Here is a 107,376-nt window from a genome sequence, read left to right on the forward strand (position 1 = left end):
AGCTGCGAGAGACCTCTAGAGCATCCTCTTTAGAACTCTCACGATGTTTGAGATGACACAGTAGGTAGTGATAACAGAGAAAGCTCGGCTGATCGCAGAAAAAACTTACCAGTTTTTCTGCGATCAGCCGGGGGAGGGACCCTCTATTTGACAGGTTCCGGTGTTGCCTTTAGGCAGCATTGCAATGCGAAGCGAGCAAAGGAAGACGGCACAGCGCTGCGCGGGAAAACGTGCCCTCGCTTCAGAAGGCCTCCTACCCCAGACCTGGAGCGCAAAGACTTGAACAATAAAAAAGGACTAAGGTAATCTACTAGGATAAACAGCACCTACGCCAGCTTAGACAAGACAAAGGAAAACGTCTAAGTTCCCGGGCTTAGCATAGGAGACAGAAAACCGAAATACATGAAAGCGATAGCAATAGACGATGAACCGATGGCGCTGGAAGTGGTGCGTTCCCATGCGGCGAAGGTGCCTTTCCTGGAGCTGGTAGCCTGCTTTACGGATGCCTTTAAGGCGCTGGAGTACCTGCAGAACGAGCCGGTAGACCTGCTTTTTCTGGATATTAAGATGCCGGACATTACAGGGCTGGAGTTTGTGACCAGCCTGCAGAAAAGACCGTTGGTGATTTTTACTACTGCTTATACCGAGCACGCCGTCACCAGTTTCGAGCTGGACGCCATTGATTACCTGCTAAAGCCTTTCTCACTGGCCCGCTTCGTAAAGGCCTGCAACAAGGCGCAGGAGCTACTGCAATTGCGTAGCCAGGCGGTAGCCCCCAAAGACTACCTTTTCCTGAAAACCGGTTACGAGCAGGTAAAGGTGCACTACGAGGAGATCCTGTACCTGGAGGCAGCTGGCAATTATGTGACCTTTGTGCTGGACGACAAAAAGCTGCTGACCCGCATGACGATCGGGGAAGTGTGCGAGCTCCTGCCATCTGAGCAGTTCATGCGGGTACACCGCTCCTATATCGTCGCCAAAGACAAGATCGAGAAGATAGAGCGCCACCAGGTGCGTATCAAGGGGCATGACGTACCCGTTGGAGCATCTTACATGCAGGCTTTGCCCTCGCAATTATAAGCGCTTGGAATCCCAACGGCAGTAAAAAGAAACAGCAAGTAAAAGCTAGCTGCAAGTACAAACCTGCACTTGAACCGCTCTGTTGCCTTCCCTTGAAGCTGATGAGGAGAGTGCTTTGCTGTTATTTCGTTTTTAACCTTGATGCGAGTACTTCCCGCACGAATGTCCACTGGATATCGGGATAGCGGTCATTATCGAGCGGTTCCAGTTTCGCGCCCCTTTCAATGCCCCGGTTGCCCCTATCAACACAATCGTCGGTTCGTCGCTCTTGTTTAATTCCATTCTCTGTGCTTCCCGTTTCGGCCATATATCTGCATGTGGGCCGCATGTTTGGGGGAGCTTAGCGCCTCCGGGCTGAATTGAAGGAGAAAACAGTAGGGGCCTCGCAGCATCCGGAGGTCCTGCGAAAATTTAGCTGACAGGAAATAGTGGTGATGTTCGAAATCAGACATTTTACTGTCCAGATTCGGACGTCTTAGACAGCTTCCTAACTTCAACTAGTTTTAGCTTTTGTGTTTAATATGCTGATATAAAAGCGATTATAAAAGTGGCATATATCTTGGCATAGCGCTTTCCATAAGCATAGACAAAATGGAATACACTGTAGGGGGCAACACAGCACCCAACATGCTAAAACAACCACTACCGAACAAAAGCTATAAACTATGAAAAGATTAATTCTACCACTTTTGCTTTTCGCTTTTACAAGCCTGCAGGCCCAGCAGAGCAGCATCTCGGGCAAGGTGACGGACGCAGAAAATAAAGCCGTGGAGTATGCCAATGTGCTGCTCGTAAAGTCGGCCGACTCTTCGCTGGTGAAAGGCGTGTTAACCGAAGGAGCCGGCACCTACACCTTCGAAGGGCTGTCGGCTGGTAAGTATAAGGTTATTGCCAACATGCTGGGGCTGGGGAAAGCCGGAAGCCCGGAGGTAAGCATCACGGGCAGCAATGAGGTCATCAGGCTGGAGCCCTTGGTACTACGGCAGGCGAGCCATAACCTGCAGGAAGTGGTGATTGAAGGGCAGCGACCGCTCATCGAGCAGCAGTTCGACAAGACGATCCTAAACGTAGACAACAGCATTGTGTCTGCCGGCAACACCGCCCTGGAGGTGCTGGAGAAAGCGCCGGGTATCGTGGTAGACCAGAATGACAACATCAGCATGCGGGGCCGCCCCGGCGTAATGGTGATGATAGACGGGAAGCAGGTGCAGATGTCGGGTACCGAACTGGCCAACATGCTGCGCGGCATGTCTGCCAACTCCGTGGATAAGATCGAGCTGATCACCAACCCTTCTTCCAAGTATGATGCCGCCGGTAATGCCGGCATCATCAACATCAAACTTAAAAGAGACAAGAGCCAGGGCACGAACGGTACCTATACCGCCTCCTTCGGGCAGGGCCGGTATGGCAAGGCCGACCAGGGGATACAGGTAAACCACCGGGCAGGCAAGTTTAACCTCTTTGGGGGCTATAACTACTCCTACCGCAAAAGCTTTACAGACCTCGATATTTACCGCGAGTTCTTTGAGCAGGGCGAGTACGTGGGGGCCTACGATCAGCAAAATAGCTTCAACTTTACCAGCAACTATCACACGGCCCGCCTGGGCCTGGACTACTACCTTTCTCCCAAAACCGTGGTAGGGGTCATTGCCAATGGCTTTATGTCGGACTTGGACCGCGACAATGCCAACAGGTCTGTGGTACTGAATGGGCAGAGGCAGCCGGAATCGCTGTTCCTGACGGAGGCCGTGGTGGGGCACGGGCGCAACAACGGGGCCCTGAACTTTAACCTGAAGCACAGCCTCGACAGCCTCGGAAGAGAAGTGACGGCCGACATCGACTATGTCACTTACCAGAACGAGGACATCCAGGACTTTACCACCAGGTTCTACAACTTAGACAATGAGCAGCTAAGAATGCCTTACCTCCTGCACGGCAACCTGGACGGGGAGCTAACGATCAAATCAGCCAAAGTAGACTATGTGCAGCCTTTACAGGCCATCGGGGCCTCGCTGGAAGCGGGTGTGAAAAGCAGCCTCGTAAACGCCGACAACGACCTTGCCTTCTACGACCGCAGCAATGGGGGCAACGTGCTGGATGAAGACAAAAGCAACCACTTTATGTATGAGGAGAACATTAACGCAGCTTACCTGAACACCTCTAAAAAGTGGGAGAACCTGAGCCTGCAGCTAGGCCTGCGCGTGGAGAACACGATTGCGAAAGGAGAGCAGCTGGCCAATGAGCAGCTAGGAGAGGAGAGCAGGTTCGACCGAAAGTATACACAGCTTTTCCCGAGCGCCTTCGTGGGCTACAGCCTGAACGAGAAGCACGAGCTGGGCGTGTCGCTGAGCCGCCGCATCAACAGGCCTTCCTACAACCAGCTGAACCCCTTCAAGAACTTTCTGGATCCCAGCACTTATGCTGCCGGTAACCCTTTCCTGAAACCAGAGCTTTCCTACTCTTTCGAGCTGACGCATACCTTGGACAAGCGCATTGTAACCAAGCTGAGCTACAGCCATACCTCGGATGTAATCCTGAACGTACTGTCGCCGGACCCAGACCAGGAGAAACTGGTGATGCAGACCTTCCGCAACCTGACGACCCAGGACTACTATGGCCTGACGGTGACGGTGCCTTTCTCGGTGGGCAGCTGGTTTAACAGCATTAACAACGGCACGTTCTACTACAGCCTGTACCAGGGTAATGTGGCCGACACAGAGCTAAACAGCGGCAGACCTACCTTCACCCTGAACTCCAACAACACACTTACCCTGACCAAAGGCTGGTCGGCCGAAGTGGTGGGCGTGTACCGGTCAAGGGAGATTTACGGCTTTCTGGACGTGAACCCGATCTGCTTCCTGTCTGGCGGCGTGCAGAAACAACTGTGGGACAAGAAAGTCAACCTGAAGCTGAACGTAACGGACGCCTTCTTTACCAACAAGGTAAGGGCCACAACAGTGCTAACGGGCTATTCCGAGGACTTCTACCAGCGCCGCGATTCGCGGGTAGTAACCCTGAGCTTTGCTTACAAGTTTGGCCGTTCGCAGGCAGCGCCGTCCCGCCGCCGTACGGGTGGTGCAGAAGAGGAGAAGAGCCGGGCCAATTAAGGGGAAGTATCCCGACGCCTCACAGCGAAACGGGATAAGCCATTTCCCATCGATCTACAAAAAAGCAGCCTTCTTTCCAGGATTTATTACTCTCTCCTAACAGAGCTGAAAAAGGCAGTTTTTTACAAGTGATGGCAGCGGCGAGTGTTGTTACTTTGAGTGTAGGACAAGCTGTTTATTACCAAGTATGGCAGGAGCTTGTCCCGCGCTTATAGTGGTGGGGTGTGCCGGTGTTGGATGGGCAGCCTTGCTCCTTAGAAGCTATATGACAAGGATTTAGACTACGAAACAAAACTTCTAACTATGAAAAAATCAATGTACCTCCTTTTAACCCTGTTTCTCCTGTTGCAGCAGGCGGTTGCCCTGGATGTTAGTTTCCCTGCGTCTGTCGACAAAAAAGTGCCGGTGGTAGTACTGAAGGGGAATGCCTACGAAAGGGGGTTACAGCATGGCCGGGCGCTGAAGGGGCCGATTGCGGAGGTGTACGGCAAGTGGAAGGAGAGCATCCGGAAAGAAACCCAAAAAGACCCGGACGCGGTGATTGCGGATTTTCTGGCCACCTCCGACTATAAGAAAGCCATCCTGACGTGGACGCCAGACCTGTGGCAGGAGATAGAGGGCATGGCGGCTGGCTCGGGGCAAAAGCTGGAGGACGTGCTGGCCTTTCAGCTGATAGATGAATACTGGGGCTATCTGGACAGGTTGGAGCATGGCTCTGTAGACAAAGACCACTGTAGCGCTGTGGGGGTAGCGGCTACAAATGACCACCCTGCTTATGTGGCGCAGAACGTCGACATCGATACCTTTATGCATGGTTATCAGGTGTTGCTGCACATACAGGAAACCGCAGATACCCCAGAACAATACGTCCTGAGCTGTGCCGGCTTCATCGGGTTTGTCGGCATGAACAACAAAGGGGTTGGGGTCGTGATCAATGCGCTGACGGACCTGAACAACTGTGTAGACGGGCTGCCGGTGACCTTCGTGACCAGGGGCTTGCTGAACAAGAAGTCGGGGGCGGCGGCCTTAGCCTTCGTGAAGCAGGTAAAGCACGCAACGGGCCAGAACTATATCATCGGGGCCGGTAACGAGGTGTTCAACTACGAGGCCTCCGCAAACCTGGTGGTGCAGTTTAACCCGGTGGCCGATCAGAAACTGGTGTACCACACGAACCACTCCCTGGTAAACCACGACGTGAAGCCCTGGATGGAAGCCTACCACGAGCGGGTGCTTTCGGGCAAGGGGCCGATGACGAACAGCCAGACCCGGTACGCAGCCCTCGAGCGGCGACTGGCCACCACAGGGATAAGACTTTCGCCGGAACTGGTGAAGGAGACCTTGCGCTCCAAAGACGATGCGCGCTTCCCGGTATGCGTGGCCTATAACAAAGATGCCTTGGGCTTTACCTTTAGTTCCGTGCTCTTTACGCTGGGTGCGAGGCCTTCGGTGCAGGTAACCTATGGCTCGCCTGATCAGTCGGAGTACCAGGAGCACTTTTTCCAGGCCATCAAATAGTGCCTTGCTCTTAAGCGATTAATCCCCAACAATTCCAAATAGTGCTAACCCGACCCATGAAACATTTGTTGCTGAGCCTGGTCCTGCTACTGCTTGCTAGTGGAGCCAGGGCTGTGGCAGCCGGCCCTGCCCCCAAGGCATTGATCGCCAGGCGCCTGCAGTTAAAGCTGGACTCGCTGCAGAGAGCGAACGGCTTTCCGGGAGTAACCTTCGCGGCTGTATTGCCGAACGGCGAAGAGATTTTGCTGGCCTCTGGTATGGCCGATTCGGCCCTGCATATCCCCATGAAACCCACCCACCGCATGCTCTCGGGGAGCAATGGCAAAACGCTTTTTAGCGCGGTGGCCATGGTGCTGGCCGAGCAGGGCTTGTTTAACTTGGATGATAAGATCGAGAAGCACATCAGCGTAGTGCCCTGGTTCGACCGGATCCCGAATGCCCGCTCCATCACCATGCGCATGCTCATGAACCATACCTCCGGTATAGAAGAGTATTATGAGCTGGGCGATTTCATGCAAAAGCTCAAAGAAGTGCCCTCGCGTACCTGGACGCCCAAAGAAAGCTTCTCCTATGTGTTTGACCGGGAGCCTTTGTTTGTGGCGGGGGCAGGCTGGGGCTATGCCGACACCAATTACCTGCTATTAGGTTATATCCTGGAGCGGCTCAGTGGCCGCACCATGTATGACCTGGCCAAAACCCATGTGCTGGCCCCTTATAAGCTAAAGGACACGGAGCCCTCTGTCAAGCAGCGGTTCGATCGGTTGGCGGTGGGCTATTCCTCCCCGGCCAGTCCCTTCCCCTTTCACGGGGCCGTGGCTAAGAATGGCAAGCTGGTGTTTAGTCCGCAGTTCGAGTGGACAGGAGGCGGCTTTGTTTCCAGTGCGGCAGACCTGGCCGCCTGGGCCAAGGGCCTGTATTACCTGAAGGCTGTTTCGCCTGAAAGGCGGGCCGCAATGCGCGAGGGGGTAAAGGCGAACACCGGCAAAGACCATTTGTATGGCTTGGGCATGCAGATACGGCCGGGAGGGGAGGCGGGCTTTGGCTACGGGCACAGCGGCTGGTTTCCGGGTTACCTGACGGACGCCGAATATTTTCCTGATTTAGACCTGGCCCTGGCCATACAGTTCAACACAGATGACATGCGCCTGCTCAAAAGGTCTACGCATGATTATTTGCTGGAGCTCGCAAAGGTGATCCGCACCACGCAAAGCGAAAATAAAAAAGGGAGCTAGCATGGGCTTTTGGGAAAGCAGTATCTTCTGCACTAATTACGATACGTTTAGACGCAAGCAAACTTAACAATGGTGGAAACGTTGGAGAGCAGGCCTTTTTTAAGGGCAGGCGACCAGGCTTACAGTAGCAGTTGTGAGGTGGTGCATGTAGACGAGAAAAGCTACCAGCACTACCAGCAGACGACAGACGAGAACAGGATCATGAGCTCTTTCTTTACCTCCCTGGAAGGCGAGATCCGGCCTAAAGGACTCGGGATAAAATACGTGGCGCAAGGGCAGGAAAATTACCTGCTGCAGGATAAACGCTACCATGTTTCTGAGGGCAGGTACTTTCTTGTGAATGAATCGGCACCTTCCCTGGACGTAGCCATACCCGGTGTGCCGACCTGGAGCGTGTGCGTGGATGTAGATGTAAAGTTGGTGAACGAGGTGCTGTTGCAATGGCTGCAGCCAAACGAGCCGGACAATTACCACCAGGTGAGCCGGTACCTCCTGACGCCGGAATTGTTTGTACGCGAGGCGGAGGCCGGCCAACAGCTGCAAGCCCTCTTAGCCAGTCTCATTTCTGCGGGAACCTCACAAGGGCTGGCCAGGCCCCCGATCGAGTGGATCTTTGAGCTGATCACCCTGTTGGTGCAGGATAACAGAGCGCTGATCGGGTCTTATTATCGCCTCCGAGCATCCAGGCTATCTACCCGGAAAGAACTCTTCCGCCGGCTACTGCTCGGGAAGGAGATGCTCGACGATAGCCTTTTCTCCGGCACTACTATCAAACAGGTGGCGGAAAGCTGCTGCCTCTCCGAGTTCAGGTTCTACCGGCTCTTTAAACAGTGCTTTGGCGATAGCCCCTACCAGTACCTCACCAGGCGGCGGATAGCCAGTAGCCTGGAGCTAAAAAAACAAGGCCTCAGCTGGAGTGAGATCGCCTATGCCCTGAACTTCACCGACCTGGCCGCCTTCAGCAATAGCTTCAAAAAGCTAAAAGGGGTAGCGCCTACTAAGGTAGCGTAAATAGTCGTTTGGGAACACTGTAGTTGAGTTTTTTGCGCTACAACGGTTTCGCGGATGCGACGTTCTTCCGGATATTGCCTTATAAATACCTTTTGTAGGGACAGGTCGTGACCTGTCCGAATCGTTCCCCTGAGCTGTCCGAACAACAGCATTCCCGATGAAACAAAAGGATATGTACAGGCAAGCTTTTACCATCAAACATCCTGCTCATCCTTTTTAATCCTGTAAGTCCTCGTTCAGGTGCGTAGTAGGTAGACCTTGTGAGCCTTTAAGTGCTCTGGCAGGGGCAAGATGCATGGGTTAAACAAAAAATGCTTACATTAAGAGATCAACCATCTCAAAGCATCTATTTCTGCCATGACCACATCTTCCTCAAGCCGCCGCCATGCCCTGAAAGTGATGGGAGCCTCTGTTGGTGCTGCTATGCTGCCTGCCATAGTAGGAGCAGCGCCAAGAGATAAAGCAGTGCCCGCTCCTGCCTTTACCTATTGCCTGAACATGAGCACCATCAAAGGCCACAAACTGGGTTTCGTGAAGGAGCTGGAAGTGGCCTCTAAGGCAGGGTTCGGGTCTGTTGAGATCTGGATGGACTCCCTGCAGGCCTACCTCGATGGGGGCGGTACACTCCCCGATGCACGGAAGCGGCTGGACGATCTGGGGCTGACAGTGGAGAATGCCATTGGCTTTGCGCAGTGGATCGTAGACGACGAGGCGACCCGGAAGCAGGGTGTGGAGCAGCTAAAGCGCGAAATGGACCAGTTGGCCCAACTCGGCTGCCGCCGTACGGCAGCGCCGCCCGTGGGCGCTACCCAACAGCCAGGCCTCGACCTGAAGCGGGCCGCCGAGCGCTACCGTGCGATCCTGGAACTGGGGGACAGGGCAGGGGTGGTGCCTCACCTGGAGATGTGGGGCTTCTCCCAAAACCTGAGCCGTTTAAGCGATGTGCTCTACGTGGCAACGGAAAGCGGCCATCCCGCTGCCCGCCTGCTTCTCGACGTTTATCACCTCTACAAGGGGAACTCCAGCCTCGATAGCCTACCCTTGGTGGGCAAAGCCGGCATCGAGATCTTTCATGTGAATGATTATCCGGCTACCCTTTCTCCCGCAGCCATTACGGATGCCGACCGCTTGTTTACCGGGGATGGCGTTGCCCCGCTTTCACGCATTCTGCAAAGCATCCGCACTCCCGGGCGGCCACTGGTCATTTCTCTGGAGGTGTTCAACAAAACCTACTATGCCCAGGATGCCCTGCAGGTAGCGCAGACCGGTTTAGCCAAAATGAAAGCCATGACCAGCAAGTTGGGATAGGGCGGGAGCCAGACTGCTGTACGGTGCCCGTGGGGCAGGATATACTTTGGGCAACATTTTTTGTTCCATTAACCTCCCGCTTGCTCCTTGCTGGAGACACCGAATGCTTCCCTTTCTGCCAGCTGCCTGATCGTATAAGGAATGGCTAAAGCGCTAAGGGAAAGGGTGTGTTCGCTTAAGAAGTACTCTTATTGCTTTTGGTAATGAATAGGTAATTGTATTGCTAATTAACCAACTAAAAATAAAATTTATTAAAAAATTTGCAATTATTAAACCCTTCTTCTATATTTGAAACATCAACATACACTGTAGGGTGTTGAAATTGGCAGACAAGCCCTCCTATCTCGGGGGTGGAGGTTCTGGAACAAAGCAACTTTTAAGACCTATATAGAAGATATTTGCCTAACCACTTCGTGGAGGTTCGAATCCTCCCCCTACAGCACAAAAGGCCCTGTACACGCAGTACAGGGCCTTATTTTTTATATTCGGAAATATTTCGGACGGTACGCTAGAAATTCATTCTATATTCCAGAGAGCACTGCAGCAGTCTGCGCATCTAGTTCCTCGTCTAGAAATTCCTGCATGTAGATCTGTGTTTCTCTTAAGGAAGAGTGCCCCATCATCCCCTGCACAGCGAGGGCATTGGCTCCTGATCGCGCTGCCATACTGGCGAAGGAATGCCGGGCTGTGTGGGTAGTGATGTGCTTGGTGATGCCCAGACGCTCCAGTATGTTCTTTAACTCCCTGTTGATACTAGCTGTACTGGCTTCTATGGCTCTGCGCACTGCCTCCCGGTCCCTCAGGTCTAGTTTCTCAGACAGGAACGGGAGAAGAAACCCGGTGGCTTTCACTGGCAGGTACTGACTCAGCACCCAGCGAAGTCCATCCTCTATCTTTACGGACATCAGCTTGCCGGTCTTCTCCATGACGTAGATAATCCGGCCCCGCTCAAAGTCAACGTTTTCTGACCGTAACATCATCATGTCACCTACCCTTGCGCCCCTGGCATAGAACTGCAGCAGATATAGGTTCCGTATGTGGTTTACCCTGCTGGAATAATCCAGCGGTAACTCCCTGAGTCGCTGGATTTCGCCTGATGTGAGCACCTGCTTGTGCGTTCGTTTATAGGTGATGCTCAGGTTCTGGAAAGGGTTCTTTTCAGGCTTGGCTAACCCATACTTTTCGGCGATGTTGTATACTGTTCTGATCACTGCCAAGTCCTTTGCCGCTGAGTTGTGAGCATTACCATACTTTGTGAACAGGTGTGAACGGTACTCCTCAAGGAAGCCAACCGTTAACTTGCTGATAGGCAGCATCGGCCTGTAAGCCTTGAGCTTTCGGAACACGGAGCGGTGGCGCTTAAAGGAAGAGTAGGAGCTGTTGCCCGACTTCATCAGTGCCTCCCGTTTCTCCAGCTGGTCAGCGAAGAAGGCTATAAAATCATCTGGCTCTCCCTGGTCATTGGTGCCCGTAAGCCGGAGCTTGTAGCGCTCCTTTATATCGGCAGCAGTATAGGAGGCCCCTGCCATCTCAAAGGAGAGCACAGTCTCCCTGAGTCCCAGAATAGCAGCCTCAATAGCCCTGTTGTAGGCCTGGCTCAGAACATTGCCGCGCTTTATCCAGTCCTTATTCTCCAGCCGCCCCCGGGTGTTCCAGTCTTTTTTCGGAACATAGATGCCTAAACCGCAGTTGCACGATTTCCTGTTCTGCGTGATGCGGATCATGACCAGGTGCGAAAAATCTGTCTTGCGTTCTGTTTTATTGATAATTGCCTTTAGTGTTGCCATAGCTGTAATATAAACTCCTGGCCATTCGTGGATCCGCACAGGTTGGACAAGATACTTTCGGGTCTGTTGTTCTTGCTCATAGTTATACTGCTTTTAATTCTAATAGCTTGATGTACTTTTCCAGTAGTTCCGTGTAGGCTGTGAGAAGCTGCTCAAAGCCCTGCGTGTTGTAGTTGTTAATGATGACGTGATTCCGGTCGCCTTGCACGTTGTGCCTGTTGTGGTCACCGTGGATCTTGTAGGCTTTCGCGTCTCTGCCAGCCTGTGTGCCGATGTCCCGGCCTGCCTGTGCGTTCTGCCCCACGTCGTTAGCGTGGTGGCTTCTGATAAGGATGTCGTGCCCGGCTTGGCTGTTGTGGTGGTTCGCTCTGCCAGAAAGGGTGTTTTCTGTAGAGCAGAGGTTTTTTGGGTTAGATGCCTTCACTTTATTTGATTGTGTTTTGATTGTATACCGCAACAATAGTACAACATGTTTTAAAATTGCACAATGTTTTCACTATATTTTTGATTGTGAATTAATGGTTGTTTATACCTTTGTGACGTATAACACTAAAAACCTATATATGATGGCTGCAGAAGAGCAAAAGAAGATTACCGTAAACTTCCAGATGGATTCCGACTTGCACGAAAAGCTTAAGGCTATTGCAAAGAAGAAAGGGATTAGCTTCGCTGGATATATCAGGATGATCTGCTCTGAGGCTGTTGCGTCCGAGGGAGGGAACAGGTAAGGCTGTAGTACTCGGCTGCTCCAAAGCTTTACATGACGCTAACCTTAATGCTAATCTCGTACCTTGTCTTTATGGCTCTCTCTAAATTTATCTATAGACTTTAGTTGTAGTTGTTGTTGTTAGTCTTTATGTTTGATATAGTAATCATCATCAATGCCATTAGACGAATGGCCCTCTCGTGCGGCTTTTGAATCTATTTAAAAGTGTTCGCGTTGAAGGATGTATGAGTAAAGATTCAAATATGGCAATACATAAAAAGGCAAATAGACTTAAGTCGATACTCCACGGTGCCTCCAGTGCATTGAATATTTATGGCTCAACCAAGTCCACTGGTGCCTTATTTAATCGCTTGGAGAGAGTGAACAGAACAGGCGGCTTAGGGAGAGTTTTAGATGGAGAAAGCCTTCGCAAAGACTGGGAAAATGTAGGCTCCGATATGAGAGGAGCACTTAACAAGATTAAACGATCAGCAGAAATTGGGTAAGCAACCGCCTGTAAAACATAATCCACATCAAAGCCAGCCAGCAAACGGGCAGGCTTTTTTATTGTCGCAGCAAAAGATTCAGTCAGGCCCGATTCCTTCAGCGGAGGAGTTGGCTAGCCTTGAGAACGTACTGCCAGGAATTGCAGAGCGAATCGTCGCAATGGCTGAGAAAGAGCAAAATGAGCGACACTACCTTAACCGCTTGGTGTCGCAAGCTGAGGTAGATCTTGTTGCAGGAGAGACATCACTTAAAAAAAGAGGGCAATGGATGGCAATCGTTAGTGTCTGCATTATAGTTGCCCTTTGCACATACGCGTTTTATCTAGGTCATCCGGAGCAAGCTGCACTAATAGCTTGCACTGTCATAATAGGCTTAGTTGGAGCTTTTGCCTATAGCAGGACGATAGATAAGGACAACGAAAAGAAATAAGCAAAGCCTCTCCAGATCGGAGAGGCTTTTTTTTGTGCACATAAAAAGAGAAAAAGAAACCCCCGCCAAAAGCGAGGGCCTCAAACCTATTAGACTCATAAATCCTCACCCCTGAGGTTACACCATTATCTTAGTTCTTTCATAAGCGCCTGTATGTCGCTTTTGCTGAAGTCTAGCTGCTCCAGTACCTGCTCTGCTGTGGTCCTCTCCTGCTGTGTGGTGTCTTTACTGGTGGCTGCATACAACAGGGCCGCTGCTACAACCTCTGCCTGCTCTGAAGACAGTACTAGCCTCTTGGGTGGCTGCGCTCCTGCCACTGCCCTTCCTGATCGCTGCCACATGTCCCACACGCTGCGGGGAATACCCATAGGGCTTTTTATGCTGTTCTTTATCGTCCCGTTTTTCATGGTATGAATGTTATTGCTGTAATCAGTTTTCCTTTTTCATTAACCTCCTGTGCGCCCTCTGTGGATACCCCCTGACGCTTCAGCACATCAAACACCAGGTTGATGTCGTCCCACTTCAGCTGTTCTACCTCTATGCCTTCTATGCCAGCGTGTACGCCCCTAATGGCTGCTCTTAGCATGGCTTTATACTCCTGATCCGTCAGTACTACCACATGCTTCTTTTGTGCCAATGGGTTTGGGGTCTGACTTTTACTTTTTTTGGAGTAAAAGTATTCTATAAGCTTTCTCATCTCTTGATTGTCTTAGTTTAAAAGAGGCAGAGGGGAACAGGTCCGACCTGTTTAATAGCTTGTTCCTTTGCGTCTAAAGTCGCCAGCTAATTCTTTTCGCCCTCTGCTGTTCCCTTTATTGGTTCGCAATAGTGTTTGTCTTAACATCTTTAGCCAGACTGCCCTTAATGTCGCTGATCCTGGTTACCGGGGCCGGTAGCTTGGCCATGGCTCTGGCCAGCCTGTCGTAGTCAATGGCTGGAGCTGGAGCGCCTGCCAGGAACTCCCGTGTTGCCGCTGGTAGCTGATAGGTAGGTCCGGTTACCAGACCCCCTGTAGCATAGCCGCGTAAGCCTGCCGCCTCGATGCGATGGGCTGTTACCCCGCGCTGGGTGCGCATTCTCTCCAGTTTTTCGACCAGTTCCGGGTTCTGCTTTACCATCTTAGCAGTAAGTACATATTCTCCTTTGTGGACGATACCCGCGACAGCTGTAGGGGCACCATCACCAGTGTAACCACCTTCATAAAACTGTGGCGCCTGTGGTGCATCTCCACTAGAAAGCAGTTGCTTAGCCCGTAACAGGTTAGCGGTAACGGTTGCAATCGTACTGGCCATTGCTACCAGGTTACCCGGAAAAGGTACGTCCTGTGAGGCTGCAATACCTTTTGTGATAGCTTCCGCGCTGGCAATACCAATCTGGAACAAGGCCAGGGCTTTCTGGAAGTTTGCAGACTCCTCTGACTGGTTTGCCATCAGCTGGGCAATATCTCCCAGGGATCCTGCCAGCATGGAGACCGTCTCAAACTCTGCCTGTGCTATCTCCGCTTTCCTGTCTGCCTCATATTGCCGCTGGGCTACGTTGCGCTCTACATTGGCCTGAGCCTCCTGCAGGATCTGCTCAGCATGGAGCTTACGGGCCGCTGCTTCCTTCTCTGCCGTTTCCTTGGCTACGGCTACCAGCTTCTCTGCAAACTCTTTTCGGGCTGCGAGTTCCTGCTGATCAAAGCGGGCCTGTATTACCTGCTTCTGTCTTTCAGTCAGCTCTTTGTTTGACAGCTCTATCTCCATCTCCTTTTTAGCCAGCTCCAGCTTAGCCTCCAGGCGCTCTTTGCTGCCCTCCGCTGTCTGCAGCACCAACAGCTCCAGTCCTGCTTTCTCATCCTCAATGCGCCTTTTCCGCTCTTCCTGCTCCTTTTCGCTGAGTTCCTTTGCCAGGGCAACACGCTTAGCCACCGCTTCCTTATTGAGCTGATTCAGCTTGTTGTTCATAGTGGTCTGCATCTCGAGAGAAGATTCCTGCAGCTCATCCAGCGCGGCCTCTGCCTCTGCCAGTGCGCGGTCTTCGTCATTGCCGTTATAGGTCAGTTTCTGCTCTGCCCTGATCGCTGCCACCTTATCCTGCTGCAGCTTTATCTGCTTCTGCAGCAAGCCCTGCTCAATGGCCAGGGCCTTCTCAGCAGCGGCCGCTCTTTCCTTCTCTGTCTTGGTCTGGTCTTCAACTATAAAGTTCAGCTCCTTTATCTCTCGCCTGCTCTTGGAGCGCTCCTTGTTCAGGGCAATCTCTGCTTTCTCAATGCGCTGAAACTCTTTCTCTATCCGGGCCGCTTCAACTGCCACGTTCCCAACCTCTTTAGCAAAGCCTTTCGCCTTGGCTGTGGCGTTCTCTATGCCCAGACTAACCTGCGCAATACCGTCCTGAATCTTGGTGGTGTCGCCTGACTTGAAGCCCTCCCAGATGGTGAGGAACCCTTTTAGCCTGGTGGTGACGTTGCCTATGATCTCAGTGCCCAATTTCTCCAGGAAGTCGCCTAAATCGTGGATGTCCTTAAACCAGTCAATGGTTGCTTTCCCCACATCAGACAGCCGGTCCCCAAGAAAGCCTAATACCGTGGTAATGGACTTGGTTACCTGGTTTACCTTATCAATCCCTTCCTGTGTCCTGGTAAGCCAGCTAACAAGCCCACCCAGCAGCAGCACAACCGCCCCGATGCCTGTAGCTGCCATAGCCAGCTTAAAGGCCTTGAGCATGGAGATATTGCCACCCAGCGCATTCTTTGTAAGGGTCAGCGTGGCCTGGTAGGCCTGCTGTGCCTGGGTCGCCTTGTCGGTGATCGTGGCCAGTAAACCGGTACCGTCAACAGCCTGCAGGATGCCGCCCGTGTAGTCCCCTACTGAGCGCCCAAACTGCCCGTAACTCTGCTCCAGGTCCTTCAGCTCATCATTGAGGGCTTTCATGTCCTGCTGCATCTTCTTCCCAAGCTCAGATTCCCGCTCTTCCTTAGACAGGGCGCGGTACTCCTTCTTCATTTCGGAAAGGGCCAGGCTCATCTGCTCCATGGATCCGGCAGCGGCTTTGTCAGCTCTGGTCTTTGCCTCCAGCGTAGCCTGTGCCAGGCGCTGCTCTTTGTTCAGGTCCTTTAGCTTGGCCTTCAGTTCTACCTGCTTCTCTATCTGCTCATCTGAGGCTTCCCCAGATTCCTTTATAGCTTTGGCTAATTGCTGCTCCTCCTTCTTCGTTTGCAGGATGTCCTTTTGCAGCGATATAATCTTCTTTCGGTATTCTCCTTCGTTAATATCGATCCGAAGCATTACGCTTCTATTCTGTTCGTCTGCCATCTCTGTCAGTGTATAGTGTTATTACTATGTTTGAAGTACTCCGGACGGTCCCGCTGCAGCTTCTCCAGCGCTTCTTTCTGCTCCACATTGCGCACCAGGTCCCCGGATTGATCTATTATGAAACAGGGAACCGCTGCCGGCTCCCTGCTCCTGATCTTCTGAATGATTGCGTGCTTCACAGGCTACCTCCTTTTGCTTTTTGCCAATGTGACCATGTGGCTTTTAAGCACGCTTGGGTTCTTTGTCAGCTCGCTTGTTAAGTCGTTTTGCTTAATCACAGACTTAGAAACAACGTGTAGCCCGTATCTCTCGCTCAGGTATCCAACCCTTTCGAATATTTCGTCAAAGATGATAGCTGCCTCTTTTTCCTCATCTGTCTCTGCATAAACAGAGTGATGATCCACAAACCTTTCTATGGCCTCCTGTTTGAAAGTGGCTGTAAAGCCATTGATTTCAAAGTTGCCAACTACCAGCACGTACTGCAGGCTTTGTCCTGCATTGCTGATAATGCCATCAATCACTTTCCTGATATTAGCCAGTGCCAGGTTAGCAGGTATCACGTTGGGGATTTCTATCATTTCCCTAACCTTCTCCAGGCTGAAGACCATACCCTGAACAGTTACAGGCCCTGTGGCCATACGCTCCCGTACCTGTCGCTCCAATGGCTTGTTACCATTGATAGCGCTTACTACTTCCTCAATACTGAACTCTCCAACGTTCAGCTTCTCCAGCTCTGCCAGTGCCTTGTTAAAAGCGGCAGTGACAGCTGGCAGGTTCTTCTCTAACCTTGCAATTTCCCGCTCGTCACGCTGCAGGACCATTTTCTCTGTGGGGATCTCTACTCTGAATCCCTCTTTTACTTGTGTGTTCATTGGTGTAAAAAATTTAAGGGTGAAAAATAGACTGTTAGGCTTGGTTTAGGTTGTGCTACTGTGCTATTACCGCCCCGGGCAGCGGCATGTAATGCGTTATGGTCTGGTCTTTCCCTACTCTGGCCATTCTACCGGCCCTGTACTCATAGACATCCTTCAGCTGGCCATAGAGAACCTTCGTGGCGTGCTTGAGCTGCCCATCATAAGCCCGGTAGCGTACCGAACCCAGGAAGAAACCCCGGGGTAATTCCCGCCTCTTAAGCTCTCCCTCTGCGGGTAGCCACTCCGTTTCCACTGGTACCGGCTCTGCTGTTAGTTGCCGCAATTTTGCGGCCTCCTCTTCCGGTTCTTCCGTCTCTTCAGGTAAGTCGACTCCCATATAATCGACTTCTAAGCCTTCAATAAGGCCCTCTTCGTACAGGTATGTCATCACTGGTTTAGGTTTGTTTGGTTTTAGGTAGGTAGGTAGGTAGGATAGGCAGGACCTTAAACGCCCTGCTTAAACCGTATGATAAAATGAATGAAAAGGCTGTTCCAGTAGCTTGAAAGAGGGCCTGCTGCCCTGCTATTTAGCTATATTAAAAATACTTAATATAAAGGGAATCAGGCTCCTAGATGTTACTTAACCTGCTCGGGCCGTTCTGTTTGCTTTTGGTTTGGGCGAAGGGAGAAACCGATTCAGTACCCCACCCCTTATTTAACCAACCAGGATGGTCTGGACATTACTTTAGTCCATGGTTGCAGCAAGACGGTGCGCGCTGTGTCTATCTCTTCCTCGCTTAATGTGGTAAGGTCAGCCCGGTTCAATATGTCGCGCTCTGGGGCCTCTGCGTTAGCCTTCCTAAGAAGAAGAATAAACAGCTTTAGTTCAGGCACAGTAAAGTGTTCAAAGCCCTTGCTCTCCTCATGCCTAAGCATAAAGTTCTTGTATACCTGTTGCTCTGGAGCAGTGAGCAGGTCGGTATCTACTTCAGGACCGCATACAAGGCGCTGCAGGTCTTCAAGAGAGCCGGGCTTGCCCTGCAGCATGTCCTTAAGCAGGGATCTTAGCTGAGTAGTGTTTACCATCACAGTACCACGTCCCTTTCACAGAAAGCCAGCGGAACCTTGCTCTCTCTTATCTTGATGAGGAATACCTCCCGATCTCCTACCACGGCCTCCATCTGCTCCTTGGTAAGCCCATCTTGCCCCTCCACGGTATAAGTGCCATCAGCGCGCAGCATTACGCCCACCATCTCAAACTGCGAGGCTTCCCGCTTTAACTTCTTAACCACCTCCTCAGGGTCTTCTGTGCCCTGCAGCAGCTGCTTTAATAGTTCTCTTCTGTTATCCTTCATGTGCCAGTAGGGAATAAGTTTTTAACCACTTCGTTATCGGTGCCGCCCATAAACTCTACCACCGCTTTATAGATGTCAAAGCCCTTAACCTCTTCCAGCTTCTCCTTTACCTGGTCAGCGCTCAGCGCCCCGGAAAGTATCTGCTTCAGCACTTCCCGCTTGTTTGTATCACCTTGGTTTCTTCTCATTTCTTCACCTTGGCCAGTAGTTCTTTAATCAGCTGATCCAGACGCTCAGGTGGTAGCTTATCAATCAGGTCCGAAGACGTCATGTAGCCGCCCAGGTGCTTCATCAGCATGTCCAGAGCTGTAAGCTTTGAGTGCATCTTTACCTTGCGGGTGGTGCCGTACTTGTTGATGGTCTCGGAGATCTCGGCAATGGATGCCAGCTGTGCCGGGGTTAGCTCTTCAAAGGGTTTTACCTTCAGCCCATCAGAGGACTGCAGCACATCTGAGACGTTGGTAAAGGCGATCTTTACCAACTCCTGCACGACGCTCTTTACTTCTACTCCTGATTCCTGCATGATCTGGTTTCGGAGCGCTGCCAACTGTTGCTGTACTTCCGGATTCTTCAGCAGGCGCTGCCCTTGAGAGTAAGCCGTCTTTTCAGAGTAGCCGGCACGCAATGCCGCTTGAGTGGCGTTCTGGTCTTTGATGTATTCCAGGCAAAAGCGGTCCTGTTTGGGTTTAAGCATATAAGGCTATTTTGTCCGAACTATGTCCGATTTTTTAAAAAATGAGGTGTAGCTATACTTAAAAAGGTTGTTTTTCACTCCTTTAGGGACTAGAACCCGTATTTTTTTCGAAAAGCCACCCTTTTCCAAAAGCATATTGCTTACCTTTGAGACACTACTTAGGCCTCTGAGTGCGTTAGGTAGTTATGGCAATACAGTTTGCCGCTGGTGTTGTCTAAAAGGCTGCTGGATGTCGGGTCTAGCAGCCTTTTTTGTTTATATAAAAATACCTATATAAAGTCTTACCACCCACGCTTATATCAAGACAAGTTACTTAACCTTAATAGGTTGCACCCTAAATACACACGGCTTAGCATGTGGTGCCCTCTTCATGAGTTTCAACATTATTCAACACTTGGCCTTGCTTCTTTAGGATTGGATGACGGTGCACAAACTGTCTGAAGGCATTGTAAGTGCGCCCCAGGCGTTCTGCCATCTGCCGTCCATCCAGGTGTCCCTCAGTGTAGTAAGCCTGCGTGTCCCTTATGTCCGATGTGGTGTAGGCTCGTCGCCTTCTAGATGGGTCTATTTTCATTTCAAAATCAAAAAACAGGTCAAGCGATACATGTGTGGGCGCCTGAAACATTGATAGGGGGTAGGAGGGGGCTATTCTAAGCGGGGATACCCAGGGGGACCTAGTACCAAAAGGTTGCTTAGAGGCGGTTATGGTACTGTTTTCCAGCGGTTATGGTACCTATAAATTATTAGCCTGCACACCTCTCTTCGTGATAAATGCACCCAAAGTCTTGACGGGTGTACATATCCGTGTTCAAATCGTCCAGGTTGTACTCTACATCCCCATCTGTATACAGGACCTCATTGCCGTAGGTCTTATGTTCAAAGTAGGTACCGTGCTGGTAAAGCAAGCCACAACCGCAGCAGCCAAACACTGGCTGAGGTAGGCCCTCAAATCTTGGTTTGTTCCGTGACCAGTGTTTACAGGTCTGGCAGTAAATGCCTTTTTGCTCCGGTTGCGGCGTTTGGGTAGGTTTCTGGGTTTCCATAATGATAGATTGGTTTTGTTCGTAGCTGGTTTAGTGGTTTAAACTAGTTTATCTAAACCACCTGTTTAACTGGTTTACTAGTTTACCCGCCCTATATATAGGCGGGTTAAACCAGTGGATTAAACTACTGACGGTACTTCAGGCGTTTTTGGATCTAATTGCCAGAAAGAGTCTTTTGATCTTGGCTTCCCTTGTTGAGAAATGTATCCTTGGTTCTGGTAGAACTGTATGAAGTCTTTCACCTTGTTGTCCCCCAAGCGTAGGCCGTACTCGTTCAGCACCAGCTTAACCTGAGACACCAACTGACCATACCTTGGGAATTTTACATCTTTGAAAGCTTTCTCCAACACTTCCCTGTGTGTCTCTTCCGGCCAGTCGATGGGCACCACCCCTTTCGCAGTGGATCCTCCTGCTGATGTTCGCAGCTCCAGGTGATCCACCAGCACAGGTAGACCATGGTCATTGATCTCAAAGGCGAATGGCTCAAACTCTCTCTCCCGGCAATACTCAGCCTCCACAATGGACATGTCGCCATTCTCCTTATCCTTGGTAATAGACAGGACCGTCTCAGCCTTATTCTGCAGTTCAGTCCCTAAGTGACCGCGTGCGTTGTTGTCTCCCTTATTCTGATGCAGCACACACATGACATGCAGTTCCTGCTCCTCAGTCCATTTCAGGAGCTTGCTGGAGAGCATGGTTGCCAGCTCCTCATCATTTATGGAAGACACAAGGTCCCGCACACCGTCGATCACCACCAGCCCTACATTAGGGGTCGTGTTAATGGCGGTGTCTATAATCTGGAGCCGCTCTGCCGGGTTATACTTGCGCAGGCCGTACGCTCGGAAGTTATCAGGGGTGTGTATGCCTGAGAGCCTGAGCACGCGTCTGGCAGCCTTCTGCACGTGGTATTTGCCCTGCTCTGTGTCAAAGTACAGCACGTTGCTTTTTTCGGCTGGTAAGCTGCCTCGGAAGATGCCCAGCACCGGATCAGTGTTTATGGCTGCAGCCAGTGCTATTGTGATAAAGAAAGTCTTACGGCTCTTGGCCTTGCCGATCACCATGGAGAAGTTGCCCCGCGTGCCTATGATCGCACTCAGACCACCCTGCACTACTTCCAGGCACACAGGCGGTGGCGCCAGCTCCTCACTGAAATCTATCTCAGCATCATTCAGGAAAGCGAGAATATCCTCCTCTGTCAGCTCAGTCTCTTCCTGATCCTGGTTCTGTGGAGTTATGCGTTGCCCTTTTTGCGCTTGCTGGCGCTTTTTCCATGGATGGCTTGTGTCTAAGCCAACACTGGAGCAGTAGTTTACAAAGGTCCCTAAACCAGTCCGGCCACTGATAAACTTCCCTATCTGGTAGGTGAACTTCTTCTCGCACTCGTCATAGTCATAGCCGGGGTACATGCTGCAGACACGATGGTAAAAGTCGCGCCCGTACTCTCCTAGGCTTGCCAGCGAGTAACCGGCTTTAATCCAGTCTTCGTGATGGCTGGTAATGTCTATCCTCCGGGCCTCCAACTCCTGCACGAGGTGCTCTATATGAGCCAAGTCAAAATCTAGCCCCGGGTCAGCGGTTTTCTTCGGGGGGGGCGTGCTTTTAGGTGCCGGCTTCGGTGCCTCTTGCTCCTGGGTGGTTGGGAGAAAGGCGTTAATGTCTATGGGTTGGTAGGTCATTTAGTGACAAAGTGCGGGTTGACGAATATATTGGGATCGTGAGGCAGGAAACAGGCGCGGGAGACGTTCTTGCAGCTTGAGTCAAGCTTTCCCATTTCCAGCCCGAAAGAGCGCGCCAGGTACTGCCTATAGCCCTCATACCAATCGTATTGACTATGCTTGGAAATATCCATCTCATACAGGACCTTCAGTCCGTCCCCGTTAGGGCTAATGAAACAAACCACCGTGGCTAAGTCCTCTATGATCTTTGCCCTAACCTCCTCCAGTCGCTCCCCCAGGTGATCGATGTCGATGCAGATCAGGCCTGAGTGTTTGGCCAGCCCCTTGTCATCTCTGTAAGTGAATGTTCCGGAAAAGGTAGCATAGGAAAAGTTGGTGCGCTTGTAGATGCTGTTGGGACAATCTTTCCGTTTACCGGTGGTGTTCTTGGGCGTAGCCCTCAACACATTAGTCTCGTGCTTAAACACTTCGCTCCTAATCAGGTTTACCACGTTGTGAAGTGGCATTTGCTTTTGCCAGGTCGTGTTAGTGGCTGGAGCGTAAAACACGCTTACCACTTGACTCAGGAGTGAGGGTTCAGGTGCCGGGGACGGGTTCTGGTAAGTGGCCAGTAGGGTGCAGTTCAGGTGCTGGTATATTGGCTGCTGGTACATGGCCACTTTTTCCAGTGCCAGTGCCTCCCCTCTTTCTTGGCAAAGCTCTTTAAAAGTATACTTATAGAACTCCTTTGCCGCTGGGTGTGTCTGTGTGTCCATTGGCCGCTCCCTATGCTCTTCTGAGTGGTTGCTCCAGTGACTGAAGAACTTCACTCTTAAAGAAATAGACACGTCGGCCTTTACGGTAAAAGGGGATTTTACCTTCTGCCATAAACTTTGTGATGGTGGGTTCAGAGCAGCGAAGCAACTGGCAAGCTTCTTTTTTAGAGATAGGTTTCTCTTGATCCTGCGTGGCAGAAGATGGTGCGGCCGCTAGCAGCGGTCGCAGCGCCTCTACCACTTCGTTTACCAGCAGCTGTCGCTCCTCCGGGGACAGGGTGGCTATAACTGAAAATTCCTTTACGTTCATAACTTTTTCGTTAGGTTATGACGCAAAGGAATCCCTGAATTTTTCCTGCATTTTCCCGCTTTTCACGTTCGTGAACAAACAGGAAAAACTAGGTTGTTTACAAGCGCTTCAAAATGTCATGCATCTCACTCAACCACTCTGGGTTCTTTAATTTTCTGAACATTGATTCATCAAAAGGCTTCTCTCCAAGTCCAAAATATTTACAAATAGAACGGCCTACAGGGGTTCTTTTAGTCGTAGTCAAGTAAGCCTTAGTTTCACAAAGGACTTCACAAAGAGCAATTATGCTGGCATTCTCATCACTAATCCACTTCCGGTTTTCGTCGACAAAGTCCCTCGATTGTAGTATCTGGGTTAGCTTCGCCAACTTCTCGCCATCCCTAAAAAGGGTTTCAAGAGGTGCAACATCAGTTCTTTTCTTTCCTCCTTCTCTACCTTTCTTTTCGCTTGTATTGCTGTGGCCGTTCTTGCCATTGTTCTCTAACTTGGGGAAACGCGGATCAATCATAACCTCCCCTTTGACATGATCGGGTAGGATACTGTACCAACTATACACTTCCTCCATCACCTGTGTAGCCCTATCTGTAACCCTTTTGGGCTTCTGCTCCACTAACAGCAACCGATGTAGATCTAATAACCAACTTCGATGAAGGCGCTCTACCTCCAGCAGTTGAATGAGTGCATCTCTCTCCTCTTCCTCCAGAGATGATTCGCCGGCCTCATCCCAGAAAGAGTTCTCCTCACTGTCTGTCACGAAAACAGTAGGCGACACCCTGCCTCCCGAGAAACGGTTTTCCTTTATCTGGGTGGTCCATCTATCTACCATAAGCGCCAAGTACTTTAGCACTGGTTTCTTCTTGTCTGCCGACACAATGGCGCTGACAAATGCAGGGACAGTTTTTTCCTCTCCGACCCAACCAGTAGGAAAACCGTGTTCCATCCTAGTATAGTCCCAACCTGGTGGCGTATACTCTACCCCGGCTATTTTCTCGATATCTGCTATGGCCTTGTCTTTGAGGCTCTCGGCGTAGCGCTCGTAATGAGGAACGTGTTCCTGCTCAGGCTCTAATTCATCTAAGTTCATTTTCCCCACGCTTTAAGATACCACCTTCATTTGCACCGGCAGCTGCCAAATACTATTCATTTCCTGCTCTGCTACCTTCTCCGATATCTTAATGTATTTCTTAAAAGTAGCATAGTTGGTATGCCCGGAAATCCGCATCACGACCTCCGGCCGCATGCCTTTCTCCAGGGACAGGGTAATGAAGGTGCGCCTGGCCGTGTGGGTGCTGATGAACTCGTACTTGGGCTGACTGTTGACCAGCTTCTCATTACCGCGTCTTTTGGTGAGGGTGGTCGGTTCATTAATCCCCACTAGTTCCCCCAGGTCCTTCAGGTAGTCGTTGGTCTTCTGGTTACTCATCACAGGCAAAGGCTTTGGGGCATCCTTATACTTCTCCAGAATAGCCAGTGCAAAGCCATTTAGCGGCACTTGGTGCGCTCTGTCGGTCTTTACCGTGCGCAGTACCCACTTGTCGCCTTTGATATCGCTGTGCTTCAAATTAGCGATGTCAGAGTAGCGCTGCCCGGTGAAGCACCCAAAGCAAAACACGTCCCGCACCTTGTCCAGTTTGCTCCCTACCGGTATCTTGGCATCATAGAGCATCATCAGCTCCTTCTCGGTGAGGTAGATGATCTCCACATCCTTCTGCGGTGCCTTGAACTTCTTGAAAGCCAGGTTCTGGTGCAGGCCACGTTCCATGGCCCAGGCCATAAAGGTTTTGAGAGTAGTAAAGTCTTTCCAGAGCGTGTTGTCAGTGTGCTTCAGAACCTGCTGCAGGTAAGTTTTGAACAGGTCGAAAAAGCGAAGGTCAATGGTGTCGAAGGTGATCCTGTAACGGTACTTCTCGCTAAAGGCCTTCAGCTGCTTTAAGAACACCTTGTACTTAGTGATAGTACCCTTGCTTCTCTCGGTGGCGCTGATATCGATGTACTCCTGCAAGTGCTCAAAGAAGTCCATAGCCTCAGATGGTTGTTTCTTCTCAAAGAACCCGTTAACTGCCTCCCGTAGCTCTGGTATAGAAAGGTCCCTTTCTTCTGTGAGCTTGTTATAGAGCTTGTGCAGATCCTTCTTGTGAGAGTCGAGCCATCCGTTAAACTCCGGGCTACCGGTGTAGTTTCGCTTAACGTGGTTACCGTTCTTGTCCGCCTTGGTGTTCCAGTACCTGGGGTTGATGTACTGCCCGGTCTTTAGCTTGATGGTATGCGTACCGACACGCATGTAGAGGTAGATAGCCGTGTCCGTCTCGGACTTGGGCTTATCCAAGTAGTAATTAAGTGTCATACAGTTTGCCGCTGATTGTATTCAAAGATAGCTAACCGTCCGAACTTCGGAAATATATCGGACGGTAAAATTTAATTTAACTTACTTTTACTTTCTATACCTGTTGTTCGGGGATAACAAAAAGCTCCTCAAATGAATGCTTTAAAGGTATTTAAACAAACCATAGAGTAAGCAAGATTAAAAAAGTTCTAGTCCTCCCCCTACAGCACAAAAGCCCCTGTACACGCCGTACAGGGGCTTCTTTCTTATGTGGGCATATCTCTCGTGCAGCACCTTTGTAAACTCTGACACTTAAAGCAGATAAGGTGCCGGGTTAATTTACCTGCGCTTTTAGCTATAAGTGCACGCCAGCCACAGCTTCCAAATGTCCTGGCGGGGTAGTTTGCGTTCAAGAAGGCCACTGCCGGAGGTTGTTCTTTATCAGCCCTAGCACCAGTTTTCTGTGGTCTGCTTCCTCTTTCACTTTCTGTTGAAAATTCTGCGCTGTTACCGTCGGCACTCCCATCTCTCTTAGCCTGGACAGGTCCGGCGGTGGGGGGGCATCCTCTGACTTCTGAATGAAGGCGGCCTTCAGTGTTTGCAAAAAGCTCTCTACCGTCTCCCTGGTAGAGGAAACATAAGCCTGTGAAGGGAGGCACTCATCTTCCACGCCATACTCGAGTAGCAAGATGGCATCGTAGAGCACGGCAATGGCAGTACCCTGAAACTTTTTGGCGTTTTTCGTGTGATAGTAATGCAGGATAGGGAAAGCCAGGTGTTGCTCGGTGAGCGTGGCCAACTGCTGAGAAAGGGAGTTGAGTTGGAACTCCATTGCCTTAAAGTCCCGGCCATTCCAGAACTTTGCTAAGAACTCCGCGGCGGTGCATCCCACACTGGTAACCTGGCTGGCAAACGACCGCTTGTTCACGACGGCCATCACTACCTGGAAAACATAGGTAACGGACAGGGTGATCATCAGCATGCCGCAAAGGCCTACCAGGGAGCTAATTATCTGCCACTTATCCCCATTAGGGGTAAAGTCTCCGTTACCGATCGTAAACAGGCAGTAGGCCATGTACCAGAGCACATCCGTGAAGTCGGGCGTGCGGCCTGATCTTGTGGAGAGAAGGGAGGAGAGATCACTGTAGAAGATCAGGGTCCAGCCTAGCCACAGCGATAAGATCCAGAGCAGTATGCTACCGCTGAGGATAAAAGGGCCGGATAAACTTAAAGCTTTATGGTTTTCATTGCTGATAGCCATCCGAAACAGGCGCCAGACTGCCGTGGTGAAGCGGGAAGTAATGGGAGCGGAATCGCCCACTATCCAGATAGTCGTCCAGAGAACCTCTACTATGCTCCAGAAAACAAGCAATATGCCCGCGACCAAAAGAAGAATGTTTGTTTCCATAGTTTGCGTTTGTAGCAGTTTTACGCTGCTCGTATAAAGCCGGGCAATGCAAAAAGCCTCCAGGGAGATTCTTTTGTCAGTAGGAGCACTATTTGTTCCTACTGCTACAGTAAGATTTGTTTAGCTTGTGAGATAACTTCCTCTTTTGTTAGTGCTTCGGCTGACCGATGTCTGATCAAGTAAAATTCCTTGGGTAGAGATTACTTTTGCTATTTTAAGTTCCTAAAGCTCATAGAGACTTTGATCTTTTCTTATCGTTTCGTAGAAGCGTATAGTAGTTTAATTTTTCTTTTTAAAAGGCCGAACAATATACGCATGGCGCACTTACCGCACTTAGTTTTAGATTTAGGACTTATACTAGGAGCAGCTGGTATCACTACCTTAATTTTCAAAAAGCTGAAGCAGCCGCTGGTACTCGGATATATTATCGCCGGCTTATTGGTGGGACCAAACATCTCGCTGTTCCCAACCATCGCCGAACTGGAGAACATACAGATCTGGGCCGAGATCGGCGTTATATTTCTTCTTTTTAGCCTTGGCTTGGAGTTCAGCTTTAAGAAGCTGGTGGAAGTGGGCGGAGCCTCCTCTGTAATGGCCATTATCGAGGTGGTGGTTATGCTACTGCTCGGCTACCTCACCGGCAAATTGCTTGGCTGGTCCACCATGGACAGCGTCTTTCTAGGTGGCATCCTTTCTATCTCCTCTACCACTATCATTATCAGGGCCTTCGACGAGTTGGGCGTAAAGTCGCAGCGTTTCGCCAGTTTGGTGTTCGGGGTGCTGATCGTGGAGGACCTGGTGGCGATCCTGCTGCTGGTGCTGCTGTCTACCCTGGCTGTGAGCCAGCAGTTTGCCGGTACCGAGATGCTGACAGCGGTGCTGAAGCTGGCCTTCTTTCTGGTACTATGGTTCCTGGCAGGCATCTTCCTGATCCCGACCTTTCTGAAGAAGACAGGGAAGCTCATGAACGATGAGACGCTGCTGATCGTCTCCCTGGCACTTTGCCTGCTCATGGTGATACTGGCAGCCCAGGTGGGTTTCTCTCCGGCCCTGGGTGCCTTTATCATGGGCTCTTTACTGGCGGAGACCACCAAGGCCGAAAAGATAGAACACCTCGTGGCCTCGGTAAAGGACCTCTTCGGGGCCATCTTCTTTGTCTCGGTGGGCATACTCATCGATCCCGCCATGATCGTTACCTACGCAGGCCCTATTGCCATCATCAGCCTGGTGACGGTGGTCGGTAAGGCCTTAAGTATTACGGGCGGGGGACTGATAGCGGGCCAAGGCTTGAAAACATCCATTCAGTCAGGTATGAGTGTGTCCCAGATTGGGGAGTTCTCCTTTATCATTGCCACCCTAGGCCTTACGCTGGATGTTACGAGCGATTTCCTGTACCCGGTGGCCGTGGCGGTGTCGGCTGTTACGACCTTTACCACACCGTATATGATCCGCCTCTCCGAGCCCTTACACCGAAAAGTAGAGGCGGGGCTTCCAGACAGGTGGAAAAAGGCCCTGAACGAGTATAGGTCCGGGACGCAGACAATTAGCACCACAAGTGACTGGCAGCTGGTGCTCAGGTCCTACATCATCAACCTGGTGATCTACTCGGTGGTTATTGTCTCCATCATTATACTGGCCGCCCGGTACTTAAGCCCGTTTATCCTGGATCAGGTCATCGCCGGCAATTGGGGAGATCTCCTGACAACCGCCATTACGCTTGTTTTTATGGCCCCTTTCCTGTGGGCGCTTGCCGTGTACCATCCCCAGAAAGAGGCAGAGGGAAGAATATGGGCAAACAAAAATTACCGGAGCCTGATCATCGTGTTGAAGTTCGTCAGAGTTAGCATCGCCATCCTGTTTATCGGCGTGCTGCTCAACCAGTTCTTCTCCGTTCAGACGGCTGTAATAGTGGGGCTGGCGATAATTGGCCTGATGGTGGTGTTCTCCCAAAGGATTCAGAATTTTTACATCAAGATAGAAAACCGCTTCATGCGCAACTTAAATGCACGTGAGGTCCGGGAGGCGGCAAAGATGCACCACACGCTCACGCCTTGGGACGTGCACCTGAGCAGTTTTGATGTCTCTCCGGAGTCTGTTATTGGCGGCAAGAGCTTGCTGGAACTACAAGTCAGGGAGAAACACGGGGTGAATGTGGCCGTGATAGAGCGGGGCGACCGGACCATTATGGCCCCCACGCGGGGAGAAGTGATTTTTCCTGGGGATAGACTCTATGTTTTCGGATCAGACGAACAAGTGGAGGCCTTTAGAAAGCTGATCGAGACCAGGCTGATACCGTCAGCAGACGAGGAGGAAGAAAGAGAAGATATCAGCTTACAGAAGCTGAGGGTAACCTCGGACTCTGTTTTACTGCACAAGACCATTCTCGAGTCCGGGCTCCGCGAAAAAACGAAGGGGCTTATTGTGGGCGTAGAGAAAAATGGGGAAAGGATCCTTAACCCGGAAGCTAACCTGGTGTTTGAAGAAGGCGACATCGTCTGGATTGTAGGCAGCCCCTGGCGCATCAAGCAGTTGGAAGAAGCAACGCACGAGGTAGAGCAAAGCTAAGTCCTTAGCTTGACAGCATAGGTCAGGAGGAGGTGCTTTACGAGCCGTCCTGCCTGCTGATGAGTGCCATTGTCCTTCACAGGCTAACAGGGCAGCCTGTTAAAAACATAAGAAACGGTATGCGTCAGATACTTATGTCTTTCGTGTGCGTGTTTGCAGGTCTTCGTGAAATAGGCGGCTAACTGGTTTGGCTGTGGCTGAGCGAAAGGACGCCCTGGTACTACGGCCTCTTGTGAGCTGTTGCCCTGGCTGGGTATGGTGCTGTTGCCGCTTACCAACCGGCAAACTTCGGAAGAGTTTATGCAACCTATGGCGGCATTTTTATCAACCTGGCCATCCTGTGAGGATGGAAGGTTGATCAGGTGGTGCCCGATAAGTAGGACATCATCGGGGGGCGGTTGCCTTGCTGGGCATGTGTATCACTATGTTTTCCCCACGGTCCTGAGTAGCGGGCTTCCTGCGGTTCACCCTGCTCCTGATTACGAAGTTGGAGCCTCTCATTCACTTGGAAATCTACTGGGCGATACCCCCCATAGCAGAACAATAGTACGTATAATATGTAAGATAACAGGAAACAAGCCTTTGCCATACTGTTCCGGAGCTAAGTTCTAGGAGACATAGGTGCGGGGATAAGCATTTATGAATGGCTGTGGTGCTGCCACAGGAGCTGTTCTCTGTTTTACCCTAGCCTGTAAATGGCTTTAGCGGGGACAGGTATGCCAACATAATCACAGCCGCCTGGCTTTCCTGCGCTACCCGGTTCCACTTGCGTCACAGTTACACCTGTACAATAGTGCCTGCATGAGTTGTTGTTTTACTGCGCTACAAGGGAACTATGGCCCACTTACCTCACTTAGTCACTGACCTGGGCATACTGCTAACTGCGGCCGGTATCACGACCCTGATCTTCAAAAGGCTGAAGCAGCCGCTGGTGCTGGGCTACATTATAGCGGGGCTGCTGGTTGGGCCGCATTTTGCCTTTTTTCCCACTATACACGAAATCGAGAACATCCGGATCTGGGCGGAGATCGGCGTTATCTTCCTTCTCTTTAGCCTGGGCCTGGAGTTCAGCTTTAAGAAGCTGGTGAAGGTCGGCGGGGCATCGTCCGTCATGGCCTTGGTGGAGATCGTGACGATGCTGCTGCTGGGGTACACGGCCGGGCAGCTTTTAGGCTGGTCCACCATGGACAGTGTCTTTCTGGGGGGGATCCTGTGCATCTCCTCCACCACCATTATTGTTCGTGCCTTTAACGAGCTGGGTGTCAAGCCACAGCGTTTCGCCAGTTTGGTGTTCGGGGTGCTGATCGTGGAGGACCTGGTGGCGATCCTGCTGCTGGTGCTGCTGTCTACCCTGGCCGTGAGCCAGCAGTTTGCCGGCACCGAGATGCTGGCTGCGGTGCTGAAGCTGGGGTTCTTTCTGGCGGTGTGGTTCCTGGCGGGCATTTTCCTGATTCCGACTTTCCTGAAACGGGCAGGCAGGCTCATGAACGACGAGACGCTGTTGGTGGTGGCTATTGCGCTGTGCCTTCTCATGGTCATGCTGGCTTCACAGGCTGGCTTCTCCCCCGCTCTGGGCGCCTTTATCATGGGCTCCATCCTGGCTGAGACAACAAAAGCAGAGAAAATAGAGCATTTGATAACCCCCGTCAAAGACCTTTTCGGCGCCATCTTTTTTGTTTCGGTGGGGATTCTGATCGATCCAGGCATGATGGTAACGTACGCAGGCCCTATCGCTCTCCTGTCTGCCATCACAGTTCTAGGGAAAGTGGTCAGCATTACAGGCGGCGGCCTGCTGGCAGGGCAAGGGCTCAAAACCTCTGTTCAGGCAGGCATGAGCGTTACGCAGATCGGGGAGTTCTCCTTTATCATTGCCACCCTGGGGCTGACGCTGTATGTAACGAGCGAGTTTTTGTACCCGATCGCCGTAGCGGTCTCTGCCATCACCACCTTTACCACACCTTACATGATCCGGCTGTCTGAGCCATTGTATAAGATGTTAGAAGCGGTGCTTCCTGACCAATGGAAAGAACGCCTGAACCGGTATAGCACCGGTGCGCATACCATCAACACGACAAGCGATTGGAAGTTGGTACTGCGGTCCTACACCACCAACATGGTGGTTTATGCGGTCGTTATTATAGCTATTGTCATGCTGGCTGACAGGTATTTGAACCCCTTTATTATAGAAAACGGGATAGAGGGTTTTTGGGCAGACGTAGGGACCACAGGAGCCACCCTGGTTATGATAGCCCCCTTCCTCTGGGCACTGGCGCTGCACCACCCCCAGAAAGAGGCGCACAGCCGGATATGGGCGAACAGCAAATACCGCAGTGTCGTGCTGGTGCTTGAGTTTGCCAGGGCAGGCGTCGCTGTGCTAGTGGTTGGTTTCCTCCTGAACCAGTTCTTTTCTACCTTGGCCGCTATCATCGGGGGGGTGGTAATCATAGCCTTGCTGGCCCTGTTCTCAGAGAGAATCCAGAACTTCTACAGGCGTATTGAAGACAGCTTTTTATCGAACCTGAATGACCGCCAGATCAGCGACGACCACAACATTGCTCCCTGGGGTGCCCATCTCACCAGCTTTCTGATCACCCCTTCCTCCGCCATCATTGGCGGCACCCTGGAGGAACTGCAGATAAGAGAGCGGTTCGGGGTGAACATCGCTGTTATTGAGCGGGGCGAGCGCACGATCATGCCTCCTACAAGGTATGAGAGAATATACCCCTACGATAAGATCTATGTATTTGGAACCGATGAGCACATCGAGCCTTTCCGGCAGTATGTCGTAGACGAAGGGGCTGTAGGCGCTGTGGCGGCTGGGAAAGAGGATGTAAGGCTCCAGAAGCTCGTTATATCATCTTCTTCTGTTCTATCGAACAAGACTATAAAAGAGTCCGGGATCAGGGAAATGACAAACGGCCTGGTGGTAGGGATCGAAAGGGCGGGCACAAAGATCATGAACCCGGATTCAAACCTGACTTTTGCAGAAGGAGATATCCTGTGGATTGTCGGATCGCCTTCGCGCATCAAGCACTTAGAGGAGACTGCCGTAAAGCCCGCCCTCGACAAGCATTTTGCCGAACAAAGCTAACTGTTACTTAACAAGCGAGGTCTTTTCCCAAAAATGATCATATGGCATAGCCCTTCTAATTTTGAGCCCTTTCGTTCTTCATTTCTGTCATCCTGTAAAGGAATCTTTTAACAGATGGGCTCCTACACCGCCTTAGCAAAGGCTTAACCTCCCAGGGGAAGAGGGGGGCTATTTCTATCCGGTTTTCTAACAGAATGGCTGTGGCTTCAAGGCTATGTTTTTCGAACGATTCTGCCCTCTGGCTGCTATGGTTCGTATAACGGCGGGGCATCGCTACTTTGTTGGTTAATTTAGTGCGGTAGTAACGATGCTGTTTGCAGGTCTTATCTCGTCTCCACTGCCCCGGCTAGCTTTGCAAGTTAAGCGCCATAATACAGAGCCGATGCTGGTTTTCAGCTATTAGCCTCCGGAAACACCAACAGTGGCACCTTCCCCTGGTCCGCGACCTCTTCTGTTATGCTATCGGAGAACAGCTCCTCCCAGATACTTTCGGAGCTCGGGAACACAACCAGCAAATCAGGCTTTATCGCGTCCATGTGTTCTTTTAGCGCTTCAATTCTATTCGTATTTGGAACAGTGTGTAAAAGAATGGAGTATTCTTGCGGTTCCTGCCAGAGCTGATGCTTTCTTAGAAACTCCTCCAGTGCTCGTTTGCTCTTTTCTTCATCTGATACAAACAGGAAATGCAGCACGCTCCTGTAACTTCGGGCAAGGCGCAGCAATATACCTATGCCTGCCCTGTACCGGAACTTTTCTGGTCGGATAATGAGCGTGATGTTGGTGAAACCTTCAAACATAAACCCTTTTGGGACAACCAGCAGTGGCTTTGTCGTGCTTTTTATCAACTGCAAACTGTTACTGCCCAACAGGAAGTGCTCCAGTCCGCTTGCCCCTGAGTTACCCATTACCTGCAGTTCGATGTTGTGTTCTTCTGATAGCTGAATGGCTGCCTGAGGTAAAGGCCCCGCAACTATTTTTACCTGGTACATCACCTCTTTATGCCGTATGTGCAGCATCTGAAATAGTTGCTGCACCTCTTTTCTGAGCTTCTCCTGCCACTTTGCCTGATCTAAAGCCAGTAGTTCTGTAAACAGTTCCTGTGGGGCTGTAGCCGGGACAAGCGGTTTGTCCATGGCATGGGCGAAAATAACTTCTCCGCCATAACGCTGCGCCAACTGCATAGCTGCCCGCAGCGCAAAGTGGGCGTTAGCAGAGAAATCGGAAAGCGCCAGGATCTTTAGCATGTCTGAGGGCCTTTTATTTGCTATACGTGCCGCAACAGTTATGTTGCTGGTGTTCAGCGGTGTTTACTGAGGCCATTTAGGAGGCAAAAGGAGACGGAAAAGCGGTGCGGTACTTAATTTATGGCGTTTGATGGAATATGGAAGCGGCCTTGAAGCGCCGGCTTCTTTAGGTGGAGCTGTGGCGGTGTTATAAAGTGGAGGGCCTTTCAACTACTTGCCAACCGACTCAGGGGGCGGCAAGAGAAAGACCCAGGCTCAAGGCAAAGCAGTGGCAGGAGCTGTCGAAGTCTTAGTTAGGGCTGTGGATTCCGGCACATAGGGTAGCGTAACAACAAATTCCGTCCATTCGCCTGCCTCCGTCGTGACGCTTAGCTCTCCTCCGTGCCCCTTTGTTACAATATCGTAGCTGAGGGAGAGACCCAGGCCAGTTCCCTGCCCAGAGGGCTTGGTGGTAAAGAAGGGCTGGAAGATTTTACCCTGCACATGGGGTGGGATCCCGGTACCGTTGTCCCACACCCTGATCTCGACTTTCCCGTTTTGGCTACCGGTCGTTACCATTACCCGCGGCGCATAGTCCGCCACGCCTTGTCGCTGTTTCTGCTGTACCGAGTAGAAGGCATTGTTGTAGAGGTTCAGCAGTACCTGTCCCATTTCCTGCGGCATTACTTCCACCTTCTCCAGCTGCAAGTCAAGGTGCGTGTCCAGGAGACACTCAAAGTGCTTGTCTTTGCCCTTAACGGCAATGTAAGCTAGGCGCAGGTACTCTTCCACCAGGGCATTGAGGTTTGTCCACTCTCTTTGGCCGGAGCTGGCCCGGGAATGCTGGAGCATGTTCTTAACAATGGCATCGGCTCGCCTGCCGTGGTGGTGTATCTTCTGTAGGTTCTGGTGCAGGCTCTCCAGGATTTCGGCTGTTTCTGCTCTCGTTTCCGGCGGCAGCTGGAGGAGCGGGCCGGCCCACAACTCCTCCACCAGACCGAAACTGAGCTCCGAGAAGTTGTTCACAAAGTTCAGCGGGTTTTGAATCTCATGGGCGATACCGGCCGTGAGTTCTCCCAGGCTAGCCATTTTTTCTTTCTGCACCAGCCGGTTCTGGGTTTGCTGTAACTCGTGGTAGGCCTTTTCTATTTCCCGGGCCTGCTCCAGCTCCCGCTCCCTCGCTTTTTTCCGCTCCCTGTAAAGGAGCCGACGGCGCTGGTACCTGTCTACCGCCACTATTCCCGCTATAAGACACAAGCCGTAGAAGGCATAAGCCCACCAGGTCCTGTACAGGGGGGGCAGGGAGCTGAAGCTAAAGGTAGAGGCCAGGCTTTCGGCGCCATAGACGTTCTTTGCCTTCACGCGAAACACATAGTTTCCCTCGTCGAGGCCGGTGTATTCTTTTTTGGTTTCGGTGGTCCAGTGCGACCAGTCCTTGTCTTCTCCCTCCAGTTTATAACTGTAGAGCAGCTGAGTAGGGGCTTCGTAAGAAGTGGCGGCAAACTCAAAGCTGATGGAACTGACCTCATGGGGCAGGGTAAACCGGAAGCGGGGCGACTGCGTGAGGCAGGGAGCCCCGCCTCCGGCAAAGGCTCCCAGAAAAACCGTAGAGTCGCCCGACAACTTTACCTTGCGGAGCACTGTGTGCGGCCTGGTATCATAGTTTTTTGACACCCTGGAGTCATAGCGGAAAATGCCTTCGGTGGTGCCCAACCATACAACGCCCTTGGGGTCTGTGTGTATTGTCCAGACGTCTACCTGTGGCATCCGGCTCAGTGGGATCGTATCCCAGGTGTAGGTGTTGTCTGGATGCCCGTGTAAAGGGCCGGTTTTGAACTCAGAGCTTAGCCAGATCCGCTTGTGTCGGTCTTCGGTCAAGTTGATGGCCTCGCGGGTATCGTTGGCGAAGGAAACCCCGAACGTACTGTCAGGGGCGAGCAAAAGGCGGCTGCCTCGCTGCTGTAGGCTATAAATGCCCTCGCTGGTGCCGAAGTAAACTTTACCGTTGATACTGTGTGCTTCCAGCCGGCGTAACCTTTGGGCCAGTTGGGCAGAGGGCTTATAGTTAAAGACCGGTGCCTGCATGATCGCAGCCGGGGAAGCCTTGATGGCAGAAATATTGTCCTCACAGCTGGCCCACAGTGTCCCGGCCTTATCTTCTGCCAACCAGATTACCCTGTGTGCCACACCCTTTACCTTTCCTTCCCACTTCCATCCGTCCTCCTGGTGGGTAAGCACAGCCAACCCATCAGATGAGCCTACAAAGAACCTGCTTGAGTCGCGCCTGGAACGGAGGATTGTCTTATACACGGTGCCATTCTCTGGGGGAGACACCCGCTGCAAAGCCCCCTTTGCCAGCACGTATACGCCCGGTGTACTCACAACCAGCAGAGCATCTCCCAAGTCCAGCAGTTTCCATACTTCGTTTTGGAGGGGCGTAATTTCCTCGAATGTGGGTGTCAGGGCATCCTCGGTTGCCACGTACAAGCCGGAGGATGTGCCAGCGTACAGGAGCTTGTCCTTTTTTAAGATAGAGAGCACAATTCCGTCCAGCCCTGTAGCCTCGCCCAGGTAAGAAACGGGGGAGGGGTAGCTAATGCGGCTGACGCCTTTGTTTAAGGAGGCCCACAGGCCACCTTCCTGGTCCTGGTAGAGGTGGAGAACCGCGTTGTCGTTCAGGCCGCTTTCCTTGTTTATGATCTTTTTTACCTCCCCCTTGTAATTAACGATCACAACACCCCGGGTAATCGTAGCCAGGGCGATGGTGCCATCGGCCAGGGCGATGCCGTGCATAAAGTATTCCTGCTCCAGGGCATCGGCGGGCCGGGGTGCCAGTTTATGCAGGATATGATCTTTATAGAGAAACAGGCCCTGCTCGAAGGTGGCCATAAAGAAGTTGTGCCGGGAAGCCTTCGAAGCGGGAAGAGGCAACAGGGCTGTTACGTTTAAGGTATCAAACCCTTCGGTGCCAGGCAGTGCTTTAAACTGTTCATTCTCCAGCACACACAGCCCTTTTTCTTTGTCTAGGGCGTACAACTGGTTTCGGACGGTAAAAATGCGTCCAAAACCAGCCTTGCTGCCCCAGGCCTTAAAATGCCGGCCAGACCAGCGGAAAATACGCTCCCCGTTACTGAAATAGACGTCCCGGCCCAGAGCAGCAAGTTTCACGACCTTCAGGCCGGGGTACTTGCCCTGCAGGTGCGGTAACAGGGACACAAAGCGCATGTTACCAAGGGTATCAGGGGCCAAATACCCAAAGTTATTCGTGCTGCCGACAAATACCCTGCCCTCGCTGTTTTTAGCGAACTGAAAGCGGCCCTCGTAGCCGGTGCCCTGTACTAGCCGCCAGGTAATGCCATCATACTCGAGCACACCGCTCGTGTTACTCACGTACAGGATCCCTCTGTTATCCTGCATAACGCCCCAGTTCTGTGGACTGGAAATGTAGGCGTTGTTTTGATAGGCAGCAGGAGGGAAGGACTGTATAAATGGGTCGCCGGTTTGGGCCAGTAAGCTAAAACTACCTATCAGAAAAGTAACGGTAACAAGCAGGTATTTAAACATGGCTTATGCTGTGAGGGCACCATAGGATATATACGAGTTGCAAATGATTATTTAGGTAAAAATTTGTATTTTTATTTAAGATTTTGCTTTGTAGCAGGTTGATAATCAAAGCTTAAACATTTAAAAGTTGTGTTATGCCACAAGGAACAGTTATCGCCGTTAAACCACTTGGCTACGCCAGTGAGAATACCTTGCTATATGCCCGCTCCCTGAACGCCAGTGGTGCGGAAGGCAGCGGGCCGGACACAGGACAAGGGAATCTGGTTTACATTAAGGTGTTTGAAGAAAAAGAAAAGCTTGGGTTCGGGAGAAAGTCAGATACAGTAGTCTGGTACGAAGACACAGAGGGGCGCCTTGTCGAGGGAGACCATGTGCACTTCGAAATAAACAAGGACAGGACCAAGCCCATCCAAGGGGCACAAAACGTAAGGAGGCTTCAAGGGGGGCGGTTTTATATACCTGGGGACCTGCTTTCCAAGGTGGCCCTGCTAAGCTCCCTGCTGTTACTCGTCGCCCTTGTGCTGGATAGGCAAAGGTAGCTGTAGCTTTGCCGCCTGTTGCCCATGCACAGCAAGGCTGCCTTGTGTTTCAGCCACAGAATGGCTAAGTTTAATTATAGCTTCAAGCTCAGGTTATTTTATGGAACTACGGATAAACGGCAAAAAGCGAACAGTAACAGCAGATGCGAAAACGCCCCTGTTGTATGTGTTGCGCGATGAACTGGACATGACAGGAACAAAGTACGGTTGCGGCGAAGGCCAGTGTGGTGCCTGTACCGTGCTGCTGGGCGATGCTGCTGTCCGCTCCTGTCAGATACCGGCAAGCGCTGCGCAAGGGAAGGAGATCACCACCATCGAAGGCCTGGCGCAGGACGGCAAACTGCACCCCGTGCAGCAGGCTTACCTGAACGAGGATGTGTTCCAGTGCGGTTACTGTGCCTCCGGTATGGTGATGTCTACCGTAGCGCTGCTGAGAGCCAAGCCTAAACCGACAGAGGAGGAAATCATAGGATTTATGAATGGCAATGTGTGCCGTTGTGGCACCTATCCCCGCATCCTGGCGGCAATAAAAGAAGCGGCGAAGGCCTAAAGAGAGAAGATGGAAGAGAAAACACCCACATTTGATCCGAACCAGGGAACCGAGCAGCACAGGGCAGGTAAAACCGACAAAAGCAGGCGCCGGTTCTTTAAGCTTTTAGGTGGCGGTATAGCCGTTACGTTTGTGCTGCAGGACGCCTTTGCCCTTTTGTCTGATTCCGGAAGTGCTCCTTCTCCGCGTAAAGCTTTTGCCGATGAGGTGGATGCTTGGCTGCACATTGGCGAAAACAACAAGGTGACGGTGTACACGGGGAAGGTAGAAGTGGGGCAGAACATCCGTACCTCTCTTGCGCAGGTGGTGGCAGAGGAGTTACAGCTGCCGATCGGTTCTATCGACATGGTGATGGGGGACACAGCCCTTACCCCTTACGATGCCGGTACTTTTGGCAGCCGCACGACCCCCAGCATGGGCCCGCAGCTGCGCAGAGCTGCCGCTACGGCCCGTGAAATTGTTTTGGACCTGGCAGCAAAGGAGTGGAACACCGACAAGCATACATTAAGCATATCGAACGGCCAGGTACTACACCCTGGCACAAATGAGTCGAAAACATTCGGAGAGCTCACCAAAGGAAAAGAATTCCTAAAGCCTCTTGCCGGTGACGTTCCTTTAACACCAGCAAGCGCCTGGAAAGTGGCCGGAACCTCTGTGCCTAAAGTAAACGGCGAAGAGATCCTGACAGGGAAGCACAAGTACGTGTCGGACATGAAGCTTCCGGGTATGTTGTACGGCAAGGTGCTACGGGCACCTTCCTTTAAAGCCAGTCTTAAAAGCGCTGATCTCTCGGCGGCCAAAGCCCTGCCGGGTGTAGTGGCCGTGCAGGAGGGAGATTTTATCGGGGTGGCAGCCCCGGACCCCCAGACCGCTGAAAAGGCGATCAAGGCCATCAAAGTGCAGTGGCAGGAGGTGCCACAACCTTCTCGTGCGGAGTTGTTCTCCTTTTTAAAAGAAAACGCTTCGGGTGGTGGAGGGAGAGGAAGTACCCGGAAAGGGAGCATTGAAAGAGGAATGAACACGGCTACCCAAAAGCTAAAAAGCAGCTACACTGTCGATTACATTGCCCATGCGCCCATGGAGCCGCGTGCTGCCCTGGCTCAATGGGAAAACGGCCACCTGACGGTATGGACGGGGACGCAGCGGCCTTTTGCTGTTCGCGATGATCTTGCCCGTGCCTTCGGTCTGCCGCAGGAAAAAGTGCGGGTGCTCATGCCTGACACAGGTTCTGCCTATGGCGGGAAGCACACTGGCGAGGCGGCCCTGGAGGCAGCCCGCCTGGCTAAGGCCGCTCAAAAATCGGTGACGCTTACCTGGACAAGAGAGGAGGAGTTTACCTGGGCCTACTTCCGGCCGGCAGGGCTGATAGAGGTGTACAGTGGAGTAACAGAGGATGGCACGCTTACCGCCTGGGAGTTTCAGAACTATAATTCCGGGGCATCCGGCATACATACGCCTTACGTGGTGCCTCATCAGCAGATTCAGCATCATCCTGTCGATTCCCCCCTGCGGCAAGGGTCCTACCGGGGGCTCGCTTCCACGGCCAACATTTTTGTAATAGAATCTCAGATGGACGACCTGGCCAACCTGGTGGGCATGGATCCTCTGGCGTTCCGGCTGAAGAACCTGGACGAGCCGCGCCTGCGGGCAGTTTTTGAGGCCGCCGCCAAAGGCTTTGGCTGGGGCAGCGCGAAGCCTGCTCCCAATCACGGTTTTGGCGTTGGGGGCGGTACCGAGAAGGGCGGCTTTACAGCAACCTGTGCCGAAGTAGCCGTAGACCCAGGCTCAGGCGAGGTAAAGGTAGTCCGCACAACGACGGCCTTTGAGTGTGGTGCTGTGGTGAATCCTGCCCACCTCGATAACCAGATTTTGGGTGCCATTGTGCAGGGGCTGGGAGGCGCTCTGTTTGAGGCCGTTGACTTCGGGAACGGCAAAATCCTGAACCCTCACTTTGCCCAATACCGGGTACCGCGTTTTAAGGATACGCCCGCCATAGAAATTATTCAGCTGGATAGAAAAGACCTGCCCTCCGCCGGAGCGGGTGAGGCACCCATCGTGGGCATAGCCCCCGCTATCCGAAATGCCATCGCCCAGGCAACAGGCATCCGCCTCAAGTCGCTCCCGCTTGTACCCAAAGGCATGAAAGGTATGCTCGGGAGCCGTTAAACAGCAACAGAAGTTTTTTTTCTTACATGGAGAGTACATATACAGTTACGAATAACCCACTACTGCAGGGCATCAAAGTGATTGGCATCGGGAAACATGGCAGTAAGCCTTTGCCCGCAGATCAAATAGAAGCCATTGCCGCTTATTTGTCCGAAGAAAAGGAGGTGCCGATCCAAAAAGGTGCTTTTTACGGGTCCTTGCTAGCGAAAGGCCCGACAGCCGAAGAGCAGCGCTTGCTACCTGAGGCAGGCCAGGATGCAGAAGTCATCTACAACATGCTCTGTGCTGATGCACCCGCTCGTATGCAAGGGATTGGCCTGAAGTTATTGCGCAAGCAACACCTGAGCCCTGACGAGGCACGGACCCTGGGGGAGTTCCTTTTCTCTGATGAACCAGGAGAAACCTTCAGGGGCATGGCCGCCAGCATGCTGCGCATGCGCTACGAAACAGATGAGGAGTACCAGGGGCTGATGGAAGCAGCGGTCTCCACTTACAACCCCGCTTTCCGGGAAGCGCCATCGCTTCAGGAAAGGGTGATACAGCTGGCAGAGCCCTTTGATGGGGTAGAGCACTCGTTTATGATCACGCCTATCCTGGGAAGGGTGTTTCAGCAGGAGGGCTATCCTGTCGTGGTCACGATGGGCAGGTCTGCCGGGCCAAAGTACGCCCTGAACACCCTGGATCTATACCAGGAGCTGGCGGGGCAATTCATGCAGCAAAACAACGATTTAACGCTGGCGGCCCCTGAATACGGGTGGGCCCTGGACCAGCGGCTACTTTCTCCGGCTTTAGACCAGTGGGTAAACAGGCGGCGGCTGCTCTTTAAGCGTCCTTTTCTGGCAACCCTCGAGAAGGTACTGAACCCCTGCCAGGCAGATATCCTGGTTACGTCTGTGTTTCACATCACGTATATCGAGAAGATGATTACACTGGCGGGAATGGCCGGTTTTACAGGAGTGATTGTTTTGAAAAGGGGACTGGAGGGTTCCCTGGCGCCCTCCATTGCGAAGGCCAGCGGGATTACCTGTGCCGTGCGCCAACAGGATGGCAGTTTCCTGACACAGTCCTTCGAAGCAAACCAGGAGGCTTTCAGTACTTACCGGGCAGAGGCAGACGCGCTTGTACAAGACACAAATGCAGAGATGAATGCCCAACTTATCCGCCAGTTCCTGAGCCAGGGCTTTACCGGGGAGGAGGACTTTGATAAAAGGGTAAACCTGGCCATCGCCCTCTACCGGCAGGGCCTGGAATGGATTCAGCAAAACTGGCCTGCAACTACCTGAGCCGGGTGTTTATTTGTCTAAAGCTATGCCGAAGCATGCAAGGGGGAAAAAGTGTTATTGTGCCTGCGCGATGGTCCCTCTGTTGCTGCTGAGCAAACTGATTGTTCCCTAAGTAAATCCTACACCACTTTTCTGCAGTAAAACTTGTTCCTTTGCTGTATAATTAGCTATGAGAATATCCTCCTATACCAAGTTCTCCTTGGTTTTACGCACGTGGTAACTCTGTTAAAAGAAGCTGTTTCTATGGAAAGTTTACGAGAGGTGATGCTTGAAAAAGCAGGGCTCACAGCGGAGCATTACGCCCAGTTGACCAAAGTGGGGAAGGTGGTATACCTCCCCAAAAAGGAGTTTCTGATACAGGCAGGCACCACTTGCTCATTTATTGGCTTTGTGGAGGAGGGCCTGTTACGCTCTTTTATTTACAAGGAAGGCGAGGAAGTCAACCTTGACTTCTATCTAAGCGGTTCTTTTGCAAGTGCCTATACCAGCTTTTTGACCCAAACACCTGCCAATGGCACCATTCAGGCGTTAGCAGACGCAAAAGTATTTCTGATCTCCTATGCAGACTACCAAAACCTGTTGAGAAGCAGTGATAGTTGGTACAGGTTCGGGAAGTATGTATCCGATACCCTCTTTATCCGGAAATGTAAAAGAGAGACGTCTTTATTGATGAATTCTGCGCGTGAGCGGTACGAGTTACTGTTGCAGAGTTATCCGAACATAGAGCAGCTTGTGCCGCAGTATCATATTGCCTCTTATCTCGGAATTAAGCCGGAGTCTTTGAGCAGGATGAAATCCTTAACATACATCAAGGCATGAGAGAGAGGGATCTCCCAACTTCGTGGCTGGAAAATAAACATGAGCCATGATAAAGTTAAAGAGGATTCCTTTACTCTTATGTGCCGCGCTTACCCTGGCAGGCATCATGATAGATGCTAGGGCACAAAGCCAGATAGCACGGAAAGACCTGCTTCTGGCAGACCTGAAGGAAGAACGAGTTTCATCAGTCAGGGTAGTTGAGGTCAGGTTTCCGGGTGGACAAAAAGCCCCCTATCATAAGCATCCCTGCCTGGTAGTGGGATACATAGTGGAAGGAACCTGCCTGCTGCAAGTTGAGGGCAAGCCAACACAGGTCCTGAAAGCCGGTGACGCCTTCTTTGAGCCAGCAGACACCCCCATTATCCATTTCGATAATTACTCGCAAAGCCAACCCTTGCGATTCATCGCTAACTATCTGCCAGACGGGGAAAGCGAACTGATAGAGCTGTTGCCGGAAAAGGAAAAGTAACCCTTTGTTGACGCTGGGATTGATCGCAGGGCAATGGGTGAATTTTTTGCAGGAAGACGTATGCTTCCCCAACTCCAGGGGAACATCGCATCTACCCTAAGGTAAACAAAAATTGAGGTCTACTAATGTCCGCTGTATACCATCAAGAATAATCTTTAAAAAATTAAATCAATAAACTTGACTTTCCGTAAAGCACTATTAGCTTTGTAACACAAAGTACTTTAATATGAATCAGCAGCAAGACCAGTTAGCCACTCTGCACGAGATCCGTAACATCATGGATCGCTCTTCCCGGTTTATTTCGCTTAGCGGACTTTCAGGAATTTCGGCGGGGCTAACTGCACTTGCCGGGGCAGCTGTGGTGCAGTGGTACCTGGGTGAGCATAATATCGCTTACCGTGGAAACGCCGACATGCCGCTTCACCAGGAGGCTATCCTGTTTTTATTAACGGTGTCGCTGGCTGTGCTGGTCGTAGCGCTTGGGCTGGCCTCTTTTTTTACCATCCGCAGGGCACGCAGAAACAAGCAGCGCATCTGGGACGGGAAGTCACAGTGCTTGCTGGTAAACCTGGCTATCCCGTTGGCAGCAGGCGGTATATTTTGCGCTGTGCTGCTTTACCATAGTATTTTGTATTTAGTTGCACCCGCTATGCTTGTTTTCTATGGGTTGGCCCTGATCAACGGCAGCAAGTATACGTTTAGCGACATCCGGTACCTGGGTATTTGCGAACTGGTGCTGGGGCTGTTGTCCAGCTTCTTTGTGAGCTATGGGCTGCTGTCGTGGACGATAGGGTTTGGCGTGCTGCACATTGTGTATGGCGCGCTGTTGTACTTTAAATACGAACGATAAACACCCTTTGAAAACGTTTCTTGAAAATATAAACAAGGCCTTTGAGAGCAGGGTGCGCCTTGGCATTATGTCGGTGCTGATGGTAGAAGAGAAGGCTGATTTTAACACCCTGAAAGAAACCCTGCAGCTAACGGACGGCAACCTGGCCAGCCACTTGCGTGCCCTTGAAGAGGCCGAGTACCTGCGCGTGGAAAAGCAGTTTGTAGGCCGCAAGCCGAACACGACTTACCACGCCACAGAAGTGGGGCGGGATGCTTTTAAAAGCCACCTGGACGCACTGGAGCAGCTGATTTTAAGTAACCGGCAAGGCGATTAATTTTTTTTTGCAGTCATACTTTGTAATTCAAAGTACTTTAATGGAAAATGAGCAGGTAGTGTGATACGAAAACCTAAAAACCATGATGGCGCAAAACAATGTACGAGACAGCTGACCTCCTGAGTCTCTTGTCATAAGTGTCTGCAAGGTGCTGAGTTTAACAGGCCTGCATGCTACGATACTGAAAGCATTAACTAAACCGCTAAAATAAAAGAGCCATGCGCGACGAAATACTTTCTAACCTACACGACCCGGGGCAACTTGAGAGGCTGTACCGGGCAAACAAAGCTGACTTTAAGCAGGAATTCAGCAGCGTCTACCCCCAACTAAGCGGAAATGTGCTGGCTGATTTCTGGCACGAAAGGCTGAATTACGATTCTGATGCTATTTCCTGGGGATCCAGAAAAGAGTTTCTGTTTGTGGCAATCGCAGCTCTGGTGGCAGGCCTACTGGCCAAACTGCCCGCCATCTTCCCGATCAGCGAGGAAGTCTTTTACCCTCGGAATAGCAGCTTTCTGGTGTTCCCGTTTTTAGCAGCCTACTTTGCCTGGAAAAACAAGCTGGCTGTAAACCAAATAGCCTACCTCACTGGGGTCATAGTCGTTTGCCTGGTCTACATCAACTCCCTGCCAAATACCCCTGTAAGCGATACCCTGGTTTTAGCGTGTATCCATCTGCCCTTGCTGCTATGGGTCATACTTGGGGTGTCGTTTGCCGGTGATGAGCTTAGCCACTATCAGAAGCGCCTCGACTTCCTGCGCTTTAACGGCGACTTGGCTGTAATGGCAGCACTGTTGGTCATCGCAGGCGGATTGATGACGGGGATCACCCTCGGGCTGTTTTCGCTGATCGGGTTTGAGATTGAGGAGTTTTACTTTGAGTACGTGGTGGCTTTCGGTTTACCCGCAGTACCCATCGTGGCTACTCACCTTACCCAGACCAATCCGCAACTGGTAAACAAAGTGTCGCCTGTGATTGCAAAACTGTTCAGTCCGCTGGTTTTAGTCATGCTGGTGGTTTATCTGGGGGCCATCGTTTTTTCAGGCAAAGATCCCTATAACGACAGGGAGTTCCTGCTACTGTTCAACGTGCTCCTGATCGGGGTAATGGCCTTGATCTTCTTCTCCGTTGCCGAAAGCTCAACCAACGAAAAGCCTGTTTCGGGCACATGGGTATTGCTGCTGTTATCCATCGTTACGGTGGTCGTAAATGGGATTGCCTTGTCAGCTATTTCCTTCCGGATTTCGGAGTGGGGCATCACACCCAACAGAGTGGCAGTTCTTGTTGGCAACCTCCTGATGCTGGTACACCTGCTGCTCGTAACAGTGATGCTATACAAAACAGCCAGGCAAAAAGCAGCCCTTACCGAAGTAGGGAGATCGATCGTGCTGTACATCCCGGTTTACTTTGTCTGGATTGTTGTGGTGGTTTTCCTCTTCCCCCTGCTTTTCGGTTTTAAGTAAGATTCAGCCCTCATTTTCAGGAAACAGAAGAGCAGGAAATAGCAGGTACTAAAGAATTTTAATCAACATCATAAAATTATAAAGTAAGGAGACACAGTTATGGAAAAGACATTAAATCCTTTGAGCATTATCAGTTGGATATTTGGTCTGGCTTTTTTTGCAATCGGTGTAGTGAACACCTTTTGGGGAAACGACCCCGGCTTTGGCGTTTTTATAATGCTACTTTCTCTCGTTTACTTTCTTCCGGTAAATGCTATGCTCAAGCATAGGTTCGGTTTCTCAATCCCAAGAATGAGAATAGTAAAGATCCTGTTGGGCATTTTTATCCTTTGGGCAGCGCTGGGTGTGGGTGAATTGTTCGAGAAGATAGAGCTGATGATGCATGCTTTATAAGACCTAAAGAGCTATTAAATAAACCATTACTATAAACATAAAAAGTTATGATGACACAGAACAAAAGACTTATCGGTATTGTGCTCGCAGTGGCCTTTCTCTTGCTTATCCCACTCATAGCCATGCAGATCACAGACGAGGTGAACTGGACCCTGTCCGACTTTGTGGTGATGGGTATCCTGTTGCTGGGCACTGGCCTCAGCTGTGAGCTTGTCCTCCGGAAGGTAAGGAATGAAAACAATGCCCTCGCTATCATTGGCGCTATTCTGGCCTTGCTCTTCCTCGTTTGGGCTGAACTTGCAGTCGGTATCTTCGGGACACCCTTCGCGGGAAGCTAAACTGTTAGGCCATGAAAAACTACGTGATGCCTTTGCATATTATCAGCTGGCTGTTTGGTACTCTCGTGCTGGTGGTCGGTATCCTGAATATGTTTCTGGTACACCCCGTACCGGGAATAGCTTACCTTCTGCTTTCTCTGGTTTACTTTCCTCCAGTGAATGCCCTGCTCCAGTATCGGCTCGGTTTCTCGGTTCCGCTTGTCGTCAAAATCGTACTGGGCATATTCCTGATCATGTTCACCTTAGGGGTGAGTGACCTCGGAGACATGATTGACTGAGCGGCTTGTTCAGATTTATGTAGTGGCAAGACCGGTTCTTTGAAGAATGCTTTATCTCTTCTTCAATCTCTGGGCAAGCTGCACGTGTTCCAGCCAGACCAATGCGAACAGGCTTTCTTTTAGGCATTTAGTTACGCTGGCAAGCGCCGACAGATCGTACCCTATTTTTTTTGTTCTTGCACTTTGTACTACAAAGTTCTTTTTAAAGGAAGCGGCAGGACAATCAAAACATCACAAGCTTTAAATAGCAGGACAAATGAAACTGGAAATAAAGAATATCTCCAAGACCTATCCGAATGGGATCCAGGCACTAAAGGATGTAACGCTCAGCATTCCGAACGGCATGTATGGCCTGCTTGGCCCTAACGGGGCCGGCAAGTCCACGCTCATGCGCATTTTGGCCACGCTGCAGGAGCCGGATAAAGGGAGTATCCACCTTGGCGAACTTGATATAGTGCGCCAGAAAGAAGAGGTGCGCCAGACGCTGGGCTACCTGCCCCAGGAGTTCGGGCTCTACCCAAGGGCGAGCGCGGAGGAGCTGCTCGATCACTTCGCGGTACTCAAGGGTATTACCAACCGCGCGTCCCGCAAAGAAGTGGTAGCCGGCTTACTGCGGCAGACCAACCTTTGGGACAAACGCAAGCAGAGGCTGGGGGGCTACTCGGGCGGCATGCGGCAGCGCTTCGGCGTGGCCGTGGCACTGTTGGGCAACCCGAAACTGTTGATCGTGGACGAGCCGACGGCAGGACTGGACCCGGCCGAGCGGGTGCGCTTTCTGAACCTGCTGAGCGAGTTAGGTGAGCGCAGCGTGGTGATCCTCTCCACCCACATCGTGGAAGACGTGTCGGAGCTGTGCACCAACATGGCCATCATCAACAAAGGGGAAATACTGCTGGAAGCGCAACCCCTGCAGGCTATGGCAGCGCTAAAAGGCAGGATCTGGCGCAAGCTAATCGAAAGGAACACGCTTCCTTATCTGGAGCAGGTGCACCAGGTTATCTCCACCAAACTTCTCAGCGGGCGCACCATGGTCCACATCTACAGCGAAGAAGTGCCGGGCAAGGGCTTTGAGCCGGTGGAGCCCGACCTGGAGGATGTTTACTTCAGCACCATGGCAGGCTATTACAGTGCCCACACAGAGCAGGAGGTGGCACTATGAAGTTTTGGGAGATCTTTCGATTTGAGTTCAGGTACCAGCTGCGGCATGTTTCGACCTGGCTTCTGTTTGCCGTATTTCTTTTATTCGGTTTCGTAGTCCTGAGAATTGTCACTCTTGCTGATAATACTTACCTGAATGCACCCAGCACAATCGCATTCTTTACTGTCTTCGGCAGCGCGATATGGGTTATGATAAGCGGGGTTGTTGCAGGCGATGCTGCGACACGAGACAGGCAGACACGGATGCATCCGCTTACCTATACCACACCCCTAAGCAAGTTAAGCTACTTGGGTGCACGGTTCCTTGCCGCCCTGGCCCTGAACGCTTCGATGCTGTTGATGCTTTATGCCGGGTTCCTCCTGTCTTTTTACGGCCCGGGTGCAAAGACCCAGTATATCGGAGCGTTCCGTCTCGGGTCCTACCTAACCAACTTCTGTTTTCTGGCCTTGCCAACGGTTATCGCCGCTACAGCTGTCCAGTTCTCTGCTGCTGCCTTAAGCGGCCGGGCCATCGCGGGTTATATCGCCAGCATTGCCATTATCATCTTTTCCCAGTTCGGCGGCACAACGGTGCGGTACATGCTGGGGTGGAAGGTGCTCGGTAGCCTGATGGACCTACTCGGCACCAGTGTTGTTGCGGAAATGGAAGGGTGGACGCCGATCGATAAGAATACCCGGTTAATCGTATTGGAGGGAACATGGCTCTGGAACCGCCTCGTGTGGTTTTGCATCTCTATAGGGGCGCTTACCTACACGTATTTCCGCTTCCGGTTGGCCCACATCATTTCCAAGAGTGGATTGTCCGGTCTTTTCACGCGCCGGTCAGATGCGGTGCGTTCGGCCTCGCCATCTGCTTCAGCCCCATGCCTTACAGCCTGCAATGCAACCAGCGCAACCGAAGTACCGGGTATTAGGGGATCTTTTGTACCCTCCACCTATGTACGCCAGGTGCTTGCTGTTGCGGGGGCATCCTTTCGGTCCGTTGCCATGAGCCGGGGCGGGCTCACGCTTATAGCGGCTTTAGCTATCGGCACAGGGCTTTTTGCGGCGGAATACATGGAATTTTATGGCGTTCCGCTGCTTGCCCGAACCCAGGAAGTTTTAAGAGGGTTAACCCCGCCCCTGAGTAGCTACCAGACACAGTGGATCATCATTCCCTTGCTCACCATTCTATACGCCGGCGAACTTGTTTGGCGCGAACGCGAGGCAGGGCTGCATGAACTTACCGACACGACGCCCGTGCCTGAGTGGGTCATGTTTCTTGGCAAGTTCACGGGGCTCGCACTTGTTGTCACCACTTGGGTAGCCTTTCTGCTGGTGGCGGGAATCATCAACCAGCTTGTGATGGATTATTATCATTTTGAGATCGGGGTATACCTAAAGGCGCTCTTCGGAATACAACTCACGGACTACCTTCTCTTCGCCCTGCTCGTCCTCGTGATACACGTGCTGGTGAATCAAAAATACCTCGGGCACATGGTGGCATTCTGCGTGTATGGGTTCATCCTCTTCTCCTCCAGGCTCGGGGTGGAGCATAACATGCTGGTGTATGGCTCCGATACGGGATGGGCTTACAGTGATATGGCTGGTTTTGGTCCCCTTATAAAACCGTGGTTATCATTCAAACTCTACTGGGCAGCCTGGGCGTTTTTACTTGGCGTGGTAGCGACCCTGTTTTGGGTGCGAAGCAAAGAAGGCGGGTTCTCCACCCGATTCCACCTGGCGCAGCACCGATTTCCTAAGCACAAAGTAACCCTGCCGATAGCCATGGCGCTTGTGCTCGTGTCAGTTGGGTTCATATTCTACAACACAAACATCTTAAACAACTATACCAGCACAGCAGACCGGATGGGAATGCGCGCCGAATACGAGCGACGCTACGGGCAGTACGAAAACATACCGCAACCAGCACTGGTGAGCACTAAGTTACAGGTGGAGATTTACCCCGACGATCATGCTGCTGCTATACAGGGCAGGTACCAGCTCGTGAATAGAAGTAAAGCCCCTATCGATTCTATTCATTTATCTACCATTCCGCACCTCGGAATCTCTGGAATTACCTTTGACCGGGCGGCTAGCCCTGTTGTGCTTGACGATCATCTCGGTTACCGGATCTACACGCTTAAAAAAAGGCTTGCCCCCGGCGATTCTCTACAAATGAGTTTTAGTGTTCAAATCAAGCCGCGCGGCTTTAGTAACGAAGGAGTGGATGCCTCCATCGTTGCGAATGGTTCTTATATTGAAAGCGACTGGATGCCGGTTATTGGCTACAATGGTGATCGGAGACTGCGCGAAGCGCGTGATCGTGAAAGATATGGGCTGGCTCCGCGTCAGGCAAGGCCCTCTCTTGATGATATGGCAGCGCGCTATGATGCACGCCATGCGGAGCATATGGACTTTGAAGCGGTTATAGGCACCAGCAAGGGACAGGTAGCTGTGGCACCAGGCGTGCTGCGCCGTACGTGGACAAAAGGAGGCCGCCGGTATTTCCATTATGCGACGGATGCTCCGATTCTAAACGAGTACGCTTTTTTCTCTGCAAATTATGCTGTGCGTGAAGCGCAATGGGTACCACAGCCAAGTCGAACAAAGCTTATACAGGTACCTGAACGCACTGCGAAACCGGTTACGATCCAGATCTTTTATCATCCTGCACATGACACCAACATTGAGCGTATGGTAAAAAGCGCACAAGCATCCCTGGACTACTACACACGGGAGTTCGGGGCTTACCCATACAGTCACTTCCGGGTTCTGGAGCGACCGGGGCCCGGCCGCGGCATGCATGCAGCGCCTATGACGATCGATTACCAGGAAGGGTATTCCCTGATGAATCCGAAGCCTGCTGGCCTCGACCTCCCATATCACATCATGGCGCACGAAGTGGCGCACCAGTGGTGGGGATTTTACCTGTCGCCCGCAGCGGTTGAGGGTTCCGGTTTACTCGTCGAAAGTTTGGCGACATATGCTGCCATGCAAGTGGTTGAGGAAACACTGGGCTATGAGCATCTGCTCCTCTATTTGTCCCAGATGCGAGAGGAGTATGAGGTGCCCCGCTCTCGTGCGGCACCTCCATTGCTCCGGGCCAACAACAGGTTTATGAATTACCGCAAGGGTCCCTTTGCGCTCTTCGCACTGAGGCATTACATCGGGAAAGATAAAGTTAACAACGCGCTCAGAGGATTACTAAGGGACTATACACCTAGCCCTCCCTTGCCCACCACCCTTGATCTATACCAAGAGTTGCAGACACAGACACCCGACTCACTCCACTACCTGCTGCGCGACCTTTTTGAGCAGAATACCTTCTGGGAGCTGGAAACGGAGCAGGTTACAGCAAAGCAAACCAAAGCGGGCAGTTGGGAGGTAACCTTAGACGTTCAGGCACGCAAAGTGGTGGTCGACAGTGCGGGAACAGAAACGCTCATCCCGCTGGATGACTGGGTAGAGATTGGCGTCTACGCAACCACCGCAGAGGGTGAGGCCTTAGAGAAGACGCTCTACCTGCAGAAGCATCGCCTAAAGTCCGCTAAGCAGAGAATCACCGTGACGGTGCCCTACGAACCTGCCCGTGCCGGCATCGATCCCAACCACCTGCTCATCGACTTGAACATGACTGATAACATGGAAGAGGTGAAGGTGGCGAGGTGAGCACAAAAACAAGGACAGGTACAGGACACGAAGGGGGCGTAGCTTAAAATGGAGGATCAGAAACGTTTAACGTAAGCAGAATAAACTACCTATGAGCAGTATCCTTAGCAGGTGCAACTCTAATCCGGCTATAGCGACAACAGTGCCTTCTTCATTCTGCTGACAGTTATATGAAAATAATATGTGCTCACTGTGTCTTCTTAGCCATCAGCTCTTTTGTGTATGCGCAGTAAGCAAAGCAATACCTCAATATTGCAAAGAGGCAGCTGAGGTCGCAGCTGCCATCACAAAGGAAGCCTTCCATAATGTTTCCTACTTTGGAGGTAGCTATGAAGCGGCGAAGAAAGCACTTGATGATAAATAGCGTCGCGGTGGTACGCGAAAGGTACAATTGAAGGACTAGTGTTCTTCAGGTTCCATCTTTAAGTTGCACGCCAGGGGCTGGCTTTTATCATAAGCTCTGGTTTTTTTGCTGCTAGCGCCTGTACAGGAGTTGTTGGTAGTAAAAGAATCGAGGACTGATCAGCAATCCGCGCATTGCCTTATCCTTCAGGTAGTCCAAGTGTATTCATCACTACCCAATTACAAAGCGGTTTTCCACAATCAAAATTTCACAGTAATAGAACTGCCTTCGCACTTTGCGTTGGGGCTCCAATTGCCTTTGGCTATACTAGATCCTGATAGACGAAGACGACATACCAGTAGTTTCCGCTTGCCATTTCTGAAACAGGATCATTAATTGCGTTTAAAGGTGGAAAGTCTTTTTGACTACAAAAGATATTATATATGTTTGTTGCATATTTAAGCGCTAGAATTTCAATGCGTTACCCCTGTAGTAAATTAGCTTAGCATTTAGCAAGCATACTGTTGTATTCATAATATCCTCGTAAATCAATGACTCCTGAGCAAAAACTCAGATTCTTCGATAAGGTCGCCAAGCTCTCGCCAGACTTGATATGCTCCCTTGACCGCAGTCTTCGTTTTACTTTTGTAAGCGATGCGTGCCGCTCCATTTTGGGCTATGGAGATGAGGAACTAGTTGGGCAACGCTTCACCGACTTTCTGCTTCCACAAGACTTTGCCAACACCAGAGAAATCGCCCAGCTCTTAGTGCAGGAAGGCGGACTGGATGATTTTACTCTTGCCCTTGCCCATAAGAATAGACACCAGGTTTACCTAAAGTGGTCCGGAAGTTGGTCTGAAGAGGACGAAGCGTACTTTTTTATTGGTCGGGATGTCACAGGGGAAAAGAAGGCGCAACAAGCGTTACGGGAGAAGGACGAGCTGTACCGGGTTTTAGTAGAAAATGGAGCGGACATGCTCTCCATGCTGGATGCAGAGGGCAACTTCCTTTATGCCAACAGCACCTTTATCAAGAAGTTCGGATTCCCCCCAGAGGCTTTTGTAGGTCAGAGTGCTTTTTCCTTCATACATCCAGAGGACGTTGATAAAGCCTATGCTGCTCTGTCAGTGCTTTTGTCTGGCCAGGAACAGGTCTGTATGCCTGAGTTTCGCTTTAAAACAGCGGATGGCAGGTGGCGGTGGGTGGAGGCTATTGTAAGTAACCAGCTCCATAACCCAAGTGTGAAAGCACTGGTAGGCAGCTCTCGCGACATAACCGAGTGGGTTGAAAACAAGCACCTGCAGGAAGAAAGGAAACAGCGGTTTAAATCTTTGTTTGAGAGCCACGTGGACGCGGTCATCTACCAGAACCGAGAAGGGGTGGTTATTGATGCTAATCCCGCCACGCTTTCTATGCTTGGTATGCAGAAACAGGACTTGCTCCATAGACCCTTTACAGACTTTCTTCCTGCTGAAGCGGTTCCTATGTGCCAAAAGACGCTTCAGGAGGCTTTACTCGGAACCCCTGTCAGGTTTGATATAGCCATGGACTTAGAGGAGGAGGGAGCAGTGTTCTTTGATGTCATCAAGATTCCGGTAAAAGTAGAGGAAGAGACGGTAGGGGTGTACAGCATTTTCCGGGACATTACAGCTACTCATCGTGCCTATCGGGTTATTGAGAAGCAGGCAAAGAAGATGGAGTCTATTTTTGAAAGTATCACAGACGCTTTCTTTACCCTGGACAGGAATTGGTGCTTTAGTTACGTGAACTCGGTTTTCGCAAAGCATGAGGGGTATGGCCGCGAGGAGCTTATCGGAAAGAACATCTGGCACCTTTTCCCGGACATCATATCCTCAGACTTTCATCAGTTCTGTAAGGAGGCTATTGAGAGCGACACGGCCAGGTATTTTGAGGAAAGGTACGCTCACAACGGCAAGGTCTATAGGTTTAGCGTGTACCCTTCTGAGGAAAGCCTTTCCGTTTTCTTTACCGATGTCACGGAGATACGAAATACAAGAGAAGAATTGGAAAAGCTCTCGTTGGTAGCAAGCAGTACGACCAACGGGGTTGTTATCTTAGGTCAGGACAGGAGAATAGAGTGGGCAAATGAGGGCTTTACCAAGATGACGGGGTATAGCCTTTCAGAGGCGGTAGGCAGGCTCCCTATCGAAATGCTTTACCATGAGCAAACGAACATGGAGGTTCTACGCTCTGTGAAAGAACAAATGCTGGAGGGCAGGTCCATCGCCTTTGAGGTACTGAACCGAAGAAAGGATGGGGAGGACCTGTGGCTGTTTGTGAAGGCAAACCCTGTTTTTGATGAGCGTGGGGAATTGGTTCGCTATGTGACTGTTCAAACGGACGTGACCGAGCTAAAAAAGTCAGAGCTATCACTTTCTGAGTCAGCAAAGGATTTGTACCGCCAGAACCGGGACCTGCAGCAGTTCACTTATATCGTGTCTCATAACCTGAGGGCCCCGGTGGCTAATATTTTGGGCCTGTCGAAAGTTTTGGCAAGTGGGGACATGGATTCCAGCATGTACGAGGTGGTTGTAAAGAACCTGGAGGAAAGCGCTGGCCGCCTGGATACGGTTGTACGTGACGTTAACACGATTTTGTCGGTTCGGGACAGCAAGCACACGCTGGAAAAAGAGCAGGTGTGCCTGGCGGAGATTGTACAGGAAGCTTGCAGGAGCTTGCAGGAACCCTTAAGCAAGTGCGGCGGGAGCATCGAGATAGATATAGAGAAGGAGGTGTGCGTGAGCGGGAACAAAGCCTATCTCCACAGCGTCTTCTATAACCTGCTGTCAAATTCCGTTAAGTACCGGTCAGAGGAACGATTGCTACGGGTGCACGTAAGTTGTTACCAAAGCCCGGAAGTGGGCAAGGTCATTGTGTTCTCAGACAATGGCTCCGGCTTTGACCTTACAAAGGCAGGTAGCAACCTGTTTAAGCTATACAAGCGATTCCATGAGGACAAGAAAGGCAGGGGGATAGGCCTGTACCTTGTGAAGACACATGTGGAGGCCATGGAGGGGAGAATTGAGGTGGACAGCCAGCCTAACATCGGAACCCGATTTTCAATCTACTTAAGTTAATATCACTAGTGCACTCTTATATTATCGATGACGACCACGTAAGTATTTTTTTAACAGAGCGGGCTTTAAGAACAGAGGGGGTACCTAAGGTTACTACTTTCCTGTCTCCTAAAGAGGCCTTGAGCCAACTGGTGCAAGAAATACCGGACAAGCTCCCGGACTTTGTGCTACTGGACCTGAACATGCCTGCCATGAGCGGATGGGAACTGCTCGATGCGCTCGACCCATATGAGGAGGAGATCTCCGGAAGTACCCGCATCTACATTCTGACCTCCTCTTTGGACCAGGAGGATGCTATTAAATCAAAGGACTACAGTTTAGTGCATGGCTTTATTCACAAACCCCTGGACCGAGAGGATGTGAAGTCTATTCTGGCACAAATCGAAGAGGACAGGGCGTGACAGGCAACTGAAAGTTGCTGTAGTACTGCTATGCCCCCTGTTGAAAGGCAGTTGAAACACGGTGTTCAGGAGTACTACAATTTGTTCAGCTTGCGCCTTCTGGTAACAGGGGCTGGTTTAACTCGAAGTCATACAGGGTAAGGCGGCGGAGGTTATAATAGGATGCCCAAAAATCCCACAGGGAGCTGATGTAGCGGCGCGTTGCCTTGTCTCTTTCCTCCGTGGCTACGTTCAGGTCCAGTATGCTGATCTTGCCATCCAGGTAGCGGGACCGGGTGATGGTGTAGCGCTTTTCTGCAATTTCATCAGCCCGCTTTGCCCCAAGCATTTGTTTCCGGAGAACCTTAAAGCGCTTGACGTTCAAATAAATCTCCTGGTCGAAATTAACCTTTTGCTGCTCTACGTTTGCCCGTACCAGCGTCTGGTTCGCCTTGGCAGTTCCTATCCGGGAGGCGGAGCGGTCCCAGTCCATCACGGGTAAGTTAAAGCCCATCCGGATGCGTTGCTGTTGGGCAGGGTCATGGTAAACCTCCTGAATCTCCAGGGCCTGTTGTGTCAGGCCAAAGGAGGCAAACAAATCAGCCCGGAACCCTGTCTCGCCCTTTGCCCGAGCCATGCGCATGTCCGCCTCCAAAAGCTCTCTTTTAAAGCCAATGACTCTTTGCCTGTTTTTGTGCGCCTGTTCCAGCGCCAGGTCCTCGTTTACTTCAAACTCGGGGATCTCGTACGGCGGCACCAGGGTAATCGGGGCTTCATCTGTGATGCCCAGGTACATTTTTAGTTTTAGGGTGTTAGACTCTACGTCCAGCGTGGCTTGTTCCAGGTTCTGCTCCGAGTTAATCATGGCGAGTTCCATTTGCAGCAGCTCGTTTTCAGGGATTTTACCCTCCTCAAACCTGCCCTGGGCTACCTTGTAGAGGGTTTTGTTGTTGGTGACGTTCTTCTCTGCTATCTGTAGGCTTATCTGGCTTAGGAGGAGCCTGAAGAAGTGGTCTGTGGCATCCTTGGAAATCTCCTCCATCTCCTCCCAGTAGTCCCGCTTTGCTTCTTCGTATCGGAGGGGGGCTATTTTTCTGTCCCAGGCCCGGTAATTGAAGCTGAAAAAAGGCTGGTTCAGGGTGATGGTGGCAGGAATGGAGGAGTACCTGGTCTGGTTCTGCTCTGCCTGGAAGTCATCCAGCCGTTTTACCTGGGAGTTGATGGAGATGTAGCCTCCTGTGAACCAGATCTCCTGTCCAAGGGAAAGCTGCAGGGAGGAGTTGGCATTATGGGTGTTTATAAAGATCAGGCTGCCGTTGTCTGTGAGGCGCGGCTCTATGGTTTTGTTGAACTCCGGCAGCACTCCGCTGAGGTTTAACTGCGGGTAGAAGTTGGAGCGGTATGTCCTGTACTGCCATTTTCTGTTTTCCAGCAGCACCGAGGCATAGCGGTAACTAGGTGATTGCTCCTTCGCCAGTTCAATTGCAGACGGAAGCGTTAATATACGGGCACGGGCAACCGGCTCTTCCTCAGCCAAAGCCTTTGGGGAAGCTTGAAGGAAGAGTAGTACTTGTATAATGGTAAGAAGAGATGGTCCCTTCACTTTTGTACTCGGAAATCGGAAACTATCGAAAATCATCCTCTGAAGGTGGAGCCTAAATAACGTAGACTTTAAATATACGAAAAGCCAGATTACAATCAAAGCAGTATAAAACAAGCTGAAGTATTGCCAATTTAGCAATGATTTTCGGCACAAGGAAGGTCTTCTTAAAGGAAGTTCTGTTTTTAGCACACAGGGGCATCACCACTTTCTATACCACTAAGGTGCGATTGAAATGCGTTATCTACATCGACACTGAACACACTATCGAACCTTATCCACCATGATTTAGCGGCTCTGGAAGCTTGTTTTTAGGCTCATAGCAGCTTAGGTTTTGCAAAGTTTATATTGATAAGGCGATGTGACTATTATGTTTAGATTTGTATGCAAGCCTCTGTTGCGTTATTAAACAGGGGAGTAGTAGTCACAAAGCTAGTTAAGCCAAACCAGCAATAACTAAGGCTATAAGGCTACGTAACGAGATGATTGAAAATACACTCACAACTCATGAACGCACCTCAACCAGGCTGGGAGAGTTTTGTAAACAGGTTTCCTGATCCTATCGCCCGTTACGATAAGCAGTACAAGCATCTGTTCATTAACGAAGCCATTGAAAACGAAATAGGGATGCGGTCGTGTGACGTGATCGGGAAGAGCAACCGTGACCTTAGGATTCCCAATGATGACGGCTTGCTAAATGAGCTAGAGGCAAAGATCAGATCCGTTTTCGAAACCGGCAAGCCTGAGGTCAACTACACTGAGCACCAGTTCCCGAACGGGACACGCTACTACTACATGAAACTGATCCCTGACTTCCATGAAGGGGAAGGAAACGGAGTCAGGTCTGTATGGGCCATTACCCGTGACGTCACGCACCTAAAACAAACCGAGCTAGGACTGAAGGAGGCGGAGGCAAGCCTGCGGACGCAGAACGCCGAGCTAAGCCAATTGAATGCTGACCTGGATACCTTCTTTGACACAGTCAGCCATGATTTGTACGGGCCGTTAAACAATGTCAAAGGTTTGGTAGAGGTGCTCAAAGATGCCGGCCAGGAAGAAATAGCCAGTGTAACTCAGATGCTGGAGAGCTCCGTGCAACGGTTTGATGAGGTGCTGACAGGGCTCACAGAAATCGTGGAGCTGAAAAACAAGCACGGGCAGGCCAAGGAGGTGGAGCTAGACGATGTCTTTAGAGTTGTTCAAGCCGAGCTTAAGAAAGTGATTGACCAGACGGGCACTACGTTCAGCACTAATTTCTCTGAGTACCCGACTGTGCACTTCCCCCGGCCGTACCTGGAGAGCCTGTTCCGAAACATGATCAGCAATTCCATCAAGTACAGGTTTGAATCACGTGCTCCGCATATTCATATAGAGTCCGGTTTGTCAGAGGGTTGTGTTGTGCTTCAGTTTGAAGATAATGGGATGGGTATCAACCTTGAGCAAAACGGTAACAGGATATTCAAGCCTTTCCAGCAGCTCGAAAGCAAGCGGGAAGGAAAAGGGATGGGCCTGAGCATCGTGAAAAATATTTTGGAGCGGAGTGGCGGCAGGGTAGAGGTGAAGAGCGAGGTAGGTGCAGGCACTACGTTTACTTGCTACCTTAACCTCACGTTGTAAAGAGTCAAGGGGGATCGGGCTCTTTCCTGCTAAACGCGGGGGAAACCTATCGAACCAAAAAAGCCGCTCCATCTGATGTGGAGCGGCTTTTTTGCTGTAGTAGCCCGTAGGGGAATCGAACCCCTGTTACCAGAATGAAAATCTGGCGTCCTAACCCCTAGACGAACGGGCCGTTCTGTCTGATTGTGGTGCAAATATAGCGGGTGTTTTTTTATCCGCAATAAGCTTTCCCAAAAGTTTTTTCAGATGATCAGGATCTTGCTGAATGTCAGTCAGAAAAATTTCAGATGGGTCATGGGCCTTGCAATTATAAACCAATAGGGGCTTCTTGCGTTAGTATAATTCAATTGTTAGAACAGGAAAACTACTGCATTGCATGGCAAAGAACCTACAATATGAAGGCGTGAAACCAGAGGCTTTTGAGCAGCTGAAAGGAAAACTAAGAACCTATGGCATCGACCTGAAGGAAAACAAAGGCAGCTTCAGTGAGAAGGGCGTGTCCGGCAGCTACAACTATGACCCCCAGACAGAGGTGTTGCGGCTGGATGATTTGAGCGTAGGCTTTCCGGCCAGCATGATGGTGAGCCTTGACTCCCTGCAGAACCGCATGAATGAGTTGATGGTGCAGCATGGCGCCAGGCCCCTCTAGCGTTGAGCAAACACTTTTAGCCCGACACCACGTATACCTGAATAATTTTAGAAAAAACGTAAGCTGAAACTATGGAAAACAATACCTCCCAAAACCAAAACAATAGTAACTCTAATTCAAACCAAAAAAAGCAGGGTGGCGAAAACGTGCTTTCTGTTATTCAGCCCCATGACATGTCACGTACCGTGGAGTCTGCCATGCACGTGTTTCAAGGCCGCCCGGAGAAACTGCCTGACCTGATGCAGGATGTAGGGCACATTATACTAAAGGCAACCAAGCGCTTTTCAACTACTCAGTTGATTATAACTGCAGGGGCACTTACAATCGGAGCTATCCTGCTTTCGCGCTACAGCCCGAATCACGATAACAGCGATTACGAATAAGCGAGCGCGGCGTTAACTCATGAATGTATAAGCCCCCGGTTATAAAGCCGGGGGCTTTTTGTATTCGATAAAAGAGAAGTGGCATAACTTTTGACCGCTTGCTTCTATATAGCAAAGCGCTATGCTTACTTTCGTCAAACTAAACACCAGCACATGAAAACTATGAACAGAACGCGTTTCTTTATCCTGCCGCTACTGCTCTTTTTAATCGCTTTTAGCTCGCAGGCGCAGCAGCAATTGATGCCCCCCCATGTACGTGTAACAGGAGTGGGAGAGGTGAAAGTACCCCCTACGGAGGTAGTTGTAAACCTGGGGGTAGAGACCCGCGAAAAGACACTGGACGCCGCCCGCAGAGCGTCAGACAAAGCAGCAGCCAGCATCATTAATTACCTGAAGAAGCAGGGCGTGGACGCGAAAGATATCCAGACCTCCTATGTAACCCTGCAACCCGTGTATAATGGTGGGGAGTACGGCAGAACAACCCCGGACTTTTACCTGGCGCAAAAGAGTATGACGGTCGTGCTGAAAAAGCTGAACAAGTACGATGAGATCCTGGCCGGCCTATACGAAGTAGGAGCGAACCGGGTGGATGGCGTGCGTTTTCAGGTCGCGGATTTAGAGAAGTATAAGGCAGAGGCACGACAGCGTGCAGTGGCAGATGCCATGCAAAAAGCCACTTCTTTAACCTCAGAACTAGGGGCAAAGGTAGGCCGTGTGTATTCGATAAACGAAAACACTTATAACGATGGCCCCCGGCCGATGTATAAAACAGCCATGATGGAGTCTGCTGCTTATGATGCCAATGGCCCTACCATTGCAGGCGGTGAGGTAGTAATCAGCTCCAACGTGGATGTGGTCTTTGTGATAGAATAAGACGGCAGGAGTCCCAACAAAGAGCGGGCGCTTTCCTTTTCGGGAAGCGCCCGCTCTTTGTTGGGGGAAGTCTGAAGGCTTTCTGTGCCCTACCTTACATACCGTTCCATGGGCTTAAACCTGTTCTCAGCATCTAACAGGAAGCTGAGCGGCTGCTGGGGGGCCTGCAGGATCTCCTGCTCCCGGATGCCCCATGGCTTGAGCATTTCCTCCAGCATGTGTGCATAGGCCAGCGTCTCCCAGGGATTAAACACATCCTGCGTTACGTCATCTATTAATGTGTCCAGCACCAGGTGATCATCGCCTGGTTTAACCTGTCGGATAAAATATTCCGGGATTATACTAAAGAGATAAGCCGCGTAATAGATGCGGGCTTTGAACTCTGCCAGCTGTATGGGATGCAGTTGCTGCCCCTGTGCTAAGTGTTGCAGCCTGCCGAGTGCTCTTTTAATGATGCCATTGTCTAGCAGCACACAGGTAACAGCGGCCGAACCAAGCTTTATGCTGAAAGTCATGGTGCTGAGCTCGTCCTGGTACTCAAAGGGCTGCTCGTCTTCCAGCGGGGCTACCTCCGCATAGAAAATAGAGCAGGGCAGGAAGTCAGAGAAAACCATGGGCACGCGCATCGACTGCAACACCATAAAGAAGGAGCTGAACTTGCCCAGCATCTTGGGGTCTTCGCTCACAGGGTATGCCGGCGTCATCAAGGGGTTTGCCTCTTTAATCAGCTCGGTCACCAGCATGCCGTAATACATCTTGCCAATCCACTGGAACATTCTCTGCTGGTCCAGCGCCTGCAGGCCTTCCAGGCCTTTTGAGGCGGCCTCGGCTACTTCTGCCTCCAAAGGTAGCACATAATGGGCATGGCAGTGATCACAGCAGGGGATGGTAAGCTCTTGATAGGTGGTCACGCTTTTATCGAGCATGAGCAGTTCTTTGTCGGGTAGCTTATATTTTTGCTGCAGCCACTCGCCAAAAACGGGCGTACGGTGCTCGGGCGTTATGTTGGTGCCGCACAAAAAGCAGTTCGTATCGGAGAACTGCATCTTTTCGAACGGGTCGTATAGGGTCAGGTCCATTTTGTATCAGTTGTCGGCTGCAAAGATAAGACACGCCGGCGCCAGTTCCGAATCCGGCAAGGTGTCAGGTTGGTTTATTATGTTAAACTAGGGTGAAGTGAAGAGCTTTACCAAGAAGAAAAACAGCTGTGCAAGAAAGAATCAGAAGGGAGAGAGGAGGAGCAACAGCTCAGAAAAAGGTAAAACAAAAAATTAACAGCAAGCCTGTAAGCCGGGTTCTGTCGCTACACCCGAAGGCGTGCGTCTTATCATTTATCTAGGCCTGCACTCGCGCGCAGGCTCCATCGACCTACCCACTGACATCGGACGAGCAGCCCTTAGCCCCGCCGAAGCGAGGCGCTGCCAGCCTATTTGGTCTTTCAACTCCTAAGGTTTACCCAGCCGGACTGGTCACCCAGCCGCTGGTGCGCTCTTACCGCACCTTTTCACCCTTACCTCTTTTGCAAGAGGCGGTAATTTTCTGTGGCACTGGCTGTATCCCGGTTGCCCGGGACCCTTCCCGTTAGGAAGTAGGATGCTCTGCGTTGCCCGGACTTTCCTCTCCTCCCAGGTGGGAGCAGCGATAAGACGGCTTGCTGTTAATTCTTTGCTCCGCAAATTACGCATTTGCGGTATCATTATCTGCTAACAAATAGCAGCAGGAAATAATTTCTGCTGCACTGCTGCTTATTTCAGGCGTACCAAGGTAGCCCCATAGCCGAACTTTTCCTTTTTGGCGTCTTCAAAGAACTTGATGCCCGGGGTACGGCTCAGGATTTTCTGTATCTCTTTGCGGAGCACCCCATTGCCCGCGCCATGGATGAACACGATCTCGTGCATGTTGGCGGCCATGGCTCTGTCCAGCGCGTCCTGGAACTTGTCCAATTGCAGGCGCAGCATCGCGCTGTTACTCATGCCGGCATGGTCATCTACCAGTTTCTCGATGTGCAGGTCCACCTCATGGTCCGGGGCTTCCAGCTTAAAGGTATCGTGCTGGGCGGTACCCTCAATGATCTGCTCGGTGATCTTGTCGGTGTTCACGGCCACCGGCTTTTGGTCCAGCTGAAACAGGTAAGCCTCTTTGTTCAGGACGGGGGCCGTTTTCTTGCTTTTATAGAAAGAGTTGGCCCGGAATTGTACCCGCTTGGTTACCGGCTCAAAAACAGTTGGGCTGCCGTTTCGGTGCTGGATAAACTGCACCAGCAGGCTGGGCCACTTTTCAAATTCCTTCAGGTGATAATGCGTGATCACGCGGGTAGCCTTGGGAGCCAGCTTATCGTTCTGCAAGCCCCGGTAACCCTGCTCCCGCTCTTCGCCAGAGGTAAAGAGCACGTCATAATCGGTGTTGTTTACCACGGTTACAGCCAGGAGCTCTTCAGACTGATGTACCAGGGCCAGGTAAATGCCTTGGGCCGACAGTACCGGGGCCACAGCCTCGCGCTTGGTTACGGGTTTTACCTGCTCGTCCGACTTTAAGTACTTACTCTCTTCTGCGGCAATTACCACTACCTCGCGGCGGGCCACAGGGATGGTGAAATCGTTGTCAATGGCGACTTCTACAATGTTATTATCTAAAATGCGGGTAATAATGCCTTCCTCACGGCCCGACATTAAACGCACACGGTCTCCTACGTTCATGGTTTTACTGTTCGTTATGGTGGTAGCTGGCTAAGCCATGGGCCAGCCGCTGACTGTTTTACTCAACTATGCCTGGCAAAGGTACGGATTTCTGAGGTGCTGTGTCATGTGTATGGCGCCTACACACCTTTGCTATGTTTTCTAACGTGCTGTTGCCCGGGAATCAGAAATAGAGGGCATGCATGCGGAAACCGTCTTCACGGTTATACTCCAGGGCAGGGGCAGGTACTTTTACGATACTGAGCACGTAGAGGGCAGTGTTCAGGAGTTTGCTGCGTCCCCGGAAGTGCAGCAGGTTAAGGTCGGGGCTGAGGTAGTACTGGCGCCGCGCTTCAAAGCCAGCAGCCCTGTTTGTACGCTCGGGGTGGTACACAACTCCCTCCGCGCCATAACCCAGGGCCAGGCTCAACCATTTAGGATACTTGCTTTCTGGTTTCAGGAAGTCACCCACGTTAACCGACAGCCAATAGGTTTGCCCGTTGTAATCTTTCAGGGCCTGTTCGCCGAGGCTACTGCCTAATACATTCGGTCGTGCTGCCGCATAGGGCGTGGTATGGAAAGAGTACTTCGGCATGATGCGGATCTCCTGCCAGGCCAGTTCCTGAGCGATGACCGAGGCAGAGCCAACCGTGTTGGCCACCAGATCTCCTGCCGAGGCACCATAATCTGCCTGGTAGCCATCAAACACCTCGATGGGTGTCTGCAGTACAATACCCAGTAAACCGCCGTACCAAATGGCTTTTTTCTCCGGCACACCTGCCCAGCGGAGTACGTCGATGCCTGCCCGGCTCTCGTGGAAGGCCCCCCAGAAATGCCCCACCTTGTCTACCTGCAGCCACTCCCGGTTGTCGTTAAAGAAGTGGAAGTTTGTGCGCTCCTGCTCCGCGTACCAGGCCTCGTTCAGGGACACGAGCAGAGCGGTGTAGCCCGCTGTAAAGCCGGCTCCCAACAGTAGCAGCTTTTTGTTATGCGGTGTTGCAGTGACTGTGTCGGGTGGGAAAGACACAGCTTTACTGTACAGTGGCTGCACCAACAGCAAGGCGCTAAGGCTGATAACAGGTAAGACTTTAAGCTTGATCATCCCCAAAGATACGTAAAGCCGCATAAGTTGTGGACGGCATCTGCTTTGGCCACCTTGGGTAAGGGGACATGCAGGGTTCGGTTTAGTTAACAGGCCTCCGCTTCTAACTGATCCTAGAGAACCTGGCAACTATATAAGTAGGAGGAATGAGAGCCTATGCTGTTCTGTTGTCTCAGTCTGTGTGGTAGAACTGGAGTATTCTCCAAGCAACGGAGGAACTCATCCTTCACAGACTCAAGCTTGTCTCGCTCAAGAGTTTTAGATATAACAGGGAGACGGCTTGGAGGGCTGGCCAAAATAAAATAAACATTTACTTTTTTGCTCCTTCATCTGATTCAGGCTGTAGAGTTTGTAGAGACAAGACAGCAGCTAAGTTATGAAGTTAAGGTCTAGGTCTTTATCCATGATGGGGCAGGTGAAAAAGGGTAGGCAGAAAGCCCTCTATTCACAAAAGATAACACTTCCCCCACCCATCCTTTTCATAAAAAACACAACCTTTTCGGCCTACATCAGTTTCTAAATATAGATTTGCAAATATGCTGCATGCATACTATTTTTGATGCAAGGCCAGTGAGTAAGGGGCTACTTAATCGTCCTCGTAATCCAGGCCCATCAGTTTACTGTAAGCCTGCTGCAGCTCCGAGAAAGCGTGCATGTTGCCTTCCTGGCGGCTGATCTGCATACCTTTCTTGTAAGTCTGCTCTGCTACGTCGTTTTGGCCCAGCTCCTCGTATAGCTTGGCAGCGTGGTAGTAAGTGCCAACGTAAGTCTCATGCTCGGTGAGCAGTTTCTCGTAATAGGCAAGTGCTTTTTCCTTGTCTGCATTACGATATTCAGTGGCGATGGCATATAAAGTAAAGGCGTCGTTCGGGTCGTCTTCCAGAAACTGGAGGAGTTGCTTTAGTCTGCTTTCGTTCATTTTGAATTAGCTATATTTAATTAACTTCGCACAAATCTAAATTTAAAAAGCTAACATTTCTAACCATGAAAATATTAGTTTGCATCAGTAACGTTCCGGATACCACTTCCAAAATCAACTTTACGGCTGATAACAAGGCGTTTGACAAAAACGGCGTACAGTACGTGATCAACCCCTGGGATGAGTATGCACTTACCAGAGCCATTGAGCTGAAAGAGGCAAAAGGTGGCACCGTAACCGTATTAAACGTAGGAGAGGCCGATACAGAGCCGAACATCCGCAAAGCCCTCGCCATTGGTGCAGACGATGCCATCCGTGTGAATGCCTTTCCGAAGGATGCTTTCTTTGTGGCCCAGCAGATAGCGGCCGTTGCCAAAGAAAACAATTATGACATGATCCTGATGGGCAAGGAGTCGATTGACTACAACGGCTCCCAAGTACACAACATGGTAGGAGAGCTGTTAGGGATCCCTTCTGTGGTGCCTGCGTTTAAGCTGGACATGGTAGACGACACTACCGCCCGGCTGGAGCGCGAGATAGAAGGGGGCAAAGAGGTGATCGAGGTAAAACTGCCCTTTGTAGCCAGCTCACAGCAGCCTATGTCGGAGCCCCGCATCCCAAACATGCGCGGTATCATGACAGCCCGCACCAAGCCCCTGAAAACCGTAGAGCCGGTAGCCACCGAGGCGAAAACAGAGTATGTGAACTACAGCAAGCCGGAGAAAAAAGGCGGCGTGAAGCTGATCGACCCGGAAAATGCGGGGGAACTGATTACATTATTGAGAAACGAAGCTAAAGTACTATAAGATATGTCTGTACTAGTATTTGTAGAAGGTCTTAACGGAGAGATCAAAAAGTCCTCGCTGGAGGCAGCATCCTATGGAAGCCAGGTAGCGCAAACGCTTGGCACTTCAGCTACTGCTGTTGCCATAGGCGATATAAACGAAGCATCCCTTGCCAGGCTGGGTGAGCAGGGCATCAGCAAAGTATTGTACGATGCCGATGACCGCCTGAAGCAGTTTGTGGCGGATGCCTATGTAAAGGTGATCGCGAAAGCGGCCCGGCAGGAAGACGCGAAAGTGCTGGTGTTCTCTTATACGAACATCGGTGCCGCCGTGGGTTCTAAGCTGGCCGTGCGCCTGAACGGTTCACTGGCTACCAACGTCACGGCTTTGCCTAAAACGGACGGGGAGTTTACTGTTACACGCAGTGTGTTCTCTGGGAAAGCCTTTGCCGATGTAGCCCTTACTTCGGATGTAAAGATCATCGGCGTAAAAAAGAACACCATTGATGTTACTTCTAACGCAGGCACCACAGCCAATATCGAGAAATTCTCGACGGAGTTGGCAGATGCTGATTTTGCGGCTGCTCCAAAAGAAACGGTGATGCAGGATACCGGAGGCGGCGTGCTGTTGCCGGAGGCGGAAATTGTTGTGTCTGGCGGACGTGGCTTGAAGGGGCCCGAGAACTGGCACCTGGTAGAGGACCTGGCCAAAGAACTGGGGGCTGCCACAGCCTGCTCTAAGCCTGTATCGGACATGGATTGGAGACCGCACCACGAGCACGTGGGGCAGACCGGTATCACCATTGGTCCTAACCTTTATATCGCGATCGGTATTTCCGGTGCCATTCAGCACCTGGCGGGGGTTAACTCTTCTAAAGTGATTGTCGTTATTAATAAGGATCCTGAAGCGCCGTTCTTTAAAGCCGCTGATTATGGTATTGTGGGCGATGCGTTTGAGGTAGTACCTAAATTAATTGAAGCTGCGAAAGCTTTAGACAAATAGACTTAGAAGAAGACACTGTGGAGAAAATTCAGTTAGAGATACTTGGCCTCTCTTCGAGCCAATCGCAGACGGGGTCCTTTGCCCTTGTGTTAGGTGAACGAGAGGGAAACAGAAGATTGCCTATTATCATCGGCATGTTCGAGGCACAGTCCATTGCCATTCAGATAGAGAAGATAAACCCGAACCGCCCCCTGACGCACGACTTGTTCAAGACCTTTGCCGAGCAGATGGATGTGAGCATTACGGAGATTCTCATCTCAGATCTGAAAGAGGGGGTGTTTTACTCCAAGATCATGTGCACAGACGGGACAAAGGACTTTGAACTGGACTCCCGGCCTTCGGATGCCATCGCCATCGGCCTGCGCTTTGGGGTGCCGATCTACACCGTAGAGAGCGTGTTATCGGAGGCAGGTATCGTATTGAGCGACCTGGAAGAAGAGGAGGATGAAAACGACGAAATGACGGTAAAGAGCAGTTCGTCTACTACGCCATCCTCTACAGCCAAGGAATCGCTCAGCCAGACATCGACCGATGAGTTAAACAAGATGTTGAACGACGCCCTGGACAAAGAGGACTATGAACGGGCCGCTAAAATACGCGACGAACTGAACAAGCGAAACTGATATAACAACGAGCACAAGGTAAAGAAAGTCCCCTGCCCCACTGGCAGGGGACTTTTTGTTTTATAAGATATTCAGCTTACTTTTGGCAAATTTTGTCCCAAAGCATGTACGATATTTTCAGAGGGGTCATCGGGTTAGTAGCCCTGTTGGCCATCGCGTTCTTATTTTCTAAAAACAAAAAACAAATCGATTGGAAGCTGGTCGGCTTCGGAGTTTTCCTGCAAGTGTTATTTGGCGTACTCGTGACGCAGGTGCCTTTGGTGGCAGATATCTTTGCTGCTGTGAGCCGCGGCTTTGTCACCTTCCTGGACTTTTCGCAGGCCGGCGCCGAGTTTCTTTTCGGCCCCCTTGCCAACCCTGAGAATAACGGCGGACTGGGGTATATTTTCGCTTTTTCTGTTCTTCCTACCATTATCTTCTTCTCTACGGTTTCATCCGGCCTTTACTATCTGGGTATTTTGCAGAAAATAGTGTGGGGGATTGCCTGGGTGATGTCGAAGGGGATGCGGCTTTCAGGGGCAGAGAGCCTTTCCGCGGCAGGTAATATCTTTCTGGGGCAGACAGAGGCGCCCCTACTGGTGCGTCCGTTCATTGGCACCATGACGCGCTCGGAGCTGATGTGCTTGATGACAGGCGGTATGGCTACATTGGCAGGAGGGGTGCTGGCCGCTTATGTGGCATTTTTAGGGGGGGACGACCCTGCACAGAAGGCCATTTTTGCGGCTCACCTGCTCACTGCCTCTATCATGAATGCCCCTGCAGGGATTGTGCTGGCTAAAATACTGGTGCCGGAAACGGAGCCGGATAAGATAAAGACAGAGCTGGAGGTAAATCAAGAGCAGCTCGGAGTAAACCTGATCGACGCCCTGAGCCGGGGTGCTGCGGATGGCTTACGCCTGGCGGCCAACGTAGGCGGTATGTTGCTAGCCTTTATCGCGGTGATAGCATTGGTGAATTACCTGTTAACAGATCTGATTGGCGACTGGACAGGCTTGAACGCCTGGGTAGTGGCTTCGACGGAGGGAAGCTTTGATGGGTTCTCCCTGCAATACGTGTTGGGGCAGATCTTCCGCATTTTTGCCTTTATCATGGGCGTACCATGGGTCGATACACTGGAAGTAGGCAGTTTGCTTGGTCAGAAAACAGCCATCAACGAGTTCGTTGCCTATCTTTCTCTGGCGGAGATGAAGACAGCCGAGTTGCTCACACCTAAGTCAATTGTGATGGCCACTTATGCTCTGTGTGGGTTTTCAAACTTTAGCTCTATTGCCATCCAGATCGGTGGCATTGGCAGCATGGCACCAAGCCAGCAGGGCAACCTGTCTAAGCTGGGATTCCTTGCCTTGCTAGGCGCCTCTCTGGCTTGTATGATGACGGCAACAGTAGCTGGCATGCTCTACGTGCTATAAGCAAGATAAGAAGCTTACCATACAAAGCGAAAGGCTCCTGTTGTACAACAGGAGCCTTTCGCTTTGTATGGCCTGTTTGGCGGGCAGCCTAGCCCTGCCGGCGCCTTTCCTCTTCTTCCTCCTCTTCCTCCACTTTCTTGGCGTCGCGCATCAGCCGGTTGGCGAAAATAAAGTCATTCAGCTCGTCCACGTTGGAATCCATGATGTCGTCGCGGGTGCCCTCCCAAAGCTTTTTGCCTTCATACAGGAACATGATTTTGTCCCCGATCTCAATCACAGAGTTCATGTCGTGCGTCACCACGATGGTTGTGATGCCATACTCTTCTGTGATTTCCTTGATCAGCTCATCGATCTTAATGGCAGTGAGCGGATCGAGGCCCGAGTTAGGCTCATCGCAGAACAGGTAAGTACAGTTAGGGGCAATGGCCCGGGCAATACCTACCCGCTTCTTCATGCCGCCACTTAGTTCGGAGGGCATTTTCTTGTTCGCGTTCTCCAGCCCTACGCGCTTGAGGCAGGTATTTACCCGGTCCAGGCGCTCGTCTTTCGGCATGTCGGAAAGCATCTTTAGCGGGAACTCGATGTTTTGCTCCACCGTCATGGAGTCGAACAGGGCAGAGCCCTGAAACAGCATCCCGATCTTTCTTCTGATCTCCTGCCGGATGTCCAGTTTGTTGTTTGTAAAGTAAGTGCCGTCGAAGGTGACACTGCCAATATCCGGCTTAATCAGGCCGACGATGCACTTTAACAGCACGCTTTTACCTGTGCCGCTGGCGCCAAGCAAGAGGTTGGTCTTACCGGTTTCAAAAACACCGCTAATCCCGTCCAGCACTTTCTTGTCGCCGAAGGTTTTATGTATGTTGTGTATTTCTATCATATTCTGGTTGTTTTCACGGGCAGCTGGCTTCTTCTACACCCCACACCTATACTTACGTTTGCCTTTCCCGGCGCAAGCCTTCTGTCTGTTTCCTGCTCACAATAACAGCTCCGCGCAAACATAATCCGCTATCAGCACGGCAATAACGCTGTTAGTTACAGCCGCTGTACTGGCCGCCCCTACCTCCAGGGCACCTCCTTTGGTGTAATATCCCCGGAAAGAGGAAATACTCGAGATCAGATAAGCAAAGACCACCGACTTGATCAGGGCAAACAAGATGTTGTACCCGATAAAGTCATCCCGCACGCCCGTGATATACTCCTGTGCCGATAACGCACCGGAGAGGGTGCCAGCCACATAGCCGCCCGCAATAGACAGGAACATGGAGATGATCACCAGCATCGGAAACACGAGCAGGGCCGCTATGATTTTGGGTAAGACCAGGTAAGAGGCCGAGTTGATGCCCATGACTTCAAGTGCATCCACCTGTTCTGTTATCTGCATGGTGCCTAAGCCACCTGCAATGCTGGAGCCCACTTTGCCCGCCAGCACAATGGAGGTGATGGTGGGGGCCAATTCCAGGATCGTCATTTCCCGGACCATAAAGCCAATAGTGGAGCGGGGGATAAAAGCATTGTCCAGGTTATAAGCGATCTGTACGCAGGTAACCGCACCAATAAAGGTGCTGACGATCGCCACGATAAAGATGGAGTTGATGCCTATCAAAATGGCTTCGTCTATGGTTCGGTTAAACAAGATGCGAGGCGATTCACTGCGGCTGAACAGACTCGACATGAATAGCAAATACTTTCCTAAATATTGCAACATAAGGGGTTTGGATGCAGGTTAAAGCAAGGTTAAAAGCCCGACCTTAGGCAAAAATACTCTATTAATACCTATCTTACGTTTAAAATAGCAAAACATATAAAACTGTACATATTTATGCAACAATACATTTTGGTGACAGGGGGTACGAAGGGCATTGGCCGGGCCGTGATAGAACAGTTCGCCAAAGAGGGTTTCCATATTATCACCTGTTCCCGAAACGAAAAGGACTTGCAAAAGTTAAAGCTGGAGATTGAGCAGGACTACACCTTCTCCAAGGTGCGCTACAAGGAAGTGGACCTCAGCGACAGAAAGTCTTTGAAAGCGTTTGCCTCTTTTGTGAAAGAGCTTGGCGTGAAAATAGACGTGCTGGTCAACAACAGCGGTCTTTTTATTCCGGGTAAGATCACTGAAGAGGATGACGAAGCCCTTCCGTTCATGATCAACACCAACCTGTACAGTGCCTATTATATGACCAAGGCCTTCGTGCACGATATGATCGCCAGCCGTTCCGGCCATATCTTTAACCTCTGCTCCACGGCTAGTATTACCCCTTACATTAACGGCGGTTCTTACTGTATCTCCAAGTATGCCATGTACGGCATGACCAAGGTGCTGCGGGAGGAACTGAAGGAGCATAACGTGCGCGTCACAGCCATCCTGCCCGGTGCTACCCTTACAGCTAGTTGGGAAGGCGTAGACCTGCCGCCAGAACGCTTTATAAAGCCCGCAGATGTTGCCATGGCCATCTGGAACGCCTATACCTTGTCGGAGAACAGCGTGGTAGAGGAACTGTTGATACGGCCGCAGCTAGGGGATCTCTAGCAGCTGGCATCAGTCAGGCAGACCTGCTTGCACTCATGAAAAGGGCCAGGCAGTCGGTCTGTCTTTGCGCTTGCTGCTATGTATCCCTGCTGGGCACTTGAGTAAGTGGTGAGAATGAATGATACGTATACTAGATGGCATAAGTGCTAAGGTGGCTTGTGATGCCCATATCCTAAGTAAATGAAAGTAAGAGTAAAGGTATGCTGCATCAGCAGCATTCAGGAGGCACAGCTTGCCATCGGTCAAGGCGCATCGGCTGTAGGGCTGGTAGGGGAGATGCCAAGCGGTCCCGGCGTAATCCCGGATGATCGGATACGGGAAATTGTAGAAACCGTACCGCCGGCTATTGCCTCTTTCCTGCTTACCTCCCGTACCGATGCCGGCGCCATTATCGCGCACCACCGCCTTGTGCACGCCAATACCATTCAATTGGTGGATGCCGTTCCTGAGGCAGCCTATGCGCAGCTCCGGCAGGCTCTACCGGGCGTTAAACTGGTGCAGGTAATTCATGTGCTGGGTGAGGAGAGCGTGGCGCAGGCACAACAGGTAGCAGAGAAGGTAGACGCCATCCTGCTGGACTCGGGCAACCCGAAGCTGTCCGTAAAGGAGCTGGGGGGCACGGGGCGTATCCATGACTGGGTGCTCAGCCGTAAAATACGGGAAAGCATCAGGAAGCCTGTTTTTCTGGCAGGCGGGCTGAAGGCAGAGAACGTGCGGGAGGCCATAGAGGTGGTGCAGCCTTTTGGCGTAGACCTGTGCAGCGGCGTGCGCACCAACGGGCACCTGGACCCCTATAAGCTGGAGAAGTTCTTTCGGGCAGTGGAGCAGGCTTAGACAGGGTGCCTTTGCGCCTACTGCTTTACGGTGGTGCTTCCCCCTCAAAAGAGACATACAATCTTTACACCATACAAAATACAAACTATGAATCTTGAAGGAAAAATTGCTGTCGTAACTGGTGTTAGCAAAGGCATTGGCTTGGCCACGGTGAAGGCCTTGTTGGACAAGGGCATGCAAGTAGCGGGCTGGGGACGAACCGCACCAGAACTGCAGCACGATAATTTCCATTTCTTTGAGTGTGACGTGCGCTATAACGAATCTGTGCAGCGCGCTTTTGACCAGACGATAGCCAGGTTAGGGGTACACATATCCGTACTTGTGAACAACGCGGGTATGGGAGTAGCCGCTCTGTTGGAAGAGACTTCGCTGGACGAGTGGCACACCATGTTTGAGACGAATGTGAACGGCATCTTTTACTGCACCCGCCTGGTGTTGCCGGGCATGAAGGAGCTGGAAGAAGGCCATGTCATTAACATTTCCTCCATTGCAGGCACCACAGGGGTAGAGGGCATGTCGGGCTACTGTGGTACCAAGCATGCCGTGCGTGGCATCTCGCACTCGCTATACAAGGAAGTGCGCAGCTATGGCGTGAAGGTAACCTGCATCTACCCGGGCTCTGTACAAACCAACTTCTTTGACAACATTGACCAGGTGATTGCCAGCGACAACATGATGCGCCCCGAGGACATTGCCTCGACTATCCTCCACGCTTTGGAGTCCCATCCGAACTACCACCACGTTGATATAGAGGTCCGGCCCCTGATGCCGAAGGGAAAAATTAAGAAATAGAAACAGAATGGCGTGGCTTTTGTAGCTTTACGATCTGCAATAAAGAACCTGGGCCGGGTGGGCTGTAAGCCTGCCCGGTTTATCTTAATAAAGAAAGAGATTGTCAGTAGAAGTAAAGAACCTAACCAAGGTATATGGCGAGCAGCACGCCGTGGATGATATCTCGTTCACAGTGGAGCAGGGGCAGATCCTGGGGTTCCTGGGGCCGAACGGCGCCGGAAAGTCCACCACCATGAAGATTGCCACTTGCTACCTGCCGCCCAGCGCGGGTACTGTGTTGGTGAATGGGCATGACGTGCTACAAGATCCCATTGCCGTGCGCCGGAACGTCGGCTATTTGCCCGAGCACAACCCCCTGTACCTGGACATGTACGTGCACGAGTACCTGAACTTTGTGGCCTCAGTGTACAACCTGAAAGGCAAGCATGCCCGAGCCCGGGTGCAGGAAATGGTCGAGCTGTGCGGCCTTACCCTAGAGCAGGGGAAAAAGATAGGGGCCCTCTCCAAAGGGTACCGACAGCGCGTGGGGCTGGCGCAAGCCCTGGTCCACGACCCGCAGGTACTCATCCTGGATGAGCCCACGACAGGACTCGACCCGAACCAGATTCTAGAGATCCGCTCCCTGATCAAGCAGGTGGGCCAGAACAAAACCGTTATCTTTTCGACCCATATCATGCAGGAGGTGGCCGCCATCTGCGACCGCGTGGTAATCATTAACCGGGGCCAGCTGGTGGCAAACAGCGATGTGGCCAGCCTGCAGGCCGGTGGCAAGGACGAGAAGGTGACCTTGGTAGAGTTTGAGCAACCCGTGGAAGTGGAGGCCCTGCAAGGGGTGCCAGGGGTGCTGCAGGTAGAGCAGGCACAGAACAACGTGTACCGGGTTACCTCTAAAAGGCAGACGGACATCCGGGCGAACGTGTTCCGGGTTGCAGCAGAACGAAACTGGCCATTAGTAGGGCTGCGGCAGGAAGAGAACTCGCTTGAAAAAGTGTTCCAGGAACTTACGAAGAAATAACAAACAGGACGTGCTGCATGACGGAGAAAGCCCCTGCCAACAGCAGGGGCTGGCACTAGGCTTGTCGGGCAGCATTCAAGAAGAAAATAATGCTTGCGATACTTAAAAAAGAATTCAATGGCTTCCTGAACTCGCTGATCGCCTATATTGTGATCAGTGTGTTTCTGGTGGCCGTTGGCATGTTCATGTGGGTGTTTCCGGAGAGCAGCGTGCTGGAGTACGGCTTTGCGGACATCCAGACCCTGTTTAACATGGCTCCCTGGCTGTTCCTGTTTCTGATCCCGGCCATTACCATGCGCACCTTTGCCGAGGAGAAGCGGGAGGGCACCATCGAGCTGTTGCTTACCAAGCCCATTACCGATCTGCAGCTGATCCTGGGCAAGTACTTTGCGGCCTTGCTGCTGGCTTTGTTTGCCCTCTTGCCCACGCTCGTCTACTACTATTCGGTCTATGAGCTGGGGGCACCGCAGGGGAATGTGGACTCCGCTGCGGTGGTAGGGTCTTACCTTGGCCTGATGTTTCTGGCAGCAGTGTTCTGCGCCATTGGGGTGTTCTCCTCTTCTATCTCGGATAACCAGATCATTTCCTTTGTGATCGCGGTGTTCCTGTGCTACATCATCTACACAGGTTTCGACCTGATCGCCTCCATTCCGGTCTGGGGTGGTTATAACTACCTGATCAGCCAGTTAGGCATTTCCTATCACTATGCCGCCATCAGCAAGGGCTTGGTCGACTCACGCGACGTGCTGTATTTCCTGAGCGTGATCGCCATTATGATCTTGTCTACTAAACTTGTGTTGAGGAGCAGAAAATGGTAAAAGAGCAAAACAAAAGCAAGCGCAGCGCTGATGTCCTCAAGTTTCTGGCCTGGGTTGTGGGCATCGTCTTACTGAACATTGTGGCGACCAACTACTTTTTCCGACTGGACCTAACCGAGGATAAACGCTATACCATCGCCCCGGTGACCAAGCAAATGCTGGGCGGCCTGGAGAGCGAAGTAGTGGTGGACGTGTACCTGGAGGGAGACTTCCCGGCAGGCTTTAAGCGCCTGCAGCAATCGGTGCGCGAGACCTTAGACGAGTTCCGCATTTACGCAGATGGTAACCTGCGCTATAACTTCATCGACCCAAACGAGATCACAGACGAGAAGCAGCGGAAGGAGTTTATCACGACGCTTGCCCAAAAAGGCATTATGCCGACCAACCTGCATGCCACTGAGGATGGAAAGCAGGTAGAGCGCCTGGTGTTCCCGGGTGCCGTGGTGAAGTATAATGGCAAGGAAACCGCTGTAAGCCTGCTCAAGGGAAACCTGGCCGCCTCGCCGGACGAGCGCCTGAACCAGTCGGTGGAGGGAATCGAGTACGAGCTGGCCTCGGCTATTCGGAAGGTGGCCTTGCCGGAGAACAAGATCATCGGCTATATCACAGGGCAGGGCGAGTTGGAGATGCAGTATGCGACAGATCTGCTGGGGTCGCTGCAGGAGTACTACCGTGTGGCCATGGGCGACCTGGATCAGATCCCAACCCTCAAGGACCTCGACCTGATCATCGTCGCCAAGCCTACTTCCGAGTTCTCTGAGGCAGACAAGTACAAGATCGACCAGTTTATCATGCAGGGGGGCAAGGCTGTGTTCTTTGTCGATCCGCTGAACGCCAACCTGGACAGTGCGGCGGCAGGGACGTTCGCCCTGCCTTATAACCTGAACCTGGATGATCTCTTCTTCCGCTACGGCGCGCGCCTGAACCCAACCCTGATCATGGACCTGAACTCCGGCTTTATCCCGGTAGTGACGGGTTACCTGGGCGACCGGCCACAGACGGAGATGATCAATTGGCGCTTTTACCCGCTGCTGAACACCTTCAGCAAGCACCCGATCACCCGTAACCTGGATGCCGTTTACTCTAAGTTTGTGAGCACTATCGATACGGTGAAGGCGGAGGGGATCCGGAAAACGCCCCTGCTCTTTACTTCCAGGTACTCCCGCATACTGGAGCCTCCCGTGCCGATCACGTTGGAAGAGGCGCGCATGGAGGTGAACCCGGAGCAGTTCCAGGCAGGCCCGCAACCGGTAGGATACCTCCTGGAAGGAAGCTTCCCGTCTTTGTTCCGCAATCGCCGGGCACCAGAGGGGGTGCAGGATACGGAGGTAATAGAGGAAGGGGTACCTACTAAAATTGCCGTCTTCTCGGATGGGGACCTGGTACGCAACGATATTAATTCCCGTACCGGGCAGCCGTACGAACTGGGCTTCGACCGCTTTAACAACGTCACCTTTGCCAACCGTGAGCTGGCACTGAACACGATACACTACCTGTTGGATTCCGAAGGTCTGATCAATGTACGGGCGAAGGAGATCGAGCTGCGGCCCCTGGATAAGGTGCGCGTGAAGGAGGAAAAGACTTACTGGCAAATGCTCAATTTAGTAGCGCCGATTGTACTGTTGGGGCTGTTTGGCGTAACACGTTTTTACCTGCGGAAACGCAGGTATGAGCGTTTCTAAATTTATCCCCCTATGACACAGCGAGACAGGAAAAAGGACTTGTAAAAGGGGTAGGACAAATGGGAAATATTTATAACTTTGTCCTAATATAAGTAAGAAGACGGGAAATTTAGCTTTTTTCATTGTACCTGCTCCCTACCATACAGGCAGAAGAGCCGGCTACCGGGAGCAGCTTCCTGTCTTTTGTGTCTTGCTACTTGTGTCGCTTTCCTTAACATCATAGGTCATATAATGAAATTTATCGTCTCTTCATCTGCGCTACTGAAGCAGTTATCCAGCATAAACGGGGTAGTCACCAATAACCCGGTGGTGCCCATTTTGGAGAACTTCCTGTTCGAGATCAACAACAGTACCCTCACCATCACAGCCAGTGACCTGGAGACTTCCATGATTACAGAGCTGCAGGTAGAGGCAAAGGAGAGCGGCCGTATTGCCGCCCCTGCCAAGATCTTGCTGGAGACTCTGAAGAACCTGCCAGACCAGCCGGTAACCTTTACCATTGATGAGGAAACGTATACGATCGAGATCAGCTCTTCAAACGGCCGTTATAAGCTGTCTGGGGAGAATGCGACTGACTTCCCGCGTGTACCAGTGGTACAGGGTGGCAGCGCCATCGAGATCCCTTCTAATGTGCTGGCAAGAGCTATTAACAAGACCATCTTTGCGGTGAGCAACGATGAGCTCCGTCCGGCCATGACAGGTATTTTCGTGCAACTGCGCAGCAATAATGTGACGTTTGTAGCCACGGACGGACACCGCCTGCTACGCTACCGCCGTACAGACCTGGGCACTGCACAGGAGGCGTCGCTGATCATTCCGCGTAAGGCCTTCACCCTACTCAAGTCGACTTTGCCGACAGAGGCTACTGCCGTGCGCATGGAGTTTAACCAATCCAACGCTTTCTTCAGCTTCGACAACATCCGCATGATCTGCCGTCTGATCGATGAGCGCTATCCGGACTATGAGAACGTAATTCCAGTGCAGAACCCGAACAAGCTGGTGATTGACCGGTCGGATCTGTTAAGCTCTGTGAAGCGTATCTCTATCTACTCTAACAAAACTACGCACCAGATCCGCCTGAAACTTACAGGATCTGAAATGCACGTTTCTGCCGAAGACTTGGACTTCTCGAACGAGGCGAACGAGCGCCTGAACTGCCAGTATGACGGAGAGGACATGGAGATCGGCTTCAATGCGAAGTTCCTGATGGAAATGCTGAACAACCTGGATTCTGACGAGATTACGTTTGAGCTTTCTACCCCGAACCGTGCGGGTTTACTGATGCCAATCGTAAACGAGGAGAACGAGAACGTGCTGATGCTGGTAATGCCCGTTATGCTGAACAACTACGTGTAACACCTAAGAAACGAATAAGCAAAAAGGGAGGCCATGGCCTCCCTTTTTGCTTATAGTGCTTTCCTTTGCTTCTTTTCCTGTAGTTGGATGTATACCGGGAAATGGTCGCTGTAGCCTCCAATATAGAGGTTATCGGCATAGGTGCGGATAGGCGTGTCCTTGTACTTGCCGAACAGGTACTTTGCTTCTTCCGGGGCATACACGTTGGCAGAGCCACGCACGTACTGCAGTCCCGGCTTGTCATCGAGCAAGGATTTGGAGATCAGCACCTGGTCCAGCATCTGCAAGTTACCCCTGTTGGCGTAGGTGCCGAGCCCATTCACAAAGGGCAGGTAAGTCGTGTTAAAGAGCTCTTGGGTGTAGTATGGGTTGGGGCGGCCAGTCGCCTGCAGGACCTGCTCCAGCACAGCAGACTTGGGCTCTGCGTTAAAGTCACCCAGCACGATGATCTTGCTGTTTTCGTCCGTTGCCCGCTGCGCTTCGATCTGTTGGCGAAGGGTAGTGGCTGCTGCTCTTAGGCGGCTATCCTCCGGCCGCCCGCTGCGGTTTCGGCCTTCAGATGGCCAGTGATTCACATACACCGTCAACGGCTCCCCCCGCAGTTCTCCCTGTACTTTCAAGATATCCCGGGAGCTGAAGCCCTGTTCTTCAAAATCGATAGGGATGCTTTCGGTGGCAGTAGGGGTAAAGACTTTTGGCTTATACAAGAGAGCGACATCCAGGCCCTGCGGATCAGGAGAGTCTTGGTGGATGATGCTGTAATCATACTTATCCAGGGGAGCGGTGTTGATCAGGTCCTGCAGCACCTGCTTGTTTTCCACTTCACTTAGGCCTACGAGGGCGGGGCCTCCCTTGCCGCCTAAGCCTGCTATTACCTTAGCGACGCCCTTTAGCTTTGCCTGGTAGCGTTCCTCTGTCCAGTTCCTTTCTCCCCCGGGGGTAAAGGCCTCATCGACTGTCTGTGCGTCGTCTTCCGTATCAAAAAGGTTTTCTGTGTTGTAAAACCCTATGGTGTATAGCTTACTTTTCTTACTCGTTAAGGGGAGCCGGGAACAGCCTACCAGGACGATAAGGGTAAAAAGAAGGCAGAGAGTTTTTATTCCGTGGCGCATCGCGTAACTTTGTACATACATAAATACTTAAGCATATTACGAGATTACGATACAATAAAGTTTAATATTGAAATATGAAGAAGTCTGAAATATATTTTAGCATCGCCCTGGATGACAAGCATGTACCGGAGGCCATCAGCTGGCGTGCGACGGACGCGGGGGAGAAGATTCACTTCGCCAAAGCCATCAACATCTCACTGTGGGACCGTGATGAGAACGGCACCATGAAGATCGACCTTTGGACGAAGGACATGCCGGTGGACGAGATGAAGTACTTCTACGTGGATACCATTGGGGCGATGGCCCAAAGCCTTGCCACAGCCACAAGTGATAACGTGATGGCGAAGAAGATGCGCGATTTGTGCGAAGAACTGATGAAGCACATTGAGGAGGAGCAAAAGAAAGGAAACTCCTAAGCAAGGAATGCTAAAACAAGAGGGCCGCTTTTACTAATAAAAGCGGCCCTCTTGTTTTAGCATGGCTACTGCCAAATGGTTTACGCTAGTTCAGCGTTATGGTATTCTCGGAGTTAGCTGACTTACTATCTGTAGAGGTAGCTATCTCCTGCGTTTTATTTTGTTTGGCCAGATTAGCCATAAACTCCTGCTCAACCTGGTTGTAAGCTGGTCGGTTACCGAAATAGGTGTTGTACTGTCTGGTACTCAGCACGTCCTCCAGTTCCCGGTCGCGCACATCACAGATTGCTTTGCACTTCTCTTCGATCAAGGCCTGGTTGCCCGCGAACTCCTGCTCTACGGCCATCTTCTGAGCCACTACCTCCATGTTTATTTCCCGCACTTTACGGGACTGGTAGTTGTTCAGGCCCAGTTCCCGGATCATTTGATCCGATAAATGGTTGGCCCTGTTCTCTACCACCGCAGCGGCTTTCTTTGTTACGGTAGCAGTCTTCTTATTTTTATTTTCGGTGATCTTTTTATTTCCGCTTGCTGACGCTGAAAGAATACTCCCACACATCACGCAAGTTATTAACAATGCCTTTTTCATAGCTTTTCCTTTCTTTCTCTAGTTTTAACGGTTTCTTATCTCCTTACATATATAACGTAGCGTTTTTTTTAATGATTCCGCTAACGCCTAAAATTTGTAATAAGCTATATAATATAGTGCAAGTATTAAGCCAAAAAGCCGGCTTGCGCTGGCAAACCGGCTTTTTGTAGTGTTATACGGAATGTTTTAGCTAATCTACCACTTATTCTTCCACATCATCGACTCGACAGGGGTGATGGTGCGGTGGTTGTACTTTGCGTTTTCCTTTTTGTTGTAATAGTTTTCGATTCCGCCCTTTACTTCAAAATAGATCAGCTGGCCAATTGGCATCCCGTAATACACTCTTACAGGCATGGACACCGATATTTCAAGCGTCCAGGTATTGCAGAAGCCTACGTCGCCCTTGCCGGCGGTGGCGTGTATGTCTATGCCCAGGCGCCCCACACTTGATTTCCCCTCTAGGAAAGGTACATGGGCATGTGTTTCGGTGTATTCCAGGGTCACACCCAGGTACAAGCGGCCTGGCTCCAGCACATATCCTTCTTCCGGTATGTCAAACACCTCGATTTCGTTATGTTTGCGGGCGTCCAGCACCTCATCTTTATATGTGGCCAGGTAACGGCCCAAGTGTACGTCGTAAGAGTTGGTGCCCAGGCAATCCCGGTTAAAGGGCTCTACCAGGATGGTGCCTTTCTCTATCTCCTCTAAAATCTGCTTGTCTGTTAAAATCATGGGTGGGTGGTATGTACCTGTAAAAGTAGGCAAATCTACTGATTTCAGGAAAAAGAAACAGGCGCCTTTCTCCAGCTTCTTTTAAAGTAAAAGCGGCAGCACCTTTACCAGGCCCTGCCGCTCTCTTCCAAGTTTCAGTAGCTTATTTGTTGTTATGCGCTTCCTGCAGGGCTTCGTAGTTCGCCTGCACAAACTGGTCTACCAGGTCACCGCTTATGGCAGTAGACACGAAAAGGGCCTCGTACTGCGATGGGGCCAGGTAAATACCTTTCTCCAGCATGGAGTTAAAGTAGCGGCCAAAAAGCGCTGTATCAGATGTCTTGGCCGTCTCAAAGTCCACCACCGGCTGCTCGGTAAAGAACAGGCTGAACATAGAGCCTACCTGATTGATGGTGTAGTTTAACCCTAGCTGCTGCATGTTCTGCTTTATACCGGCAACGATACTGTTGGTTGTTTTCTCCAGGTCTGTATAAACTTCCTGGTGCTCTTTCAGATAAGTGAGCATGGCCATGCCCGCCGCCATGGCGATAGGGTTGCCGGAGAGGGTGCCTGCCTGGTACACCGGGCCAGCAGGGGCTACAAAGTCCATGATCTCTTTTTTGCCGCCGTAGGCCCCCACCGGCATACCGCCCCCGATGATCTTGCCCAGGGTGCTCATGTCCGGAGTTACGCCGTATAGTTCCTGGGCACCCCCTGCAGCAAGCCGGAAGCCTGTCATCACCTCGTCGAAGATCAGGACGATGCCCTCCTGATCACACAGGTCCCGTAAGCCTTGCAGGAAGCCTTGCTGTGGTGTCACCAGCCCCATATTGCCGGCAACAGGCTCCAGGATGATAGCGGCTACCTGATCCTTGTTGGCGTCCACCAGGGCTTTGACGGCATCCAGGCTATTGTAAGGGGCTGTGAGGGTATCCTGGGCAGTGCCTTTGGTGACACCGGGGCTGTCTGGAACCCCTAAAGTGATGGCCCCGCTACCCGCCGCAATCAGGAAGGAGTCTCCGTGCCCATGGTAGTTCCCTTCAAACTTAATGATCTTATCGCGGCCTGTAAAGCCGCGGGCTACCCGTATAGCCGACATGGTCGCCTCCGTACCGGAATTCACCATGCGCACTTTCTCAATGCTCGGTACCATGCTCACGATCAGCTCGGCAATCTCGATCTCCCGGCGTGTGGGAGCACCAAAGGAGAGAGAATTCGGGATTGCTTTCTGTACGGCTTCGTTTACCACCTCTGCAGCATGGCCCAGAATCATCGGGCCCCAGGAGTTGATGAATTCTACATAGCGGTTGCCGTCTTCGTCGTACAGGTACGGGCCTTTCGCGGAAACCATAAAGCGGGGATTGCCGCCTACGGCTCTGAAGGCGCGCACGGGCGAGTTAACCCCACCCGGGATACTTTTCTGTGCCCGTTGAAAGAGCTCGTTACTAGCAGGTGCTTGCGTCATAAGTATTCTTCTTCTGAGTAAATGTCATTTAAAAAACCGGGTTCACCACAACCAGCTGCAGGTTATCCAGCTTTGTAATGGGAACATATTGGTTGTCGGTGCGCAACTCATCGCGCGCAGCATGGTCTGTATAGCCCAAACCGGAATAAAGCACGCCAGGGGCAATGCCGGTAAGCATCAGTTGCTGGTTAAACTGCGGCCCGTATTGCTGCAGGAGCTGCCCGAAGTAATACAGCATTTCAAAGCCCGCGTAGGCATACACCGAGGGTGGCAGGTTGTACTTGCTGATATACTTTTTACGGAACTGCTTATAAGCCAAAGAGGTCTTGTCGATGTACTTCGGGCTGACAAAGTAAACCTCCAGGTTGTCAAGCTGCTGCAGGGTAATTTGGTTAATGTCCAGCCACTTATCGTAGGTGATCAGCGGCAGAGTAGGGGCTTTGCTTTGCAGCAGGCTGGTTGCGTTCACGGCAGCCGTCATCTTATCCGAGAAAACAGCGACATGGCCTATGTCCTGCAGGTTCAGCTTCGTAAAGGCTTCTGAGGTAGCTGAGGTCTGTTCAGAGTTAAGCTTCTTATAAGTTCTTACCTTGCCGCCTAGCTTCTGGAACTGCTGCTTGTAGTGGTAGGCAAAGGTGGTGTCGTCTTTTGTGTTTTCGAAGAGAACAGCGGCCGTCTTCGGAGAAAAGTTCTGGAAGGCGTAGGTCGCGGCCTGTCGGGCCTGTGTGGCAAGGGAAGACTCGAACAGGAGCACGTTCTTATTGCCTTTCGCCATATCCAGGTCTTGCGACAGGGGATTGATCACGTTAATTCCTTTTTTCTCGGCAAAGCGTCCTGCTACCCTGGCTGTTGACTTGTAAATGGGACCGATCAGCAGGTCCATTTGCTGCAGTTCCGGCATCTCCAGTACGCGCTTTACACTCATGGTGTCCGCACTGGTGTCGTAGGTGAAGAGGTTCACGTTGATACCCTGTTTCTGCAGGGAGTCCTGCGCCAGCTTAATGCCGGCGTACATATCGGTCACAAACTGACTCTTGCGCGCTACCTGTTGCAGGTCCTGGTCTAACTGGAAAGGAAGGAGCAGTGCTACGTTTACGCCCTGGTTGCTCAGCGCTTTCTTGCTCAGGTAGCGGTCACGATCCAGGTCAAAGTGCGTGACGATGCTCTCCAGCGCCTGCCGGTCCTGCGGGCGGTACCAGCCCCCGATCAGCTTATCCGCGTACACCTGGGCTACCGTTTTGTCTGAGTCGAAGCGTTTTAACAGTTGCTCATAGGTTGGCCTGTCCACCCGGGTCAGGTAATAGCGCTTCAGGTTCTCCGCATCGTTTTCGAGCGAGCTTCCTTTCAGTTCCTGCAGTTTGCTGAGCGCCCGTTCGTAAGCACCCTGCTCAAACAGCACGTTTGCCAGCAGGTAGTCCGCATCGGCCATGCCCTCCCAGTTCGGATGCTGGTTTTGCAGTTGCAGCAGCATGTCATAAGCCTTCTCCGGCTTATGGTTGTGGAGTGCTGCCAGGGCATAAAGGTAAGAAGCTTCCGGCGCGTAGCGCGAATTATCGGTAAGGGGCAGTAATTCGGCCATGGCCTGCTCGTAGCGCTGCTGTTGCAGCAACACTTTGCCATTGCTGTAGGTGGTGGCCGGATCCTGTATTTGTGCCTGTGCCGGCAAGGCGAGTGCTCCTAAGAGCAGCACCCCCGCTACATTCTTCCAAAAGCTTCTGTTCATACTATTCTTATATACGGCAAAAGACAAAGGACAAAAGGCTTGCGTCTAAATCTTAAAGCCCTTTATCCTTTGTCTTAACTTTCATTTGTCAAAAATTACTCCCACTCAATCGTGGCCGGTGGTTTAGAGCTGATATCGTAGACCACGCGGTTTACGCCTTTTACTTTGTTTATGATCTCGTTCGATACGTCTGCCAGGAACTCATACGGTAAGCGGCACCAGTCGGCTGTCATGCCGTCGATACTGGTTACGGCGCGTAGGGCCACTACATTCTCATACGTACGCTCGTCCCCCATCACGCCTACTGACTGCACTGGTGTGAGAATAGCACCTGCCTGCCATACATCGTCATACAATCCTGACTTTTTCAGGTTACTGATAAAGATGTGGTCTACCTGCTGCAGCACATGTACTTTCTGCGGCGTAATATCGCCCAGGATGCGGATGGCCAGGCCAGGACCAGGGAAAGGGTGACGCCCTAAAATCGTGTCTTCTATCTTCAGGGTTCTACCTACTAAACGCACTTCGTCTTTGAAAAGTGTTTTAAGCGGCTCCACCACCTTCAGTTTCATAAAATCAGGAAGCCCGCCCACGTTGTGGTGCGACTTGATGGTGGCAGAAGGTCCGTTCACGCTCATGGACTCGATCACGTCGGGGTAGATGGTGCCCTGCGCCAGCCACTTCACATTCTCAATTTTATGGGCCTCCTCATCAAACACTTCGATAAACACGCGGCCGATTGCCTTGCGCTTCAGTTCCGGGTCTGTTAAGCCTGCCAGGGCAGAGTAAAACTTATCCTTGGCGTCTACACCTTTCACGTTCAGGCCCATGTGCTTGTAAGAATCCAGCACGGTCTCGAACTCGTCTTTGCGCAGCAAGCCATTGTCTACGAAAATACAGTACAGGTTCTTGCCAATCGCATGATGGATCAACATGGCCGCCACGCTGGAATCTACGCCGCCGGAGAGGCCCAGCACTACTTTATCGTTGCCTAATTGCTCCTGCAGAGCGGCCACAGTGCCTTCCACAAACTGCTCAGCTGTCCAGTCCTGCTGGCAATCGCAGATGTGTACCACAAAGTTGCGAAGCAGGATTTTGCCTTCTTCGGAATGGGTTACCTCCGGGTGGAACTGGATTCCGTAGGTTTCCTGGCCTTTCAGCTTATAGGCAGCCACCCGCACGCTCTCGGTGCTGGCGATTACCTCGAAATTAGCCGGGATCTCTTTGATCGTGTCGCCGTGCGACATCCACACCACAGAGCCAATCGTCAGCTCTTTGAACAGGCGGTCCTGGCTGTGTACTTCGTTCAGGCGGGCGCGGCCATACTCCCGGATGGTAGAAGGGGTAACCTCGCCGCCATGCTCATGGGCCATCAGCTGGGCGCCATAACAAACCCCCAATACGGGTAGCTTGCCAAGGTACTGGCTTAAATCTAACGTGGGGTACTCCGGATCGCGCACTGAGCAGGGGCTGCCCGATAGGATAACGCCCTTCACGTCTTCTGTCAGGGCAGGGGCGTTGTTAAACGGGTATATCTCGCAATATACGTTTAGCTCACGCACCCGTCTGGCAATTAGCTGGGTGTACTGTGAGCCGAAATCGAGGATGAGAATTTTTTCTGGCATGCGCAAAGGTAAGGTAGTTTAGCGGTATGAGGCAATTTTATTTAAAGATATGCTGTAGGCTAGGAAGGCATGGGCGCAGTGTCGGGCACAGGGGCAGATGATGTTGCCGTTGAAGTTTCTTCCTGCCTGTCGCTTCAGAAACATGGTATCAGGTACAGCAGCAAAGGGGGAGCGGCAGGAAAAAATCTTTTTACCTAATTGCCTGGCTTCTTGGGGGTAGCCGTTTGGGTCGCCCTGAAGCCCATCTTTTTTGTGGCTGAAGTTTGTATTGTAAGAGATGTTTCTTACTTTTGTATCGGCAAGCCGGCACGGCCAGCTCCCGCCGAACTCCCCCAGGACCGGAAGGTAGCAAGGGTAGGTGGTTGAGCGGCGCGATGTTCGGCTTGCCACTTTTTTTGCCCTTCCCTCAGGCTTTACGCCTTTTCCCAAATTTCCTGCTATTACCTTCCGGAATCTCAATTAATGCGTTAGATTTGTAGAGATATTTCACTACATCCTAAGCATTATGAAATTCTTTATCGACACTGCAAATCTGCAGGATATCCAGGAAGCACACGACCTAGGTGTACTGGATGGCGTTACCACCAATCCATCGCTGATGGCCAAAGAAGGCATCACGGGCCACGATAACATCATGGCGCATTACAAAAAGATATGCGAGATCGTGGACGGCGACATCAGCGCAGAGGTAATCGCTACAGACTATGATACCATTATTCGTGAAGGGGAGGCCCTGGCCGAACTGCACTCGAACATTGTGGTGAAAGTGCCTATGATCCGTGATGGTGTGAAAGCTATCCGTTACTTCAGCGAAAAAGGCATCAAGACAAATTGTACACTTGTGTTTACGGCTGGGCAAGCCCTGCTGGCTGCTAAAGCAGGCGCTACGTACGTGTCTCCTTTCATCGGTCGCCTGGACGACATCGCAACAGACGGATTGGCGCTGATCGAGCAGATCGTGAACATTTATAGCAACTACGGTTATCAGACACAAGTGCTGGCTGCTTCTGTGCGTCATGTCATGCACCTGGTGCAGTGCGCCGAGCTTGGTGCAGACGTGGTTACCTGCCCGCTTTCTGTGATCACAGGCTTGTTGAAGCACCCTCTGACGGATAGTGGACTGGAGAAGTTCCTGGCCGACCACGCCAAAGGCAACAAGTAAAACTTAATTATGAATTAAAATTATGAATTGGGAAGATGAGGCCCTAAAAGTATGGCCTGTAATTCCTGATTCATAATTTCTAAATTCTAATTCATAATTAGAGGAAATGTACATCGTTAAAGTGAAGGGAAAGGCCAAAATCCCGGATTATATACAACTGCGCGACAACAATTTTGTGTTGATTGCCTATTTTAGAGCCGACCGGCCGCTCAAAAACCTGGACCGCTACGGGCTGGAAGGGAAAGAGGAGGCGCTGGCAGCTGTGATTGAGTCCCTGGAGTTTGGCAAACTCCAGAAATTAGAAATTTAAGTACTTATGAGTTTTTCTTCTTCCCCGGTGGTGTCGCTGCGCGATGTTGCCGTTTACCAGGACGTCAATACGGTGTTGAGCAACGTGAGCTTTGATATTGACAAAGGAGATTTCGTGTACCTGGTGGGCCGCACCGGAAGCGGAAAAAGCTCTTTGCTGAAGACCCTGTACGCCGATTTGCCCCTGTTATCGGGTGTGGCGGCTGTGGCTGACTTTAAGCTGAACAAGCTTCCCCGCAAGCAGGTGCCCTACCTGCGCCGTAAAGTGGGCATCATTTTCCAGGACTTCCAACTATTGTTTGACCGCACTGTGGCTGAAAACCTAAGCTTCGTGTTGCGTGCAACAGGCTGGCAGGACAAGTCCAGGATAAAGCAGCGCATTTCCGAGGTGCTGATGCGGGTAGGCTTAGATGCCGCCGCCTCAAAAATGCCCCACCAGCTTTCCGGCGGAGAGCAGCAACGCATCGTCATTGCGCGTGCCCTGCTCAATGAGCCGGTTATTCTTTTTGCCGATGAACCTACCGGTAACCTCGACCCTATAGTGGCTGACGGCATCATGCAGTTGTTTATGGAAATCAACCGGAGCGGTACGGCTGTTCTCATGGCTACCCACAACTACGAGATCATTCACCGCTACCCTAAACGTGTGCTCAAGTGCGAGCATGGAAAAGTGTTGGACTCACAGGTAGAGGAGTTCGGCTTAGTTACTGGTTTTTAGAGCAGTTTCCTAAGCTTGTCTATCCTCTTTTTGGATATTTCAGTTGGTACAACCCAGTTAAGCCTGTTGTAGCGGAAGCTGGCACAGGTTTTTTTATGAACCTGAGGTTTACTGATTAGGGGGATAGTATTGCTCGCGTAGTTCCAGGTAACGGTCCTGCGCTTGTTCAATGGTGCTCAGTTCTGCTGCTGAAAGTTCTGTCAACAGGGCTTGGTAGCGATTGTTAAGCGAATTCCACCAGCCTTCCACCATCTCCCACTCGCGTCCCTCGTAATTTGCTGCATTATCGGCCAAGGTAGAGGTAAAGCGCTCGTAGGTATCGGCGATATTTTCGGTCGTGATGTTGCTCAGGTCCGGGTTTATGACCGGGACACCCAGTAAAGCATAGCGCATGCCGGCCTCTTCGTACTGCTGTTGCCGCCGTTGTTTGGCCAGGTTATACCGCTCCTCCAGGTTCGCTATTTCTTCCTGTTGCTCTGGGCTGTAGTCGCCCAGGTTCTCTATCACGCGGCCCTTGCGCTCCAAAAACTGCTGGTCAATCTCTGCCGACTCTGTTTCCCACCGCGAATCATCTTCTATGGACTGTTGCAAGGCCCGTAGTTCTACCTCTGTGAGTGAGTCCTGTTCAAAAGTCGCCACAAAGTCTTTATACGCAGTATAGGCCGCTTCTCTTTCGATTACCGCCTGGTCCTCTTCGTTGTTGCAGGCGAACAGAAAGGACAGGCACAAAGCCAATAACAGGGTGCTGGTTTTCCGAAACATAGCTACATAGGTTTGTTACAGTGTTTGTAACGGTGCCACTAGGGCTGGGTTTCGTCCTCTGATCTGCAGCCCATCGGGAGGTAGCAAAAAACGATAAGAGCTTGTTTTGTAAGGGTATTGCTTACCTTTGCCCTACACAGCTACCATCGCAAATGGAAGACATCAAAATGGCTGACGAGAAGGCCCTGTATGCGAAGCACAAGCCAGAGCTGGATGCAGCGTTCAGTACCGTAATGGAGCAACTGGCTTTTGAGGACGGACCACACCTACAGCAGTTCGCCCAAACCCTGCAGCAGTATTTGCAGGTGCCCTTGGCCATACCCTGTGCCAGTGGTGTTGCTGCGCTGCAGTTAGCCCTTTTAACCTTAGATTTAAAAGCCGGGGCAGAGGTTATCCTGCCTGCATTCAGCTACGAAGCCGGGGCAGAGGTAGTGTCCAGGTTAGGGCTGCTGCCTGTGTTTGCAGACGTGCTGCCAGATACCTTTACCCTTGACCCGGTAGCGGTAGAGAGGGCCACAACTGCTGCTACCGCTGTGATCGTACCGGTGCATTTGTTTGGGCAGTGTGCCGATATGGATGCGATCATGGCCTTCGCGCAGCAACATCAGCTATACGTAGTAGAAGATGCTACACAGGCCCTGGGGGCTACGTTTAAGAGAAGGGGTGAGCAGGTGCGGCAGGCGGGTTCTATCGGACATATGGGGATTACTTCCTTCTTCTCTGCAAAGCCTTTTGGTGGCGTAGGGGATGGTGGGGCATTACTCATAAAGGACAAAAGCCTGGCGGAGAAAGCTGCCAATCTGTTGCGCTACGACCAGACAGGAGCCGCTGGTCTGGTGGCCGATGCGAAACTGGAGAACTTACAGGCTGCCCTGCTGGATGTGAAGATGAAGTATCTAACCGAATACCACGAGGGGAGAAAGAAGGTGGTTGCCTTTTATGACCGTGCCTTTGCGGAAGTTGCAAAGGTGCAGGTATCGGCGGTGTCTCCAGAAAGCAACCGGGTGTATCAGCAATATACGATTAAGGTACCCTCTAAATTACGGGACGGCTTGCAGCAGTACCTCCGCGATAATTTTGTGCCCAGTGTAGTGTATTATCCGCAGCCCTTACACCGAAACAATAACTTTGCTTATGTGGGCTACCAGCCGGGAGACTTTCCTGTTGCCGAAAGTTTGAGCCAGTCACTGCTGTCCTTGCCCTTGCACGCCGGTCTGAAGGAGGACCAGTTAGCCTATATTTGTCAGCATGTGAAAACTTATGTTAAGCAAAATGCTTGACAAGAGGATTTATTGTTCTTGTTATCCCTCCCTATAGCTTCCAACCCGTAAGGCCATAGATCACCTTGCGCAGCCAGGCATTCATCTCAGGGTAGATGTTCAGGTTGAGGGCGAGGGCAGCATAGACAGAGATCAGGAGAAGAGAGCGCACCAGGATATCCAGGAAAACGTTCCCGAGATAGGGCACCAGGTAGGACACCCCAAGCGACACGACCCCGATCACGGTAATAGCCAGGGCACGCCAGGTAAAGGGCTGAATCTTATAGATGATTTGCACAAAAAAGAGCCGGAGCAGGTTCATAGAGACCAGGGAGATCATAGAAGCCAAGGCAGCACCTTCGATGCCGTAGCGCGGTATAAAGTACCAGTTGGTCCAGATGGTAAGGGCTGCCAGTACCAGGTTAAAGCTCAGGTCCCACCTGTACTTTTCAGACGTAGCGAGTATAGCCCCGTTCAGGCTGGTGGCCAGGTCTACCAATCTGGCGATGGCTAAAAATAACACCACGTATTTGCCACTACGATAACTCTCAGGCATAAACTCATACAGGTTGTCAATATTTGCCCAAATGCCGATAAAGAGCAGTATCCCTACAATCAGGTTAATCATCGTCACGTCCTGGTACAGCTTTTTCATGCCGGTCAGGTTATTTTCCTTCCAGAACTCTGCTACCTGAGGATGGGCAATCTTCAGGATAGATTTGCCCGGTACCAGTATAGCACTGGTCATAAAAAAAGCCGTGGTATAAATACCATTGGCGGCCAGGCTGTAGGAGGAGATCATCACCTGGTCTACCGTCGTGATGATGGTGGTGGAGATGTTGCCAAAAAACGTGAAAAGGCCATAGTAAAAGACCTCCTTAAGAGGGATGATGCTGAACACGGTCACAGAGGGCCTGACAAATAATTGCTTTAGCCATATAACGTAGACGACCAGCACGAGAGCGCCCACGCAGTTTACAGCCACGTACAGCAGTACAAAGGTCTGAAAGTCCATTTCCCCTAGCGCGTAAACACTTATCAACAGGGTCGTAAGGAGGCGTAGCAGAAAGTCCTGCACGAAAGAGGAGACAATGGTTTTGTACAGAGACCGCAGGTAAGCTGTAAACATGTTAAACAGCAGGGTGAACAGCGCCAGCGGAATCAGGTAATAATAATAGTCGATGATGAGCGGGGAGTTCTCTATGTAATAGTCGACAATGACCGGCTTAAACAGCAGATAAAGGACCGTGCTCAGTACAAACCCAAGGAGGGGCACCGAGAGCAGCAGAAACAGAAAACCATTGTGCTGCTTTTCTTTATCCCGAAAGTACGGAAAGTAGCGCACGCTCATGTTCACGAAACCCAGCGCCGAGAACTGCGCATACATCACCGAGATAGACAGCAGCAAACGGGTAAGACCGACCTCTGCTTCATCCAGGAAGTTTGGAAATAGCAGAATGGTGTTCACATACCCGATTAAGATTCCGGCATAGGAGATAGCCGTGTTCCAGATGCCTTCGCGCTGTAATGTCCTACTCATTAAAAAAACTCAGAATTGTAAAGGTAGCTTATTTAAAGCATATAGGAGAAGGAGAATAGAGCTAGAAGAGGCATAGGAACTGGTTAAACTTAGTTATGAGGGCGCATACGCTGCTATAAGCATCCTACTGGGAAGTAAAATTAGCAATGTGCTGTAGGGCTAGTTCACTGCTTTTCCCGTCATAAGGAGTACCCACTGTGGCATTGTAGTACCTGGCCCGCAAGAAAACGTCCGGCTTATCCTGTAGGCGTGCAGTCAGCATGTCGCATAGTTTTTCAGGTGTTGATATAGCCTCTACCAAGCCCTGCGCTACATATCCATAGACGTCATGCAGCGGCTCGATGGAGTTAAAGTTATAGTAGATGGACCAAACGTTCATCAGGACAGCTTCCAGGTGAACGCTGGAATTACTGCTAATCATTACATCCAGGTGTTGCAGGTATTCGAATGTTGGTTCTTTGCTGCTATCTGAAATGGAAACAGTAGGTGCTATGCTCTGCAGATACGTGAAGTCTCGCTTATCGCGGGGGTGCGGCCGGACAATGATTCTGACTTCAGGTAAGCAGTTGGAGAGCTTTCTTGTCAATTTCTCCAGCTCTTCTATTAAGTCTAAGAGGCTTGCGCCAATGCCAATGGTCCGTATCGTTCTGTTACGGTTGCGCGCTGACACAAAAGCGTCAGCTTTTGGCATGCCTATTAGTTTTACTTCCCCGGTAATAGGGCCGCATTCAATGTACTTGTCTAAAGAGTCCTGACCCTCCAGCAGGCTTAAGTCAAACTGAAGAGGGGGGAAGGTGGTAGATACGCTGGCATGCTGAACATAAGCGGTCTTGATGCCAAGTGCTTTTGCAGCTAGTAACATGGCACGTGCGTCGGGGTTGTGGTCATTGGCAAACACAATGGCTGCAGGTTTAAACTGTTGAAGCTTCTGATGATACACTTCATAAAAGCCCACAGCATCATAGAGCACATCCACAAATCGGAGGGTAATTTCCGGCCTTCTTTTTAAGAACTGAAAGAGCAGGTACGGAAACTTATAGTAGTACAATATCTTGCGGCGTAGCGAAATCCGTTCCACCACATTATGGTACTTTCCGATATCCTTGTTCTGCCCGGCTACTAAAACAGTCTCAGGCAGGGTATCGGCGATAAACTTTAAGCTGTCATAATTGTTTTGGCTAACAACGTACAACCAGACTTTCCCCTTTAACTTCTCCGGATGCTCTACCGTCTCAAACAGGTTTCCAATTAGACGTAAAAAAGTATAACCTGCCATTCTGAAAAACCGAAAAAGGGGCTTACGAGGAGAGATCATACTTTTAACACTTTCCGGCAGGTTGTAGAAAGCGTCCAAATAGGGCCGATAGAGAATATTACGGTAGAGGGCAAGAGTATCCTTCATGTGCTGTTCTAAGTGTTTGTTAACTGGTTTTCTAACCTCTGCATCTTGTTTATCTTTTGCCCTGCAGTACCCGGACGTGGAGGGACAGGGCCGGGAGGCTTGTTACTCGGAACGCCCTGCTGTTTTAACGGCTTAGCTGAGTCTTATACGCTTCCTGCTACTCCCCATTCCTTACTGCTTGTGTAATGCTGTAGGAATTGTAACTTCTAGAAGTACGCGTCCTCAGTTTAGTTCTGGTAAAGAGGTCTCGCTGATGGATCGGTAATAAAGTTATGGCTTAAGCAATTCTGTAGTTCAATCAAAGTGTTAGGCAAAAGGGGGGCTTCCAGTAATTTTCCCTGCTTTAGCACATAGCAGTTTAAACTGAAAACCCAGCGTCTACGTGCTGTCGGATTTCGGCACGCAATTGCTCGACTGATAGCCAATCTTTGTTCGTGTCAGAGTTGTACTTAAAGCCCATCTCCACCATTTTGCCCTTGTGCGCTTTCAGAAACTCTGCAGGTGACCAGATAGGGGTGGAAGGTAAAATAACATAATACTTATCTAGCTCTACCGTATTCAGAGAGTCTGTCTCCGTTATCATTTCCTCGTGCAATTTCTCTCCTGGACGGATGCCCACGATTTCCTGCCTGCAGTTTGGTCCTATGGCTTTGGCCATATCCGTGATGCGGTAAGAAGGTATCTTGGGTACGAAAATCTCACCACCCCAATGATTCTCCAGTGCATGGAACACAAGCTCTACTCCTTCCTTCAGTGAAATATTAAAACGTGTCATCTCCGGGTGAGTAATGGGCAGAACGGCCTCTGACCTTTTCGATAAAAAGAAGGGGACTACGGAGCCGCGGGAGCCAATTACATTACCGTAGCGCACTACCGAGAAGCGTATATCGCGCTTGCCTTTCATGTTATTAGCGGCTACAAACAACTTATCAGAGCAAAGCTTGGTAGCGCCATAAAGACTAGTGGGGGCAGCAGCTTTATCGGTAGACAGTGCCACAACCTCCCGCACACCCGTGTCCAGCGCTGCGTTAATCACATTTTCAGCACCTAGGATGTTTGTCTTGATACACTCAATTGCATTGTATTCAGCAGCTGGTACTTGCTTCATCGCGGCGGCATGTACGATAATGTCTATTCCTTCACAGGCGCGCTTCAGACGGTCTCCGTCGCGTACATCGCCTATAAAGTATTGGATAGAGTGATACTTGGTCTGTGAGAATGCCTGAGACATTTCGTACTGCTTCATTTCATCGCGCGAGTAAATCACCAGGCGCTGCACATCGGGAAAGCGTTCATACACCATTTCAACAAACTTTTTTCCTGACGACCCTGTGCCGCCAGTTACAAGAATAGACTTATTGCTCAGGTCTAAGGCCATGTGTCATTTGTTGCTTCGTATACTATTGTAAACCCTTCTCTTGAGGGTGCAAGTTACACGTTTCCACGCCGAATAACGAGCCTGTTGTGGCTAAAGTGCCGATGAGGATATATTGCTGGTGCTCTTCCCCGGACCTTTAAGCACTAGCCGTAAAGTATAGGGAGCAAACCCTGAATGGCTAGGCTGGATGGGGTAGGGGGAGCGGAGGAAGTTATACAGACATAGGAAAATGTAGGCCTTTACATTGTTAAGGGTAAACCATACCGCTGTTGATGTTCTGGTACTTGCTTTTTTATGCTGTGGTTAAGCAAGTGGGCTATACAGGATGAAGAACAGTTACCTGTAAACAGGCTAAAAAGGGAGGGCAAGCCTTTCGGAATAGAGGATAGGTTCCATAACTGGTTTTTCCTTACTTTTTCCTTTTATAAGAGCTCTTTTTTCTTCTGGATTTACGTAACCAAAGCCTGTAAAGCAAGTGTGGCAACACTTTTACTGTTTGTATGTCAGTTATTTACTAGTTGTTTTATCACCTTTGCTAACTCCTCAGAAAGTGCCCGGCGTGAGAAGCGTTTGTGGTTGATATACGGCAGGTCGAGGTTTGGATTGATTTTCCAGGCCTTGCTGGTCTGCGTCATGTGATCCAACATAACGTCATAAGCCGTATAATGGAAAAGGCGTCCTGCCCCACACTCGTCAATAATATGGTCGGTATCAGAGTGTACGGGCCCCAGGCAGACAATGTGTTTGTTAGAGGCCAGGTACTCAAACAGTTTCCCCGGAACGTTGGAGTAAACAATGGGTACATCTGCTATAGCTAATAGCAGAATCGTGCTTTCCATCAGGTACCTGATGGCCTCCTGGTGCGGCACGTAAGGGATGAACTCCGTGATGCCTAGCACCCCGGCTTTTTCAATTCTTTTCTTCAAACCATCCGAGACCTGCCCCACGAAGCGAAGCTTATAGTTGATCTCACTGTGCACGGACATCAGGTGCGCCATTACCTTCAGAAAAACATCGATGTTATAGCTCTCTGTGATGGTGCCCGTGTACGTGATCAAAAACGTGTCTTTCGGGGGCTGGGATGGGTACTTGAAGTCATCCTCATCATAGCCATTCGGGATGACATGGATTTTGTCCACGTCCAGGGTCACGGGCTTGTTGAGGAAGAGACGCTTCGTGTCCTCACTTGTCACGATGATCGCATCGGCCTGCTCCAATACCTGCCGCTCATATTTCTCGTCCAGGCGCTTAGCTAGGGTTGTATGATGGAGCTGATCATAATAGTGAATGTTCGTCCAGGGGTCGCGGAGGTCGGCAATCCAGGGCAGATTGTACTTCTTTTTTAGCTTCAGGCCAATCAATTGGCTGGAGTGTGGCGGGCTGGTGGTGAGAATGGCCTTGTAGTTGCCTTGCCGCAACAGCTCATCCGCCTTTTTAAGGGCATGCTTGTTCCAGCCCACCCTTGCATCCGGAATAAAGAGGTTACCCCGCACAAACTTAAACACTTTGTCCAGAAAGGTATCCTCTGTCTTCTGATTGGCAAAACCACTGAAAGGGATTTCTTTCTTACCGGAGAGCTTTTTGTAGTACTCAAAGGGTTCAGAGGTAGCGGTGCGGTATACTTGTAGCCCCTTGGGTACTTCCTGCTCAAAGGTAGGGTCAAGAAGAGGGTAGGAGGCCTGCTTTTCATCTACGGTCAGCACCGTAGGCTGCACCTGGAACTGAGGCAGATACTTGCAGAACTTCAGGCCGCGCTGTACGCCCGGGCCGCCAGACGGGGGCCAGTAATAGGAAATATATAAAAGGTTTGTATTATCGTCTTTTTTCAAAGTATTCTTGGCTTTGCTTGTATTTCAAAGATAGAAATATTCTTACGGTATGCAGCAAATGCCGTTATGCAGGAAGTAACAGCCTATAGCAACGTTATCGTAAGAATTATAGTAAGGCGTGCTTTACACCAGTTAGCAGATGCTTCTCTCTTTGAACTTTAGCGCTCCAGCTTCTGTCCGGAATTCGAAGGCTCTTATTCGTAAATAATAGAGTAATTGCTTATTTTTGTAGGTAAACCCAGAAAAAGAGATGTTTGATAATTTAAGTAACAAATTAGACCGTGCCTTTAAAACGCTGAAAGGCCAGGGAAGCATTACGGAAATTAACGTAGCGACTACCATTAAAGAGGTGCGCCGTGCCCTGGTGGATGCCGACGTAAACTATAAAGTAGCCAAGTCTGTAACAGACAAGATCAAGGATGAGGCCATGGGCCGTGACGTCTTGATCGCGGTATCGCCAGGCCAGCTAATGGTGAAGATCGTGCATGAGGAGCTAACCGAGTTAATGGGTGGACAAAAGCAGGACATCAACCTGAAAGGTGACCCGGCTGTTATTCTTATCTCCGGTCTGCAAGGTTCAGGTAAAACAACTTTTACGGGTAAACTGGCCAGCTATATCAAAAAGCAGGGTCGTTCTGTGATGGTAGCTGCCTGCGACGTGTACCGTCCGGCGGCGATCAATCAGCTGCAGGTGCTAGCCCAGCAGGTAGGCGTAGAGGCCTATACTGAGCCGGAGAACAAGAACCCGGTACAGATTGCCCTCAATGCGATCGAGCATGCCAAGAAAACACATAAGAAAGTAGTCATAATCGATACCGCCGGTCGTTTGGCCGTGGACGAGGCGATGATGAAAGAGATCGAGGAGATAAAGAAGGCGATCAATCCATCTGAGACCTTGTTTGTGGTAGACTCTATGACAGGTCAGGATGCGGTGAACACTGCCAAGACCTTTAACGAGCGCATTAACTTCGACGGCGTGGTGCTAACCAAGCTGGACGGTGATTCGCGTGGTGGTGCTGCCCTTTCTATTCGTGCCGTGGTGGAGAAGCCGATCAAGTTCATTTCGACTGGTGAGAAGATGGAGGCTCTTGACCTGTTCTACCCGGATCGTATGGCCCAGCGTATTTTGGGTATGGGTGACGTGATCTCCCTGGTAGAGCGTGCGCAGCAGGCTTTTGACGAGGATGAGGCGAAGCGTATCAACAAGAAGATCCGTAAGAACCAGTTCAACTTCGATGACTTCCTGACGCAGCTGGAGCAGATCAAGAAGATGGGTGACATCAAGGATCTGGTAGGCATGATCCCGGGGGTTGGCAAGGCTTTGAAGGATGTAGAGATCGATGAGAACGCATTTAAACCGATAGAGGCGATCATCAAGTCCATGACTCCTTATGAGCGTGAGAACCCGGATGCCATAAGCGGTAGCCGACGTGCACGTATTGCAAAAGGTAGCGGAACAGACTTGCAACAGGTAAACAACCTGATGAAGCAGTTCAACGACATGCGTAAGATGATGCGCTCGATGAACAAGATGGCTGGCAAGCGCGGCGGCCTAGGCAACCTGGCCAACATGATGAAACGCTAATTTCCTGTGCTTTATAAAATAAAGGTCCGTTCTTTTTCTAAAGAACGGACCTTTGTATTTATCAGGAAAGCTGTGTTACTCTTGCAGAGATAGCCTGTCTAGTTCCTGCTGAAGCGAGGCAATAACTGCTTTGGCTTCCTGGGCTGCCTGATGCGCCAGGGACTTAACAAGGGCGCGGTTCTGATGCTTGATGCACTGCTGCAGCTCGGTCAGCGTACTTAGCAGGGGCTGCGCTACAACAAGAGAGACACAATCAGAAAAATCTGTCACGACTGCACCAAGTTTTTCCAAGTCATCACCGGACTCTATGTAGTTTTCCAGGGCACCAACGGCGAATTGGATATTGCCCAGGCACATACGCAACAACTCGTACAGAAACCCAGCCTGGCCTTTCATCAGATTTTGTAGGGTCGCCAGGTTAAGGCGAGGTGGAGTACGAAGGGGCGAAGTTGCGGGCACTCGCGTCAGTTTAAAAATTGTTCTGTATAAATGCTCCGGATCAAAGGGCTTAGAGACATACGCATCGGCCCCGGCAGCCATGCATTTCTCTATCTCTCCCTTCGTTGCATGGGCCGTAAGGGCTATAACAGGAACGCTTGCCTTCTCCCCGAACGATTCCCTAATTTGTCTGATGGCTTCATAGCCGTCCAATTCCGGCATTTGCATGTCCATTAGCACCAGATCGTATTGATTCTGCTGCAGCTTTTGCAGTGCCTCTTTGCCATTACTTGTCATGTCCAGGCTTATCCCCCACTCCGATAGCACCGTGGAAATAAGCAACTGATTGATCTCATTATCTTCAGCCAGTAACAGGCGAAGGTGTGTTAGCGTTTGGCTATGGTCTTCTGGCTCCGTTTCGTTAGTGACAGCTGCCGGCAGAGGGGGTGTTTCTTGGACGAGGAATGGTAGAGAGAATGAGAAAGTGCTTCCAACCTTAGGCTGGCTCCGGACGGCAATAGTACCTCCCTGTAGTTCCACCAGGCTTTTGGAGATAGCGAGCCCAAGGCCAGTGCCCCCGTATTTGCGGGAGGTATCGTTGGTCCCCTGCGTAAAGCTTTCGAAGATAGCGTGGAGCTTTTCCTTTGGTATGCCGATGCCTGTGTCTTCTACTGTAAACTCCAGCAGCTGTTTTTCATTCTCCTGCTGCCCTGCCTGAACGAATAATCTCACTTCTCCCTGCTCTGTAAACTTAATGGCGTTGCCTATTAAGTTGAGCAGCACCTGTTTCAGACGGTGCGGGTCACCCTCTAATAGCGTTGGAACTTCAGTGCCTACATGAACAGACAGTTTGTTTCCGCGTTCGTGTGCACGCGCGCCCATCAGGTCTACTATATCCTGTACCAGCTCAGGCAAGCTGAAGGAAATCTGCTCGAAGGTGAACTTTTGTGACGTGATCTTTGAGAAGTCCAGCAGGTCGTTTATGATGAGCATTAAATTGTTTGCCGACACCTGAATAGCTTTCAGGAACTTGTGCTGCTCTTCCGTGAGAGGTGTCTTCTGCAATACACTGGTCAGACCAATAATGCCATTCATTGGCGTGCGTATCTCATGGCTCATGTTAGCCATAAACAGCTCTTTTACACGGACTGATTGCTCTGCCAGTTCTTTGGCCTGCATTAGCTCCTGCTCGTTTCTGATGCGGTCGGTAATATCAAGTGCAAACCCGGTTACCCCCATCATGCGTCCTCTTTCATTATAGAAAGGCTTATAATGCGCATTCAGGAAGTAGCCTTTTGTTTCGTCTACAGATTGTATTGTTTCACCTTCCAGGGCTCTTTTAAATCTTTCCGCTATGCGCGGATGTTGCCGAAACACCTCTTGGTAAGGGCGGCCTACTATCTCATCGGGGTTTATGCCGCTTATCTCGTAAGCGCGCCCTTGGGCAAAGAGAAACTCCCCGGCAGCATTGGTGCTGAAGAAAGCCATTGGCGAATTGGAGATGATCATGTCCAGCTGGTGCTGGGTATCGCGCAGCTTCCGTTCCGATTCGACTCGCTGTAGCTCGGCTTTTCGCAGGCGTATAGCTGAGCGGATGCTATGCGAGATTACCTCAGGAGTGAGTAGACTCTTCGGAATGTAATCAGCGGCCCCTATGCGCATGGCCTGTGTGGCGATTCGTTCGTCCCCATGCGAGGTAACGAGCAGTACGGGTGCCTGTAACTCCAGGCCCAGTATGTGCTGCATGAGCTCTAAACCGTCCATGTCCGGCAGCTTAAAGTCAAGAAAAATGCAGTCAAATACTTGCTCCCGCAGCAGCTGTAACCCTGTTTGCGCGGTACTCACGGAAAAGGACTGGGCATTCAGGCCAGACTTCTGCAATGATCTTCTAAGCGCCATTTGATCCACTTCATCATCGTCGATGATCAGGATTCTTAATTGCTCGCAGAACGCCTCTTGCAGGTTATTGTTCTCTTTATCTTTGCTCAAAGTCTCTATACTAATTATAGAAGAAGGGTATGCTGTTCGTGTTTGTTAGGGACGCTCACAAAGCTTCCAGTAATTATTAAGAGTGGCCACGGAAGCAATGAACTTTTCGAACGACAAGGGCTTCAGAATATAGCCCGCCACGTTAAGGTTATAGGCATTGATCTTATCGCTGTCTTCGTTGGAGGTGGTCATCATAAAAACACTGGCGCTCTTAAACTCCTCATCAGCGCGCAGCTCCCGCAGGAATTCCAAGCCATTCATTTTGGGCATGTTAATATCGAGGATGATGATGTGTGGAAACGGAACCATGCCGCTGCGTAGCATCTCAAGTGCCTCTTCGCCGTTATGGGCAACAAAAAGAGGGTTGGTGATAGCGTTTTTGCGGAAGGCGCGCTGCACGTTCATTATGTCTACCTCGTCGTCCTCCACTAACAAAATGTTAACTAATTTCTCGCTCATGACTGTGTGTGTATGCTTTTTAGGTATTGGTTAAAGGCCCTTTTGGCCATGTAAAGCGGATGGTGGTGCCTTCCGGCTCGTTTGCCAGCGCTTCTATAGTGCCGCCCGCAAACTGTACTGTTTTCTTTGAAATTGCCAGCCCTGCTCCCACGGTATCTACCTTATCTTTCGGGCATACTGTATAGAAAAGGGTAAAGACTTTACTTAGGGCCTCGGCCGGTATCCCATCGCCATTGTCCGTCACTTCAAACAACAGAAACTCTGCCTGCTCCTGTACCCGCACAATGATTTTGGGGCGGTCTTTCTGCGTAAAAAAAGAGGCGTTTTGTAGCAGCTGGCTCAGCACCTGCCGCAACTTGGCTTTATAGGTAAGCAGCACCGGCAGCTCTGCGGGCACGTCTACCTGAACATGAGGGGGAAGCTCTGCCTTTAGCGCTAGCAGCAGCTCTAAGAGGTCCGTCGGCCCTGTCTCAAGATCATACCGGGAGACGCGCGAGTACTGTAGCAAGGCCTCGATCATGCGTTCCAACCGGAAGGCCCGGTTGCGCAGTAGGTCCATGTTGTGTTTCACGTCAGGAGGCAGGTGGTCCCCCAGGTCTTCCTCAATCCATTGTGAAAGATTAACGATAGCCCGCACCGGTGCTTTCATGTCGTGCGAGACGATATAGGCAAACTCCTCAAAGTCTTTTTTAAGCTGTTCCAATTGCTTGGAGCAGGCTGCTGCGTGTGGTTCCATGTCCATATTTAAACGACCAGCACGGCACTAGGGGAACTTGCTTTTACCACATCGGCGCTCTTTGGCCATGTAAATACAAAGCGGCTACCCATTCCTTCTTCTGATTCTATTCTGATGCTGCAGCCTTTCTCGCTCACTATCTTTTTCACGATAGCCAGCCCGATGCCTGTGCTTTCTTTTGTGTCACGGGCCTCCATGGTCTGGAAGATGCCAAACACCTTCTCGTGGTACTCTTTGCCAATGCCTGGCCCGTTGTCTGCTATCCAAAACTCATAAGAACGGGCCAGCTCCCTGGCCCCAACCTGTATTACAGGATGCGGCTTGTCGTTGTACTTTACCGCATTGCTGATTAGGTTCGTGAAGACCTGTTGCAACAGGATGCGTTCGGTGTTAAGCTCAGGCAGTGTACTGCTCACTTCTATGCTAACGCTATCGGGCAGGGCCAGGCTTTCTATAGTCTCCTCTACCAGCCGAAAGCAGGAGAAGTGTTGTTTGGGCAACTCTTTCCGACCAATACGGGAGTAGTCCAGTATGCCGTTGATTAGGTTTTCCATCCGAAAAACGCGCCCTCGCATCAGCTGCAGGTTATGCTTGATTTCCTGGTCCAGGTCAGAGCCCAGGTCTTCCTCTATCCACTCAGCCAAGCTGTTGATAGCCCGTAGCGGTGCCTTTAGGTCATGCGATACCACATAGGCAAACTGGTCCAGTTCGCTGTTTATCTTCTTTAGATTGGAAAAGCTTGCCTCCAGGCGCTGGGCCATTACGTTCAGGGACTTAGAAACCTGGGTAATCTCATCGTTGCGCTCATCGGTTACCCGGGCTCTCAAGTCGCCGTTGGCTATTTCTGTTGCCATTGCAGCTATACCACGAAATCGCTCGCGAATCGCTTTTACCAATACCTGTATGATAAAAAGGCCTACTGCAAAGCAGACCACGGTTAGGGCAATAGACAGATTGTCCGTAAAGCGGAGACTTGCCTTCAGTTCCTGCATCCTGCTCTCTTTTAGCAGCACTTCCTGATTGTCGAAAGTGCTTATCTTGCCTCGGATTACGCTCATGATTTTTCGTCCTGCTCCTGCCCGGATCATGTTATTACGAAAGTCTTCGAAAGCAGCTTTACCCGCCTCAGTCCTAAGAGCTTCTTTTTGCAGTTTGATGGAGGGGATGGCAAACACATGCAGCCATTGTTTGTAGGTTGAGTCTATGGAAGTAAGGAGCCTGCGCTGCGCTGGGTCTTTTACTAGTTCGAATAGTTGTTTGTTTGCAAACTCATAGTCCTCTTGCCCGTTATAATAAGGTTCCAGAAAAGCTTCATTGTCGGATACCTGAAAGCCCCTAAGGCCGGTCTCGGTGTCAACTATAGCTTTACCCATGGATTGGGAGAGGCGAAGTATTTCGCTCGATACCATGGCTTGCTCAACATCTTCCTGCACTACTGCTGTTTGCAGCACATACGAAGCTGTTACAAACGTAAAAACGAGCATAATAAAGCCAAAGGCCAGGTAAATTTTGGTAAGGAGCTTCATGTATGGCTAAAGGGCAAAGTATACCAGGAGGGCTATGACCGGAGCTGTCTTTTTTCTCCAATATAAGCAGCGCAATATACTTTGTTAGCACAATCTAGCCAAGAAGAATAGGGGCAACTGTGGCTAATACTTTGTCTTGTCAGTTCTTTGTGCCCAGGTACTGAAGGCTATGTTTGCTTCCTGTGGCAACAGTTGCTCCATCGGGATTGTCCGGTCCCCCACCGGCTTTTCTATTTCTTCGTAAATGAGGGCGTCATCAAAGCCAATAGCTGCGGCATCCTGTCTGGTATTGCCATAGTACACTTTGCGGATCCGGGCCCAGTAAATGGCTCCCAGGCACATAGGGCAGGGCTCACAACTGGTGTAGAGCTCGCAATCAGACAAGTCGAAACGGCTCAGAACCTGTGATGCCTTCCGGATGGCATCTACCTCGGCATGTGCTGTAGGATCGTTGGATGAGAGTACCTGATTATAGCCATAGGCCACTACCGCGTTGTTTCGTACAACCACTGCTCCAAAAGGACCTCCGAATCCCTCCTCCATTTTCTCTAAAGAAAGCCGTATCGCTTTCCGCATGAATGCCTGCTTGTCGCTCATATGATGTTGGCTTTGCTGCTATAGACACTGCTTCCGTAGGAGAAGCTACCTTGTTTGTCTTAAGCATACTACCATTTAGATATGAGGTTGCGTACCCGGCATAGCGAAGGCGTAAGGCATGAACTGAAGCGGTTTTATGTATCGTGATGTAGCAAAACTTCTTATCAAACTAAAATCGCTCCCGGTTCTCCAGCTTCAACTTCTCATACTCCTAGCACACCTGTAGGGGGAGGTGGCTAGGATTTACTTGTTTTGAGGAAGAACAGGACCTTTTGCGGATATTACATAGCCCGGAAAGACAGGTGTGGGTTATTTGTCTTTCTCGAACTTCACTCTCTTGAACTCCGTTTCCACCTCCATGTCAGGGTGCGGCGTGGTGGGCAGTTTGGAATGAAAAGAGCGGGAACGCCACAGCATCTTGTTCTCTTCCGGGAAGGTTACCCCGATCCGGTGAGCCGGGTGATTTCTGGTGAAGGTGAGGGCCAGGATACTGTCTTGTCCTTCGCTCTCCTTTAACTCATAGGGAAAGGCGGAGGGATCCCTTAGTCTCTTAATATCTACAATGGTATCCTGAAAGATGAAGATGGAAAAGTTTCTGCCGTTGTAGTCATGTTGGTAAACCTGTTGCTGCTCCATCTGGTTGCCTAGAGAGTCAAAGTAGGTAGTGGTGGATTTTGTCATTAGCCACTCGCCCTGCAGGCGCTCGCGCAGGGGTTTCTTTGCTTCAGGCATGTCGCAGGAGGAGGACAGGAGCAGGCCGCCCAGCAGAAAGAGGAGAGGGATAGTGTTTTTCATAGGTTCGGGGTTTATAATGAGAGGTTAGGTTTTAGCTTGGAAAGAGCTTACAGTCTGCTCACGGATATAGGGTAGTTGCCAAAGGAGCTGACCAATTCCATCACATCTTTAAAGACCAGGCCCTGCACGCTGCGGGCTTTGTCGCTGTATTCCCAGTCATAGAAGTTAGAGGCCGGAGCGTTCACGATGTCGCTTGATTTTTTCTGCCAGCGCATGGTCAGCCGTATCTTGCCCATCTCATCTGCTGAGGAAGTGATGGTGTAGTGATAGTTTAGCTTGCTGGTATCTTTGGGCCTGGTGGTGAAGGTCAGAAAGTCTTTGTTACTGTCACCAATGGCGAAGCCGTTCTGCGCCAGGTACCGGCCCCATTGCATAAAAGCCTCCTCACCATTCAGGCCCGTATCGATGATAATGGCATTGTCCTGCTTCTGTGGCGTGGTGATGGGGGATACGGCCTGCCCTCCATTTTCGGTGGAGGCATACAGCGAGGTGCTTTCTTGGGCAAGCGCGCCAACGCATACTGAAAGAAGCAAAGCAGTGAAAAGTGTTTTCATGGGCTAGGGAGTGGTTGTATGAGACCTCCTTTTGTCTTTGTGGCTCGGAAAGAAGCGAGAAGCAATATATATAATAATTATTGTATGATTAGTGTTTTTACTTAGAAAAATTACTGTTGTCTTGATGCGTAGGGGAAAAGAAGATGAAAAAATATGCAGCATCGTTCATTAGATACAGGAACGCTCTATAATATAACGATAGGACATATTAGAGGTGTAAATAATATGTTTGCCCTGTTGCGGTGGGTCAATCATGACTAAAATGATAAAAGCCACACTCTGCTAGGAGTGTGGCTTCACAGCTAAAACTTAAGGGACTTACTTAGATCTCACCTTAAACAAGCAATCCTTTGTTTTCATAACTTCTCAAAACTAAGCAGAATAAGTTCTGTTACAATTCATTTTATACCAATCGCTTGATAACATAGGCCATACATAGGAAATCATCGACGAAGCCGAAGTTCGCCTGGCATGACTGAATGTCGGAAGACACAGTGAAAAGGGGCCCCTCCAAGAGCAGGAACAGCCTTCGCTATCCGGTCAAGAAAGGTTAGCTTCTGTTGTTCAACCTAATTCACCGGAGTTTATAAGTGCTACTGGAGCCAGAGGGGGTTGTCGAGAGTATGTGAGCACGGAGCTTCCGTAGCCATTTGGCCTGCTATAAGGTTCTGGAAGCTATCTATGGAAAGTAATCTGCCCAAGCTTAATAGCTTTACAAACGTACGAAGGAAGCAGCGGGCGAGATGGCGTAGGTCAGGAGGATTCTGTGGTATAGAAAGAAAGTAGTATAAACATAAATCGCTATGTTACAAGCGGTAAACTTTATTTTGTTGTAACACTAAACCTTGCTTTATTGCAGGCTTTATTCGGTTAAATGAAAGCAAACAGGTTACACAACTTAGACTACCTGAGGGGGCTTTGCGCCATTGGGATAATGAGTTACCATTACACGGGCTATGCCTACCAGGTCCATTTATCACCCGATGATTTCATACAAAAGATCGGTATTTATGGGGTGTCTATTTTTTATGTGCTCTCAGGCCTTACCCTCTACCATGTCTACAGTCCAACCTTGAGACCTGATGGGGTTAACCTCCCGGACTTCTTTATAAAACGCGCCTTCCGGATCATGCCGCTGTTGTGGGCCCTGATTCTGATAAACCTATGTCTGAGGGAATGGCCAGGAACAAGGATGCTTGTCCTGAACTTAACCGGCCTTTTCAGCATTCTGGCACCTGACGAATACTTTGTAACGGGGCTGTGGAGCATTGGCAACGAACTGTCCTTTTACCTGCTTTTCCCGGTCCTGATGGTGCTATTGAAAAGGAGCATCCCTTTACTGCTAGCGCTGTCTCTGGTGGTCCTTGGCTTTTACAGTTACTATGCCTTTTATGTGTTCCCTGGTTTTGATGACTTTAACAAAGGAGTGTGGGAGCACTATGTTAATCCGCTTAATCAAGCCTTTCTGTTTCTCTCCGGCTTCCTTTGTGGTGTTTTAATGAAGGACCGGGAAGTGAAAACGGAAATCATGCTTTGCGTGCTGCTGCTTGCACTAGGCATGTTTGCTTTTTTCCCTGTACAGGGAGGAGGTGTACTGCCACTAATGACAGGTGGCGTGCGAATGCTCTATACCGTGCTCGCAATATTAATCTGCCTGGCAGCCTACAAGGGCACCTACCAGTTGCCCTCCTTCCTTGACAAGCCGCTGAGACTGTTAGGCGAAATTAGCTACTCTGTTTACCTGTTGCACCCTGTGGTGTGGATGGTGCTACAATACGTCAGCAGTATTTACACACTTCCTGTGTCTGTGAGGCTAGTGCTAAGTGTGGTAGGAACACTCACCATCAGCTACTTTAGTTTCAGGTACTTTGAGCAATATTTTATAAGGCTAGGCAGGAAGTTTTCTGCCAGTCTGCCCAAGACTGTAGCAGCGAATCGTAAAGTTGCCTAACCTGCTAGAGCTTGGTCATCTAAATATAAAAGAAGAGGTAAAGTCTCTCCCTGGCCGGAAGAACTTTATTCGCTTCAGGTTTGATCTGCTGGCAACAAGCACTATATGAACACACAAAAGAATAGCTTGCGCTACACTTGTGCCCTTAGGTGCATACTCGTAGTGCAAGCTATTTCAGGTGGTGCCATTTAAGGCGTATGGCTTTACAATTGTATTCAGTTTATTATGTGCAGTTGAGCCTTCTTATAATATAACCCTTTTTTAAAGTTTACGAGATACAGTAGCAATAGTTTGTGCCTCGAGTAGAGCTTATAGCCTATGGAAACCTTCTTCCATAGTATGCGAAACGGTGGTAAAACTGGTGCAAAATATCCTATACCTTTAAGACGCGTATTTATAGCTGCAAGAACAATTGATGAAGGAGTTATGATACGACAAGTAAGACTAAGCGCTATATGGGTGTTGGTAGCGGGTATACTTATTAGTAGTTGCTCTGCCACCCGAGAGCAGTCGGTGGAAGACGAACTGACGGATTTTAGAGCTTGGGTAAACGAGCAGACCTCCGACCTGACTAACCGAACGAAAGAAGACTGGCAGCAGGCCAAACAGGACTTTAGAACGCGTACGGCAGAACTGGATCAGCAGCAGGATAACTTCTCTGATGAATTAAAAGAAGAGTATAAACAGTTGAAACAGGTCTTTACAGATGCCGACGATGCTTATGAGCGCAGCCTGCGTGATAAGCGCATGAATGAGTGGGAGCGTAACCTGTTGGAACGGTGGGCCGATATGACCACGATCAATGAAAACAGTGTCGGCGAGGCCTATGCCACTTTTCTGGAAAACGTGCGGTTGAAAAAGGATGGATGGAACGAGAACGACTGGGAAATGGCTAACATGGTTTTTGAAGAGCTTAACGAGCGAAAAGAGGAAATAGCCGGTAATATTCAAACGGAGACAGAAGTGAGGATTAAGGCCTTGCAAATGGAGTTTCAGACCCTGCAGAATGCTGCTGCCAGATAGGTTGTGACCCAGTCCGTGTAAAATAGACAAAACTTTAAGAGGCTGTTTTGATTTCATTTATCTAATTTCTTAAGCATGATATGTATCATGGTAATCTGAATCATGGTCTCGGCTGATTTAGTGCTGCGTTCA

The 107,376-nt window shown here is 50.8% G+C and carries 97 protein-coding genes, 1 tRNA gene and 2 other RNA genes; 52 read left to right on the forward strand and 48 right to left on the reverse strand.

Annotation, left to right across the window (positions count from 1 at the left end; all coding sequences use genetic code 11):
* The first annotated feature begins 402 nt into the window (after positions 1–402).
* The 6 genes from CHB92_RS06270 (at position 403) to CHB92_RS06300 (ending at position 9,253) form a co-directional block, all read left to right on the forward strand.
* Complete coding sequence (locus tag CHB92_RS06270) at positions 403–1,080, forward strand: LytR/AlgR family response regulator transcription factor (protein ID WP_089318333.1); 678 nt, start codon at positions 403–405, stop codon at positions 1,078–1,080.
* 665 nt (positions 1,081–1,745) lie between these two features.
* Complete coding sequence (locus CHB92_RS06280; protein WP_089318335.1) at positions 1,746–4,187, forward strand: outer membrane beta-barrel family protein; 2,442 nt, start codon at positions 1,746–1,748, stop codon at positions 4,185–4,187.
* A gap of 303 nt (positions 4,188–4,490) precedes the next feature.
* Positions 4,491–5,702, forward strand: a complete 1,212-nt coding sequence (locus CHB92_RS06285; protein ID WP_089318336.1) for a C45 family autoproteolytic acyltransferase/hydolase — start codon at positions 4,491–4,493, stop codon at positions 5,700–5,702.
* Between the two features lie 56 nt (positions 5,703–5,758).
* On the forward strand, positions 5,759–6,934 hold the full coding sequence (locus CHB92_RS06290) for a serine hydrolase domain-containing protein (protein WP_089318337.1): 1,176 nt from the start codon (positions 5,759–5,761) through the stop codon (positions 6,932–6,934).
* Between the two features lie 69 nt (positions 6,935–7,003).
* Entirely contained in the window at positions 7,004–7,945 is a 942-nt protein-coding gene (locus CHB92_RS06295; RefSeq protein WP_089318338.1) for an AraC family transcriptional regulator, read from the forward strand.
* A 357-nt stretch (positions 7,946–8,302) separates the two neighbouring features.
* Positions 8,303–9,253, forward strand: coding sequence for a sugar phosphate isomerase/epimerase family protein (locus CHB92_RS06300; protein WP_089318339.1), 951 nt, complete (start codon positions 8,303–8,305; stop codon positions 9,251–9,253).
* 521 nt (positions 9,254–9,774) lie between these two features.
* Here CHB92_RS06300 and CHB92_RS06305 read toward each other — a convergent pair.
* Positions 9,775–11,040: a site-specific integrase gene (locus tag CHB92_RS06305; RefSeq protein WP_089318340.1), complete on the reverse strand. Its 1,266-nt coding sequence runs from the start codon at positions 11,038–11,040 to the stop codon at positions 9,775–9,777.
* A gap of 82 nt (positions 11,041–11,122) precedes the next feature.
* Positions 11,123–11,464, reverse strand: coding sequence for a hypothetical protein (locus CHB92_RS06310; RefSeq protein WP_089318341.1), 342 nt, complete (start codon positions 11,462–11,464; stop codon positions 11,123–11,125).
* Positions 11,465–11,603: 139 nt separating this feature from the next.
* On the opposite strand from CHB92_RS06310, the gene CHB92_RS25750 reads away from it, so the two are divergent.
* The 3 genes from CHB92_RS25750 (at position 11,604) to CHB92_RS06320 (ending at position 12,682) form a co-directional block, all read left to right on the forward strand.
* The gene (locus CHB92_RS25750) at positions 11,604–11,768 is read left to right on the forward strand and encodes a CopG family antitoxin (RefSeq protein WP_179222972.1); all 165 of its coding nucleotides are present in this window, start codon (positions 11,604–11,606) and stop codon (positions 11,766–11,768) included.
* 223 nt (positions 11,769–11,991) lie between these two features.
* On the forward strand, positions 11,992–12,252 hold the full coding sequence (locus tag CHB92_RS06315) for a hypothetical protein (protein ID WP_106219071.1): 261 nt from the start codon (positions 11,992–11,994) through the stop codon (positions 12,250–12,252).
* Positions 12,245–12,682, forward strand: coding sequence for a DUF2335 domain-containing protein (locus CHB92_RS06320; RefSeq protein WP_089318343.1), 438 nt, complete (start codon positions 12,245–12,247; stop codon positions 12,680–12,682). Before CHB92_RS06315 ends, CHB92_RS06320 begins: the two co-directional genes overlap by 8 nt.
* Positions 12,683–12,807: 125 nt before the next feature.
* Here the strand turns inward: CHB92_RS06320 and CHB92_RS06325 are convergent, their stop codons facing one another.
* The 17 genes from CHB92_RS06325 to CHB92_RS06405 form a co-directional block, all read right to left on the reverse strand.
* On the reverse strand, positions 12,808–13,089 hold the full coding sequence (locus CHB92_RS06325) for a hypothetical protein (RefSeq protein ID WP_089318344.1): 282 nt from the start codon (positions 13,087–13,089) through the stop codon (positions 12,808–12,810).
* Entirely contained in the window at positions 13,086–13,379 is a 294-nt protein-coding gene (locus CHB92_RS06330) for a hypothetical protein (protein ID WP_089318345.1), read from the reverse strand. Before CHB92_RS06330 ends, CHB92_RS06325 begins: the two co-directional genes overlap by 4 nt.
* Before the next feature lie 115 nt (positions 13,380–13,494).
* Positions 13,495–15,975, reverse strand: coding sequence for a hypothetical protein (locus CHB92_RS06335; RefSeq protein ID WP_089318346.1), 2,481 nt, complete (start codon positions 15,973–15,975; stop codon positions 13,495–13,497).
* A gap of 5 nt (positions 15,976–15,980) precedes the next feature.
* Entirely contained in the window at positions 15,981–16,154 is a 174-nt protein-coding gene (locus tag CHB92_RS25755) for a hypothetical protein (RefSeq protein ID WP_179222973.1), read from the reverse strand.
* A 3-nt stretch (positions 16,155–16,157) separates the two neighbouring features.
* Positions 16,158–16,847 (reverse strand): hypothetical protein, encoded by a 690-nt coding sequence (locus tag CHB92_RS06340; RefSeq protein WP_089318347.1) that lies wholly within the window; start codon positions 16,845–16,847, stop codon positions 16,158–16,160.
* A gap of 55 nt (positions 16,848–16,902) precedes the next feature.
* Positions 16,903–17,280, reverse strand: a complete 378-nt coding sequence (locus CHB92_RS06345) for a hypothetical protein (protein WP_144266278.1) — start codon at positions 17,278–17,280, stop codon at positions 16,903–16,905.
* A 260-nt stretch (positions 17,281–17,540) separates the two neighbouring features.
* Positions 17,541–17,915 carry a hypothetical protein gene (locus CHB92_RS06350; RefSeq protein WP_089318349.1) on the reverse strand — a complete coding sequence of 125 codons (375 nt, stop codon included), beginning with the start codon at positions 17,913–17,915 and terminating at the stop codon, positions 17,541–17,543.
* Entirely contained in the window at positions 17,915–18,184 is a 270-nt protein-coding gene (locus CHB92_RS06355) for a hypothetical protein (protein ID WP_089318350.1), read from the reverse strand. The genes CHB92_RS06350 and CHB92_RS06355 overlap by 1 nt, the downstream gene beginning before the upstream one ends.
* Positions 18,181–18,372, reverse strand: coding sequence for a hypothetical protein (locus CHB92_RS06360; RefSeq protein ID WP_089318351.1), 192 nt, complete (start codon positions 18,370–18,372; stop codon positions 18,181–18,183). Before CHB92_RS06360 ends, CHB92_RS06355 begins: the two co-directional genes overlap by 4 nt.
* Positions 18,369–18,878, reverse strand: a complete 510-nt coding sequence (locus tag CHB92_RS06365) for a terminase small subunit (protein WP_089318352.1) — start codon at positions 18,876–18,878, stop codon at positions 18,369–18,371. The genes CHB92_RS06360 and CHB92_RS06365 overlap by 4 nt, the downstream gene beginning before the upstream one ends.
* A gap of 743 nt (positions 18,879–19,621) precedes the next feature.
* A complete protein-coding gene (locus CHB92_RS06375) occupies positions 19,622–19,921 on the reverse strand; it encodes a hypothetical protein (RefSeq protein ID WP_089318354.1) in 300 nt (99 codons plus the stop codon).
* A gap of 119 nt (positions 19,922–20,040) precedes the next feature.
* Positions 20,041–21,597, reverse strand: a complete 1,557-nt coding sequence (locus CHB92_RS06380) for an AAA family ATPase (protein ID WP_089318355.1) — start codon at positions 21,595–21,597, stop codon at positions 20,041–20,043.
* Positions 21,594–22,352 (reverse strand): BT4734/BF3469 family protein, encoded by a 759-nt coding sequence (locus CHB92_RS06385; RefSeq protein ID WP_089318356.1) that lies wholly within the window; start codon positions 22,350–22,352, stop codon positions 21,594–21,596. Before CHB92_RS06385 ends, CHB92_RS06380 begins: the two co-directional genes overlap by 4 nt.
* A 10-nt stretch (positions 22,353–22,362) precedes the next feature.
* A complete protein-coding gene (locus tag CHB92_RS06390; protein ID WP_089318357.1) occupies positions 22,363–22,662 on the reverse strand; it encodes a helix-turn-helix domain-containing protein in 300 nt (99 codons plus the stop codon).
* Positions 22,663–22,759: 97 nt separating this feature from the next.
* Positions 22,760–23,746: a hypothetical protein gene (locus CHB92_RS06395; RefSeq protein ID WP_089318358.1), complete on the reverse strand. Its 987-nt coding sequence runs from the start codon at positions 23,744–23,746 to the stop codon at positions 22,760–22,762.
* Positions 23,747–23,758: 12 nt separating this feature from the next.
* Positions 23,759–25,006: a site-specific integrase gene (locus CHB92_RS06400; protein ID WP_089318359.1), complete on the reverse strand. Its 1,248-nt coding sequence runs from the start codon at positions 25,004–25,006 to the stop codon at positions 23,759–23,761.
* 388 nt (positions 25,007–25,394) lie between these two features.
* Positions 25,395–26,393 carry a potassium channel family protein gene (locus tag CHB92_RS06405; protein ID WP_089318360.1) on the reverse strand — a complete coding sequence of 333 codons (999 nt, stop codon included), beginning with the start codon at positions 26,391–26,393 and terminating at the stop codon, positions 25,395–25,397.
* A gap of 315 nt (positions 26,394–26,708) precedes the next feature.
* Between CHB92_RS06405 and CHB92_RS06410 the strand changes: the two genes are divergently transcribed.
* From CHB92_RS06410 to CHB92_RS06420, 3 genes are all read left to right on the forward strand, one after another.
* Positions 26,709–28,958, forward strand: a complete 2,250-nt coding sequence (locus CHB92_RS06410; protein ID WP_089318361.1) for a cation:proton antiporter domain-containing protein — start codon at positions 26,709–26,711, stop codon at positions 28,956–28,958.
* Positions 28,959–29,203: 245 nt separating this feature from the next.
* A complete protein-coding gene (locus tag CHB92_RS26090; protein ID WP_245842350.1) occupies positions 29,204–29,302 on the forward strand; it encodes a YnfA family protein in 99 nt (32 codons plus the stop codon).
* Between the two features lie 491 nt (positions 29,303–29,793).
* The gene (locus tag CHB92_RS06420; RefSeq protein WP_089318362.1) at positions 29,794–32,049 is read left to right on the forward strand and encodes a cation:proton antiporter; all 2,256 of its coding nucleotides are present in this window, start codon (positions 29,794–29,796) and stop codon (positions 32,047–32,049) included.
* A gap of 392 nt (positions 32,050–32,441) precedes the next feature.
* On the opposite strand, the gene CHB92_RS06425 is transcribed toward CHB92_RS06420, so the two are convergent.
* The gene (locus tag CHB92_RS06425) at positions 32,442–33,293 is read right to left on the reverse strand and encodes a universal stress protein (protein WP_089318363.1); all 852 of its coding nucleotides are present in this window, start codon (positions 33,291–33,293) and stop codon (positions 32,442–32,444) included.
* Between the two features lie 255 nt (positions 33,294–33,548).
* A complete protein-coding gene (locus CHB92_RS06430) occupies positions 33,549–36,836 on the reverse strand; it encodes a sensor histidine kinase (protein WP_089318364.1) in 3,288 nt (1,095 codons plus the stop codon).
* A 134-nt stretch (positions 36,837–36,970) separates the two neighbouring features.
* Between CHB92_RS06430 and CHB92_RS06435 the strand changes: the two genes are divergently transcribed.
* From CHB92_RS06435 to CHB92_RS06510, 16 genes are all read left to right on the forward strand, one after another.
* On the forward strand, positions 36,971–37,375 hold the full coding sequence (locus CHB92_RS06435; protein ID WP_089318365.1) for a hypothetical protein: 405 nt from the start codon (positions 36,971–36,973) through the stop codon (positions 37,373–37,375).
* 100 nt (positions 37,376–37,475) lie between these two features.
* A complete protein-coding gene (locus CHB92_RS06440) occupies positions 37,476–37,925 on the forward strand; it encodes a (2Fe-2S)-binding protein (protein WP_089318366.1) in 450 nt (149 codons plus the stop codon).
* A gap of 9 nt (positions 37,926–37,934) precedes the next feature.
* Positions 37,935–40,091 (forward strand): xanthine dehydrogenase family protein molybdopterin-binding subunit, encoded by a 2,157-nt coding sequence (locus CHB92_RS06445; RefSeq protein ID WP_089318367.1) that lies wholly within the window; start codon positions 37,935–37,937, stop codon positions 40,089–40,091.
* Between the two features lie 26 nt (positions 40,092–40,117).
* Positions 40,118–41,374 (forward strand): hypothetical protein, encoded by a 1,257-nt coding sequence (locus CHB92_RS06450; protein ID WP_089318368.1) that lies wholly within the window; start codon positions 40,118–40,120, stop codon positions 41,372–41,374.
* A 243-nt stretch (positions 41,375–41,617) separates the two neighbouring features.
* Entirely contained in the window at positions 41,618–42,193 is a 576-nt protein-coding gene (locus tag CHB92_RS06455) for a Crp/Fnr family transcriptional regulator (RefSeq protein WP_089318369.1), read from the forward strand.
* Between the two features lie 46 nt (positions 42,194–42,239).
* Complete coding sequence (locus CHB92_RS06460) at positions 42,240–42,662, forward strand: cupin domain-containing protein (protein ID WP_089318370.1); 423 nt, start codon at positions 42,240–42,242, stop codon at positions 42,660–42,662.
* A gap of 226 nt (positions 42,663–42,888) precedes the next feature.
* Positions 42,889–43,512, forward strand: a complete 624-nt coding sequence (locus CHB92_RS06465; protein WP_089318371.1) for a hypothetical protein — start codon at positions 42,889–42,891, stop codon at positions 43,510–43,512.
* Positions 43,513–43,519: 7 nt separating this feature from the next.
* Positions 43,520–43,828 carry a winged helix-turn-helix domain-containing protein gene (locus tag CHB92_RS06470; RefSeq protein WP_089318372.1) on the forward strand — a complete coding sequence of 103 codons (309 nt, stop codon included), beginning with the start codon at positions 43,520–43,522 and terminating at the stop codon, positions 43,826–43,828.
* Positions 43,829–44,046: 218 nt separating this feature from the next.
* Entirely contained in the window at positions 44,047–45,291 is a 1,245-nt protein-coding gene (locus CHB92_RS06475) for a DUF4153 domain-containing protein (RefSeq protein WP_089318373.1), read from the forward strand.
* A gap of 99 nt (positions 45,292–45,390) precedes the next feature.
* Positions 45,391–45,684 (forward strand): hypothetical protein, encoded by a 294-nt coding sequence (locus CHB92_RS06480; RefSeq protein WP_089318374.1) that lies wholly within the window; start codon positions 45,391–45,393, stop codon positions 45,682–45,684.
* A gap of 47 nt (positions 45,685–45,731) precedes the next feature.
* Positions 45,732–46,022, forward strand: coding sequence for a hypothetical protein (locus tag CHB92_RS06485; protein WP_089318375.1), 291 nt, complete (start codon positions 45,732–45,734; stop codon positions 46,020–46,022).
* 11 nt (positions 46,023–46,033) lie between these two features.
* Complete coding sequence (locus CHB92_RS06490; protein ID WP_089318376.1) at positions 46,034–46,300, forward strand: hypothetical protein; 267 nt, start codon at positions 46,034–46,036, stop codon at positions 46,298–46,300.
* Between the two features lie 256 nt (positions 46,301–46,556).
* Positions 46,557–47,459: an ABC transporter ATP-binding protein gene (locus CHB92_RS06495; RefSeq protein WP_089318377.1), complete on the forward strand. Its 903-nt coding sequence runs from the start codon at positions 46,557–46,559 to the stop codon at positions 47,457–47,459.
* Positions 47,456–51,109 carry an ABC transporter permease/M1 family aminopeptidase gene (locus tag CHB92_RS06500; protein ID WP_089318378.1) on the forward strand — a complete coding sequence of 1,218 codons (3,654 nt, stop codon included), beginning with the start codon at positions 47,456–47,458 and terminating at the stop codon, positions 51,107–51,109. Before CHB92_RS06495 ends, CHB92_RS06500 begins: the two co-directional genes overlap by 4 nt.
* 894 nt (positions 51,110–52,003) lie before the next feature.
* A complete protein-coding gene (locus CHB92_RS06505; protein WP_089318379.1) occupies positions 52,004–54,550 on the forward strand; it encodes a PAS domain-containing sensor histidine kinase in 2,547 nt (848 codons plus the stop codon).
* 8 nt (positions 54,551–54,558) lie between these two features.
* Positions 54,559–54,951: a response regulator gene (locus CHB92_RS06510; RefSeq protein ID WP_179222974.1), complete on the forward strand. Its 393-nt coding sequence runs from the start codon at positions 54,559–54,561 to the stop codon at positions 54,949–54,951.
* Positions 54,952–55,036: 85 nt separating this feature from the next.
* Here the strand turns inward: CHB92_RS06510 and CHB92_RS06515 are convergent, their stop codons facing one another.
* Positions 55,037–56,467, reverse strand: a complete 1,431-nt coding sequence (locus CHB92_RS06515; RefSeq protein ID WP_179222975.1) for a TolC family protein — start codon at positions 56,465–56,467, stop codon at positions 55,037–55,039.
* Positions 56,468–57,037: 570 nt separating this feature from the next.
* Here CHB92_RS06515 and CHB92_RS06520 point away from each other — a divergent pair.
* The gene (locus CHB92_RS06520) at positions 57,038–58,147 is read left to right on the forward strand and encodes a sensor histidine kinase (RefSeq protein ID WP_089318382.1); all 1,110 of its coding nucleotides are present in this window, start codon (positions 57,038–57,040) and stop codon (positions 58,145–58,147) included.
* A gap of 100 nt (positions 58,148–58,247) precedes the next feature.
* Here the strand turns inward: CHB92_RS06520 and CHB92_RS06525 are convergent.
* A tRNA-Glu gene (locus CHB92_RS06525) sits at positions 58,248–58,319 on the reverse strand.
* A 204-nt stretch (positions 58,320–58,523) separates the two neighbouring features.
* Here CHB92_RS06525 and CHB92_RS06530 point away from each other — a divergent pair.
* From CHB92_RS06530 to CHB92_RS06540, 3 genes are all read left to right on the forward strand, one after another.
* Positions 58,524–58,796, forward strand: a complete 273-nt coding sequence (locus CHB92_RS06530) for a hypothetical protein (protein WP_089318383.1) — start codon at positions 58,524–58,526, stop codon at positions 58,794–58,796.
* 71 nt (positions 58,797–58,867) lie between these two features.
* Complete coding sequence (locus CHB92_RS06535) at positions 58,868–59,179, forward strand: hypothetical protein (protein WP_089318384.1); 312 nt, start codon at positions 58,868–58,870, stop codon at positions 59,177–59,179.
* A 162-nt stretch (positions 59,180–59,341) separates the two neighbouring features.
* Positions 59,342–60,052, forward strand: a complete 711-nt coding sequence (locus tag CHB92_RS06540; protein ID WP_089318436.1) for an SIMPL domain-containing protein — start codon at positions 59,342–59,344, stop codon at positions 60,050–60,052.
* Between the two features lie 89 nt (positions 60,053–60,141).
* Here CHB92_RS06540 and CHB92_RS06545 read toward each other — a convergent pair whose 3' ends face one another.
* From CHB92_RS06545 to CHB92_RS06565, 5 genes are all read right to left on the reverse strand, one after another.
* The gene (locus tag CHB92_RS06545; protein ID WP_245842344.1) at positions 60,142–61,131 is read right to left on the reverse strand and encodes a hypothetical protein; all 990 of its coding nucleotides are present in this window, start codon (positions 61,129–61,131) and stop codon (positions 60,142–60,144) included.
* A gap of 191 nt (positions 61,132–61,322) precedes the next feature.
* Positions 61,323–61,710, reverse strand: an RNA gene (gene rnpB, locus CHB92_RS06550) — RNase P RNA component class A.
* An 87-nt stretch (positions 61,711–61,797) separates the two neighbouring features.
* The gene (locus CHB92_RS06555; RefSeq protein ID WP_089318385.1) at positions 61,798–62,748 is read right to left on the reverse strand and encodes a DUF2027 domain-containing protein; all 951 of its coding nucleotides are present in this window, start codon (positions 62,746–62,748) and stop codon (positions 61,798–61,800) included.
* Between the two features lie 163 nt (positions 62,749–62,911).
* A complete protein-coding gene (locus CHB92_RS06560) occupies positions 62,912–63,853 on the reverse strand; it encodes a DUF2279 domain-containing protein (protein WP_245842346.1) in 942 nt (313 codons plus the stop codon).
* Positions 63,854–64,415: 562 nt separating this feature from the next.
* Positions 64,416–64,748, reverse strand: coding sequence for a hypothetical protein (locus CHB92_RS06565; RefSeq protein WP_089318386.1), 333 nt, complete (start codon positions 64,746–64,748; stop codon positions 64,416–64,418).
* A 65-nt stretch (positions 64,749–64,813) separates the two neighbouring features.
* Between CHB92_RS06565 and CHB92_RS06570 the strand changes: the two genes are divergently transcribed.
* The 4 genes from CHB92_RS06570 to CHB92_RS06585 all read left to right on the forward strand — a co-directional run bounded on the left by CHB92_RS06570 (position 64,814) and on the right by CHB92_RS06585 (position 68,567).
* Positions 64,814–65,554, forward strand: coding sequence for an electron transfer flavoprotein subunit beta/FixA family protein (locus tag CHB92_RS06570; protein WP_089318387.1), 741 nt, complete (start codon positions 64,814–64,816; stop codon positions 65,552–65,554).
* 3 nt (positions 65,555–65,557) lie between these two features.
* Entirely contained in the window at positions 65,558–66,535 is a 978-nt protein-coding gene (locus CHB92_RS06575; RefSeq protein WP_089318388.1) for an electron transfer flavoprotein subunit alpha/FixB family protein, read from the forward strand.
* 17 nt (positions 66,536–66,552) lie between these two features.
* Positions 66,553–67,158 (forward strand): bifunctional nuclease family protein, encoded by a 606-nt coding sequence (locus CHB92_RS06580; RefSeq protein ID WP_089318389.1) that lies wholly within the window; start codon positions 66,553–66,555, stop codon positions 67,156–67,158.
* A gap of 104 nt (positions 67,159–67,262) precedes the next feature.
* Positions 67,263–68,567 carry a NupC/NupG family nucleoside CNT transporter gene (locus tag CHB92_RS06585; RefSeq protein WP_089318390.1) on the forward strand — a complete coding sequence of 435 codons (1,305 nt, stop codon included), beginning with the start codon at positions 67,263–67,265 and terminating at the stop codon, positions 68,565–68,567.
* Positions 68,568–68,655: 88 nt separating this feature from the next.
* On the opposite strand, the gene CHB92_RS06590 is transcribed toward CHB92_RS06585, so the two are convergent.
* Both CHB92_RS06590 and CHB92_RS06595 read right to left on the reverse strand, forming a co-directional pair.
* A complete protein-coding gene (locus CHB92_RS06590) occupies positions 68,656–69,444 on the reverse strand; it encodes an ABC transporter ATP-binding protein (RefSeq protein WP_089318391.1) in 789 nt (262 codons plus the stop codon).
* A gap of 96 nt (positions 69,445–69,540) precedes the next feature.
* On the reverse strand, positions 69,541–70,272 hold the full coding sequence (locus tag CHB92_RS06595; RefSeq protein ID WP_089318392.1) for an MlaE family ABC transporter permease: 732 nt from the start codon (positions 70,270–70,272) through the stop codon (positions 69,541–69,543).
* A gap of 114 nt (positions 70,273–70,386) precedes the next feature.
* Between CHB92_RS06595 and CHB92_RS06600 the strand changes: the two genes are divergently transcribed.
* From CHB92_RS06600 to dnaN, 7 genes are all read left to right on the forward strand, one after another.
* A complete protein-coding gene (locus CHB92_RS06600; RefSeq protein WP_089318393.1) occupies positions 70,387–71,094 on the forward strand; it encodes an SDR family oxidoreductase in 708 nt (235 codons plus the stop codon).
* Between the two features lie 180 nt (positions 71,095–71,274).
* Positions 71,275–71,928: a phosphoribosylanthranilate isomerase gene (locus CHB92_RS06605; protein WP_089318394.1), complete on the forward strand. Its 654-nt coding sequence runs from the start codon at positions 71,275–71,277 to the stop codon at positions 71,926–71,928.
* Positions 71,929–72,015: 87 nt separating this feature from the next.
* On the forward strand, positions 72,016–72,720 hold the full coding sequence (locus CHB92_RS06610) for an SDR family oxidoreductase (protein WP_089318395.1): 705 nt from the start codon (positions 72,016–72,018) through the stop codon (positions 72,718–72,720).
* Positions 72,721–72,820: 100 nt separating this feature from the next.
* On the forward strand, positions 72,821–73,735 hold the full coding sequence (gldA, locus tag CHB92_RS06615; RefSeq protein ID WP_089318396.1) for a gliding motility-associated ABC transporter ATP-binding subunit GldA: 915 nt from the start codon (positions 72,821–72,823) through the stop codon (positions 73,733–73,735).
* Positions 73,736–73,824: 89 nt separating this feature from the next.
* The gene (gene gldF, locus CHB92_RS06620) at positions 73,825–74,553 is read left to right on the forward strand and encodes a gliding motility-associated ABC transporter permease subunit GldF (protein WP_089318397.1); all 729 of its coding nucleotides are present in this window, start codon (positions 73,825–73,827) and stop codon (positions 74,551–74,553) included.
* Entirely contained in the window at positions 74,547–76,235 is a 1,689-nt protein-coding gene (gene gldG / locus CHB92_RS06625; protein ID WP_089318398.1) for a gliding motility-associated ABC transporter substrate-binding protein GldG, read from the forward strand. The genes gldF and gldG overlap by 7 nt, the downstream gene beginning before the upstream one ends.
* Positions 76,236–76,466: 231 nt before the next feature.
* Positions 76,467–77,591 (forward strand): DNA polymerase III subunit beta, encoded by a 1,125-nt coding sequence (gene dnaN, locus CHB92_RS06630; protein ID WP_089318399.1) that lies wholly within the window; start codon positions 76,467–76,469, stop codon positions 77,589–77,591.
* A gap of 50 nt (positions 77,592–77,641) precedes the next feature.
* Here dnaN and CHB92_RS06635 read toward each other — a convergent pair whose 3' ends face one another.
* On the reverse strand, positions 77,642–78,703 hold the full coding sequence (locus tag CHB92_RS06635; RefSeq protein ID WP_144266279.1) for an endonuclease/exonuclease/phosphatase family protein: 1,062 nt from the start codon (positions 78,701–78,703) through the stop codon (positions 77,642–77,644).
* Positions 78,704–78,777: 74 nt separating this feature from the next.
* Here CHB92_RS06635 and gldC point away from each other — a divergent pair, with 74 nt between their 5' ends.
* Complete coding sequence (gene gldC / locus CHB92_RS06640; protein ID WP_089318401.1) at positions 78,778–79,119, forward strand: gliding motility protein GldC; 342 nt, start codon at positions 78,778–78,780, stop codon at positions 79,117–79,119.
* An 85-nt stretch (positions 79,120–79,204) separates the two neighbouring features.
* Here gldC and CHB92_RS06645 read toward each other — a convergent pair whose 3' ends face one another.
* The 5 genes from CHB92_RS06645 to guaA form a co-directional block, all read right to left on the reverse strand.
* Positions 79,205–79,708 (reverse strand): hypothetical protein, encoded by a 504-nt coding sequence (locus CHB92_RS06645; RefSeq protein WP_089318402.1) that lies wholly within the window; start codon positions 79,706–79,708, stop codon positions 79,205–79,207.
* Positions 79,709–79,903: 195 nt separating this feature from the next.
* A complete protein-coding gene (dcd, locus tag CHB92_RS06650; protein ID WP_089318403.1) occupies positions 79,904–80,440 on the reverse strand; it encodes a dCTP deaminase in 537 nt (178 codons plus the stop codon).
* 142 nt (positions 80,441–80,582) lie between these two features.
* Positions 80,583–81,884 carry a glutamate-1-semialdehyde 2,1-aminomutase gene (gene hemL, locus CHB92_RS06655; protein ID WP_089318404.1) on the reverse strand — a complete coding sequence of 434 codons (1,302 nt, stop codon included), beginning with the start codon at positions 81,882–81,884 and terminating at the stop codon, positions 80,583–80,585.
* A 28-nt stretch (positions 81,885–81,912) separates the two neighbouring features.
* Complete coding sequence (locus CHB92_RS06660) at positions 81,913–83,607, reverse strand: ABC transporter substrate-binding protein (protein WP_089318405.1); 1,695 nt, start codon at positions 83,605–83,607, stop codon at positions 81,913–81,915.
* A 95-nt stretch (positions 83,608–83,702) separates the two neighbouring features.
* Positions 83,703–85,232: a glutamine-hydrolyzing GMP synthase gene (gene guaA, locus CHB92_RS06665; RefSeq protein WP_089318406.1), complete on the reverse strand. Its 1,530-nt coding sequence runs from the start codon at positions 85,230–85,232 to the stop codon at positions 83,703–83,705.
* A gap of 294 nt (positions 85,233–85,526) precedes the next feature.
* Here guaA and ffs point away from each other — a divergent pair.
* From ffs to CHB92_RS06685, 4 genes are all read left to right on the forward strand, one after another.
* Positions 85,527–85,626, forward strand: an RNA gene (gene ffs / locus CHB92_RS06670) — signal recognition particle sRNA small type.
* A gap of 111 nt (positions 85,627–85,737) precedes the next feature.
* Positions 85,738–86,394 carry a fructose-6-phosphate aldolase gene (fsa, locus tag CHB92_RS06675; protein WP_089318407.1) on the forward strand — a complete coding sequence of 219 codons (657 nt, stop codon included), beginning with the start codon at positions 85,738–85,740 and terminating at the stop codon, positions 86,392–86,394.
* A 106-nt stretch (positions 86,395–86,500) separates the two neighbouring features.
* Positions 86,501–86,704 carry a fructose-6-phosphate aldolase gene (locus CHB92_RS06680; protein WP_089318408.1) on the forward strand — a complete coding sequence of 68 codons (204 nt, stop codon included), beginning with the start codon at positions 86,501–86,503 and terminating at the stop codon, positions 86,702–86,704.
* Positions 86,705–86,710: 6 nt separating this feature from the next.
* Positions 86,711–87,421, forward strand: coding sequence for a cell division ATP-binding protein FtsE (locus CHB92_RS06685; protein ID WP_089318409.1), 711 nt, complete (start codon positions 86,711–86,713; stop codon positions 87,419–87,421).
* A 108-nt stretch (positions 87,422–87,529) separates the two neighbouring features.
* On the opposite strand, the gene CHB92_RS06690 is transcribed toward CHB92_RS06685, so the two are convergent.
* Complete coding sequence (locus tag CHB92_RS06690; RefSeq protein ID WP_089318410.1) at positions 87,530–88,183, reverse strand: hypothetical protein; 654 nt, start codon at positions 88,181–88,183, stop codon at positions 87,530–87,532.
* 152 nt (positions 88,184–88,335) lie between these two features.
* Between CHB92_RS06690 and CHB92_RS06695 the strand changes: the two genes are divergently transcribed.
* The gene (locus CHB92_RS06695; RefSeq protein WP_089318411.1) at positions 88,336–89,463 is read left to right on the forward strand and encodes a DegT/DnrJ/EryC1/StrS family aminotransferase; all 1,128 of its coding nucleotides are present in this window, start codon (positions 88,336–88,338) and stop codon (positions 89,461–89,463) included.
* Positions 89,464–89,494: 31 nt separating this feature from the next.
* Here CHB92_RS06695 and CHB92_RS06700 read toward each other — a convergent pair whose 3' ends face one another.
* The 4 genes from CHB92_RS06700 to CHB92_RS06715 all read right to left on the reverse strand — a co-directional run bounded on the left by CHB92_RS06700 (position 89,495) and on the right by CHB92_RS06715 (position 95,591).
* On the reverse strand, positions 89,495–90,982 hold the full coding sequence (locus CHB92_RS06700; RefSeq protein WP_089318412.1) for a lipopolysaccharide biosynthesis protein: 1,488 nt from the start codon (positions 90,980–90,982) through the stop codon (positions 89,495–89,497).
* 124 nt (positions 90,983–91,106) lie between these two features.
* The gene (locus CHB92_RS06705) at positions 91,107–92,384 is read right to left on the reverse strand and encodes a hypothetical protein (RefSeq protein ID WP_089318413.1); all 1,278 of its coding nucleotides are present in this window, start codon (positions 92,382–92,384) and stop codon (positions 91,107–91,109) included.
* 358 nt (positions 92,385–92,742) lie between these two features.
* A complete protein-coding gene (pseB, locus tag CHB92_RS06710) occupies positions 92,743–93,762 on the reverse strand; it encodes a UDP-N-acetylglucosamine 4,6-dehydratase (inverting) (protein WP_089318414.1) in 1,020 nt (339 codons plus the stop codon).
* Positions 93,763–94,265: 503 nt separating this feature from the next.
* On the reverse strand, positions 94,266–95,591 hold the full coding sequence (locus CHB92_RS06715) for a glycosyltransferase family 4 protein (RefSeq protein WP_089318415.1): 1,326 nt from the start codon (positions 95,589–95,591) through the stop codon (positions 94,266–94,268).
* Positions 95,592–95,841: 250 nt separating this feature from the next.
* On the opposite strand from CHB92_RS06715, the gene ffh reads away from it, so the two are divergent.
* The gene (gene ffh, locus CHB92_RS06720) at positions 95,842–97,176 is read left to right on the forward strand and encodes a signal recognition particle protein (RefSeq protein ID WP_089318416.1); all 1,335 of its coding nucleotides are present in this window, start codon (positions 95,842–95,844) and stop codon (positions 97,174–97,176) included.
* A gap of 75 nt (positions 97,177–97,251) precedes the next feature.
* Here ffh and CHB92_RS06725 read toward each other — a convergent pair whose 3' ends face one another.
* The 7 genes from CHB92_RS06725 to CHB92_RS06755 form a co-directional block, all read right to left on the reverse strand.
* Positions 97,252–99,603 (reverse strand): hybrid sensor histidine kinase/response regulator, encoded by a 2,352-nt coding sequence (locus CHB92_RS06725; protein WP_089318417.1) that lies wholly within the window; start codon positions 99,601–99,603, stop codon positions 97,252–97,254.
* A 45-nt stretch (positions 99,604–99,648) separates the two neighbouring features.
* Positions 99,649–100,062: a response regulator gene (locus tag CHB92_RS06730; protein WP_089318418.1), complete on the reverse strand. Its 414-nt coding sequence runs from the start codon at positions 100,060–100,062 to the stop codon at positions 99,649–99,651.
* Between the two features lie 19 nt (positions 100,063–100,081).
* Positions 100,082–100,804, reverse strand: a complete 723-nt coding sequence (locus CHB92_RS06735; protein ID WP_089318419.1) for a sensor histidine kinase — start codon at positions 100,802–100,804, stop codon at positions 100,082–100,084.
* Positions 100,805–100,806: 2 nt separating this feature from the next.
* The gene (locus CHB92_RS06740; protein WP_089318420.1) at positions 100,807–102,324 is read right to left on the reverse strand and encodes a sensor histidine kinase; all 1,518 of its coding nucleotides are present in this window, start codon (positions 102,322–102,324) and stop codon (positions 100,807–100,809) included.
* Between the two features lie 123 nt (positions 102,325–102,447).
* The gene (locus CHB92_RS06745) at positions 102,448–102,921 is read right to left on the reverse strand and encodes a nucleoside deaminase (RefSeq protein WP_089318421.1); all 474 of its coding nucleotides are present in this window, start codon (positions 102,919–102,921) and stop codon (positions 102,448–102,450) included.
* A gap of 309 nt (positions 102,922–103,230) precedes the next feature.
* Positions 103,231–103,716 carry a hypothetical protein gene (locus CHB92_RS06750; protein WP_089318422.1) on the reverse strand — a complete coding sequence of 162 codons (486 nt, stop codon included), beginning with the start codon at positions 103,714–103,716 and terminating at the stop codon, positions 103,231–103,233.
* Positions 103,717–103,763: 47 nt separating this feature from the next.
* Positions 103,764–104,270 carry a hypothetical protein gene (locus CHB92_RS06755; protein ID WP_089318423.1) on the reverse strand — a complete coding sequence of 169 codons (507 nt, stop codon included), beginning with the start codon at positions 104,268–104,270 and terminating at the stop codon, positions 103,764–103,766.
* Between the two features lie 874 nt (positions 104,271–105,144).
* On the opposite strand from CHB92_RS06755, the gene CHB92_RS06760 reads away from it, so the two are divergent.
* Both CHB92_RS06760 and CHB92_RS06765 read left to right on the forward strand, forming a co-directional pair.
* Complete coding sequence (locus tag CHB92_RS06760; protein ID WP_089318424.1) at positions 105,145–106,221, forward strand: acyltransferase family protein; 1,077 nt, start codon at positions 105,145–105,147, stop codon at positions 106,219–106,221.
* 426 nt (positions 106,222–106,647) lie between these two features.
* Positions 106,648–107,244, forward strand: a complete 597-nt coding sequence (locus tag CHB92_RS06765; protein WP_144266280.1) for a hypothetical protein — start codon at positions 106,648–106,650, stop codon at positions 107,242–107,244.
* Positions 107,245–107,376 lie beyond the last annotated feature (132 nt).

This window comes from Pontibacter ummariensis (genome assembly GCF_900188175.1).
Lineage (GTDB): Bacteria > Bacteroidota > Bacteroidia > Cytophagales > Hymenobacteraceae > Pontibacter > Pontibacter ummariensis.

What these genes read in the sequence shown, in the direction of transcription:
- CHB92_RS06585 (WP_089318390.1), top strand. Translation starts at nt 67,263, where the DNA reads ATGTACGATATTTTCAGAGGGGTCATCGGGTTAGTAGCCCTGTTGGCC.
- CHB92_RS06565 (WP_089318386.1), bottom strand. Translation starts at nt 64,748, where the DNA reads ATGAACGAAAGCAGACTAAAGCAACTCCTCCAGTTTCTGGAAGACGAC.
- CHB92_RS06465 (WP_089318371.1), top strand. Translation starts at nt 42,889, where the DNA reads ATGAATCAGCAGCAAGACCAGTTAGCCACTCTGCACGAGATCCGTAAC.
- CHB92_RS06295 (WP_089318338.1), top strand. Translation starts at nt 7,004, where the DNA reads ATGGTGGAAACGTTGGAGAGCAGGCCTTTTTTAAGGGCAGGCGACCAG.
- CHB92_RS06450 (WP_089318368.1), top strand. Translation starts at nt 40,118, where the DNA reads ATGGAGAGTACATATACAGTTACGAATAACCCACTACTGCAGGGCATC.
- CHB92_RS06700 (WP_089318412.1), bottom strand. Translation starts at nt 90,982, where the DNA reads ATGAGTAGGACATTACAGCGCGAAGGCATCTGGAACACGGCTATCTCC.
- CHB92_RS06390 (WP_089318357.1), bottom strand. Translation starts at nt 22,662, where the DNA reads ATGAACGTAAAGGAATTTTCAGTTATAGCCACCCTGTCCCCGGAGGAG.
- CHB92_RS25750 (WP_179222972.1), top strand. Translation starts at nt 11,604, where the DNA reads ATGATGGCTGCAGAAGAGCAAAAGAAGATTACCGTAAACTTCCAGATG.
- CHB92_RS06335 (WP_089318346.1), bottom strand. Translation starts at nt 15,975, where the DNA reads ATGGCAGACGAACAGAATAGAAGCGTAATGCTTCGGATCGATATTAAC.
- CHB92_RS06635 (WP_144266279.1), bottom strand. Translation starts at nt 78,703, where the DNA reads ATGCGCCACGGAATAAAAACTCTCTGCCTTCTTTTTACCCTTATCGTC.
- CHB92_RS06685 (WP_089318409.1), top strand. Translation starts at nt 86,711, where the DNA reads ATGAGTTTTTCTTCTTCCCCGGTGGTGTCGCTGCGCGATGTTGCCGTT.
- CHB92_RS06495 (WP_089318377.1), top strand. Translation starts at nt 46,557, where the DNA reads ATGAAACTGGAAATAAAGAATATCTCCAAGACCTATCCGAATGGGATC.
- CHB92_RS06445 (WP_089318367.1), top strand. Translation starts at nt 37,935, where the DNA reads ATGGAAGAGAAAACACCCACATTTGATCCGAACCAGGGAACCGAGCAG.
- CHB92_RS06385 (WP_089318356.1), bottom strand. Translation starts at nt 22,352, where the DNA reads ATGGACACACAGACACACCCAGCGGCAAAGGAGTTCTATAAGTATACT.
- CHB92_RS06575 (WP_089318388.1), top strand. Translation starts at nt 65,558, where the DNA reads ATGTCTGTACTAGTATTTGTAGAAGGTCTTAACGGAGAGATCAAAAAG.
- CHB92_RS06410 (WP_089318361.1), top strand. Translation starts at nt 26,709, where the DNA reads ATGGCGCACTTACCGCACTTAGTTTTAGATTTAGGACTTATACTAGGA.
- CHB92_RS06425 (WP_089318363.1), bottom strand. Translation starts at nt 33,293, where the DNA reads ATGCTAAAGATCCTGGCGCTTTCCGATTTCTCTGCTAACGCCCACTTT.
- CHB92_RS06605 (WP_089318394.1), top strand. Translation starts at nt 71,275, where the DNA reads ATGAAAGTAAGAGTAAAGGTATGCTGCATCAGCAGCATTCAGGAGGCA.
- CHB92_RS06285 (WP_089318336.1), top strand. Translation starts at nt 4,491, where the DNA reads ATGAAAAAATCAATGTACCTCCTTTTAACCCTGTTTCTCCTGTTGCAG.
- CHB92_RS06325 (WP_089318344.1), bottom strand. Translation starts at nt 13,089, where the DNA reads ATGAAAAACGGGACGATAAAGAACAGCATAAAAAGCCCTATGGGTATT.
- CHB92_RS06280 (WP_089318335.1), top strand. Translation starts at nt 1,746, where the DNA reads ATGAAAAGATTAATTCTACCACTTTTGCTTTTCGCTTTTACAAGCCTG.
- CHB92_RS06460 (WP_089318370.1), top strand. Translation starts at nt 42,240, where the DNA reads ATGATAAAGTTAAAGAGGATTCCTTTACTCTTATGTGCCGCGCTTACC.
- guaA (WP_089318406.1), bottom strand. Translation starts at nt 85,232, where the DNA reads ATGCCAGAAAAAATTCTCATCCTCGATTTCGGCTCACAGTACACCCAG.
- CHB92_RS06430 (WP_089318364.1), bottom strand. Translation starts at nt 36,836, where the DNA reads ATGTTTAAATACCTGCTTGTTACCGTTACTTTTCTGATAGGTAGTTTT.
- CHB92_RS06610 (WP_089318395.1), top strand. Translation starts at nt 72,016, where the DNA reads ATGAATCTTGAAGGAAAAATTGCTGTCGTAACTGGTGTTAGCAAAGGC.
- pseB (WP_089318414.1), bottom strand. Translation starts at nt 93,762, where the DNA reads ATGGCCTTAGACCTGAGCAATAAGTCTATTCTTGTAACTGGCGGCACA.
- gldC (WP_089318401.1), top strand. Translation starts at nt 78,778, where the DNA reads ATGAAGAAGTCTGAAATATATTTTAGCATCGCCCTGGATGACAAGCAT.
- CHB92_RS06750 (WP_089318422.1), bottom strand. Translation starts at nt 103,716, where the DNA reads ATGAAAAACACTATCCCTCTCCTCTTTCTGCTGGGCGGCCTGCTCCTG.
- CHB92_RS06600 (WP_089318393.1), top strand. Translation starts at nt 70,387, where the DNA reads ATGCAACAATACATTTTGGTGACAGGGGGTACGAAGGGCATTGGCCGG.
- CHB92_RS06500 (WP_089318378.1), top strand. Translation starts at nt 47,456, where the DNA reads ATGAAGTTTTGGGAGATCTTTCGATTTGAGTTCAGGTACCAGCTGCGG.
- CHB92_RS06505 (WP_089318379.1), top strand. Translation starts at nt 52,004, where the DNA reads ATGACTCCTGAGCAAAAACTCAGATTCTTCGATAAGGTCGCCAAGCTC.
- CHB92_RS06730 (WP_089318418.1), bottom strand. Translation starts at nt 100,062, where the DNA reads ATGAGCGAGAAATTAGTTAACATTTTGTTAGTGGAGGACGACGAGGTA.
- CHB92_RS06705 (WP_089318413.1), bottom strand. Translation starts at nt 92,384, where the DNA reads ATGAAGGATACTCTTGCCCTCTACCGTAATATTCTCTATCGGCCCTAT.
- ffh (WP_089318416.1), top strand. Translation starts at nt 95,842, where the DNA reads ATGTTTGATAATTTAAGTAACAAATTAGACCGTGCCTTTAAAACGCTG.
- CHB92_RS06360 (WP_089318351.1), bottom strand. Translation starts at nt 18,372, where the DNA reads ATGAGAAGAAACCAAGGTGATACAAACAAGCGGGAAGTGCTGAAGCAG.
- CHB92_RS06735 (WP_089318419.1), bottom strand. Translation starts at nt 100,804, where the DNA reads ATGGACATGGAACCACACGCAGCAGCCTGCTCCAAGCAATTGGAACAG.
- CHB92_RS06765 (WP_144266280.1), top strand. Translation starts at nt 106,648, where the DNA reads ATGATACGACAAGTAAGACTAAGCGCTATATGGGTGTTGGTAGCGGGT.
- CHB92_RS06680 (WP_089318408.1), top strand. Translation starts at nt 86,501, where the DNA reads ATGTACATCGTTAAAGTGAAGGGAAAGGCCAAAATCCCGGATTATATA.
- CHB92_RS06435 (WP_089318365.1), top strand. Translation starts at nt 36,971, where the DNA reads ATGCCACAAGGAACAGTTATCGCCGTTAAACCACTTGGCTACGCCAGT.
- dnaN (WP_089318399.1), top strand. Translation starts at nt 76,467, where the DNA reads ATGAAATTTATCGTCTCTTCATCTGCGCTACTGAAGCAGTTATCCAGC.
- CHB92_RS06695 (WP_089318411.1), top strand. Translation starts at nt 88,336, where the DNA reads ATGGAAGACATCAAAATGGCTGACGAGAAGGCCCTGTATGCGAAGCAC.
- CHB92_RS06475 (WP_089318373.1), top strand. Translation starts at nt 44,047, where the DNA reads ATGCGCGACGAAATACTTTCTAACCTACACGACCCGGGGCAACTTGAG.
- CHB92_RS06560 (WP_245842346.1), bottom strand. Translation starts at nt 63,853, where the DNA reads ATGCGGCTTTACGTATCTTTGGGGATGATCAAGCTTAAAGTCTTACCT.
- dcd (WP_089318403.1), bottom strand. Translation starts at nt 80,440, where the DNA reads ATGATTTTAACAGACAAGCAGATTTTAGAGGAGATAGAGAAAGGCACC.
- CHB92_RS06480 (WP_089318374.1), top strand. Translation starts at nt 45,391, where the DNA reads ATGGAAAAGACATTAAATCCTTTGAGCATTATCAGTTGGATATTTGGT.
- gldG (WP_089318398.1), top strand. Translation starts at nt 74,547, where the DNA reads ATGGTAAAAGAGCAAAACAAAAGCAAGCGCAGCGCTGATGTCCTCAAG.
- CHB92_RS06400 (WP_089318359.1), bottom strand. Translation starts at nt 25,006, where the DNA reads ATGACACTTAATTACTACTTGGATAAGCCCAAGTCCGAGACGGACACG.
- CHB92_RS06745 (WP_089318421.1), bottom strand. Translation starts at nt 102,921, where the DNA reads ATGAGCGACAAGCAGGCATTCATGCGGAAAGCGATACGGCTTTCTTTA.
- CHB92_RS06570 (WP_089318387.1), top strand. Translation starts at nt 64,814, where the DNA reads ATGAAAATATTAGTTTGCATCAGTAACGTTCCGGATACCACTTCCAAA.
- CHB92_RS06545 (WP_245842344.1), bottom strand. Translation starts at nt 61,131, where the DNA reads ATGGACCTGACCCTATACGACCCGTTCGAAAAGATGCAGTTCTCCGAT.
- CHB92_RS06340 (WP_089318347.1), bottom strand. Translation starts at nt 16,847, where the DNA reads ATGAACACACAAGTAAAAGAGGGATTCAGAGTAGAGATCCCCACAGAG.
- CHB92_RS06420 (WP_089318362.1), top strand. Translation starts at nt 29,794, where the DNA reads ATGGCCCACTTACCTCACTTAGTCACTGACCTGGGCATACTGCTAACT.
- CHB92_RS06595 (WP_089318392.1), bottom strand. Translation starts at nt 70,272, where the DNA reads ATGTTGCAATATTTAGGAAAGTATTTGCTATTCATGTCGAGTCTGTTC.
- gldF (WP_089318397.1), top strand. Translation starts at nt 73,825, where the DNA reads ATGCTTGCGATACTTAAAAAAGAATTCAATGGCTTCCTGAACTCGCTG.
- CHB92_RS06485 (WP_089318375.1), top strand. Translation starts at nt 45,732, where the DNA reads ATGATGACACAGAACAAAAGACTTATCGGTATTGTGCTCGCAGTGGCC.
- CHB92_RS06380 (WP_089318355.1), bottom strand. Translation starts at nt 21,597, where the DNA reads ATGACCTACCAACCCATAGACATTAACGCCTTTCTCCCAACCACCCAG.
- CHB92_RS06315 (WP_106219071.1), top strand. Translation starts at nt 11,992, where the DNA reads ATGAGTAAAGATTCAAATATGGCAATACATAAAAAGGCAAATAGACTT.
- CHB92_RS06590 (WP_089318391.1), bottom strand. Translation starts at nt 69,444, where the DNA reads ATGATAGAAATACACAACATACATAAAACCTTCGGCGACAAGAAAGTG.
- hemL (WP_089318404.1), bottom strand. Translation starts at nt 81,884, where the DNA reads ATGACGCAAGCACCTGCTAGTAACGAGCTCTTTCAACGGGCACAGAAA.
- CHB92_RS06305 (WP_089318340.1), bottom strand. Translation starts at nt 11,040, where the DNA reads ATGGCAACACTAAAGGCAATTATCAATAAAACAGAACGCAAGACAGAT.
- CHB92_RS06270 (WP_089318333.1), top strand. Translation starts at nt 403, where the DNA reads ATGAAAGCGATAGCAATAGACGATGAACCGATGGCGCTGGAAGTGGTG.
- CHB92_RS06405 (WP_089318360.1), bottom strand. Translation starts at nt 26,393, where the DNA reads ATGGAAACAAACATTCTTCTTTTGGTCGCGGGCATATTGCTTGTTTTC.
- CHB92_RS06290 (WP_089318337.1), top strand. Translation starts at nt 5,759, where the DNA reads ATGAAACATTTGTTGCTGAGCCTGGTCCTGCTACTGCTTGCTAGTGGA.
- CHB92_RS06395 (WP_089318358.1), bottom strand. Translation starts at nt 23,746, where the DNA reads ATGAACTTAGATGAATTAGAGCCTGAGCAGGAACACGTTCCTCATTAC.
- CHB92_RS06440 (WP_089318366.1), top strand. Translation starts at nt 37,476, where the DNA reads ATGGAACTACGGATAAACGGCAAAAAGCGAACAGTAACAGCAGATGCG.
- CHB92_RS06660 (WP_089318405.1), bottom strand. Translation starts at nt 83,607, where the DNA reads ATGAACAGAAGCTTTTGGAAGAATGTAGCGGGGGTGCTGCTCTTAGGA.
- CHB92_RS06350 (WP_089318349.1), bottom strand. Translation starts at nt 17,915, where the DNA reads ATGGTAAACACTACTCAGCTAAGATCCCTGCTTAAGGACATGCTGCAG.
- CHB92_RS06355 (WP_089318350.1), bottom strand. Translation starts at nt 18,184, where the DNA reads ATGAAGGATAACAGAAGAGAACTATTAAAGCAGCTGCTGCAGGGCACA.
- CHB92_RS06755 (WP_089318423.1), bottom strand. Translation starts at nt 104,270, where the DNA reads ATGAAAACACTTTTCACTGCTTTGCTTCTTTCAGTATGCGTTGGCGCG.
- CHB92_RS06555 (WP_089318385.1), bottom strand. Translation starts at nt 62,748, where the DNA reads ATGAACGTAGGAGACCGTGTGCGTTTAATGTCGGGCCGTGAGGAAGGC.
- CHB92_RS06740 (WP_089318420.1), bottom strand. Translation starts at nt 102,324, where the DNA reads ATGAAGCTCCTTACCAAAATTTACCTGGCCTTTGGCTTTATTATGCTC.
- CHB92_RS06300 (WP_089318339.1), top strand. Translation starts at nt 8,303, where the DNA reads ATGACCACATCTTCCTCAAGCCGCCGCCATGCCCTGAAAGTGATGGGA.
- CHB92_RS06365 (WP_089318352.1), bottom strand. Translation starts at nt 18,878, where the DNA reads ATGCTTAAACCCAAACAGGACCGCTTTTGCCTGGAATACATCAAAGAC.
- CHB92_RS06490 (WP_089318376.1), top strand. Translation starts at nt 46,034, where the DNA reads ATGAAAAACTACGTGATGCCTTTGCATATTATCAGCTGGCTGTTTGGT.
- CHB92_RS06535 (WP_089318384.1), top strand. Translation starts at nt 58,868, where the DNA reads ATGGAAAACAATACCTCCCAAAACCAAAACAATAGTAACTCTAATTCA.
- CHB92_RS06520 (WP_089318382.1), top strand. Translation starts at nt 57,038, where the DNA reads ATGAACGCACCTCAACCAGGCTGGGAGAGTTTTGTAAACAGGTTTCCT.
- CHB92_RS06530 (WP_089318383.1), top strand. Translation starts at nt 58,524, where the DNA reads ATGGCAAAGAACCTACAATATGAAGGCGTGAAACCAGAGGCTTTTGAG.
- CHB92_RS06690 (WP_089318410.1), bottom strand. Translation starts at nt 88,183, where the DNA reads ATGTTTCGGAAAACCAGCACCCTGTTATTGGCTTTGTGCCTGTCCTTT.
- CHB92_RS06540 (WP_089318436.1), top strand. Translation starts at nt 59,342, where the DNA reads ATGAACAGAACGCGTTTCTTTATCCTGCCGCTACTGCTCTTTTTAATC.
- CHB92_RS06760 (WP_089318424.1), top strand. Translation starts at nt 105,145, where the DNA reads ATGAAAGCAAACAGGTTACACAACTTAGACTACCTGAGGGGGCTTTGC.
- CHB92_RS06375 (WP_089318354.1), bottom strand. Translation starts at nt 19,921, where the DNA reads ATGGAAACCCAGAAACCTACCCAAACGCCGCAACCGGAGCAAAAAGGC.
- CHB92_RS06330 (WP_089318345.1), bottom strand. Translation starts at nt 13,379, where the DNA reads ATGAGAAAGCTTATAGAATACTTTTACTCCAAAAAAAGTAAAAGTCAG.
- CHB92_RS06455 (WP_089318369.1), top strand. Translation starts at nt 41,618, where the DNA reads ATGGAAAGTTTACGAGAGGTGATGCTTGAAAAAGCAGGGCTCACAGCG.
- fsa (WP_089318407.1), top strand. Translation starts at nt 85,738, where the DNA reads ATGAAATTCTTTATCGACACTGCAAATCTGCAGGATATCCAGGAAGCA.
- CHB92_RS06645 (WP_089318402.1), bottom strand. Translation starts at nt 79,708, where the DNA reads ATGAAAAAGGCATTGTTAATAACTTGCGTGATGTGTGGGAGTATTCTT.